The sequence below is a fragment of the Streptomyces sp. NPDC002889 genome (genome assembly GCF_042888425.1).
In the GTDB taxonomy this organism is placed as follows: domain Bacteria; phylum Actinomycetota; class Actinomycetes; order Streptomycetales; family Streptomycetaceae; genus Streptomyces.
Genome location: NZ_JBIAPT010000004.1, coordinates 251672 through 362157, shown reverse-complemented (window position 1 = coordinate 362157; position 110486 = coordinate 251672). Strand labels below are relative to the sequence as shown.

At 70.1% G+C, this 110486-nt stretch carries 113 protein-coding genes, 1 tRNA gene, 5 pseudogenes and 1 riboswitch (1 of these 120 cut by a window edge); of the genes and pseudogenes, 65 read left to right on the top strand and 54 right to left on the bottom strand.

Annotated features, from left to right (window positions below; translation table 11 throughout):
- Together ACFYWI_RS08615 and ACFYWI_RS08610 are read left to right on the top strand one after the other, a co-directional pair.
- Window positions 1–572, top strand: partial view of a hypothetical protein gene (locus tag ACFYWI_RS08615; protein ID WP_389227261.1) — the 3' portion only. The gene continues 256 nt to the left of window position 1, outside the view; 572 of the gene's 828 nt are visible here — the last part of the coding sequence; its start codon lies beyond the left edge, outside the window; the stop codon is at window positions 570–572.
- An 81-nt stretch (window positions 573–653) separates the two neighbouring features.
- Window positions 654–833 (top strand): hypothetical protein, encoded by a 180-nt coding sequence (locus tag ACFYWI_RS08610; RefSeq protein ID WP_389227258.1) that lies wholly within the window; start codon window positions 654–656, stop codon window positions 831–833.
- Between the two features lie 158 nt (window positions 834–991).
- On the opposite strand, the gene ACFYWI_RS08605 is transcribed toward ACFYWI_RS08610, so the two are convergent.
- A complete protein-coding gene (locus ACFYWI_RS08605; RefSeq protein WP_389227255.1) occupies window positions 992–1336 on the bottom strand; it encodes a metal-sensitive transcriptional regulator in 345 nt (114 codons plus the stop codon).
- Window positions 1337–1530: 194 nt separating this feature from the next.
- Here ACFYWI_RS08605 and ACFYWI_RS08600 point away from each other — a divergent pair, with 194 nt between their 5' ends.
- Window positions 1531–2151 carry a DUF47 domain-containing protein gene (locus tag ACFYWI_RS08600; RefSeq protein WP_389227252.1) on the top strand — a complete coding sequence of 207 codons (621 nt, stop codon included), beginning with the start codon at window positions 1531–1533 and terminating at the stop codon, window positions 2149–2151.
- Window positions 2152–2156: 5 nt separating this feature from the next.
- Window positions 2157–3155, top strand: a complete 999-nt coding sequence (locus ACFYWI_RS08595; protein WP_389227249.1) for an anion permease — start codon at window positions 2157–2159, stop codon at window positions 3153–3155.
- Window positions 3156–3514: 359 nt separating this feature from the next.
- Here the strand turns inward: ACFYWI_RS08595 and pstB are convergent, their stop codons facing one another.
- The 11 genes from pstB to mshD all read right to left on the bottom strand — a co-directional run bounded on the left by pstB (window position 3515) and on the right by mshD (window position 15574).
- On the bottom strand, window positions 3515–4291 hold the full coding sequence (gene pstB / locus ACFYWI_RS08590; protein WP_389227246.1) for a phosphate ABC transporter ATP-binding protein PstB: 777 nt from the start codon (window positions 4289–4291) through the stop codon (window positions 3515–3517).
- 53 nt (window positions 4292–4344) lie between these two features.
- Complete coding sequence (gene pstA, locus ACFYWI_RS08585) at window positions 4345–5418, bottom strand: phosphate ABC transporter permease PstA (protein ID WP_389227243.1); 1074 nt, start codon at window positions 5416–5418, stop codon at window positions 4345–4347.
- Window positions 5415–6413: a phosphate ABC transporter permease subunit PstC gene (pstC, locus tag ACFYWI_RS08580; RefSeq protein ID WP_389227240.1), complete on the bottom strand. Its 999-nt coding sequence runs from the start codon at window positions 6411–6413 to the stop codon at window positions 5415–5417. The genes pstA and pstC overlap by 4 nt, the downstream gene beginning before the upstream one ends.
- Before the next feature lie 198 nt (window positions 6414–6611).
- The gene (pstS, locus tag ACFYWI_RS08575) at window positions 6612–7742 is read right to left on the bottom strand and encodes a phosphate ABC transporter substrate-binding protein PstS (RefSeq protein WP_389227237.1); all 1131 of its coding nucleotides are present in this window, start codon (window positions 7740–7742) and stop codon (window positions 6612–6614) included.
- Window positions 7743–8003: 261 nt separating this feature from the next.
- Window positions 8004–8420 carry an NUDIX hydrolase gene (locus ACFYWI_RS08570; protein ID WP_389227234.1) on the bottom strand — a complete coding sequence of 139 codons (417 nt, stop codon included), beginning with the start codon at window positions 8418–8420 and terminating at the stop codon, window positions 8004–8006.
- Window positions 8417–9829 carry a CHAD domain-containing protein gene (locus tag ACFYWI_RS08565; protein WP_389227231.1) on the bottom strand — a complete coding sequence of 471 codons (1413 nt, stop codon included), beginning with the start codon at window positions 9827–9829 and terminating at the stop codon, window positions 8417–8419. Before ACFYWI_RS08565 ends, ACFYWI_RS08570 begins: the two co-directional genes overlap by 4 nt.
- A complete protein-coding gene (locus ACFYWI_RS08560) occupies window positions 9816–12044 on the bottom strand; it encodes an RNA degradosome polyphosphate kinase (protein WP_389227228.1) in 2229 nt (742 codons plus the stop codon). Before ACFYWI_RS08560 ends, ACFYWI_RS08565 begins: the two co-directional genes overlap by 14 nt.
- A gap of 219 nt (window positions 12045–12263) precedes the next feature.
- Window positions 12264–13280 carry a hypothetical protein gene (locus tag ACFYWI_RS08555; protein ID WP_389227225.1) on the bottom strand — a complete coding sequence of 339 codons (1017 nt, stop codon included), beginning with the start codon at window positions 13278–13280 and terminating at the stop codon, window positions 12264–12266.
- Window positions 13277–14158, bottom strand: a complete 882-nt coding sequence (locus ACFYWI_RS08550) for an ABC transporter ATP-binding protein (protein ID WP_389227222.1) — start codon at window positions 14156–14158, stop codon at window positions 13277–13279. Before ACFYWI_RS08550 ends, ACFYWI_RS08555 begins: the two co-directional genes overlap by 4 nt.
- Window positions 14155–14547 carry a GntR family transcriptional regulator gene (locus tag ACFYWI_RS08545; protein ID WP_389227219.1) on the bottom strand — a complete coding sequence of 131 codons (393 nt, stop codon included), beginning with the start codon at window positions 14545–14547 and terminating at the stop codon, window positions 14155–14157. Before ACFYWI_RS08545 ends, ACFYWI_RS08550 begins: the two co-directional genes overlap by 4 nt.
- Before the next feature lie 103 nt (window positions 14548–14650).
- Window positions 14651–15574: a mycothiol synthase gene (gene mshD, locus ACFYWI_RS08540; protein ID WP_389227216.1), complete on the bottom strand. Its 924-nt coding sequence runs from the start codon at window positions 15572–15574 to the stop codon at window positions 14651–14653.
- A 426-nt stretch (window positions 15575–16000) separates the two neighbouring features.
- Here mshD and ACFYWI_RS08535 point away from each other — a divergent pair, with 426 nt between their 5' ends.
- Window positions 16001–17818, top strand: coding sequence for a bifunctional metallophosphatase/5'-nucleotidase (locus ACFYWI_RS08535; protein WP_389227213.1), 1818 nt, complete (start codon window positions 16001–16003; stop codon window positions 17816–17818).
- A 220-nt stretch (window positions 17819–18038) separates the two neighbouring features.
- Complete coding sequence (locus tag ACFYWI_RS08530) at window positions 18039–18911, top strand: phosphatidylinositol-specific phospholipase C (protein WP_389227210.1); 873 nt, start codon at window positions 18039–18041, stop codon at window positions 18909–18911.
- A gap of 19 nt (window positions 18912–18930) precedes the next feature.
- Here ACFYWI_RS08530 and ACFYWI_RS08525 read toward each other — a convergent pair whose 3' ends face one another.
- From ACFYWI_RS08525 to ACFYWI_RS08500, 6 genes are all read right to left on the bottom strand, one after another.
- Entirely contained in the window at window positions 18931–19380 is a 450-nt protein-coding gene (locus ACFYWI_RS08525) for a hypothetical protein (RefSeq protein ID WP_389227207.1), read from the bottom strand.
- Window positions 19381–19455: 75 nt separating this feature from the next.
- Window positions 19456–20913 (bottom strand): sensor histidine kinase, encoded by a 1458-nt coding sequence (locus ACFYWI_RS08520; RefSeq protein WP_389227354.1) that lies wholly within the window; start codon window positions 20911–20913, stop codon window positions 19456–19458.
- Entirely contained in the window at window positions 20901–21632 is a 732-nt protein-coding gene (locus tag ACFYWI_RS08515; protein WP_389227204.1) for a response regulator transcription factor, read from the bottom strand. The genes ACFYWI_RS08520 and ACFYWI_RS08515 overlap by 13 nt, the downstream gene beginning before the upstream one ends.
- A 22-nt stretch (window positions 21633–21654) precedes the next feature.
- Window positions 21655–22743, bottom strand: coding sequence for a S1C family serine protease (locus ACFYWI_RS08510; RefSeq protein WP_389227201.1), 1089 nt, complete (start codon window positions 22741–22743; stop codon window positions 21655–21657).
- 144 nt (window positions 22744–22887) lie between these two features.
- Window positions 22888–23910 carry a LacI family DNA-binding transcriptional regulator gene (locus tag ACFYWI_RS08505; RefSeq protein ID WP_389227198.1) on the bottom strand — a complete coding sequence of 341 codons (1023 nt, stop codon included), beginning with the start codon at window positions 23908–23910 and terminating at the stop codon, window positions 22888–22890.
- A gap of 23 nt (window positions 23911–23933) precedes the next feature.
- Window positions 23934–24713 carry a response regulator transcription factor gene (locus ACFYWI_RS08500; RefSeq protein ID WP_389227195.1) on the bottom strand — a complete coding sequence of 260 codons (780 nt, stop codon included), beginning with the start codon at window positions 24711–24713 and terminating at the stop codon, window positions 23934–23936.
- A 245-nt stretch (window positions 24714–24958) separates the two neighbouring features.
- On the opposite strand from ACFYWI_RS08500, the gene ACFYWI_RS08495 reads away from it, so the two are divergent.
- The 8 genes from ACFYWI_RS08495 (at window position 24959) to ACFYWI_RS08460 (ending at window position 30109) form a co-directional block, all read left to right on the top strand.
- Window positions 24959–25813 (top strand): alpha/beta hydrolase, encoded by an 855-nt coding sequence (locus ACFYWI_RS08495; protein ID WP_389227351.1) that lies wholly within the window; start codon window positions 24959–24961, stop codon window positions 25811–25813.
- Between the two features lie 45 nt (window positions 25814–25858).
- Window positions 25859–26113, top strand: coding sequence for a MoaD/ThiS family protein (locus ACFYWI_RS08490; RefSeq protein WP_389227192.1), 255 nt, complete (start codon window positions 25859–25861; stop codon window positions 26111–26113).
- A gap of 10 nt (window positions 26114–26123) precedes the next feature.
- Complete coding sequence (locus ACFYWI_RS08485) at window positions 26124–27269, top strand: hypothetical protein (RefSeq protein ID WP_389227189.1); 1146 nt, start codon at window positions 26124–26126, stop codon at window positions 27267–27269.
- Window positions 27270–27465: 196 nt separating this feature from the next.
- Entirely contained in the window at window positions 27466–28155 is a 690-nt protein-coding gene (locus ACFYWI_RS08480) for a DUF2993 domain-containing protein (protein WP_389227186.1), read from the top strand.
- A gap of 195 nt (window positions 28156–28350) precedes the next feature.
- Complete coding sequence (locus ACFYWI_RS08475; protein WP_351257108.1) at window positions 28351–28431, top strand: putative leader peptide; 81 nt, start codon at window positions 28351–28353, stop codon at window positions 28429–28431.
- 137 nt (window positions 28432–28568) lie between these two features.
- On the top strand, window positions 28569–29408 hold the full coding sequence (locus tag ACFYWI_RS08470) for a sulfurtransferase (RefSeq protein WP_389227183.1): 840 nt from the start codon (window positions 28569–28571) through the stop codon (window positions 29406–29408).
- A gap of 34 nt (window positions 29409–29442) precedes the next feature.
- A complete protein-coding gene (locus tag ACFYWI_RS08465; RefSeq protein ID WP_328399094.1) occupies window positions 29443–29730 on the top strand; it encodes a DUF1416 domain-containing protein in 288 nt (95 codons plus the stop codon).
- Between the two features lie 58 nt (window positions 29731–29788).
- Complete coding sequence (locus ACFYWI_RS08460; protein WP_389227180.1) at window positions 29789–30109, top strand: DUF3099 domain-containing protein; 321 nt, start codon at window positions 29789–29791, stop codon at window positions 30107–30109.
- Here the strand turns inward: ACFYWI_RS08460 and ACFYWI_RS08455 are convergent.
- A complete protein-coding gene (locus tag ACFYWI_RS08455) occupies window positions 30103–30465 on the bottom strand; it encodes a DsrE family protein (RefSeq protein WP_389227177.1) in 363 nt (120 codons plus the stop codon). The genes ACFYWI_RS08460 and ACFYWI_RS08455 overlap by 7 nt on opposite strands.
- Before the next feature lie 651 nt (window positions 30466–31116).
- Here ACFYWI_RS08455 and ACFYWI_RS08450 point away from each other — a divergent pair.
- The 3 genes from ACFYWI_RS08450 (at window position 31117) to ACFYWI_RS08440 (ending at window position 33178) form a co-directional block, all read left to right on the top strand.
- Window positions 31117–31689, top strand: a complete 573-nt coding sequence (locus tag ACFYWI_RS08450) for an FABP family protein (RefSeq protein WP_389227174.1) — start codon at window positions 31117–31119, stop codon at window positions 31687–31689.
- Between the two features lie 61 nt (window positions 31690–31750).
- On the top strand, window positions 31751–32188 hold the full coding sequence (locus ACFYWI_RS08445; RefSeq protein ID WP_389227171.1) for a Fur family transcriptional regulator: 438 nt from the start codon (window positions 31751–31753) through the stop codon (window positions 32186–32188).
- A gap of 9 nt (window positions 32189–32197) precedes the next feature.
- On the top strand, window positions 32198–33178 hold the full coding sequence (locus ACFYWI_RS08440) for a YgfZ/GcvT domain-containing protein (RefSeq protein ID WP_389227168.1): 981 nt from the start codon (window positions 32198–32200) through the stop codon (window positions 33176–33178).
- Window positions 33179–33190: 12 nt separating this feature from the next.
- Here ACFYWI_RS08440 and dtd read toward each other — a convergent pair whose 3' ends face one another.
- Window positions 33191–33631, bottom strand: coding sequence for a D-aminoacyl-tRNA deacylase (gene dtd / locus ACFYWI_RS08435; RefSeq protein ID WP_389227165.1), 441 nt, complete (start codon window positions 33629–33631; stop codon window positions 33191–33193).
- A gap of 241 nt (window positions 33632–33872) precedes the next feature.
- On the opposite strand from dtd, the gene ACFYWI_RS08430 reads away from it, so the two are divergent.
- Entirely contained in the window at window positions 33873–34577 is a 705-nt protein-coding gene (locus ACFYWI_RS08430; RefSeq protein WP_389227347.1) for a hypothetical protein, read from the top strand.
- A 156-nt stretch (window positions 34578–34733) separates the two neighbouring features.
- On the top strand, window positions 34734–35978 hold the full coding sequence (locus ACFYWI_RS08425; protein ID WP_389227163.1) for a GNAT family N-acetyltransferase: 1245 nt from the start codon (window positions 34734–34736) through the stop codon (window positions 35976–35978).
- 72 nt (window positions 35979–36050) lie between these two features.
- Here ACFYWI_RS08425 and ACFYWI_RS08420 read toward each other — a convergent pair whose 3' ends face one another.
- Window positions 36051–36221, bottom strand: a complete 171-nt coding sequence (locus ACFYWI_RS08420; protein ID WP_389227160.1) for a hypothetical protein — start codon at window positions 36219–36221, stop codon at window positions 36051–36053.
- Window positions 36222–36450: 229 nt separating this feature from the next.
- Between ACFYWI_RS08420 and ACFYWI_RS08415 the strand changes: the two genes are divergently transcribed.
- The 7 genes from ACFYWI_RS08415 (at window position 36451) to ACFYWI_RS08385 (ending at window position 42177) form a co-directional block, all read left to right on the top strand.
- Window positions 36451–37341 (top strand): GntR family transcriptional regulator, encoded by an 891-nt coding sequence (locus ACFYWI_RS08415; RefSeq protein WP_389227157.1) that lies wholly within the window; start codon window positions 36451–36453, stop codon window positions 37339–37341.
- Window positions 37342–37500: 159 nt separating this feature from the next.
- On the top strand, window positions 37501–38226 hold the full coding sequence (locus ACFYWI_RS08410) for an HAD family hydrolase (protein WP_389227154.1): 726 nt from the start codon (window positions 37501–37503) through the stop codon (window positions 38224–38226).
- 190 nt (window positions 38227–38416) lie between these two features.
- Complete coding sequence (locus tag ACFYWI_RS08405) at window positions 38417–39289, top strand: GntR family transcriptional regulator (RefSeq protein ID WP_389227151.1); 873 nt, start codon at window positions 38417–38419, stop codon at window positions 39287–39289.
- Window positions 39290–39380: 91 nt separating this feature from the next.
- Window positions 39381–40472 carry a phosphotransferase gene (locus tag ACFYWI_RS08400; RefSeq protein WP_389227148.1) on the top strand — a complete coding sequence of 364 codons (1092 nt, stop codon included), beginning with the start codon at window positions 39381–39383 and terminating at the stop codon, window positions 40470–40472.
- A gap of 39 nt (window positions 40473–40511) precedes the next feature.
- Complete coding sequence (locus ACFYWI_RS08395) at window positions 40512–40709, top strand: hypothetical protein (protein ID WP_389227145.1); 198 nt, start codon at window positions 40512–40514, stop codon at window positions 40707–40709.
- Between the two features lie 5 nt (window positions 40710–40714).
- Window positions 40715–41536, top strand: a complete 822-nt coding sequence (locus ACFYWI_RS08390) for an alpha/beta fold hydrolase (RefSeq protein ID WP_389227142.1) — start codon at window positions 40715–40717, stop codon at window positions 41534–41536.
- A gap of 116 nt (window positions 41537–41652) precedes the next feature.
- A complete protein-coding gene (locus ACFYWI_RS08385) occupies window positions 41653–42177 on the top strand; it encodes a hypothetical protein (protein ID WP_389227138.1) in 525 nt (174 codons plus the stop codon).
- A gap of 63 nt (window positions 42178–42240) precedes the next feature.
- Here ACFYWI_RS08385 and ACFYWI_RS08380 read toward each other — a convergent pair whose 3' ends face one another.
- Window positions 42241–42696 carry a carboxymuconolactone decarboxylase family protein gene (locus ACFYWI_RS08380; protein ID WP_389227135.1) on the bottom strand — a complete coding sequence of 152 codons (456 nt, stop codon included), beginning with the start codon at window positions 42694–42696 and terminating at the stop codon, window positions 42241–42243.
- A 340-nt stretch (window positions 42697–43036) separates the two neighbouring features.
- Here ACFYWI_RS08380 and ACFYWI_RS08375 point away from each other — a divergent pair.
- Together ACFYWI_RS08375 and ACFYWI_RS08370 are read left to right on the top strand one after the other, a co-directional pair.
- Window positions 43037–44085: pseudogene (locus tag ACFYWI_RS08375) on the top strand (MDR family NADP-dependent oxidoreductase).
- Between the two features lie 49 nt (window positions 44086–44134).
- The gene (locus tag ACFYWI_RS08370; RefSeq protein ID WP_389227132.1) at window positions 44135–44518 is read left to right on the top strand and encodes a MerR family transcriptional regulator; all 384 of its coding nucleotides are present in this window, start codon (window positions 44135–44137) and stop codon (window positions 44516–44518) included.
- A gap of 226 nt (window positions 44519–44744) precedes the next feature.
- Here ACFYWI_RS08370 and ACFYWI_RS08365 read toward each other — a convergent pair whose 3' ends face one another.
- From ACFYWI_RS08365 to ACFYWI_RS08355, 3 genes are all read right to left on the bottom strand, one after another.
- Entirely contained in the window at window positions 44745–45371 is a 627-nt protein-coding gene (locus tag ACFYWI_RS08365) for a glyoxalase (RefSeq protein WP_389227129.1), read from the bottom strand.
- A gap of 5 nt (window positions 45372–45376) precedes the next feature.
- Entirely contained in the window at window positions 45377–45841 is a 465-nt protein-coding gene (locus ACFYWI_RS08360) for a helix-turn-helix transcriptional regulator (RefSeq protein WP_389227344.1), read from the bottom strand.
- Between the two features lie 182 nt (window positions 45842–46023).
- The gene (locus ACFYWI_RS08355; protein WP_389227126.1) at window positions 46024–46434 is read right to left on the bottom strand and encodes a VOC family protein; all 411 of its coding nucleotides are present in this window, start codon (window positions 46432–46434) and stop codon (window positions 46024–46026) included.
- 498 nt (window positions 46435–46932) lie between these two features.
- Between ACFYWI_RS08355 and ACFYWI_RS08350 the strand changes: the two genes are divergently transcribed.
- The 3 genes from ACFYWI_RS08350 to ACFYWI_RS08340 all read left to right on the top strand — a co-directional run bounded on the left by ACFYWI_RS08350 (window position 46933) and on the right by ACFYWI_RS08340 (window position 48496).
- Window positions 46933–47367, top strand: a complete 435-nt coding sequence (locus tag ACFYWI_RS08350) for a helix-turn-helix domain-containing protein (RefSeq protein WP_389227123.1) — start codon at window positions 46933–46935, stop codon at window positions 47365–47367.
- A gap of 25 nt (window positions 47368–47392) precedes the next feature.
- Window positions 47393–47995 carry a hypothetical protein gene (locus ACFYWI_RS08345; protein ID WP_389227120.1) on the top strand — a complete coding sequence of 201 codons (603 nt, stop codon included), beginning with the start codon at window positions 47393–47395 and terminating at the stop codon, window positions 47993–47995.
- A 162-nt stretch (window positions 47996–48157) separates the two neighbouring features.
- Window positions 48158–48496, top strand: a complete 339-nt coding sequence (locus ACFYWI_RS08340; protein WP_389227117.1) for a DUF2516 family protein — start codon at window positions 48158–48160, stop codon at window positions 48494–48496.
- Window positions 48497–48504: 8 nt separating this feature from the next.
- Here the strand turns inward: ACFYWI_RS08340 and ACFYWI_RS08335 are convergent, their stop codons facing one another.
- The 3 genes from ACFYWI_RS08335 to ACFYWI_RS08325 form a co-directional block, all read right to left on the bottom strand.
- Window positions 48505–49743 carry a PP2C family protein-serine/threonine phosphatase gene (locus tag ACFYWI_RS08335; protein ID WP_389227114.1) on the bottom strand — a complete coding sequence of 413 codons (1239 nt, stop codon included), beginning with the start codon at window positions 49741–49743 and terminating at the stop codon, window positions 48505–48507.
- Window positions 49744–50068: 325 nt separating this feature from the next.
- Window positions 50069–51148, bottom strand: coding sequence for an NlpC/P60 family protein (locus ACFYWI_RS08330; RefSeq protein WP_389227111.1), 1080 nt, complete (start codon window positions 51146–51148; stop codon window positions 50069–50071).
- 240 nt (window positions 51149–51388) lie between these two features.
- Window positions 51389–52192 (bottom strand): class I SAM-dependent methyltransferase, encoded by an 804-nt coding sequence (locus ACFYWI_RS08325; protein ID WP_389227108.1) that lies wholly within the window; start codon window positions 52190–52192, stop codon window positions 51389–51391.
- 177 nt (window positions 52193–52369) lie between these two features.
- On the opposite strand from ACFYWI_RS08325, the gene mshA reads away from it, so the two are divergent.
- The 3 genes from mshA to ACFYWI_RS08310 all read left to right on the top strand — a co-directional run bounded on the left by mshA (window position 52370) and on the right by ACFYWI_RS08310 (window position 56223).
- The gene (gene mshA / locus ACFYWI_RS08320; RefSeq protein WP_389227105.1) at window positions 52370–53740 is read left to right on the top strand and encodes a D-inositol-3-phosphate glycosyltransferase; all 1371 of its coding nucleotides are present in this window, start codon (window positions 52370–52372) and stop codon (window positions 53738–53740) included.
- A gap of 88 nt (window positions 53741–53828) precedes the next feature.
- Window positions 53829–54329, top strand: a complete 501-nt coding sequence (locus ACFYWI_RS08315) for a YbjN domain-containing protein (RefSeq protein ID WP_389227102.1) — start codon at window positions 53829–53831, stop codon at window positions 54327–54329.
- A gap of 271 nt (window positions 54330–54600) precedes the next feature.
- A complete protein-coding gene (locus tag ACFYWI_RS08310; protein WP_389227098.1) occupies window positions 54601–56223 on the top strand; it encodes an MFS transporter in 1623 nt (540 codons plus the stop codon).
- On the opposite strand, the gene ACFYWI_RS08305 is transcribed toward ACFYWI_RS08310, so the two are convergent.
- Entirely contained in the window at window positions 56220–57488 is a 1269-nt protein-coding gene (locus ACFYWI_RS08305; protein ID WP_389227095.1) for an MDR family MFS transporter, read from the bottom strand. The two genes, ACFYWI_RS08310 and ACFYWI_RS08305, sit on opposite strands and share 4 nt — an antisense overlap.
- A 178-nt stretch (window positions 57489–57666) precedes the next feature.
- On the opposite strand from ACFYWI_RS08305, the gene ACFYWI_RS08300 reads away from it, so the two are divergent.
- Entirely contained in the window at window positions 57667–58428 is a 762-nt protein-coding gene (locus ACFYWI_RS08300) for a phosphoglyceromutase (RefSeq protein WP_389227092.1), read from the top strand.
- Between the two features lie 80 nt (window positions 58429–58508).
- Here the strand turns inward: ACFYWI_RS08300 and ACFYWI_RS08295 are convergent, their stop codons facing one another.
- Window positions 58509–58784, bottom strand: coding sequence for a ribosomal protein L7/L12 (locus ACFYWI_RS08295; protein WP_389227089.1), 276 nt, complete (start codon window positions 58782–58784; stop codon window positions 58509–58511).
- Window positions 58785–58824: 40 nt separating this feature from the next.
- Window positions 58825–59310, bottom strand: a pseudogene (locus ACFYWI_RS08290) (tyrosine-type recombinase/integrase); the annotation flags it as partial.
- Here ACFYWI_RS08290 and ACFYWI_RS08285 point away from each other — a divergent pair.
- From ACFYWI_RS08285 to ACFYWI_RS08265, 5 genes and pseudogenes are all read left to right on the top strand, one after another.
- Window positions 59311–59680 (top strand): annotated as a pseudogene (locus tag ACFYWI_RS08285) (NUDIX domain-containing protein).
- 59 nt (window positions 59681–59739) lie between these two features.
- Window positions 59740–59910: an e9imm peptide gene (locus tag ACFYWI_RS08280; protein WP_389227086.1), complete on the top strand. Its 171-nt coding sequence runs from the start codon at window positions 59740–59742 to the stop codon at window positions 59908–59910.
- Window positions 59911–60535: 625 nt separating this feature from the next.
- Entirely contained in the window at window positions 60536–61150 is a 615-nt protein-coding gene (locus ACFYWI_RS08275) for a hypothetical protein (RefSeq protein WP_389227083.1), read from the top strand.
- Between the two features lie 557 nt (window positions 61151–61707).
- Window positions 61708–62055, top strand: a complete 348-nt coding sequence (locus tag ACFYWI_RS08270; RefSeq protein WP_389227080.1) for a hypothetical protein — start codon at window positions 61708–61710, stop codon at window positions 62053–62055.
- A 627-nt stretch (window positions 62056–62682) separates the two neighbouring features.
- Window positions 62683–63291, top strand: a complete 609-nt coding sequence (locus ACFYWI_RS08265; RefSeq protein WP_389227077.1) for a GDSL-type esterase/lipase family protein — start codon at window positions 62683–62685, stop codon at window positions 63289–63291.
- A 134-nt stretch (window positions 63292–63425) separates the two neighbouring features.
- Here ACFYWI_RS08265 and ACFYWI_RS08260 read toward each other — a convergent pair whose 3' ends face one another.
- From ACFYWI_RS08260 to phoU, 4 genes are all read right to left on the bottom strand, one after another.
- On the bottom strand, window positions 63426–63896 hold the full coding sequence (locus tag ACFYWI_RS08260; RefSeq protein WP_389227073.1) for an SgcJ/EcaC family oxidoreductase: 471 nt from the start codon (window positions 63894–63896) through the stop codon (window positions 63426–63428).
- Window positions 63897–63927: 31 nt separating this feature from the next.
- Window positions 63928–64218 carry a hypothetical protein gene (locus tag ACFYWI_RS08255; RefSeq protein WP_389227070.1) on the bottom strand — a complete coding sequence of 97 codons (291 nt, stop codon included), beginning with the start codon at window positions 64216–64218 and terminating at the stop codon, window positions 63928–63930.
- Window positions 64219–64412: 194 nt separating this feature from the next.
- Entirely contained in the window at window positions 64413–64571 is a 159-nt protein-coding gene (locus tag ACFYWI_RS08250) for a hypothetical protein (protein WP_389227067.1), read from the bottom strand.
- Between the two features lie 96 nt (window positions 64572–64667).
- Window positions 64668–65345 carry a phosphate signaling complex protein PhoU gene (phoU, locus tag ACFYWI_RS08245; protein WP_389227064.1) on the bottom strand — a complete coding sequence of 226 codons (678 nt, stop codon included), beginning with the start codon at window positions 65343–65345 and terminating at the stop codon, window positions 64668–64670.
- Window positions 65346–65543: 198 nt separating this feature from the next.
- Between phoU and ACFYWI_RS08240 the strand changes: the two genes are divergently transcribed.
- Together ACFYWI_RS08240 and ACFYWI_RS08235 are read left to right on the top strand one after the other, a co-directional pair.
- A complete protein-coding gene (locus tag ACFYWI_RS08240; protein WP_389227061.1) occupies window positions 65544–66815 on the top strand; it encodes a sensor histidine kinase in 1272 nt (423 codons plus the stop codon).
- Window positions 66812–67492 carry a response regulator transcription factor gene (locus ACFYWI_RS08235; RefSeq protein ID WP_018847140.1) on the top strand — a complete coding sequence of 227 codons (681 nt, stop codon included), beginning with the start codon at window positions 66812–66814 and terminating at the stop codon, window positions 67490–67492. Before ACFYWI_RS08240 ends, ACFYWI_RS08235 begins: the two co-directional genes overlap by 4 nt.
- A gap of 128 nt (window positions 67493–67620) precedes the next feature.
- Here ACFYWI_RS08235 and ACFYWI_RS08230 read toward each other — a convergent pair whose 3' ends face one another.
- Complete coding sequence (locus tag ACFYWI_RS08230; protein ID WP_389227057.1) at window positions 67621–68289, bottom strand: DUF461 domain-containing protein; 669 nt, start codon at window positions 68287–68289, stop codon at window positions 67621–67623.
- A 598-nt stretch (window positions 68290–68887) separates the two neighbouring features.
- Here ACFYWI_RS08230 and ACFYWI_RS08225 point away from each other — a divergent pair.
- From ACFYWI_RS08225 to ACFYWI_RS08200, 6 genes are all read left to right on the top strand, one after another.
- Window positions 68888–69370 (top strand): CarD family transcriptional regulator, encoded by a 483-nt coding sequence (locus tag ACFYWI_RS08225; RefSeq protein WP_003953493.1) that lies wholly within the window; start codon window positions 68888–68890, stop codon window positions 69368–69370.
- A 276-nt stretch (window positions 69371–69646) separates the two neighbouring features.
- A complete protein-coding gene (gene ispD / locus ACFYWI_RS08220) occupies window positions 69647–70417 on the top strand; it encodes a 2-C-methyl-D-erythritol 4-phosphate cytidylyltransferase (protein ID WP_389227054.1) in 771 nt (256 codons plus the stop codon).
- Window positions 70407–70901 carry a 2-C-methyl-D-erythritol 2,4-cyclodiphosphate synthase gene (gene ispF, locus ACFYWI_RS08215; protein ID WP_389227051.1) on the top strand — a complete coding sequence of 165 codons (495 nt, stop codon included), beginning with the start codon at window positions 70407–70409 and terminating at the stop codon, window positions 70899–70901. The genes ispD and ispF overlap by 11 nt, the downstream gene beginning before the upstream one ends.
- A gap of 161 nt (window positions 70902–71062) precedes the next feature.
- Complete coding sequence (cysS, locus tag ACFYWI_RS08210; protein ID WP_389227048.1) at window positions 71063–72463, top strand: cysteine--tRNA ligase; 1401 nt, start codon at window positions 71063–71065, stop codon at window positions 72461–72463.
- 84 nt (window positions 72464–72547) lie between these two features.
- Complete coding sequence (rlmB, locus tag ACFYWI_RS08205) at window positions 72548–73501, top strand: 23S rRNA (guanosine(2251)-2'-O)-methyltransferase RlmB (protein WP_389227045.1); 954 nt, start codon at window positions 72548–72550, stop codon at window positions 73499–73501.
- Between the two features lie 149 nt (window positions 73502–73650).
- Window positions 73651–75321, top strand: a complete 1671-nt coding sequence (locus ACFYWI_RS08200; RefSeq protein ID WP_389227042.1) for a DoxX family membrane protein — start codon at window positions 73651–73653, stop codon at window positions 75319–75321.
- A gap of 87 nt (window positions 75322–75408) precedes the next feature.
- Here the strand turns inward: ACFYWI_RS08200 and ACFYWI_RS08195 are convergent, their stop codons facing one another.
- The 4 genes from ACFYWI_RS08195 to ACFYWI_RS08180 form a co-directional block, all read right to left on the bottom strand.
- A complete protein-coding gene (locus ACFYWI_RS08195) occupies window positions 75409–76131 on the bottom strand; it encodes an NDP-sugar synthase (RefSeq protein WP_389227039.1) in 723 nt (240 codons plus the stop codon).
- A 136-nt stretch (window positions 76132–76267) separates the two neighbouring features.
- Window positions 76268–76690 (bottom strand): hypothetical protein, encoded by a 423-nt coding sequence (locus tag ACFYWI_RS08190; protein WP_389227036.1) that lies wholly within the window; start codon window positions 76688–76690, stop codon window positions 76268–76270.
- A 204-nt stretch (window positions 76691–76894) separates the two neighbouring features.
- The gene (locus tag ACFYWI_RS08185) at window positions 76895–78031 is read right to left on the bottom strand and encodes an ABC transporter ATP-binding protein (protein ID WP_389227033.1); all 1137 of its coding nucleotides are present in this window, start codon (window positions 78029–78031) and stop codon (window positions 76895–76897) included.
- A 416-nt stretch (window positions 78032–78447) separates the two neighbouring features.
- Window positions 78448–78735, bottom strand: coding sequence for a zinc ribbon domain-containing protein (locus tag ACFYWI_RS08180; RefSeq protein WP_389227342.1), 288 nt, complete (start codon window positions 78733–78735; stop codon window positions 78448–78450).
- A gap of 361 nt (window positions 78736–79096) precedes the next feature.
- Here ACFYWI_RS08180 and ACFYWI_RS08175 point away from each other — a divergent pair.
- Together ACFYWI_RS08175 and ACFYWI_RS08170 are read left to right on the top strand one after the other, a co-directional pair.
- Window positions 79097–79174 (top strand) — tRNA-Thr (locus ACFYWI_RS08175).
- Between the two features lie 85 nt (window positions 79175–79259).
- The gene (locus ACFYWI_RS08170; protein ID WP_389227030.1) at window positions 79260–79490 is read left to right on the top strand and encodes a hypothetical protein; all 231 of its coding nucleotides are present in this window, start codon (window positions 79260–79262) and stop codon (window positions 79488–79490) included.
- A 77-nt stretch (window positions 79491–79567) separates the two neighbouring features.
- Here the strand turns inward: ACFYWI_RS08170 and ACFYWI_RS08165 are convergent, their stop codons facing one another.
- Both ACFYWI_RS08165 and ACFYWI_RS08160 read right to left on the bottom strand, forming a co-directional pair.
- Entirely contained in the window at window positions 79568–80959 is a 1392-nt protein-coding gene (locus ACFYWI_RS08165) for an NAD(P)/FAD-dependent oxidoreductase (RefSeq protein ID WP_389227027.1), read from the bottom strand.
- Window positions 80960–81108: 149 nt separating this feature from the next.
- Window positions 81109–82104, bottom strand: a complete 996-nt coding sequence (locus ACFYWI_RS08160; RefSeq protein WP_389227024.1) for a zinc-binding dehydrogenase — start codon at window positions 82102–82104, stop codon at window positions 81109–81111.
- Between the two features lie 142 nt (window positions 82105–82246).
- Between ACFYWI_RS08160 and ACFYWI_RS08155 the strand changes: the two genes are divergently transcribed.
- The gene (locus ACFYWI_RS08155; RefSeq protein ID WP_389227021.1) at window positions 82247–82921 is read left to right on the top strand and encodes a pentapeptide repeat-containing protein; all 675 of its coding nucleotides are present in this window, start codon (window positions 82247–82249) and stop codon (window positions 82919–82921) included.
- Here ACFYWI_RS08155 and ACFYWI_RS08150 read toward each other — a convergent pair.
- Window positions 82918–83418 carry a hypothetical protein gene (locus ACFYWI_RS08150; protein WP_389227339.1) on the bottom strand — a complete coding sequence of 167 codons (501 nt, stop codon included), beginning with the start codon at window positions 83416–83418 and terminating at the stop codon, window positions 82918–82920. The genes ACFYWI_RS08155 and ACFYWI_RS08150 overlap by 4 nt on opposite strands.
- A gap of 209 nt (window positions 83419–83627) precedes the next feature.
- Here ACFYWI_RS08150 and ACFYWI_RS08145 point away from each other — a divergent pair, with 209 nt between their 5' ends.
- The gene (locus ACFYWI_RS08145; RefSeq protein WP_389227018.1) at window positions 83628–85031 is read left to right on the top strand and encodes a M1 family metallopeptidase; all 1404 of its coding nucleotides are present in this window, start codon (window positions 83628–83630) and stop codon (window positions 85029–85031) included.
- Between the two features lie 188 nt (window positions 85032–85219).
- Here the strand turns inward: ACFYWI_RS08145 and ACFYWI_RS08140 are convergent, their stop codons facing one another.
- Complete coding sequence (locus ACFYWI_RS08140; RefSeq protein ID WP_389227015.1) at window positions 85220–85795, bottom strand: TerD family protein; 576 nt, start codon at window positions 85793–85795, stop codon at window positions 85220–85222.
- 207 nt (window positions 85796–86002) lie between these two features.
- Between ACFYWI_RS08140 and arfB the strand changes: the two genes are divergently transcribed.
- A complete protein-coding gene (gene arfB / locus ACFYWI_RS08135; RefSeq protein WP_389227012.1) occupies window positions 86003–86431 on the top strand; it encodes an alternative ribosome rescue aminoacyl-tRNA hydrolase ArfB in 429 nt (142 codons plus the stop codon).
- Between the two features lie 179 nt (window positions 86432–86610).
- On the opposite strand, the gene ACFYWI_RS08130 is transcribed toward arfB, so the two are convergent.
- Window positions 86611–87165: a flavin reductase family protein gene (locus ACFYWI_RS08130; RefSeq protein WP_389227009.1), complete on the bottom strand. Its 555-nt coding sequence runs from the start codon at window positions 87163–87165 to the stop codon at window positions 86611–86613.
- A gap of 294 nt (window positions 87166–87459) precedes the next feature.
- On the opposite strand from ACFYWI_RS08130, the gene cdgB reads away from it, so the two are divergent.
- Window positions 87460–89103: a diguanylate cyclase CdgB gene (gene cdgB / locus ACFYWI_RS08125; protein WP_389227006.1), complete on the top strand. Its 1644-nt coding sequence runs from the start codon at window positions 87460–87462 to the stop codon at window positions 89101–89103.
- Window positions 89104–89190: 87 nt separating this feature from the next.
- Complete coding sequence (locus tag ACFYWI_RS08120) at window positions 89191–90150, top strand: carbohydrate-binding protein (RefSeq protein WP_389227003.1); 960 nt, start codon at window positions 89191–89193, stop codon at window positions 90148–90150.
- A gap of 24 nt (window positions 90151–90174) precedes the next feature.
- Here the strand turns inward: ACFYWI_RS08120 and ACFYWI_RS08115 are convergent, their stop codons facing one another.
- The 5 genes from ACFYWI_RS08115 to ACFYWI_RS08095 all read right to left on the bottom strand — a co-directional run bounded on the left by ACFYWI_RS08115 (window position 90175) and on the right by ACFYWI_RS08095 (window position 95640).
- A complete protein-coding gene (locus ACFYWI_RS08115) occupies window positions 90175–91026 on the bottom strand; it encodes a ketose-bisphosphate aldolase (RefSeq protein WP_389227000.1) in 852 nt (283 codons plus the stop codon).
- A gap of 204 nt (window positions 91027–91230) precedes the next feature.
- Window positions 91231–92157, bottom strand: coding sequence for a 1-phosphofructokinase family hexose kinase (locus ACFYWI_RS08110; protein WP_389226997.1), 927 nt, complete (start codon window positions 92155–92157; stop codon window positions 91231–91233).
- A gap of 244 nt (window positions 92158–92401) precedes the next feature.
- Window positions 92402–93574, bottom strand: coding sequence for an N-acetylglucosamine-6-phosphate deacetylase (nagA, locus tag ACFYWI_RS08105; protein ID WP_389226994.1), 1173 nt, complete (start codon window positions 93572–93574; stop codon window positions 92402–92404).
- A complete protein-coding gene (locus ACFYWI_RS08100) occupies window positions 93574–94467 on the bottom strand; it encodes an ROK family protein (protein ID WP_389227336.1) in 894 nt (297 codons plus the stop codon). The genes nagA and ACFYWI_RS08100 overlap by 1 nt, the downstream gene beginning before the upstream one ends.
- A gap of 276 nt (window positions 94468–94743) precedes the next feature.
- On the bottom strand, window positions 94744–95640 hold the full coding sequence (locus ACFYWI_RS08095) for an SIS domain-containing protein (RefSeq protein ID WP_389226991.1): 897 nt from the start codon (window positions 95638–95640) through the stop codon (window positions 94744–94746).
- 230 nt (window positions 95641–95870) lie between these two features.
- On the opposite strand from ACFYWI_RS08095, the gene ACFYWI_RS08090 reads away from it, so the two are divergent.
- From ACFYWI_RS08090 to otsB, 3 genes are all read left to right on the top strand, one after another.
- Window positions 95871–97148 carry an extracellular solute-binding protein gene (locus tag ACFYWI_RS08090; protein WP_389226988.1) on the top strand — a complete coding sequence of 426 codons (1278 nt, stop codon included), beginning with the start codon at window positions 95871–95873 and terminating at the stop codon, window positions 97146–97148.
- 329 nt (window positions 97149–97477) lie between these two features.
- Window positions 97478–97714 carry a DUF3263 domain-containing protein gene (locus ACFYWI_RS08085; RefSeq protein WP_389226985.1) on the top strand — a complete coding sequence of 79 codons (237 nt, stop codon included), beginning with the start codon at window positions 97478–97480 and terminating at the stop codon, window positions 97712–97714.
- Between the two features lie 9 nt (window positions 97715–97723).
- Window positions 97724–98569, top strand: coding sequence for a trehalose-phosphatase (gene otsB / locus ACFYWI_RS08080; RefSeq protein ID WP_389226982.1), 846 nt, complete (start codon window positions 97724–97726; stop codon window positions 98567–98569).
- 153 nt (window positions 98570–98722) lie between these two features.
- Here otsB and ACFYWI_RS08075 read toward each other — a convergent pair whose 3' ends face one another.
- From ACFYWI_RS08075 to ACFYWI_RS08065, 3 genes are all read right to left on the bottom strand, one after another.
- The gene (locus ACFYWI_RS08075; RefSeq protein ID WP_389226979.1) at window positions 98723–100129 is read right to left on the bottom strand and encodes a trehalose-6-phosphate synthase; all 1407 of its coding nucleotides are present in this window, start codon (window positions 100127–100129) and stop codon (window positions 98723–98725) included.
- 70 nt (window positions 100130–100199) lie between these two features.
- Window positions 100200–100559 carry a hypothetical protein gene (locus tag ACFYWI_RS08070; RefSeq protein ID WP_389226976.1) on the bottom strand — a complete coding sequence of 120 codons (360 nt, stop codon included), beginning with the start codon at window positions 100557–100559 and terminating at the stop codon, window positions 100200–100202.
- Window positions 100560–100597: 38 nt separating this feature from the next.
- The gene (locus ACFYWI_RS08065; protein WP_389226973.1) at window positions 100598–101542 is read right to left on the bottom strand and encodes a glucosyl-3-phosphoglycerate synthase; all 945 of its coding nucleotides are present in this window, start codon (window positions 101540–101542) and stop codon (window positions 100598–100600) included.
- A 141-nt stretch (window positions 101543–101683) separates the two neighbouring features.
- Window positions 101684–101811, top strand: a riboswitch (SAM riboswitch).
- Between the two features lie 17 nt (window positions 101812–101828).
- Here ACFYWI_RS08065 and thrC point away from each other — a divergent pair.
- The 7 genes and pseudogenes from thrC to ACFYWI_RS08030 form a co-directional block, all read left to right on the top strand.
- Window positions 101829–103115: a threonine synthase gene (gene thrC / locus ACFYWI_RS08060; RefSeq protein WP_389226970.1), complete on the top strand. Its 1287-nt coding sequence runs from the start codon at window positions 101829–101831 to the stop codon at window positions 103113–103115.
- 23 nt (window positions 103116–103138) lie between these two features.
- Window positions 103139–103414 (top strand): MoaD/ThiS family protein, encoded by a 276-nt coding sequence (locus ACFYWI_RS08055; RefSeq protein WP_389226967.1) that lies wholly within the window; start codon window positions 103139–103141, stop codon window positions 103412–103414.
- A gap of 418 nt (window positions 103415–103832) precedes the next feature.
- Window positions 103833–104036, top strand: a complete 204-nt coding sequence (locus tag ACFYWI_RS08050) for a cold-shock protein (protein WP_005315736.1) — start codon at window positions 103833–103835, stop codon at window positions 104034–104036.
- Between the two features lie 329 nt (window positions 104037–104365).
- On the top strand, window positions 104366–105988 hold the full coding sequence (gene groL / locus ACFYWI_RS08045) for a chaperonin GroEL (RefSeq protein ID WP_389226964.1): 1623 nt from the start codon (window positions 104366–104368) through the stop codon (window positions 105986–105988).
- Between the two features lie 207 nt (window positions 105989–106195).
- A pseudogene (locus ACFYWI_RS08040) lies at window positions 106196–107700 on the top strand (alpha/beta hydrolase).
- 113 nt (window positions 107701–107813) lie between these two features.
- Window positions 107814–108749, top strand: a complete 936-nt coding sequence (locus tag ACFYWI_RS08035; protein WP_389226961.1) for a hypothetical protein — start codon at window positions 107814–107816, stop codon at window positions 108747–108749.
- Between the two features lie 159 nt (window positions 108750–108908).
- A pseudogene (locus ACFYWI_RS08030) lies at window positions 108909–109253 on the top strand (phosphotransferase); the annotation flags it as partial.
- Between the two features lie 9 nt (window positions 109254–109262).
- Here the strand turns inward: ACFYWI_RS08030 and ACFYWI_RS08025 are convergent.
- Window positions 109263–110486, bottom strand: a 1224-nt coding sequence (locus ACFYWI_RS08025; protein WP_389226958.1) for a SpoIIE family protein phosphatase, incomplete at its 5' end; no start/stop codon positions are given.

Below are 110486 nucleotides of genomic sequence, written 5' to 3'. Positions count from 1 at the left end.
CCCGGCGCATGGGGCAACTGAAGCTGGTCCTGCCGCAGGATCCCGCCGGTGACGACGAGCACGAGCCGATCACCGAACTGCTGGCGCCCGGGGCGCTCTATATGAAGAACCGGGGCGCGGGTGTGCCCGCCGACAAGTGGGTCCGGGTGGACACGACCGCGCTCGAGGACGGCAATCTGGTCACGGGCGGCGCGACCGACCCGCTGGCGGCGGCGGAACTGCTGCGGGGCGCGCAGGACGTGACGTACATCGGCGAAATGAAGCTGGCCGGCCGGCAGGTGCGGCACTTCCGGGGGACCACGGACATCGGTCGGGCGGCACGGGTGGCCGAACCGCATGCGCGGGCGTCGCTGGCCGCGGCGGCGAAGGGGTTCACCAAGGATGTGGTCCCCTTCGACGCGTATCTCGACGAGGAGGGCAGGCTGCGCAAGGTCCGCCACCGGTTCAGCTTCGCCAATCAGGGTCGTACGGTGGCTGTGACATCGACCACGGTTCTCTTCGATTTCGGGGCGCGGGTGGACGTGCGACTGCCGGATGCGCGGGACATCTACTCCGGGAAGGTCAGGGCCTAAATGGTCCGGACGTGCCATGCGCGGCTCGTGTATCACTCCCTACGCTAGGAAGTCGAATCCGGCCGGAAGAGGTGATTGCACGTGGCTCCGCCCAGTACGACAGCCGTCCAGGAGGACCACGTCGCCCTCGCCGAGATCGAGCTGTGCGGCGAGCTGATGATCGCGGCTTCGGCCGCGGATGAGGACCGGCTCAGCCCGGACCGTATCGACGAGGTCCTGATGGTGACGCAGGAACGTTCGACCAAGGCCGACCGTCCATGATTGCGCACCTCTGACCGGCACCGTCGATATCCGGCCACCGCGCGTCGTCCCGAGGCCCGCACACGGCCCCGGTGCCCGGCAGGTCGGAGGAGCCTCGGGTGCGCAGGGCCAGGTGCGCGGGGTGCGCGGATCGGGTACGCGGCCTCACGTGCGAAGTGTCACGTGCGGAGCAGGCGTGCGATCGCCTTGGTCGCTTCTTCCACCTTCGCGTCGACCTCGTCACCGCCCTTCACCGCCGCATCCGCCACGCAGTGCCGCAGATGCTCCTCCAGCAGTTGGAGCGCGAAGGACTGCAGGGCCTTCGTGGACGCCGAGACCTGGGTGAGTATGTCGATGCAGTACACATCCTCATCGACCATCCGCTGCAGGCCGCGGACCTGGCCCTCGATCCGCCGCAGCCGCTTGAGGTGCTCGTCCTTCTGCTTGTGGTAGCCGTGTGTACCCCCGTCATGGCTGTTGTCGTGGCCGGAGACCGGGGGGCCGGCCGCCTCGGTGGTCGTCATCGCGTCCTCCCGTTGTCCTGCAAGGGGCCATATACCCCTCGTGGGTATATGGTAACGAATCGGGCGAGATCGTGGTGGGGCCGGTATTGATCGCTGTACCCGATGGGCGACACTGGGACCCTGCTGGTTAGCCGTGGCCGGATGATGCGCCTAGCATCGGCCTGACCGATTTCAAAGCACCCCGAGGAACCCACGTGCGATTTCGTCTGACCCCCAGGGAGACGAGCTTCTACGACATGTTTGCCGCATCCGCGGACAACATCGTCACGGGCTCGAAGCTCCTGATGGAACTGCTCGGGGCGGACTCCGCCGCCAGAGCCGAGATCGCCGAACGGATGCGGGCAGCCGAACACGCCGGGGACGACGCTACCCACGCGATCTTCCACCAGCTGAACTCCTCGTTCATCACGCCGTTCGACCGCGAGGACATCTACTCCCTCGCTTCGTCGCTCGACGACATCATGGACTTCATGGAGGAGGCCGTCGACCTGGTCGTCCTCTACAACGTCGAAGAGCTTCCCAAGGGTGTCGACCAGCAGATCGAGGTGCTGTCCCGGGCGGCCGAGCTGACCGCCGAGGCCATGCCGCATCTGCGCACCATGGACAACCTCACGGAGTACTGGATCGAGGTCAACCGGCTCGAGAACCAGGCCGACCAGATCCACCGCAAGCTCCTCGCCCACCTCTTCAACGGCAAGTACGACGCCATCGAGGTGCTCAAGCTGAAGCAGATCGTGGATGTGCTGGAAGAGGCCGCCGACGCCTTCGAGCATGTCGCGAACACCGTGGAGACCATCGCGGTCAAGGAGTCCTGAACCACGTGGACACCTTTGTCCTGATCGTGACGATCGCTGTCGCGCTCGGTTTCACCTACACCAACGGCTTCCACGACTCCGCGAACGCGATCGCCACCTCCGTCTCCACGCGGGCGCTGACCCCGCGTGTCGCCCTGGCGATGGCCGCGGTGATGAACCTCGCCGGAGCCTTCCTCGGCCAGGGCGTAGCCAAGACCGTCAGCGAGGGGCTCATCGAGACGCCCCATGGCTCCAGCGGCATGGGCATCCTGTTCGCGGCGCTGGTCGGCGCGATCGTGTGGAACCTGGTCACCTGGTACTTCGGCCTGCCCTCGTCCTCGTCCCATGCGCTGTTCGGCGGCATGGTGGGTGCGGCGCTCGCGGGCGGGACCGAGGTGATCTGGTCGGGAGTGCTCGACAAGATCGTCATCCCGATGTTCGTCTCGCCCGTCGTCGGTCTGCTGGTCGGCTATCTGGTGATGGTCGCGATCATGTGGATGTTCCGCAGGTCCAATCCGCACAAGGCCAAGCGCGGTTTCCGTATCGCGCAGACGGTCTCGGCGGCCGCCATGGCGCTCGGTCACGGTCTCCAGGACGCGCAGAAGACCATGGGCATCGTGGTGATGGCGCTGGTCATCGCCGATGTCCAGGAGTCGGGCGACGAGATTCCGGTCTGGGTGAAGATCGCCTGCGCGGTGATGCTGTCCCTCGGTACGTACGCCGGCGGCTGGCGCATCATGCGTACCCTCGGCCGTAAGATCATCGAGCTGGACCCTCCGCAGGGCTTCGCGGCGGAGACGACGGGGGCGTCGATCATGTTCGGCTCGGCGTTCCTGTTCCATGCGCCGATCTCGACGACGCATGTGATCACCTCGGCGATCATGGGTGTCGGCGCGACGAAGCGGGTCAACGCGGTGCGGTGGGGTGTCGCGAAGAACATCGTGCTGGGGTGGTTCATCACGATGCCGGCCGCGGGCATGGTCGCCGCGCTCAGTTACGGCGTCGTGTACTTGATCTTCGGCTGACGCCCGGGTGGCGGGTGGGGGCGCGGCCCCACATCTGCCGGCGCGGCCGGACCCACCCGGAACCCGAAGCCGGGGCACCGCCCCGGACCCGCTCCTCGATCGCCGAAGCATCTGCAGGATCCGATGGAGCCCGTGGACGTGAAAGGGCCCGCCCCTCTGGGAGAGAGGGGCGGGCCCGTCGTCCTGCGGTGGCACCGCCATGCAGCACCGCAGACGCTCTTGGGGGTCGTGCTCCACCTGTGCCGAGGAGGCGCTGGTGGTTGCCGGCCGGTGGTGGGTTCACCCGGGCTCGGCCCCTGCACGGACGGAGTCGTCGTGTGCCGGGACCCGGTCCCGGCCGACCCTCGACCGGATGCTCTTTATCCGAAGCGGCCCGAGATGTAGTCCTCGGTCGCCTGGACGGACGGGTTGGCGAAGATACGCTCCGTCTCGTCGATTTCGATCAGCTTGCCCGGCTGGCCGACCGCGGCCAGGTTGAAGAAGGCCGTGCGGTCGGAGACGCGCGCCGCCTGCTGCATGTTGTGCGTCACGATGACGATGGTGAAGCGTTCCTTGAGCTCGCCGATCAGGTCCTCGATCGCCAGCGTGGAGATCGGGTCCAGGGCCGAGCAGGGCTCGTCCATCAGCAGCACGTCGGGCTCGACCGCGATCGCGCGGGCGATGCACAGGCGCTGCTGCTGGCCACCGGAGAGGCCGGAGCCGGGCTTGTTGAGGCGGTCCTTGACCTCGTTCCAGAGGTTCGCGCCCTTGAGGGACCGCTCGACGACGTCCGCGAGCTCGTTCTTCTTGTACGAGCCGTTCAGGCGCAGGCCCGCCGCGACATTGTCGAAGATCGACATGGTCGGGAACGGGTTCGGGCGCTGGAAGACCATGCCGACCGTACGGCGTACGGCGACGGGGTCGACGCTCGAGGCGTACAGGTTCTCGTCGTCCAGCAGCACCTTGCCCTCGACGCGGCCACCGGGGGTGACCTCGTGCATACGGTTCAGGGTGCGCAGGAAGGTGGACTTGCCGCAGCCGGAGGGGCCGATGAAGGCCGTCACCGAGCGCGGCTCCACGGTCATCGAGATGTCCTCGATCGCCTTGTGGGTTCCGTAGTAGGCGGTCAGTCCGCTGACGTCGATTCGCTTGGCCATGTGAATCACTGCTCTTTCGTGGGCCCCGCCCGGCGGAGCCGAATATCGAGGCCTTAACGGCCGGTCTTCGGGGCCTTCCAGCGGGCGATGCCGCGGGCCACCAGGTTGAGGATCATGACGAAGGCGATCAGGACCAGGGCGGCGGCCCAGGCGCGGTCGTACGACGCCTCGCTGCCGACCCGGTACTGCTCCCAGATGTAGAAGGGGAGCGAGGACTGGGCGCCTTCGAAGGGGTTGGCGTTGATCAGCTGGCCGCCGAAGACCAGCAGCATGATCGGGGCGGTCTCACCGGCGATACGCGCGATCGCGAGCATCACACCTGTGGTGATGCCGCCGAGCGCGGTCGGGATGACCACCTTGAGGATCGTGCGGTACTTCGGCACACCGAGGGCCAGCGAGGCCTCGCGCAGCTCGTTCGGGACGAGCTTGAGCATCTCCTCGGTGGAGCGGACCACGACGGGGATCATCAGGATCGCCAGCGCCAGCGCGCCCATCAGGCCGGACGGCTGCAGGTCGAACATCAGCATGATCGACAGCAGGAAGAGACCGGCGACGATCGACGGGATACCCGTCATGACGTCGACGAAGAAGGTCACGGCCTTGGCCAGTGCGCCCTTGCCGTACTCGACCAGGTAGACGGCGGTCATCAGGCCGATCGGGACGGAGATCGCGGTGGCGATGCCGACCTGCTCCAGGGTTCCGACGATCGCGTGATAGACACCGCCGCCGGGCTCGAAGCCGGGGACGCCGGCCATGGAGTGGCTGAGGAAGTACCCGTCGAGCACCTTCACGCCGCGGCTGACGGTGACCCAGAGCAGCGAGAACAGCGGGACCACGGCGAGGATGAAGCACACCCAGACGATGCTGGTGGCGAGCCGGTCCTTGGCCTGGCGCTTGTTCTCGACGGCGCTGGTGATCACGTACGAGATGGTGACGAAGAGCAGGGCGGAGATCAGACCCCACTGGATCCGGCTCTCCCAGCCCGCCACGATGCCGATCCCGACACCGAGAGCGACGGACACGAGGGCGAACACGGCCTGCGCTCCGCGCGGGAGCGACCGGGCGCTGAGGCTGCCGCCGCGCTCGGGCGTCGGCGTGCGCCTTTCCTGTACGGCTGTGTGGCTCATGCGTTGGCCCCCGAGTACTCCTTGCGGCGCGCGATGATCAGGCGGGCCGCGCCGTTGACCAGCAGGGTGAGGACGAACAGCACCAGGCCGGAGGCGATCAGGGCGTCGCGTCCGAGCTCATTGGCCTCGTCGAACTTCGCGGCGATGTTCTGCGCGAAGGTTCCGCCGCCCGGGTTGAGCAGGTGGAGGGAGATCAGGAAGCTCGGCGACAGCACCGTGGCGACGGCCATCGTCTCGCCGAGCGCACGGCCCAGGCCCAGCATCGAGGCGGAGATCACGCCCGAACGGCCGAAGGGAAGGACCGACATACGGATGACTTCCCAGCGGGTGGCGCCGAGGGCCAGAGCGGCTTCCTCGTGCATCCGGGGAACCTGGAGGAAGACCTCGCGGCTGACGCTGGTCACGATCGGAAGGATCATGATCGCCAGCAGGATGCCCACGGTGAAGAGCGAGCGGGCGACGCCGACCTCGGTCTTCTCGAAGAGGTAGGTCCAGCCGAAGAACTCGTCGAGCCAGAGGTTGAGGCCCTCGAGGTAGGGGACCAGGAAGAGCGCGCCCCAGATGCCGTAGATGATCGACGGCACGGCGGCCAGCAGATCGACGACGTAGGCGATGGGGGCGGCAAGCCTGCGCGGCGCGTAGTGCGAGATGAACAGCGCGATACCGACGGCGATCGGTACGGCGATCGCCATCGCGATGACCGAGCTGACGATCGTGCCGAAGAGGAGGACCGCGATGCCGAAGACCGGCGGGTCGCCCGCCGGGTTCCAGTCGAAGGTCGTGAGGAAGTTGCCCTCGTCCTTCGAGATGGCGAGCGTGGCGCGGTAGGTGAGGAACGCGGCGATCGACGCCATGATCACCAGAAGCAGGATGCCCGAGCCGCGGGACAGGCCGAGGAAGACCTTGTCGCCCGCGCGGCCCGTGGTGGCCCGCTTCCTGGAGACCGGCGGAGCCGGCGCTGGAGGCAGAGAGTCTGTGGGTGTCGTGGAAGCCATGATCTTTCCGGTCTGGGGTGGGGGAGCTGTGCGGCTCCCCTGGCGGCGGTGCACCGGAGGGTCGGGGGGGGGGGGGGGGGGGGCCCCCCGGCCGCGCGCGGGGGGGTTGGGAGGCCCCGCGCGCGGGGGGGGCGCGGGGGGGGGGGGGCCCGGGGGGGGGGGGGGGGGGGCCCCCCCCCCCCCCCCCCCGACTCGTTGTTACTTCAGACCCGCGACGGTCTCGCGGACCTTGGCGTTGATCTCGGCCGGGATCGGGGCGTAGCCCGCTTCGGACAGGACCTTCTGGCCCTCGTCGGAGGCCGTGTAGGTGAGGAAGGACTTGACGGTGCCGAGGGTGTCGGCCTTGTTGCCGTTGTCGCAGACGACCTCGTAGGTCACCAGGACGATCGGGTAGGCGCCGTCAGCCTTCGTGGCGTAGTCGAGGCCGAGGGCCAGGTCCTTGCCGGTGCCCTTGATCTTGGCGGCGGCGATGGCCTTGGAGGCGTTCTCGGAGGTGGCCTCGACCGGGGCGGCCGCACCGGTGGCGATCTTCACGGTCGGGATGGACTGCGAGGTCGCGTAGGACAGCTCGAAGTAGCCGATGGAGCCCTCGGACTGCTTGACCTGGGCGGCGACACCGGCGGAGCCGGACGCGGCCTGGCCACCCGGGGCCGGCCACTTCTTCTCGGGCTCGTACGGCCAGTCCTTCGCGGCGGTGGCGGCGAGGTACTTGCCGAGGTTCTGCGTGGTGCCGGAGTCCTCGGAGCGGTGGAAGGGCTGGATCTCGGTGTCCGGGAGCTTGGCGCCCTCGTTCAGCTTGGCGATCGCCTCGTCGTTCCACTTCTTGATCTTGCCGTTGAAGATCTTGGCAAGGGTGGGAGCGTCCAGGTTCAGGCTCTCCACGCCCGGCAGGTTGTAGCCGATGGCGATCGGGCCGCCGACCATGGGCAGGTTGATGCCCTGACCGCCCTTGCAGATCTTCTTGGACTCCTCGACCTCTTCGGGCTTGAGGGCCGAGTCCGAGCCGGCGAAGCCGACGGTGCCCTGGTTGAAGGCGATGATGCCCTCACCGGAGGAGGAGGCCTTGTAGTTGATCTCCACACCGGTGCAGGCGGCCATGTAGTTCTTGACCCAGAGGTCCATGGCGTTCTTCTGCGCGCTGGAACCGGAGGCCAGCAGCTTGCCCTTGGCGTCGTCGCACTTGATGTTCGAGGCGGCGCTGGTCTTCTTGTCGCCGCTCTCGCCCGGGGCGTTGTTGTCCGAACCACACGCCGTGAGGACCAGGGCGCCGGAGACGGCGAGGGCGCCGAGCGCGGTGGCGCGAAGCCCGTTCTTGCGCTGAAGCTTCACTTTCGGGTGTTCCTTCCAGTTGCCGCCGGACACTGGCGGCGTGCGTCGGGGTGGGGGGACCAGCGCTGTACTGGTCACCGTGTAAGGCCGAAATTAAGCAGATGAGATGAAGCGGCCGACGGGAGAGAGTGAACGGCAGGTGAACCGTGCAGGGCGGCCTGGTGCTGGCTTCCGTGTTCGCCCGGCCGGGTGATCGCGCTGCGTGTAATGGGGCTGCGCGGACCAGGGGCCGACGCCCGCCGCACGGTGCGTCATCCCTGCTCACGCCACGTGCAGGGCCTCGAGAAGCGCATCGAGGAGAGTGCGGTCGCGCGGCTGGGTGAGACGGTTGCGGGCCGCGGCCGGGGGGAGCCAGACGATGTGGTCGACCTCGCCGCTCGCGGCGAAGGAGCCGCTGGTCGCCTCGGCCGCCCAGTACGCGACCTGCTTGGGGCGGCCGTTCGCCACGTAGCGGGCGGTGGGCAGGCGGCCGCCGGGGACACAGCGGTGACCGGTCTCCTCCAGCACTTCGCGCAGCGCCGCGGTGATCTCGTCCTCACCCCGCTTGAGCTTCCCCTTCGGGAACGACCAGTCGTCGTACTTGGGCCTGTGGACGAGACAGACCTCCACACCGCCGTCGCCGTACGGGGAGCGGCGCCAGAGCACGCATCCCGCGGCGAACACGGTGTCCTCCGTCATGGGGCGGACACCGCCGTGGCGCGCCGCCACTCCTGCTGGAAGGCGAAACGGGCGGCCTCGACCTCATGCCGCTGGTCGGCGTGGAGCACACCGAGGGCGTAGGCCGTCGCGGGAGCGATACGGGGGGTACGGGCGGCGGCCGCGGCGGCCGCCGCGGCCTCGGCGGCGTCCCGGTGCCGGTCCAGGACGCGCCCCGCGTGCCAGAGCATCTGGTCCGCGTCGGGGTGCAGCACTTCCTGGGCGTAGCGGTGCAGGCGCAGCAACTGGCGGACCTGGTGCCAGGGCGCGTCCTGCTCGTCCCCGGCGGTGGCGGTGGAGAGGCCGTTGACCAGTGCGTCCGCGTTGTACGGGTGGGCGGCGCGGCCCAGCGGCAGCGTGGCGACGGCCTCCAGCAACCGCCGCTCGGCGATCTCGGCGGACAGCGCCAGGGCCGGGGCGGCCGGGCCGTCGGCGGCGGGAGCGAGAGGGAGCTCGGAGGCCAGTAAAGCGACGGCGTCCGCGACGGCGTGGAACCGGGACGACCCGAGCGCCTGCAGCGCGGCGGAGTGTGCACGGGTCCGGGCGAGTGTCAGCTGCCGCTCGAGCAGCGCCCCGGCCCGCGCGGCCCCGACGGCGAGCGTCCCGGTGGCGCGCCGCGCCTCGGCGGACACGCTCGTGCCGGGCCCCGCCGAGCGGGACGCGGCGTGAGTGGTGCCGGGGCGGGCTTCGCCCGAGCGCGCGGGGACGGCCGCGCCGACGGACCTGCCGGGGTCGGCCGAGGATGCGGCACCGCCGGGGGCGGGGACACGGTCCGCGCCCGAGCCGGTCGTGCGCCCGGAGCCGTGGGTCCCGGCGGCCGCACCACCGGCTCCCGTCAGGTCGTCGGCCGGGGCGGCCGGACCACCTGGTCCTCCGCCGGTGGGGGTCGTAACGCCTTCGGCACCGTCCCCCGCCATGGAATCGGCGTCGCGCGGACCCGCCGGACGGCCGGGTCCCGCGAGGCCGCCCGCCGCGGCGCCGGTCCCGCGGGCGTCGCCCAGGGGCGGGTACGGGATCCTCGCGGAGGGGAGCGGTGCCGTGCCCGACAGGCGGGAGAGGGCCTCCAGGAGGCGGTCGAGCCGTGAGGTGTGCGCGTGTTCCTGGGCCAGCGTGGCCGACAGCCACGCCAGCTCCGCGCGCAGTCCGTCCGCCCATGCCGGGTCCAGCAGCGGACGGAAGGTGTGCAGCGTTCCGCTGATACGGCGCGACGACTGGCGCAGCGCGCGTGCCGCGTCCGCGGCGACCGCCGTGTCCGCGCCGCTCTCGCTGTGCAGCCGCAGACTGCGCAGGAAGTCGGCCGCCTGCGCATGGAGGTAGCGGGCCACCGCGTCGCCCGCCGTGACCGCGGCGGTCGTCGTGGTGTCCTGCCGGGAAAGTTCAGGGCTGTGCACGCCGGCGCCTCCGGGCGTCTATGAGCATCTCCTGTACGTGCCGCAGCGGCTGGCCGTCGGAGTCCGTGGCATGTCGTGTCCACGCGCCGTCCGGGCCGAGGTGCCAGGAGGACGTGCTGTCGGACATGCCGGTCTCCAGCATTCTGCTGAGGGCCGCGCGGTGGGCCGGGTCGGTGACCCGTACCAGTGCCTCGATCCGTCGATCGAGGTTTCGGTGCATCATGTCGGCGCTGCCGAACCACACTTCGGGTTCGCCGCCGTTGCCGAAGGCGAAGATCCGGGAGTGTTCCAGGAAGCGGCCGAGTACGGAGCGCACCCGGACGTTCTCCGAGAGGCCCGTCACGCCGGGGCGTATCGCGCAGATACCGCGTACCCAGATGTCGACCGGCACGCCCGTCATGGCCGCCCGGTAGCAGGCGTCGATGACCGCCTCGTCCACCATCGAGTTGACCTTGATGCGTACGTAGGCGGGGCGGCCGGCCCGGTGGTGCGCGGCTTCCTTGTTGATCCGCGACACCAGGCCGTCGCGCAGGGACTTGGGGGCGACCAGCAGCCGTCGGTAGGTCTCGCGGCGCGAGTAGCCGGACAGCCGGTTGAACAGGTCGGAGAGGTCCGCGCCGACCTGCGGGTCCGCGGTCAGCAGCCCCAGGTCCTCGTACAGCCGGGCCGTCTTGGGGTGGTAGTTGCCGGTGCCGACGTGCGAGTAGCGCCGCAGGACCTCGCCCTCCTGGCGGACCACCAGCGACAGCTTGCAGTGGGTCTTCAGCCCCACCAGCCCGTACACGACATGGCAGCCGGCCTCCTCCAGCTTGCGCGCCCACTTGATGTTGGCCTGCTCGTCGAAGCGGGCCTTGATCTCGACGAGGACGAGGACCTGCTTGCCGGACTCGGCGGCATCGATCAGCGCGTCGACGATCGGGGAGTCGCCCGAGGTCCGGTACAGCGTCTGCTTGATGGCGAGCACGTCGGGGTCGCCGGCGGCCTGTTCCAGGAAGGCCTGGACGGAGGTGGAGAACGAGTCGTACGGGTGGTGCAGCAGGACGTCTCGTTCGCGCAGTGCCATGAAGATGTCGGGCGCGGACGCGGACTCGACCTCGGAGAGGTCCCGGTGGGTGCCCGCGATGAACTTCGGGTACTTCAGCTCGGGCCGGTCCAGGGCGGCGATCCCGAACAGTCCGGTCAGGTCCAGCGGCCCGGGCAGGGGGTACACCTCGGCGTCGGAGACCTTCAGCTCGCGCACCAGCAGGTCGAGGACGTACGGGTCGATGGACTCCTCGACCTCCAGGCGCACCGGCGGGCCGAAACGGCGCCGCATGAGCTCCTTCTCCAGAGCCTTCAGGAGGTTCTCGGCGTCGTCCTCCTCCACCTCAAGGTCCTCGTTGCGGGTCACCCGGAACATGTGGTGGGCCAGCACCTCCATCCCGGGGAAGAGCTCCTCGAGATGCGCGGCGATGACGTCCTCGAGGGGGACGTAGCGGTTCGGGGAGGCCTCCAGGAAGCGGGTGAGCAGCGGCGGCACCTTGACCCGGGCGAAGTGGCGGTGGCCGCTGACGGGGTTGCGCACGACGACCGCGAGGTTCAGGGACAGGCCCGAGATGTACGGGAAGGGGTGCGCGGGGTCGACGGCCAGCGGGGTGAGCACCGGGAAGATCTGCTGGCGGAAGAGCGTGAAGAGGCGCGCCTGCTCCTTCTCGGTGAGTTCGGGCCAGCGGATGACATGGATGCCCTCCTCGGCGAGCGCGGGGGCCACGTCCTGCTGGTAGCACGCGGCGTGCCGGGCCATGAGCTCGCGGGAGCGGGTCCAGATCAGGTCGAGGACCTCGCGGGGCTGCAGACCCGAGGCGGAGCGGGTGGCGACGCCGGTGGCGATGCGGCGCTTGAGGCCGGCCACCCGGACCATGAAGAACTCGTCCAGGTTGGAGGCGAAGATCGCCAGGAAGTTCGCGCGCTCCAGCAGCGGGGTCGACGGGTCCTCGGCGAGTTCCAGGACGCGTTCGTTGAACGCGAGCCAGCTGCGCTCGCGGTCCAGGAACCGGCCCTGCGGCAGTTCGGGGCCGATCGATTCGTGATCGTCTTCGTAGGAGTCGAGATCCGAGTCGATGTCGGGCTCGAGATCGGACACCGTGGCGGCGACGGTGTGCGGTCGGTGCGCGGCTATGGAACCGACGGACGGCTGGGGGTGCTGGACCGGGACCTCGGCGGGCTGCTGGCTCATGAACCCATTCTTCCGCGCCCGAGGCCCGAGGGGCGCGTCGGAGGCGGCCGGGATGCGGGGATTTCTCCCGTTGGGGGAGGCGGGCACAGCGGGCTGCATTGGGTGAGGGTCGCAAGAGCGTCTGAATGCCTGGTAACAACGACATGACGTGAGGGAAAGCGGGGCAGGGCTCCCCGGAGTCGGAACCCGGGAGCCCTACGCACGCGTATACGAATCGTGTCAGGCGTGGCGGCGGCGCAGCACGGCGAACGCCGCGACGGTGAGCACTGCTGTCAGCGCCAGGACGATACCGGTCTCGACGAGCTGGAGCGGCCAGAAGTGCGAGGCGGGATGGAAGACGGCGTAGCTGCCGGTGATGCCCTCCCGTGACTGGCACTGTGCCAGTGCCTGCTCGTACTCGTCCCAGCAGGGGGTCGCCGCGATGCGCTGCCCGGATGTGCTCAGCACGCCGTTCGCCAGCTGCCAGGTGCCGTTGGTGAGGTCGGCCGCGGAGCCGGTGGTGGTGCGGTCCGTGGCCGGCCACAGCTGCTCGCGGTGGCGCCCGCCGAGGACGGTCAGGAAGCCGGTGGTGAGGAGCGCGAGGCCCGCTGCGGGCAGGGCGCGGCGGAGCAACAGGCCCGCGAGCGCGCCGATGGCAAGGCCGCAGAGCGCGTACGCGATGCTCACGGGCCCGAGTGCGCGGAACACGTCGTCGTAGTACCACTCGTCGGCCAGGGCACTCGGGCCCCCGTTGCGTGCCCACCGGTACAGCAGGGACAGCAAAGCGGTGCCTGCGGTGATCAGCAGGGCGGGGAGCAGGAGTTTCGCGGCGAGCCAGCGGGCCGGGGTGACGGACTGGGTCCAGGCCAGGGCGGCGGTGCCGCGCTCCAGCTCGCGGCCGATCAGCACGCCGCCCGCGTACACGGCGACGGCGAACGGCAGCCAGGCGATCAGCGTGGCCGCCAGGCTCATGTTGCCGGCGTACGCGGAGATGGCGGAGCCGGCGAAGTCCTCGCACGGCGGCAGGTCCGTGTCGGAGGATCCGCAGGGGCCGCTGGCCCGTGCGGCAGCCGGGCCGACGGTGCGCAGCCAGGCGAGAGCGACGGCTCCGGCGGCGACGGACCCGGCGGCGACCAGCAGCGCGCCGCGGTGGAGGCGCAGGACGGCCCAGGTCAGGCCGCGCAGGCCGCGGGAGGCGGGGGCGTTGTACGCGGTCGGGGACGACGCGGGGACCGTCGGGGTCACAGGGGTGCTCATGCCGACACCTCCGCGCTCGGCGTGAGCAGCGCCGGGGCGCCGGGGCTGCGGAGATGGGCCATGAGCAGTTCCTCCAGGGACGGGCGGTCCGTCTGCCAGACGTCGCCGACCGCGCCGGACCCCCGTACCAGCGCGGTCAGCTGACGTCCTGTCGTCCGGGACTCGACGACGGTGTGCGGGGCGAGGTCGGCGACCGGCCCGGTGAGCAGGGTGTGCGCGGCGATCAGATCCTCGGTCTCGCCGCCGAGACGGATCCGGCCGCCGTCGACGAGGAGGACGTAGTCGCAGGTGGCCTCCAGCTCGGTGAGGATGTGCGAGGAGATCACGACGGTGGTGCCGTGCTCGGCGGCCCCGGCCATCAGAGTGCCCATCAGGCGGTGGCGGGCGAGCGGATCGAGGTCGGCCATCGGCTCGTCCAGCAGCATCAGCTCGGGACGCTTGCCGAGGGCGAGGGCGAGTGCGACCCGGGTGCGCTGGCCGCCGGACAGCGAGCGGACGCGGGCGCCGGGGTCCAGCTCGCCGTCGGCGACGACGCGTTCGGCGATCGAGGCGTCCCAGCGGGCGGGGTTGAGCTCGCGGCCCAGGCGCAGTGTGTCGGCGACGGTGAGCTGCGGGTGGAGGGGCTTGGCCTGGGCGACGTAGGCGAACTTCTCGCGTACGGAGGCGGGGTCGGTGCCGAGGACGCGCAGGACGCCTTCGCCCGGACGCAGCAGTCCGGCCGCGAGCGCGAGGAGCGTGGACTTGCCGGCGCCGTTGGGGCCGACGAGGGCGCAGACGCGTCCGGTGGGTATCCGGAAGGAGACGTCGCGCAGGGCGTGCCCGCGCCGCCTTCCGTAACTCTGGCCGAGGCCCCTTGCCTCGATGGCTGCGGCTGTCATGCGCCGTCCCCCTTGTCCGGCTCTTCCACCACGGAGGTGAAGAGCGCTGTGATGTCGTCCTTCTCCAGACCGGCGCCGCGGGCCCGGGCCACCCAGTCGGTGAGCTCGGCGCGCAGGGCGGTGTGGTCCGCCGGGGTGCCGCCGCCGAGGGTGCCGGTGACGAACGTGCCGAGTCCGCGGCGTGCTTCGACGAGGCCTTCGCGTTCCAGTTCGCGGTAGGCCTTGAGCACGGTGTTCGGGTTGATCGCCGTGGCTTCGACGACCTCGCGGGCCGTGGGCAGCCGGTCGCCGGGTTCCAGGAGGCCGAGGCGCAGGGCCTGTTTGGTCTGCTGGACGATCTGGAGATAGGTGGCGACGCCACTGCGCCGGTCGATACGGAACTCGACCACGATGCTGCACCACCCTTTCACTAATTGAGTAGTGGAAGAGTGGTGCAAGAGAGGGGCCGGTGTCAATGCCCACCGGCCCCTGCGTCTGCTTTCTCCTGGGTTGTCAGGACTCCGTGCGGTACATCAGATCCACCTCGTGGGTGACGAACCCCATCGCCTCGTAGACCCGCATCGCCGCCAGGTTGTCCGCGTCGACGTAGAGCATCGCGGTCGGCACGCCCTGCGCCGTGAGATAGCGCAGGCCGGTGGCGGTCAGCGCCGTGCCGAGACCCCCGCCCTGCGCGTCGGGGCGGACACCGACGACGTACACCTCTCCGAGCTGCTCCTCGGCGTGCACCTTCGTCCAGTGGAAGCCGACGATCTCGCCGCCCCGCTCGGCGAGGAAGAAACCCTTCGGGTCGAACCATGGCTCGGCCTTGCGGTCGTCAAGATCCCGCTGGATCAGCGACCCCTGCTCGGGGTGGTGCGCAAAGGCGGCGGCGTTCACCGCGAGCCACGCCTCATCGTCCTCGCCGGGCACAAAGGTGCGTACGGTCACGCCGGGCGGATACACCGGCTCGGGAACGCTGCCGGCGCTCAACGGCTTCCGCAGTTGGCGCAGTTCACGGAAGAGGGTGAGCCCGAGCACCTGGGCCAGATGCCGGGCCGCGGACTTCCCGCCGTGCGCCCACACCCGCAGCCGCTTGCCCGACGCCCCCAGCAGCGCGGACCCCAGCGCCCGCCCGTGCCCGCGCCCGCGATGCCCGGGATGCACGACGAGTTCGGCGGCAGGGGCCTCGACCGGGTCGGTGTCCTCCAGCTGCGCGTACCCGATGAGCACGCCGTCGACCGTGAGAAGGAAATGCTGTACGCCCTCGCGCTTCCCGCCGCGCAGCTGCAGCTGCCCCTGCTCGGACACGGCCTGCATACCGTCGGACCGGGCAGCGTCGGCGAGCACACCGAGCACGGCCTGCGCCTGCTCGTGGCTGAGCTCGTCGAGGGCTTGGATCTGCCGGCCGGGCTCCGGAATCACTGCGTCGATCGTCATGGATCGAGGGTACGGCGGGGTGGTGGCCGGGGTCACTTGCCGACGGGGCGTGCGACCAGCACGTGGCGCATCCGCTCGGCCCGCCCGGCGCGGGCGCGCACGATGTGCCCCCGCTTCTGCGCGCCGCCGAGCCGGGATCATCCGTCCGTTCCTTCCGTCCTGACGATCACCCCGTGTTCACCTGGGGCGCCGGGTCCTCGCGTGTGTCCCGGGGCGATCGCCCTCGGCTCCTGTCGGCCTTCTCGGCGAAGCAGCCCGGCGACGTTCCCGCCCAACTATGTCCGCCACATGGGTGATACGGGCAGAATCTCCGGTTCACGAACGATGGCAACCAGGTCGTAACCCACATCCCCCTGTCGCGCTACGCGCGTTGACTCTAGGCTGCCGCTCGACCCTCACAACACGCTGGAACTGACAAGGGGACAGATGTCAGCGACACCACACCATCACCGCGCGGCCAAGCGGACCCGGCGCATACTCGCCACCGCTGCCGGTCTCGCCACCGTCGGCGCACTCCTTGCCGCGCTGCCGGCCGGGGCGACGAGCGGGGACCGCCACGGCGGACGGCACCACACGCCGCGCACCGTCGATGTGCAGCTGCTCTCCTTCAACGACCTGCACGGCAACCTGGAGCCGCCCGCCGGCTCGGCCGGGCGGGTCACGCACACCAACGAGGACGGCACCACCAGGACCATCGACGCCGGTGGCGTCGAGTACCTCGCCACGCATCTGCGTGAGGCCCGCAAGGGCAACAAGTTCTCCGTCACCGCCGCGGCCGGCGACATGATCGGTGCCTCGCCGCTGCTCTCCGGGCTCTTCCACGACGAGCCGACCATCGAGGCCCTGAACCGGCTGAAGCTCGATGTCTCCTCCGTCGGCAACCACGAGTTCGACGAGGGCGCCAAGGAGCTCGCCCGGATGCAGAACGGCGGCTGTCACGCCACCGAGGGCTGCTTCGAGGAGGGCAAGAAGTTCCGGGGCGCGAACTTCCCGTACCTCGCCGCGAACGTGGCGAAGGAGAAGACCGGCAAGCCGCTGCTCGACCCGTACTTCATCTGGGAGAGGAACGGGGTCAGGATCGGCTTCATCGGCGTCACCCTGGAGGGCACGCCGAACATCGTCTCCGCCGAGGGCGTCAAGGGCCTGAAGTTCGGCGACGAGGTCGAGACGATCAACAAGTACACCAAGGTGCTGGAGCGCAAGGGCGTCAAGTCGATCGTCGCGCTGCTGCACGAGGGCGGGGCACCGGCCTCGTCCTCGTACAACTACAACTGCGACAGCCCGGGCCCCGGCGACGGCATCTCCGGCCCGATCGTCGACATCGCCAAGAACGTCAGCCCGCAGGTCGACGCCCTGGTCACCGGCCACACCCACCAGGCGTACGCGTGCAGCATCCCGGATCCGTCGGGCAAGCCGCGCACCGTCACCTCGGCGGCCTCGTTCGGCAAGCTGTACACCGACACGACGCTCACCTACGACCGTCGCACCAGGGACATCGTCCGCACCTCCGTCGCCTCCGCGAACCATGTCGTCACCCGTGACGTGGCCAAGGCCGAGGACATGACCCGGCTGATCCAGCGCTGGAACGCGCTGGCCGCGCCGATCGCGAGCCGGCCCGTCGGCTACATCTCCGCCGACATCGAGAACCCCTTCGACGCCCCCGAGAAGCCGATCGGCGACCTGATCGCGGACGCGCAGCTGGAGGGCATGGCCCCGGCCGACAAGGGCGGCGCGCAGATCGCCTTCATGAACCCGGGCGGCATCCGCGCGGGCCTGGTCCACAAGGCGGGCGGCGGTGAGGGCGACGGTGTGGTGACCTACGGCGAGGCCTTCACCGTGCAGCCGTTCACCAACATGATGACGGCGGTCGACCTGACCGGCGCCCAGCTGATCACTCTGCTCCAGCAGCAGGTCAGTGGCGCCAACGCGGCAGCCCCGAAGATCCTGCAGGTCTCCAAGGGCTTCACCTACACCCTGGACATGACCAAGGCGGGAGCCGATCGCATTGTCGTGGACTCGGTGAAGCTGAACGGCGAGGCGATCGACCCGGCGAAGACCTACCGCGTCGCGATGAACGAGTTCCTGGCGGGCGGCGGCGACGGCTTCCCGGTCCTGAAGGAGCACAAGAACAAGCTGGTGGGCGGGTCCGACCTGGACATTCTCACCGCCTACTTCGCCGCGCACTCCAGTGCGGCCGCCCCGCTCGCGCCGCCGGCGACGGGCCGGATCACGGTCGTGAAGTAGCGGCACAACGGGTACGGGACGGGGCGGCGGGCCACAGGTCCGCCGCCCCGTCGGCGTTCGCCCGGCGGTCGGGCCACAGGTCCGCCGCCCCGTCGGCGTTCGCCCGGCGGTCGGGCGGCGCTCTCCACCGGCGCAACGGCGCGCGTTTCCCGCCGGGTGACGAGTTCGCTGTGTACGGACTCTGGCGACTCTTGACGCGGTCCCGTCATACTCCGGGCTCATGGACCGACGGAGATTTCTCGCGGGGGCCGCGGCGTTTTCCGCCGCCGCCCTCATCGGCGCCCCCCACGCCACCGCCGCGCCGCGCCGCACCCTGTCCGCCCAGGACTGGATGGCCGGCGCCGCCGACTCGACACCCCTGCAACGGCTGACCATCCCAGGTACCCATGACTCGGGTGCCCGCTTCGGCGGACTGTGGGTGGAATGCCAGAACATCACCATCGCCGACCAGTTGAACAGCGGCATCCGCTTCCTCGACGTACGGTGCCGGGTCACCGGCGGCTCGTTCGCCATCCACCACGCCGCCTTCTTCCAGAACCTGATGTTCGGCGACGTGCTCATCGCCTGCCGCGACTTCCTCGCCGCCCACCCCTCCGAAACCGTCCTGATGCGGGTCAAGCAGGAGTACTCGCAGGACAGCGACGCCACCTTCCGAGCCGTCTTCGACGACTATCTCGACAACAGGGGCTGGCGCCCGCTGTTCCGCATCGGCGACGGGGTGCCCACGCTCGGCCAGTCGCGCGGCAGGGTCGTGCTGCTCGGCGACAACGGCGGTCTGCCCGGCGTCCGGTACGGGGACGGCTCGCTGTTCGACATCCAGGACGACTGGAACGCCCCGCCCAACTCCAAGTACCCCAAGATCGAGGCGCACTTCCGCAAGGCGGTGCAGCAGCCCGGGAAGCTGTTCATCAACTACGTCAGTACGGCGGCGTACCTGCCGCCCCGCTGGAACTCCGACAGCCTCAACCCGCGGGTCCACTCCTTCATCAACGGAAGCGAGGCGAGCGGCTGGCGTGGTCTCGGGATCGTGGCGCTCGACTTCCCCAACACCCGCGCCGGCCTGGTCGACTCACTGATCCGCCACAACGGATAGGCCCTGCCCGGGCGGGCCGTCAGAGGTCGTCGCAGATGCCGCGGGCCTTGTCCAGGTCCTTGCGCACCTCCGCGGCCTCGAAGCCGTCGGCCTGGCGCAGGCGCGCCCGGTTGATGGCGTCCGCGAGCGGCTTGTACTCCGAGTCGCCCGCGGCCGCCGCCGTGGCGAGGTCGAGCGCGCCGGCGAGACGGTAGAGCGCCATCTCGCCCTCCTTGCCCCTGCTCGTGAGCTTCGACTCGTCGTAGCCGGCGAGGGCGTTGCACGCCCCCTGGGCGTCGGACGCCGGACCGGACCCCGCGCCACCGACGAGTGCCCAGGCTGCCCCTACCGCTCCGCCGCCAATCAGCAGCCCGATCGCCAGCGCCGCGACCAGTGGGCCGACCCGGCGACGGGAGGTGGGCGCGGGCGGTCCGGGCGGTGCGGGCGGGGGCGGAGGGGTCGGCGCGGAGTAAGGGTCCTGTGGCTGCATTCACCGAAGGTAGCGGGGCCGGCGCTCGGTTGTCAGGAGCGAGTCATGCCTCCTGCCGCAGAAGCCGAGGCGCGGTCAGGAGGAGGCCGGTGGCGGTGTCGCCGCGCCCGGCAGGCTGATCAGCGCATACGTCCCGCCTCCCGGTGCCGGTGCCAGCGCGATCCGCCCGCCCGCCTGCTGCACCGTACGGGCCACGATCGACAGCCCGAGTCCCGAGCCCGGCAGGGACCGTGCGGACGGTGAGCGCCAGAACCGCTCGAAGACATGCGGGAGTTCATGCGCCGGGATCCCCGGCCCGTGGTCGCGCACCGCCAGCTCGCCGCCCCGCAGGGTCACCTCGACCTCTGCGCCCGACGGGGAGAACTTCACCGCGTTGTCCAGCACATTGACCATCGCCCGCTCCAGCGCCGCCTGTTCGGCCCGTACGTACCAGGGCTCCAGATCCGAACGGAACACCAGCTCGGGACCGCGCAGCCTGGCCCGCTCCAGCGCCGCCTCGGCGACCTCGTGCAACGCGACGACCTTCAGCGGTCCCCGCGACGCGGCGTCCGGCCGGGACAGTTCCTGCAGATCTCCGATGAGCGAAGCCAGTTCGGTCATCTGCGCCGTGACCGAGGCCATCAGGGCCCGCCGGTCGGCGGGCGGGATCGCCCGGCCCGTCTCCTCGCTGCGGGCGAGCAGTTCGATGTTGGTGCGCAACGAGGTGAGCGGTGTGCGCAGCTCGTGACCCGCGTCGGCGATCAGCTGCTGCTGCAGATCCCGGGAGGACGCCAGCGCGGCGGTCATCGCGTTGAAGGATCGGGACAGCCGGGCGATCTCGTCGTCGCCCTCGACGGGAATCCGTACGCTCAGATCCTCGGTACGGGCCACGTGCTCGACCGCGTCGGTGAGCCGGTCCACGGGTCTCAGGCCGGTGCGCGCGACCCACAGCCCCGCGACCCCCGCGCCGAGTACGCCGATGCCGGAAACAAGGAGCAGCAGAAGAGCCAGATCGTTGAGGGTGCTCTCGGTCTCCCTCAGAGGGAACGCGAACATCACCGCAGTGTCCTCGACGACTCCGCCGCCCGGGCCCTGGGCGACAGCCGCTCTGGTGAGCACCCGGACCGCTTTCCCGTCGGTCGTCGTGCCGTTGCGGAAGGACTCGACGGCCGGGTCCCCGCTACGCGCAACGTACCTGTCGTCGTTGTCGACCAGGACGGTGCCGGCGGAGTACTCGGCGAAGACGCAGGGGTTGTCGTCGTCGGCCCGGGCGAGCTGCCAGTAGTAGACGGGCTTCGGGCCGTCGAACTGGCCTTGGCGGACAGGGGCCGCGGGACAGCCCCGCAGCGTCGCCGCAATGTCCATGGTCCGCAGCGGGGTGCCCTCGCTCACCGAGTGCAGCTTGGCGTCCACCTCGGCGTACAGCTTTCCGCGCACGATGAACCAGCACGCCGTGGACACCACCGCCACCGCCACAGCCACCGCCACCGCCACCAGCAGCGCAAGCCGCGCCCGCAGTGGCATGGCCTGGAATCTGCGGATCACTCCGGGGATCCCTCCCGCAGCGCATAGCCCACGCCCCGCACGGTGTGGACGAGACGCGGTTCGCCGGCCGCCTCCGTCTTGCGCCGCAGGTACATGACGTACACATCCAGGGAGTTGGAGCTCGGCTCGAAGTCGAAGCCCCAGACGGCCTTGAGGATCTGCTCCCGCGTGAGCACCTGTCGCGGATGCGCGAGGAACAGCTCCAGCAGCGTGAATTCGGTACGGGTCAGCTCGACCCGGCGGGTGCCGCGGGCGACCTCGCGGGTCGCCAGGTCCATCCGCAGATCGGCGAACGCCAGCACGTCCTCGTCGGCGGGCGCCGGAACGGCCGCCGCCGCGTACGCGCTGCGCCGCAGCAGCGCCCGGACACGGGCGAACAGCTCGTCCAGCTCGAACGGCTTGACCAGGTAGTCGTCGGCGCCCGCGTCCAGTCCCGTCACACGGTCGCCGACCGTGTCGCGGGCGGTCAGCATCAGGATCGGCACGCGCGAGCCCGCGGCGCGGAGCCGGCGGGCCGCTGTCAGCCCGTCCATCCGGGGCATCTGGATGTCGAGCACGATCAGATCGGGCGCGTACGACTCCGCCCGGGCGAGGGCATCCATGCCGTCGACCGCGAGCTCGGTGGCGTACCCCTCGAAGGCGAGCGAGCGCTGGAGCGCCTCGCGCACGGCGGGTTCGTCGTCGACGATCAGGATGCGCTCGAGGCCGCTCTCGGGAGGGGTCGTCATAGCTGCCAAGCCTTGCACGTCGTCAGGCGCCCGACCCGGAGCGCAGGGTGTCCAGGTCCGCCTTGACCGTGTTGACGGGGATCGCGAAGCCGAGGCCCACGCTGCCCGCGGAGGAGCCACCCGAGGCGGAACCGGACGAGTACATGGCCGAGTTGATGCCGATGATCTCGCCGTTCATGTTGATCAGCGCGCCGCCGGAGTTGCCGGGGTTGAGGGAAGCGTCGGTCTGGAGCGCCTTGTAGGTCGTCGTCGATTCGCCGGTGTCACCGTTGAACTCCTGCCCGCCGAACTCGAAGGGCCAGCCCTCCCGCGGCTGCTGCCGCCCCGGGTCCTGGTCCTTCGCCACCGTCACGTCCCGCTCGAGCGCGGAGATGATGCCGCTGGTGACCGTGCCGGTCAGGCCCTCCGGGGAGCCGATGGCGACGACCCCGTCACCCACCCTGACCTTGCCGGAGTCGCCGAGCGTCGCTGTCGGCAACCCTGCCGGCGCATCGTCGAGCTTGATGAGGGCGAGATCCTTGGCAGCGTCGGTGCCGACGATCTCTGCGTCGTACGTCTTGCCGCTGCTGAGCCGGACCGTGATGGCCGAGGCGCCGACGATGACGTGGTTGTTGGTGACGATCTCGCCGTCCTTGGTGATGATCACGCCGGAGCCGGTGGACTTTCCGCCGGTGGACGCCGCGCTGATCTCGACGATGCTCGGCGAGACGGCCTCGGCGACACCCGCGACCGTGCCCTTGTCGCTCCGCGCGACCGTGGTGCCGGGCACGGAGTTGCCGACGCCGACGGAGTGGTCCTGGTAGTACTCGCCGACCAGCACGGACGCGCCGCCGCCGATGAGCGCGGCGGCGACGGCGGCTGCGGTGATCAGCCCGACCGGCCGCTTCGCCCTGGCCCGGTGGGCGGGGGCGGGCTGCGGCGCGGCGCTGTGGACCGGCCCGTCGAAGGGAGGCGGGTAGCCGGCCACGCCGTCGCCGGGCCACACGGTGACCGGCGGCCGGGCGGGCCCACAGGGCGGAGGCGGCGAGAATCCGCCGCCTCCGTCACGCCGGTCCCGGGTCTGTGGTGGGTACCCGTCGTCTTCGCCGTCGCGGCGGTAGTGGTCCGTCATGGCAAGGAGTCTCGGACAGGTCCATGAGAACTGTCTGAGTGCGTCCTGAGAAGTCCTGCAGAACGGCGTATGCCCCATGTAAGGACGCCGACCGCTCCAGGAACGACGGACCGGGAGCGACGTCACCCCCAGCCGGGAGCGACGTCAGCCGCAGCCGCAGGATCGGCGGATCACCAGGCCCGACGGGAACTGCTTCACCCGCTCCCGCCGTGAGCCCGCCACCCGCAGGCCGTCGTCCAGCACCAGGTCGACCGCGGCCCGGGCCATGGCGGGCCGGTCCGAGGAGATCGTCGTCAGCGGGGGGTCGGTCAGCGCCGCCTCCTTGACGTCGTCGAACCCTGCCACCGCCAGCTCGCCCGGTACGTCGATCCGCAGCTCGCGCGCGGCCCGCAGCACGCCGAACGCCTGGTCGTCCGTGGAGCAGAAGATCGCCGGCGGCCGGTCGGGACCGGAGAGCAGCTTGAGGGCGACCTGGTAGGCGTCGTAGCGGTTGTACGGGGCCTGGAACAGCCGTCCCTCGGTCGAGCGGCCGGACTCCAGCATCGCCCGGCGCCAGCCCTCGACGTGGTCCGCCACAGGGTCGCCGACCGCGGGGGTGTTCTCGACACCGCCGAGACAGGCGACGTACGGGTGACCGTGCTCCAGCAGATGCCGGGTGGCCAGCTGGGCACCGCCGATGTCGTCCGTGACCACCGCGACGTCGTCGATCGCCTCGGGCCGCTCGTGCAGCAGCACCACCCGTGCGTCCCACGCCTCGATCTCGGCCGCGGCCCGCTCGCTGGGTCCCTGGCTGACCAGGATCAGTCCGGAGACCCGCATGCCGAGGAAGGCCCGCAGATAGTGGACCTCGCGCTCGTCGCGGTAGTCGGAATTCCCGACCAGCACCATTTTTCCGCGCTCGGCCGCGGCCTGTTCGACGGCATGGGCCATTTCGGCGAAGAACGGCTGCCGGGCGTCCGGCACGATCATGCCTATGAGGTCGGTACGCCGCGACGCCATCGCCTGGGCAACCCGATCGGGCCGGTAGCCCAGCTCCTTGATCGCTGCGAGTACCCGCTCGCGCGTGGCCGGGGCAACCGGCCTCGGTCCGTTGTTGATGACATAGCTCACGACGGCGGTCGAAGTACCCGCCAGTCGCGCCACATCGTCCCGCGTCACCTTGGCCACGCGCGAAGTCTACGCGTGGTGACCTACCTCTGGGCAGGGCGTACGGCTGGTTCCGCCACCTCGGGGGTGTCCTCCGTACGGGCGATGTCCGCCGCGGCCTTCGCCTTGGCCTCCTCGGCCGCGCGTTCGACCTTCTCGGGTGCGACGAACCGATAGCCCACGTTCCGCACGGTTCCGATGAGCGACTCGTGCTCCGGGCCGAGCTTGGCGCGCAGCCGCCGTACATGGACGTCGACCGTGCGCGTACCGCCGAAGTAGTCGTAGCCCCAGACCTCCTGCAGCAGCTGGGCTCGGGTGAAGACCCGGCCGGGGTGCTGTGCGAGGTACTTGAGCAGCTCGAACTCCTTGAAGGTCAGGTCCAGGATCCGGCCCTTGAGCTTGGCGCTGTAGGTGGCTTCGTCGACCGACAGATCGCCGTTGCGGATCTCCATGGGGGAGTCGTCCGAGGTGATCTGCTGGCGGCCCATGGCCAGCCGCAGCCGGGCCTCGACCTCGGCCGGGCCCGCCGTGTCCAGCAGTACGTCGTCGATGCCCCAGTCCGCGGTGACGGCCGCGAGCCCGCCCTCCGTCACCACCAGGATCAGCGGACAGCCGGGACCGGTGGAGCGGAGCAGCTGGCACAGCGACCGCACCTGCGGCAGATCGCGCCGGCCGTCGATGAGGATGACGTCGGCACCGGGGGTGTCGACGAGGGCCGGTCCCTCGGCGGGGGCCACCCGAACGTTGTGCAGGAGCAGGCCGAGAGCGGGGAGCACCTCCGTCGACGGCTGGAGGGCATTGGTCAGGAGCAGCAGTGAGCTCATCGCGCTCCACCTGCCTGGGTCGTCCGGGTCGTCCTGCGGTCGTCGTCGTGCACGGATCGCTCGCCCATAACGTCGGTTCCTCCTCGGTCCCTTCGAGGACGTTCTGCGGCACTGCTTCGTACGTCGGCCCTCGCGCCCTGAGAGCCGTTGCGCATCGTGCTCATCCGCCCGTAACAACAGTGGGAAAGCACGAAAGGACCCGGGGGCTGCATTGCCCGGATCCTCTGCCCAGCAGAATAGCCCACATCAGTTCCGAGGCAGAGGGCTCATTTCACACTGTGGACGCATTCTCGATCTCCCGCTGTGTCCTGGCCGACATCGGCGCACCTTTGGCCGGACCCCGCCGCGCAACCCTCCGTACACCGGACGGGGTACCCATCGAGGCCCTCTACGAGCCGTGCACGAACGGGCCCGGTGACACCGCCATCGTTGTCGCGCACGGTTTCACGGGGTCCGTCGACCGGCCCGCGGTGCGCCGCGCAGCAGGGGTTTTCTCCCGGCGTGCGGCCGTCGTCACCTTCTCTTTTCGTGGGCACGGCCGTTCGGGCGGTCACTCCACGGTCGGCGACCGCGAGGTGCTGGATCTGGCCACGGCGGTCGCCTGGGCGCGCTCGCTCGGGCACTCCCGCGTGGTCACCGTGGGGTTCTCGATGGGGGGCTCGGTGGTGCTCCGGCACGCGGCAATGCATAGGGGGCTCACTGAAGCGCGAACGGATGCACTCGCGGCCGTGAGCGCCCCCGCGCGCTGGTACTACCGCGGAACGGCCCCGATGCGCCGACTGCACTGGGTGGTCACACGCCCGCTCGGCCGGCTGGTGGGCCGCTACGGCCTCCGTACCCGCATCCACCACCGGGACTGGGATCCCGTCCCGCTCTCCCCGGTCGAAGCGGTCCCGCTGATCGCGCCGACCCCGCTGCTGATCGTCCACGGCGACAGCGACCCGTACTTCCCGCTCGACCATCCGCGGATGCTGGCCGAGGCCGCCGAGGCGGGTGGGGGACCGGCAGAGCTGTGGTTGGAAAAGGGCATGGGCCACGCCGAGAACGCGGCCGACGACGATCTGTTGCGCCGCCTGGGGGACTGGCTCGTGGGCGAGTAGACCATCATGGAGGGCGGCGCGCACATGAACGAAAGGAGTGCCGCTATGGCAGCGGGCACGATCCGCTACTGGGCCGCGGCCAAGGCGGCGGCCGGGGTGGCGGAGGAGCCGTACGCCGCGGGGACACTCGCCGAGGCGCTCGACGCGGTCCGCGAACGCCACCCCGGGGAGCTCACGCGTGTACTGCGGCGGTGCTCGTTCGTGGTCGACGGTGACCCCGTCGGGACACGTGGTCATGAGACCGTACGGCTTGCCGAGGGCGGCACGGTCGAGGTGCTCCCGCCGTTCGCAGGAGGGTGAACCGCACAGCATGAGCAGCGATCAGCAGTATCCGTACGGGCAGCAGCAGACGCCGTACCCGTACCAGGATCCGTATCCGGGCTCGTACCGGGACCAGGACCAGGACCGGTTCCAGGGCCAGGACCCGTACCAGCAGCCCGTGGCACAGCCGCCGTACCAGGACGCGGGAGCGACGCAGACCTGGCAGGGCGACACCTGGGACACGCAGTACCAGCCGGTCGTGCAGAACGCCCGGCCCGCCGCCGCGGCCGACACCGCGTATCTGCCGCAGACCGCCCACCCGCTGCCGCCGGAGGCCCCGGCGCCCGAGGCCCCGTCGACATACGAGCCGTCGGAGCCGACTGCCGCCGCGGCCGCCCGTGGGAGCTACAGCACCCCCACCACCGGCGGCAACGCGCGGATCACCGACGCCCAGCGCGCCCGCGCCGAGGGCCGCTCGCCGATCATCCCACCGGGCATGCAGCCGGCCGGGCTGACCGCCGCACTCGGCCTGCTCCTCGCCGCCGGCGCGACCATCGGCCCGTCCGCCCTGCTCGTCCCGCTCGTCCTGCTCCAGGCGGTCACCGCGGCCGGCTGGTTCCGGCTGAACGGCATGTGGCCCGCCCGGCAGGGCATCGCCCTCGCCTTCGCGGGCGGTCTCGCGGCCGACGTCGCCCTGCTCGCCGCCGGCAAGGAGCACGGCCCCGCCGCGATCATCGGCACACTCGGCGTCTGGGTGCTGCTCACGCTCGTGCTGCAGCTGCGCAGCCGAGCGGGTGCCGACGAGAGGATGTACGGGCTGATGGCGACCATCGCGTCGGCGGCGCTCGCGATCATGGCGACCGGACATCTGGCGGCCACCGGTGACGCCGTGACTGTCGGAGGGATCGCGGTCGCCGTGACCGTGCTCGCCCGGGCGCTGCCGCTGCCGGGCATCGCGTCCGTCGCCGTCTCCCTGCTTGCCGCGGCCGGTGCGGGCATCGCGGCCGGAGGTCTCACGGGACTGGGAACGGGCGGCGCGCTGCTCGGGCTCGCGGCAGGGGTCTGCGCGCTGGTCGGCCTGCGGGTGGCGGGCTACGACTACCCGTCCCGCTTCGTCCACATGACGGCGGGCGTGGCACTGCCGCTGACCGCGGCGGCCCCCGCCGTGTATCTGATCGGTCGCGCGCTGGTCTGAGGCACCCGGTCGGGTACCGGTCCGGCTCGGGTGCGACTCCGGCCCGGCTCCGCTGCCGGGCCACCGGCGCGTCCCGTCGGAACCATCGATGGCCGCTGTTCGTCGATCATTGAGCAGAACCAGAAGGCGTCGTCCGGACTGATTCAGGCTCTCGGGCCTCCGGGGGCCACAGACCAGGGTGGGGGACACCAATCACATGCGTGCACTGCGAATACTGCTGATCGTCGCCGTCGTGCTCGGCGGCATCTTCGTCGTCGTGGACAGAGTCGCGGTCAACATGGCCGAGTCGAAGGCGTCCGAGCGCATCAGGGTCCAGCAGGGCGCGGCCGGTTCGACGGATGTGTCCATCAAGGGCTTTCCGTTTCTGACGCAGGTCGCCGGCAAGGAGCTCGACGAGGTCGAGATCAAGCTCAGCGGCATCGAGGCAAGCGCCTCGGGCCGCCGGGTGCGCATCACCGAGATGTCCGCCGATCTCTTCCAGGTACGGCTCGGTGAGGGCTATTCCAGCGCGACCGCCGCGCGTGCCGAGGGTGTCGCCCGTATCTCGTACGCGGACCTCACCGCGGCCTCCGACGACGGTGTCACCGTCGCCTACGGCGGGAACGGCAAGCTGAAGGTCACCGGTTCGGTGGAATTCCTCGGGCGGAAGGTGACGCGCAGCGTTGTCTCCACCGTGAGCCTGGTGGACGGTGACACGATCCGGGTGCGGGCCGACGAGGTGCCGGGCGAGGGCATCCCCGGCCTCGAGGACCTGGTCCGCCGCAGGACGGACTTCGACCGGCAGATCGGCGGACTGCCCACGGGCCTCGAGCTCGAGAAGGTCGAGGCGAAGGCGGACGGCGTTGTCTTCACCGTCACCGGCAAGGATGTCGAGCTGACGGGCTGAAGCGGGCGAAAACGGGGCGCACGGCCGTATGGTGAGACGGCAGTGTCCGGTGGGCAGAAGGGAACGAGGCGCAATCCCCCGCGCAGGCGGAGGGGCGCGCCTCGTTCCCTTTTTCGTATCGCATAGTGGATGATCGCGTCTCAGCATCCGACACGCCGGTGACATTGCCGCCGACTCGTCCCTACGATCGGACCCATGAAGCGACAGGCGGACCTCACGAAGCGGCGGGCAGTGGATCTGTGCCGCGTCGCCGCCATGCTCTGTCGCACTGCCTGAGCGGGAGCTCGGCCTCCCGTATCCCCCGGCCCTTGGACCTCTGTCAGGGCCACCCCCGTGCCGGTTCGCCGCGCTGTCCGCGTACCCGCACCCCCTCGCGTATCAACCCGCCGCACACTGCCCCGGAGGAGAACAGCATGAGCCGCAGCGACGTCCTGGTAGACGCCGACTGGGTCGAGGCCCACATCGACGACCCGAAGGTCGCCATCGTCGAGGTCGACGAGGACACCTCTGCGTACGAGAAGAACCACATCACGAACGCGATCCGCATCGACTGGACCAAGGACCTCCAGGACCCGGTCCGCCGTGACTTCATCGACCAGGAGAGCTTCGAGAAGCTCCTGTCGGAGAAGGGCATCGCGAACGACACCACCGTCGTCCTCTACGGCGGCAACAACAACTGGTTCGCCTCGTACGCGTACTGGTACTTCAAGCTCTACGGCCACGAGAGCGTCAAGCTCCTCGACGGCGGCCGCAAGAAGTGGGAGCTCGACTCCCGCGACCTGGTCGCCGAGGTCCCGGCCCGTCCGGCCACCGAGTACAAGGCCAAGGCCCAGGACACGTCGATCCGCGCCTTCCGCGACGAGGTCGTCGCCGCGATCGACAACCAGAACCTGGTCGACGTGCGCTCCCCCGACGAGTTCAGCGGCAAGCTGCTCGCCCCTGCCCACCTGCCGCAGGAGCAGTCGCAGCGCCCCGGCCATGTGCCGAGCGCCCGCAACATCCCGTGGTCGAAGAACGCCAACGACGACGGCACGTTCAAGTCGGACGACGAGCTCAAGGCCCTCTACGAGGACGAGCAGGTCGACCTGGCGAAGGACACCATCGCCTACTGCCGTATCGGTGAGCGTTCCGCGCTGACCTGGTTCGTGCTGCACGAGCTGCTCGGTGTCGACAACGTCAAGAACTACGACGGTTCGTGGACCGAGTACGGCTCCCTCGTCGGTGTGCCGATCGAGCTCGGCGCCGCCAAGTAATCCCGGAACCCCCGACTCTAAGGACAGAGAAGATATGTGTGGAGCGCAGGTCGGCGGCCCCGACGCCTCGACGATCAAGCCCGGTGAGACCACCATCCAGGGCCAGGTGACCCGTGACGGCCAGCCCGTGACCGGTTACGTGCGTCTGCTGGACTCGACCGGCGAGTTCACCGCCGAGGTCCCGACCTCGGCGACCGGACAGTTCCGCTTCTACGCGGCCGAGGGCACGTGGACCGTGCGTGCGCTGGTGCCGGGCGGCACGGCGGACCGTACGGTCGTCGCGCAGACGGGTGGCCTCGCCGAGGTCGCAATCGCCGTCTGATTGCTCATGAACCGGCCGCAGGGCCGCACCTCAGGGGGTTGGACGCTTCCTGATCGGGGTGCGGTCCTGCGGTCATTTCGGGTGCTTCAGGGCCGCTTTCCGGTCGTACGCTGAAGGTATGTACGCACGGCGGCGGCACATCTACTTCGGGATGATGGCGGCCTGTCTGGTGCTCTTCGTGGGTGCCTGGGCCGTCGTCCGGCTGTGGTCCGTGCCCGTCGCCGTCGGGATGTGTGTCGTAGCCATGGTCATCCCGCCGGTCGCTGCGATGATCGCCAACCGGCGCGGGCCCGACGACCGGTGGTGGGACGACCCCTCGGGCGACCCGAAGTCCGACGAGTGGTGGGACGAACTCGACGGCAAGAAGCGGCCTCAGTAGACGAGGGCCTGCACGCCGTCCGTCATGATCTCGCTGACGAACACCTGGGCTCCGGCGATCCGTACGCCGTCCAGTACGTCCTTCTCCGTGATGTCGCGCCGGGCCGCGCACTGCGTGCACAGCGTGATCTGCCCGGCGGCCCGGATCGACTCGATCAGCTCCGGCAGCGGCGCGGCATGCGGCAACTCGAACTCGGCCGCGCGCCCCGGCAGCGCGAACCACGAGGACTCCCCGGTCAGCCAGAGGGAAACCTCCACGCCACTGGCGACGGCGACGGCCGCCACGGTAAAGGCCTGAGAACACCGCTCGGGGGCGTCGGCCCCGGCGGTCACCTTGATCACGAGCTTCTTCGCCATGCGCCGAACTGTAGTGCGCGGCGCCACGACCCCTGTGCCGGCCGGGGTGCCTGTTGGGTGCGCAGCTGAACGGAAGCTGCGCCTCGGCTCTCGTGGGGGGACACCCTCTGGGACGCCGAGGACGAGGAGCTCCCCGGCGGCTGGACCGGCGTGGAGCAGTACCTCTCCGAGTGCGAAGGACGAGCGCGGCGAGCTGCGCGAGGCACTGGCCGAGTACGCGGTCCGGCATGTCGCCGCCCGCGGCTGGACCATGGCGGACGGCGCGTCGACCCGGCAGGCCCATGTGCAGGCCGGTGACACGGTCGCGCTGATCGTCCAGGCCGCAAGGGCGCCGCTCCGGTCGTCCCGTTCCACCAGACCGTGATCCTGCAGAACCAGCTGCTCGACAGACCGGGCGGGGACGTCGCGGCGGCCTCGCCGAGGCCGACCTCACCGCGAGTGCCGGACCCCCGCCCACTAAGCTGGGGTCCGGCCCGTTCTGCCTTCACCGCTCATTCGAGGAGCACTCCGTGATCGTTTTCTTCGAAGCTCTGCTGGTTCTGGTCTGCGTCGGCGTGCTCGCCTTCACCGTCCTGGCCGTGAAGAAGCTGTACCAGGGCCAGCGCTGACACCCACTCGCTCCTCACCCACTACAGATCGACAGAGCTCCTCATGATCGAGATTCCTTCCGACCTGAACCCGGGCCTCGTCCCCCTCGCGTTCCTCCTCGGCACGTGGGAGGGCGTGGGCGTCTCCGACTTCCCCGGCGCCGAGAAGTGCAACTTCGGCCAGTCCGTCACCTTCAGCCATGACGGCCGGGACTTCGTCGAGTACGTCTCGCACTCCTGGGTCCTGGACGCCGAGGGCAACAAGGTCAAGCCGCTGGAGAGCGAGAGCGGCTACTGGCGCATCGACAAGGACCGCAAGGTCGAGGTGGTGATGGTCCGCGACCAGGGCATCGTGGAGATCTGGTACGGCGACCTCGCCGACCAGAAGCCGCAGATCGACCTGGTGACGGACGCCGTCGCGCGCACCGCCGCCTCCGCTCCCTACAGCGGTGGCAAGCGGCTGTACGGGTACGTGAAGGGCGACCTGATGTGGGTCGGCGAGAAGGCCACCCCCGAGGTCCCGCTGCGCCCGTACATGTCGGCGCACCTGAAGAAGGTCGTCACCCCCGAGCAGGTCGCCTCCTGGGCCAAGGACCTGGGTGACCTGCCCGACGACGGCATCGCCTTTTTCAGGTAGGCCGAGCGGGCGACCCGCGAGCGAGGGGCCCGCGCCGCAGGCCGCTGCCTACACTGGGGGTGTGGTGAGCACCGACTGGAAGAGCGATCTGCGGCAGCGCGGCTACCGGCTGACTCCGCAGCGCCAGCTTGTCCTCGAGGCCGTCGACACGCTTGAGCACGCCACTCCGGACGACATCCTCGGCGAGGTGCGCAAGACCGCGTCGGGGGTGAACATCTCCACCGTCTACCGGACGCTGGAGCTGCTCGAGGAGCTGGGTCTGGTCTCCCATGCCCACCTCGGGCACGGCGCCCCCACCTACCACCTCGCCGACCGGCACCACCACCTTCATCTGGTGTGCCGGGACTGCACGGAGGTCATCGAGGCGGACGTCGAGATCGCCGCGGACTTCACCGCGAAGCTGCGTGCCACCTTCGGGTTCGAGACGGACATGAAGCATTTCGCGATCTTCGGCCGTTGCCAGGACTGCACCGCGAAGGCCGCGAGCACCGAGTCGTAGGCTGGTGCCATGCCGTCACACGCACCCACCAGCCCTCTGATGTCCTTGCCCGGCGCCGTGCCCGCCGAGGGACGCGACGAAGGCGTCGCCGCGCACTACGGCGACCTGTTCCGTGAGCAGCGGGCCCTCGCCGACGGCAAGGGTCTTGTCGACCTTTCGCACCGCGGAGTCGTCAGCGTCACCGGTGAGGACCGGCTGAGCTGGCTGCACCTGCTGCTCACCCAGCACATGACCGATCTGCCGGCCGGGCAGGCCACCGAGGCCCTGATCCTGTCCGCGCACGGCCATATCGAGCATGCCCTGTATCTCGTCGATGACGGGGAGACGGTCTGGGCGCATGTGGAGCCGGGCACGCAGGAGGCGCTGATCGGCTATCTGGAGTCGATGAAGTTCTTCTACCGGGTGGAAGTGGCCGACCGTACCGAGGACTTCGCGGTCGTGCATCTGCCCGCCGGCTCGATCGCCGACGCTCCAAACGGGGTTGTCGTACGGGAGACCCCTTACGGCCGCGATCTGTTCCTGCCGCGCGCGGGCCTCGAGTCGTACGCCCTGGCCAACGGCCCCGCGGCCGGGATCCTCGCGTACGAGGCGCTGCGTATCGAGAACCACCGGCCGCGCCTGGGCTTCGAGACCGACCATCGCACCATCCCGCACGAGCTGGGCTGGATCGGCAGTGCGGTCCACCTCCAGAAGGGCTGCTACCGCGGCCAGGAGACCGTCGCGCGCGTCCACAACCTGGGGAAGCCGCCGCGCCGGCTGGTCTTCCTGCACCTGGACGGCAGCGAGGTGCATCTGCCGGGCCCCGGCACCCCCGTCAGGCTGGCCGCGGACGGTGAGGACGGCCGCCAGCTGGGCTTCATCACCACGTCCGGCCGCCACCACGAGCTCGGTCCGATCGCGCTGGCGCTGGTGAAGCGGAATGTGCCGGCGGACGCGGAGCTGCTTGCCGGGGACACGGCAGCCGCGCAGGAGACGGTCGTCGAGCCGTAATCGACGGCGTCGTCACATCTCGATCAGGACGGTGAACGGGCCGTCGTTGGTGAGCGAGACACGCATCCGCGCTCCGAACCGCCCCGTCTCCACCTGTGCGCCGAGCGCCCGCAGCTGTGCCACGACCTCGTCGACGAGCGGCTCGGCCACGGGCCCGGGCGCCGCGGCGTTCCAGGTGGGGCGCCGCCCCTTGCGGGCGTCCCCGTAGAGAGTGAACTGAGAAATCACCAGCAAGGGTGCATTCACGTCCGAGCAGGACTTCTCACCCTCCAGCATGCGGACCGACCAGAGCTTGCGGGCCAGTTGGGCCGCCTTCTCCTCGGTGTCCTCGTGGGTGACTCCCACCAGCACACACAGTCCTTCGCCGACGATCTCGCCGACGGTCTCCGGTTGCCCGGACTCGTCGGTCACCACGACGCTCGCGCCGTCCACTCTCTGCACCACTGCACGCATACGGATCAACCTAACCGTGGCTGAACCGGTGCCGTCCACCTGCGTCGGAACCTGCCTCAATGGCACGATGCAACGAAGGCGGTGCTTCCCCTCGGCCCACCGGGCCCGGGGAGACCTCATGCACCGGTCGAGGGGACGGTCTACGCATATGAGCACATCCGGCATCGGGCGCCCGCCCGGTGGTCCCGTATCCGCGCCGCCGGTGTCCGCGGCCGGCGCGACAAGCGCCGCGCGGCCGCCCCTGCAGCGCACCGGGGCGGAGCCGCCCGAGCCTCTGCGGTGTGCGGAGGCGGAGGCGGAGCAGCCACCGCAGCGGCGCGGGACTGAGCTGGGCGAGTCCGCTCACGGGGCAGGGGCGGAGCATCCGCAGGAGGCCGCGAGGGAGCCGCAGGGGAATCAGCAGCCCACCGCGGCGCAGCAGCCGTCCGGCCATCCGAAGCCCACCGCGGTGGAGCTGCCCGAGCATCGGCAGCCCGAATTGGCCGCCTTGGGGCTGCCCGAGCTGCGCGCGCTGCGCCGCGACTCGCAGCGCGACGAGGCCGACCTCAGCTATGTACGGCGGCTGGTCCAGGGCCGTATCGACATCCTTCGGGCGGAGCTGGCGCGGCGCGCCGACCCGGAGTCGCCGGTGGTCGACCGGCTGTCGGAGATCCTCGTCGACGTGCCGTCCCGGCGGGGCTCGTCCGCCCGCCATCTCACGCTCTCCACGCCGCGCGGCGACGAGTACCGGCGGCTCGCGGCCGACATGCTCGACGAGGTCGGGCTCTCCGACCTCGACGCCCGTACGGACGACGAGCTGCATTCCGCGATGGGACGTCTGCTGGGCTACGAACAGAAGGTCTCGCGCCGCCGGCATCAGCTCCAGCGCACCACGGACGACTGCAGCGCGGAGATCACGCGCAGATACCGCGAAGGCGAAGCGCAAGTGGACGACCTGCTCACCTGAGGCGGCCCTTCCGGGCAGCGGGCATCGCGCAGCACGCTCCGGGAGCCCACGATGAGTGAGCCCGCCACGCTCACCTGCGGGGGCAACGGCCTCCGCCGTCCGGCCCCGGGGAAAACCAGGTGCGGGCCATTCTGCCTGCGACCTAGCGTGGGTGGCATGAGTGTCGAAACCCGCCTGGTCACCGAATCCGAGTTCCCCGACTGGCTGCGGGCGCTGGCCACCGGGTTTTTGAGGCCGCCGCTGATCTCGGAAGAGGAGGTCGCCGACCGCAGACCGCACATGGATCTCGCCCGGGTCCGGGGTGCGTTCGACGCCGGGCGGTGTGTGGCGACGTACCGCTCGTTCGTCCAGCAGCTCACCGCGGTCGGCGGGGCCACGCTTCCCGCGAGCGCCGTCTCGAACGTCACCGTCTCCCCGACGCACCGCCGCCGCGGCCTGCTCAGCCGGATGATGTCCGTGGACCTGGCCGAGGCCAAGGAGCGCGGCGACGTGGTCTCCACGCTGATCGCCGCCGAGTACCCGATCTACGGGCGGTACGGCTTCGGTCCGGCCGCCTCCATCACCGAGTGGGCGATCGACGTCCCCCGCACCGGCCTGGACCCGCGGTGGTCGGGCCCCGGCGACGGAGGCCGTGTCGATCTCGTCGACGGCAATGACGTACGCAAACTCGGCCCCGAACTGCACCGGCGGCTGGCGGCCGGGCAGCACGGGGTGGTCAGCCGCGACGAGCGGTGGTGGCAGATCAACACCGGCCAGGCGAGCCTGGCGGGCCACTCGTGGAAGGAGCCGTTCTATGCGGTGTACCGCTCGGCGTCCGGCGAGACGGACGGACTGGTCGCGTACGTGGCGGACGACACCTGGGGCGACGCGAAGCAGCCGCTGAACACGGCCTCGGTGCTCGGGCTGATCGCCGTGACGCCCGAGGCCGAGCGGGCGCTGTGGCACTTCGTCTGCTCGGTGGACTGGGTCACCACGGTCAAGTCCGGCTACCGCGCCCCCGACGATCTGCTTCCCGACCTGCTCCCGGACCCGCGGGCGGCGCGGGTGCTGACGCAGGCGGACTTCCTGTGGGTGCGGATCCTGGATGTCGTGCGAGCCCTCGAGGCACGTACGTACACAGCGTCCGCGACGCTGGTCCTGGACGTCCACGACTCCGCGGGCCTGGCGTCCGGCCGCTTCCGCCTGGAGACCTCCCCGGACGGCGCGACCTGCGTCGCGTCTGCCGGATCGCCGGATCTCACCCTGGACGTCAGGGAGTTGGGGGCTCTGTATCTGGGCGATGCCTCTGCGGTGCGGCTGGCGGCCCTGGGTCGTATCGAGGAGAACGCCCCGGGCGCGGCGACGGCGGCGGACGCCGTGTTCCGCACGCCGAGGCGCCCGTGGTGCCCGGACGTCTTCTGATGCCTGGGCGCATGGTGCTGCGGAGCGGGGTGCTGGGGGCGGGTGCCGCGGAGCGGTGACGCGGTGCTCGGGTCAGCCGCCGGCGGGCACGATGGCGGGTGCCACCAGCAGCACGCCGCCGATGCCGGCGCAGGTGGCGTTCTCGGCCTTGAGGCCGGCGATCAGCAGGGTGAGTCCCAGCGCGGCAGTCACGCCGAGCCGCCACTGCACGTACTGCTCGATGACAAGAGTGATCAGGGGCACGGCGATCCCTCCTCGTGGTGGGGAGTGGAGCGACACAGGGAATTGCGGACGGATCCGCGCGCGGCACCCGTGCGACGGTGGACGGGTGAGCAGGAGCGAGCGAAGGGACTTCGCGTCAGGTTGGCCGAGTTGGTTGCCAACTTCACTTGAGTTGTCCCCACTTGGCCGTGATAGATAAACAGCTTGCAGGTAACTCCCGCTTGCTGGCCCAAAGTTGTAGCGTTCTGTTGTGACCCACGAGCACCACGCAGTCGACGCAGTCAACGGCATCGGAAAGCCCTCGCCGGCCGAGGTGGCCGGCGTCCTCACCGAGCGCATTCGCACCGGTCTCCTGAGGCACGGTGAGCGGATGCCGACGCAGGAGCATCTGTCCGACGAGTTCGGCGTGGAGCGGCGCACGATCCGGCAGGCGCTGGATCTGCTGCGTGACGCCGGCCTGCTCACCGCGGGGATCAAAGGCGCCCCGCCCCGCGTCGTCCTGCCGTCCGAACCGGACTCGGCCGTGGAGGAACCCCAGCAGACAGCTGCTGTCCTGGGGCCACGGGTCGTGGAGGCGTTCGAGGCCCGGCATGTGCGCATCGACGCGATCTGCCTGACCGCGGAGTCGCTGAATCTGGCTCTCGCGGAGCCGCTGCGGCTCGCGCACACCGGGCGGATCACCCCGCAGACCGTTCGGGTCCGAGTGCTGGTGCCCGCGCGCGATCTGAATGTTGCCTTCCCGCGTCCCGCGGAGGAGTCCGTCGACGAGGGGGCGGTGCACGAGCACTGGCTGTCGCGGCGCAACGCCCACGGAAAGTCGCTGGGGCTCAGCCTGCAGGCCCTGAGCACCCGCGGCATCGACGTCGACGTGACGTTGAGGGCGCTGCCGTTCACTCCGCTGACGAAGCTCTATCTCCTGAACGGCTCCGAGGCGCTGTTCGCGTACTACAACGTAACAAAGCGGACGGAGCGGATCGGCGGCACGACAGCTCTGATCTATGACGCGCTCGGCAGCGACTCGATGCTCTTTCCCTTCGAGGCGCGCGGAGGGGTGCGTGACGAGGCCTTCGTGGCACAGTCGCAGGCGTGGTTCGACGGCCTCTGGGGCACGCTTGCCACGGACATAACTCTCGACAGCTGACCGGCCGCCGTCGCCACAGTGCGAGAACCGGGAACGCGGCGCCCTCGACCGCGCGAACGCGGACGTCGCCTCGACCGGGCCGCTGCGGTCCGCCGCTGAAGGCAAGATGGGGTACGAAGGCATCGGCAGGCTGTTCTCTGCCTGAACGGACGGAGCGACGTGACGTATCCGAACGTGACCTCTCTGCGCGACCTCATTGCCCCCGCCAAATGCGTGCTCTTCGATTTCGACGGCCCGGTGTGCCGGCTGTTCCACGGTCATCCCGCAGCGGATGTGGCTGCCGCACTCAGGGCCCGGGGGCGGCAGCGTGTCGACCTTTTCGACCGTGCCGTGCGGATGGACGACACCTCTGCCGGCGATCCTCATGCCCTTCTGACAGCAGCGGACCTGGCCTTCCCGGGCAGCGAACTCGTGCCGGAGCTTGAACGGTTGCTCACGGCCGAGGAGCTTCGCGCGACGCGGACGGCACTGCCGACCGAAGGTGCGGACCGGCTGATAGCCCGGCTCAGCGCAGCGGGTGTCCATCTGGCGATCACGACGAACAACTCCGCCGCAGCTGCGCTGCGATACCTCCAGCGTGCGGGACTCGCCCAGTACTTCGGCGACCACATCCACGGTCGTCTGCCTGATCCGCGACTGCTCAAGCCGAATCCGCACTGCCTGAGCCGGGCTCTGGAGGTGAGCGGCTTCACCGCGGGGGAGTCGCTGATGATCGGGGATTCCCCCGCGGACTACGAGGCAGCCAGCAAGCTGGGGGTCCGGTTTCTCGGCTACGCGCGCAACGAGGCGAAGCGCCGGCATCTCTGGGAAGCCGGCGCCCGGCTGTACGTACCCTCGTTCGCGCCGCTGCTCGAAGCGGTCGAGAGGGGACTCCGGATGGAATGAGGGCGAGCGGCTTCGCATGGTTTGTCCTCTGGTGAGGTGTTTTCTTGAGTCGAAGCTACGCTTGCCCCTTGCGGTCTTGGCAGCGCCAAGTGCGACCGACCTGACCCTCGAGTGACTGCCCACAAGCTGTGGTTGACCGCTTGAACCAGTCAACTGAGTCACGGCTGAATGCCTGTTGTAGTTTTCTTGAATGGCCTTGACCGATCGTGGCGACGAGCAGGACGGCGGTTCCCCTCAGTACCGGTACATGCGCGTGGCCGAGGATCTCCGGGAGAGGATCGGCAACGAGTTCGGCGCAGGTGACCTGATTCCCACACAAAAGGCACTGATGGCTCGCTACGGCGTCTCGCGTGCCACCGCCCAGCGTGCTGTGGAGACCCTGCGTTCCTGGGGTCTGATCGACGGGGGTGGCCGAGGCAGGGGTCCACGTGTCATCGCCGTCGACGCGGCCCCGCAGGATCTGGCCCAGCGGGTCGCTGCCGCTTTCACCGCCGAGCATGTGTCTCTCGACGTCTGGTCGCTCACCACGGAGAAGTTGAGCAAGGTCGTCGCCCAGCAAGTGGCGGACATCGAGAGCGGGAAGGCCCGGGCCCCGGAGTCGATCGAGGCGCGGGTGCTGCTGCCGAGTCTCGATGTGGACTATCCACTGCCGCGGCTGATCGGTGACGTCACGGATCCGCGCCCGCTGAGAAGGCTTCGGGGGCTCGTCCGGACGTACGCCCGGCAGCTGGAGCATTCGCTGCTGTCGGCGGCGGAGTACCGGCGCGTGCCCAGTGTGCGGGTGGAGCTGCGCTCCATGCCGACCCTGCCCCTGCAGAAGTGCTACATCCTCAATGGTGCCGAGGCGTTGACCAGCTTCTACCGCGTGCGCAGGAACCAGGTGCGCGAGCGTGCGGGCAGCCTCCCGATGGAGATCCTCGACCTGGGGAGCGGTTCCGCATCCTTCCTCTGGACACCGGCCGCCGGTGGGAGCGAGCGCGATACGGCCTACTTCGAGGAGCTGCGACTGTTGTTCGAGTCGTGCTGGTCGAATGTCGCCGAGCCTATGGACTTGGGCGAGTGACATGGCGTGAAGCTTCGACCTCCGCACCGGCAGGGGCGGTAACTTCCTCACTCAGTTCCTGAAATCCGGCGGACCACCGAGGGCACGAGAAATGACAGTCGATGCGGCATCCGAGACACGCCGGTGGGCAGCCGGACTGAGCCAGGATGCCCAGCTGGTGGAGGGGCCGCTCGAGGGCTACCACCATGAGGCATACGCTTTTCCGCTCCCCACCGAGAATCCGCTCGCCGACCGCTTCCAGCGGGGCAAGGTGCGCTCACCGCGTCCAGGGCTGCTCTGGTTCGACCGGCGGTTCTTCGCCTCGGAGGACCGGCTGCTGATCGCGTTGCACGGCCGGATCTCACGTATTCCGGAATGCTGTGAAATCGCGCCCGACGTCTGTTTGCAGGGGTTCATCGAGGGCAGGACACTCGGCAGTCGGCCGTTCGCCAACAGACCGCTCGACGACCGCCATCTCCAGCAACTTGGCCGCTTGTTCGCCGAGTTGGCGGCCATCGGACCCGACGAGCTCGAGGCAGGGTTGGGGGGTTCGAGGGCGGATTGCCCCGTGGACGGCGACTCGGCCGCCTTCCTGAGCGGGCTGATCCACTTCACCGAGTACCAAGTCCACCGCAGACATTCCGATGAATTCGGCGCCCTGTTCCGTGAACTAGGTGTCCCTGACGACCCGTTGGTCACGCTGAGACAAGCAGCAGAGCACCTCACGCCGCGCCCGTTCACCCTCCTACACGCGGACCTGCACCGGAACAACCTGATCGTCGATTCTGCCGGTGACCTCTGGACCATCGACTGGGAGCTGGCCATGATCGGTGACCCCCTCTACGAGTTGGCCACACACGTACATCTGATGCGCTACTCGAGAAAGGAGGCGGCCCGTACCACCGAGGTGTGGCAGGAGGCCGTGGAGCGTTCCCGAGCCGGCAGCTCCAAGGGGCTGGAGCAGGACCTCCCCGTGCTGCTCGCGTACAAGAGGGTGCAGTCCGTCATCACCGACGTCATCCGTACCGCCGTTGCTCTGACCAGCCGCGAGAAGCCCAGCTGGCAGTCCCTGCCCGCAGCCGCGTGGCAGGTCCACTACGCCCTCAAGGCCGCAGCGGAGCCGCTGGGCCTGAGTAAAGTGCCGACGCCCTGGCAGGTCATGGCGGTGTACCGGCACTGGCTGCGGGCGCGATCGGCTCCGTGACATGGGTCGACGGGAGGCGAAGCCACCGGTGGCTGCGCCATGGGCGGAGAAGCGGCCGCCGTCGGCCGTCAGCGGGAAGGCCGCGAGGCCGGCCTCGCCGCCGACGCCGTCGAGCACCACGTCCGCACCGCCCGCGCCCAGCGCGGCACGCCACGTGAACCCTCGGAGATCAAGCGCGCTCGAGGTCAGGGGTCCGACCGGACCCAGCGGGACCGGCGCGGCCGCGGACTACGCTGACCGGCATGAACTCCCTGACGGTGAACGGCATTTCCCTCGGATACGACGACCGCGGCGGGCAGGGCGGAGGCTCACCGGTGGTTCTCGTCCACGGGCATCCGTTCAACCGCAGCATGTGGGACCCGCAGGCCGACGAACTCGTGCGGGCCGGGTACCGGGTCATTGCCGCCGATCTGCGGGGCTACGGCAGCAGCGAGGTCGTTCCCGGTACGGCTCCGCTGTCCGACTTCGCCCGGGACACGGCCGCGCTGCTGGACCGGCTCGGTGTGGAGAAGGCCGTGGTCGGCGGGCTGTCCATGGGCGGGCAGATCGCGATGGAGTTCCACCGTCTGTTCCCGCGGCGGGTGGCCGCCCTGGTCCTCGCGGACACCTCACCGGTCGCCGAGACGGACGAGGGCAAGGCGGTCCGCAACGCCATGGCCGACCGGCTGCTCGCCGAAGGGCCGGCCGGATACGCCGACGAGGTGATCGGCAAGATGGTCGCTCCGTACAACGTCACCGCCCTCCCCGAGGTCGCCCGGCACGTCCTGGCCATGATGCGTGCCACTCCCCTGCAGGGCGCGGCGGCCGCCCTGCGGGGGAGGGCCGAGCGGCCGGACTACCGCGAGATGCTGGCCCGGGTGGCGGTGCCCACGCTGATCGTGGTCGGCGCGGACGACACGTACACCCCCGTCGCCGAGGCGGAATCGATGGCGAAGCTGATCCCGCAGGCCACGCTCGCGGTCATCGAGGGCGCGGCCCATATGCCCAACCTGGAACGGCCGGAGGACTTCAACGCCGTTTTGCTGCGCTTTCTGGCGGCGCATCGGGTCATGGCCGGACGGTAGCCCCCAGCTCTCCCCCGTGTGGGGGAGAGCCCCGCGTCACGTTCCGACCCGAGCGGCACCAAGGCCCGTGCCACAGACCGATGTCGGTGCGGCAGCCGGTCGACACGATGGAACGCATGACCACGACCCGACCGACACCTGCCACCGCACCCCGCTGGGCCGTACGGGCCGCCCACATCGCCGCGCTGCTCACTCTGCCCAGCGGGCTGTGGCGGCTCCTCCTCGCAGCCGGACAGCCGGCCGGCTACACGGCCGAGGGGTACGCGGCCCTTGGCATCACCGGCTGGGGTGGGGCCTATGTGATCGGTCTCAGCGTGGTGTCCGAGCTGCTGGCCCTGCTCACGCTCGGTCTGGTCCGGCCCTGGGGCGAGGTGTTCCCACGCCGGATACCCGTACTCGGCGGCCGTCCCGTCCCCGTGACGGCGGCCGTCGTCCCGGCCGGCCTCGGGGCCGTGGCGCTGACCGTGCTGTGGACCCCGTTCGTCGCCTGGTGGTCGGTCCCGGACACCCGGATGACGCCGCTCGGCCACACGGTCGTCGGGTTCGTCTATCTGCCGCTGGTCGCCTGGGGGCCACTGCTCGCGGCCGTCGCCGTGTCGTACTACCGCCGACGCCGCTCGGCCGGCCGCGAGGGGGCCTGACGCCATGGCGTCGCCCGGCCACCGGGTCACCGGCCACCAGATCCCCGATGACGAGCTCCTCGGCTACCAGGTCGCGCCCGCGACCTGCCTGGTCGTCGCGTTGAGGCGGTTGAACAGATTGGTCACGCCGATCATCAGCACCAGCGACGCGAGCTGCTTCTCGTCGTAGTGCTTCGCCGCCTCGTCCCAGACCGCGTCCGGGACAGCGTCCTCCCGGTCGGCCAGTCGCGTCGCAGCCTCGGTCAGCGCGAGGGCGGCGCGCTCGGCATCGGTGAAGCAGGGCGCCTCGCGCCAGGCCGCCACCGCGAAGAGCCGCTCGTCGCTCTCACCGGCCTTGCGCGCGCTCTGCGCACCGCCGACGACGCAGTAGCTGCAGCCGTTTATCTGGCTGGCCCGCAGGTGCACCAGCTCGAGCGTCGGCTGCGGGACGCCGCCGTTGCGGGCCGCCTTGAGCAGAGCGAGGACGGCCGGCAGGGCCTCGGGGAGGACGGTGGCGGGGTTGCTCATCCGTGCCTGCATGTCTGTTCTCCTCATCGCGTCCGTCGAGTTGTGCTCCGTCACTGCACTGACGGATCCCGACGGACGGATGTGACCGGTTGGCGCACATGAATTTCCGAGTGCGTCGGTCGAGCAACGCGTCGAGGAATGCCTCCCGGTGGGCCACTGCCCCCTCTGGACCCGGTCCCACGGCTCCCACCCGCCGTGCTCGGCGAGCGCCCGCGCAAAGACGGTGTCCCTCAGATGCTCCGTACCGCCGTCACCGCCGGTGACTTGACCTTGACGTGCAGGTCAGGGGTTAGCGTCGCCACGCCCCGACGGCGAAAGGTGCCGCCGTCCTGAATCTGCCGGGAGTTCGATGATGCCTTCAGACCTGCCGTCCGGTACGCGAACCAGCCGCGAAGTCCGGCTGGTCGCCGTGCCCGACGGCCTGCCTGCCGCGGAGCACTTCGAGGTGGTCGGCACGCCGTTGCCCGATCCGCGACCCGGCCATGTGCTCGTGCGCAACCAGCACTTCCTCGTCTTTCCCGGCTGCGCACTCTTGTCGGGGGCGCGGTCGACGGCGTGCTGCTGCCGCCGCTGCGAAGCGGTGACACGCTGTTCGGACCGGCCGTCGGGCAGGTCGTCGCCGCGCCGGGGGACAGCCGGCTGCGCCCGGGGGACACCGTGGTGCACCTGCTCGGCTGGCGCGAGTACGCCCTGGTGCCCGCCTCGCAGTGCACCGTACTGGACGGCGCGCTGCCCGACCCGGTCGCGTACCTCGCACAGGGGTCGGCCGCGTACGGCGCGCTGACCAGGCTTGCCCAGGTCCGTGAGGGGGACGTCGTTCTTGTCACCGGGGCCGCGGGGGCCGTGGGGTCCCTGGCGGGGCAGATCGCCCGGCTGCTGGGGGCGGCCAAGGTGATCGGCACTACGGGTTCGCCGCAGAAGGCCGAGCGGTTGGTCTCCGAACTGGGCTACGACGAAGTCGTCCTGCGCGGCCGGCGGCCTGTTGCCGCGCAGCTCGCCGAGGCGGCACCCGGAGGCATCGACGTACTCCTGGACACCGTCGGCGGGGAGCAGCTGGCAGCAGCCGTCGGCGCCGCACGCCAGGGCGCGCGGTTCGCACTGGTCGGGGCGCTGTCGGGACAGCTGGCCCCGGAACGCGACGGCGGCAGCGCACCCGTGGAGATCGACTCCTACCGCCTGGTCGTCAAGGGGGTCTCCCTGCGCGGATACAGCGGCGCCGACCACCCCGACGTCGAGGAGGTGTGGGTCGAGCGGTTCGGTGGATGGCTGCGATCCGGTGAGATCCTCTTCCCGTACACGTCGGTCACCGGTATCGAGCGGGCGCCTCACGCATTGCCGGAACTGGTCAGAGGACGTCATTTCGGAGCTGTCATAGTGGAGTTGGGCCCACCTCGGCCCTGAAGGCCCAGCACTGTGGAAGATTCCGGTAGCCCGGAACGGGGGGTGGGCGTTGCGTATCGGTGACGCGGCAGCGGCGGCCGGCACCACTGCGCGTGCCGTGCGGTTCTACGAGGAGCGTGGGCTGCTGCCCCCGCCGGCCCGCAGCGCCTCCGGCCAGCGGGAGTACGGGCCCGACGACGTCGCCCTGCTCCGCGTCATCCGTGAACTGCTGGCCGTGGGACTCACGGTGGAGGACCTTCGCAGCCGCGCCCCCCGCCTGCCGCTCCTCGTCGCGGACCCGCCGCCGCCCTGCGACAGCGCCGGGCGGCCGGGCGCGTTCGCCGAGGTCGTCGAGCGAAGGCTGGCCGCCCTCGACGCGGAGCTCGACGCGGAGATCGAACGGCTTACACGGCTGCGTACGAGCCTGGCGCGCCGGGCGTACGAGGGCGGATGACGCCACCTGCGGCGTCCCGTGCCCGCTCGCCTGACGGGGCCCCGGCCCGCCTTCTCGCTCGGCGCCCCCGGCGGGCTCACCGTGTCCCCGACGGCGAACGTGTCCTGTTCGTGCGGACCGGTCGGGGCGATCGAGTTGGCCGGCAGGGCTGTCGACAGCGCGTCCGCCCCGAGCCCGGCGGCTGTCTCGTGATCGGCGATCAGGCAGGGAAGTCAACAGTGACACATCAGGGCGTGGGTGCCAGCGATGCGGCCTCCCACGCAAACCCGTCCGGGTCGGTGAAAGGCCCGGCATCGCCGCCGATCACGATCCGGTGCGATCCGGTGCCGTCCGGAGAGACGCCGACGTCCTTGGCAAGGGCACGGCGCCTGTACAGCGCCAGCTTGACGGGACTCGACCCGGCAGCGAACTCGGCGTACATGCGGCCGAAGCTCTTCGCCACGGCCAGGCCTTGGTCGACGTAGAACCGCTTGCTCGCGGCCACGTCCGCGACTCCCAGCAGGAGCACGATTTCGTCGATCTGCCGGGTGGCAGGGCCTGCGTCCTTCTTCGCCGAGGTCGCGACCTTCCAGATCGTCCCGTCCGGGGCCTGTACGACACCGCCGTAGCCCCAGAGCGACTTCGCGGCAGGCTTCAGCTGCGTGGCGCCGGAGTCGAGGGCGGCGTCGATGAGGCTGTTGACGGTGGCCGGCTGGGACACCGTGAGCGCCAGCGTGAACCCACGGAAGCCGGCTGTGGGTGCCTCCGAGGCCCGCAGGCGTATCTGCGCCTCCAAACCGAAGGCGGCGGTGTAGAAGCGGTTGGCGGCCGTGGGGTCGGCCACGTCGAGGGTGACGGATTCGATGGATGCCATGGCCATCACGCTAGTTGCGGCTCGGCGACCGGCGCTTCTTGATTCCTGATCGGTCTTGTCACCTGTTTTGCCACACACGGCGGCATCCCCGCCGCGGCACCCTTTGCGCGGCGCCGGTAGGCGCTGGGCGGCAAACCGACCAGCTCGGTGAAGCGGGTGCTGAAGGTGCCCAGCGATGAGCAGCCGACCGTGAAGCAGACCTCGGTGACGCTGAGGTCGCCACGACGCAGCAGCGCCGTCGCGCGCTCGATGCGACGCGTCATCAGGTACGCGTACGGCGACTCGCCGTAGGCCAGCCGGAACTGGCGGCTGAGGTGCCCGGCGGACATGTTCACGCCGCGGGCGAGCGCCTCGACGTTCAGCGGCTGCGCGTATTCCCGGTCGATCCGGTCGCGGACGCGGCGCAGTCGAGCGAGGTCGCTCAGGCGCGGCGCCGCGGTGCGTGCGCGCCCCCACGAGGGGTGACACATGAGAGGACTCCCTTTCATCGATGTCCGCGAGCACCTGCGTTGCATGCCGAGGCAGGCGGCGAGGTGCTCGATGGCGATGGCCGGCTTGCCGGAGTCGACGAGCCGGTCGAGGAACTGCTCGACGGCGGCGGGATGGAGGGGCGCGACGCCGGCCATCATGGCCGAATCGATGACCGGACGGTTCAGCGAAGCTCCTGGATGCGGACCAGGTTGCCCGCGGGATCGCGGAAGGCGCAGTCGCGGATGCCGTACGGCTGCTCGGTCGGCTCCTGGACGACCTCCGCGTCGCCGGCCTGCACCTTCTCGAAAGTGCCGTCGAGGTCCCGGGTGGCCAGCAGGATCCAGCCGTAGGTGCCCTTGGCCATCATCTCGGCGATGGTGCGGCGCTCCGCCTCGGTGACCCCAGGATCGGCGGCCGGCGGCGCCAGGAGGATGGACGTGCCGGGCTGGCCGACGGGGCCGACCGTGATCCAGCGCATCTTGCCCTGTCCGACGTCGCTGCGGACCTCGAATCCGAGGGTGTCGCGGTAGAAGACCAGGGACGCGTCCGGGTCGTCATGCGGGAGGGAACTCGTGTGAATGGTGATGTCCATGACGATCATGCTAGGTGCGGCTCCGTGACCCGCGCTTCTCGATTCCTGATCGATCTGGCCACCTGTTTCCACGGTGGCATCCCCGCCGTCGCGCGCACCGCCTGGCGCCGGGTCGCCCAGGATCTCCTCACCCGTCTCCCAGATGATCACAAGCCGGGTCAGGAGTGGAGACGGTCGCGATGGGCTCGTTCTGGGAGGAGCTGTCGGGTCGGGAGGCCACGGCCCGCGAGCGGGTGGAGCGCACCCGCCGGCAGAACGCGGAGCCGAACACGGAGCTGAACCGGCGACCGGTGGCCGAGGAGGAGACGCTGTGCACCCGCCATGCAGCCAGCTCCGCGAGGCGCCGACCATTCGCGAGCAGTCACAGGGGAGCGGGGCTGCCCCGGGCTCCTCCGGATCGGGCTGTTGCGCTGGGGCCGTCCTCCACCTGCTGTTGCGTGCGACACTTTTGCAAGCAGTTGCTTGCAAAAGTTAGCACCGGCGGGGCATCATCGCAGCATGGCATCGCTCAACGTCGGCAATCTCGGTGAGTACCTCCGCGAGCAGCGGCGCAGCGCGCAGCTCTCGTTGCGGCAGCTCGCCGACGCCGCCGGGGTGTCCAATCCGTATCTGAGTCAGATCGAGCGCGGGCTGCGCAAGCCGAGCGCGGAGGTGCTCCAGCAGGTCGCCAAGGCTCTGCGCATCTCCGCCGAGACCCTGTACGTCCGCGCCGGGATTCTCGATGAGCAGGTGCGGGACGAGCTGGAGACGCGTGCCGTCATCCTGGCCGACCCCTCCATCAACGAGCGGCAGAAGCAGGTTCTGCTGCAGATCTACGAGTCCTTCCGCAAGGAGAACGGACTCGACACGGACACGTCCGAGGACACCGCCGCTGACGGCCCCCGCACGGCCGACCCGAGCGGTGCCGAGCAGAACCGACCACCTTCACACTGATCTGCGTTCCGGGAGGACCACAGTCATGGCCATCACCGATGACCTGCGCAAGACCCTCACCGACCCGACCCCCCTCTACTTCGCGGCCGGCACCGCCGATCTCGCCGTACAGCAGGCGAAGAAGGTGCCCGCGCTGATCGAGCAGCTCAAGGCCGAGGCCCCGAGCCGTATCGACGCCGTGCGCAACACCGACCCCAAGGCCGTGCAGGAGAAGGTCACGGCCCAGGCCAAGGAGGCACAGGCCACCGTGCAGGCCAAGGTCACCGAGGTGCTGGGGAACCTCGACACCGATCTGAAGAAGCTCGGTGAGAGCGCACAGGACCTCGCGCTGCGCAGCGTGGGTGTGGCCGCCGAGTACGCCGTCAAGGCCCGTGAGACGTACGAGAAGGTCGCCGAGCACGGCGAGCAGACCGTGAGGGCCTGGCGCGGCGAGGCCGCCGAGGAGCTCACCGAGATCGCCGTCGCCGTGGAGCCGGAGCCGAAGGCCGAGGCCAAGAGCGAGACGAAGTCCGAGGCCGAGGTTCCGGCGCAGGCCGCGGCCGAGGGCAACAAGCCCGCGACCGCCCGCAAGCCCGCGTCCGCCCGCAAGCCGGCCGCCAAGAAGGCCAACCCGCCGGCCGCGAAGTGACCTGCGGGTGACCGAGGAGGATGTGCCGGGCGCGCCGCCGTACGGACGTACGCCGCGTCCGGCACACCACTCCTGCCGTCGCACCGCTCATCGCCTCGGAGGGACTCCCGGGGGTACCTTGGCCGCGAGGCGACACAATCCACTCATGAGGCGGTAGTCAGCATGTTGCGCGCGGGATTCGAGTTCGGGCTCTGGACGATCCTCAATCTGGTCTTCATCGGCACCTCCGTGACCGCGCTGATCATGGCAGCCATGGCCCGTGAGGACGCCTACCGTGCCGCCGACAAGAAGACCAAGTCCTTCTGGCTGGTCATCCTCGGTGTCACGGTCGCGGTGAACCTCTTCCTGTCCGTGCTGTTCCTGTCGATCGCCGGGCTGATCGCGACCATCGTCTTCTTCGTGGACGTACGGCCTGCCCTGCGGCAGGTCTCCGGCGGCGGCCGCCGCCGCGGCGGCTCCAGCAGCGACGGTCCCTACGGGCCCTACAACGGCGGCCGGTAGGGCAACAGCTATCCGCGCAGTCCGTTCCGGCTCAGCAGCAGCACTGCCACATCGTCGGTGAGATCTCCGCCGTTCAGATCGCGGACCTCGCCGACGGCCGCCTCCAGCAGTGCCTCGCCGTCGAGCCCCGCCGCCAGCTGGCGGTTGATCATCTGGACCATGCCGTCCTGGCCGAGGCGCTGCTTGGTGTCCGGCCCCTGGCGGCCCTCGATCAGCCCGTCCGTGTACATCATCAGGCTCCACGACCCGCCCAGCTCCACCTGGCGGCGCGGCCAGCGGGCGCGCGGCAGCAGGCCGAGCGCCGGTCCGCCGTCCTCGTACGGGAGCAGCTGCGCGGCTCGCCCCTGCCGGGCGATCAGCGGGGCCGGGTGGCCCGCCAGGCACAGTCCGGCCCGTCGGCCGTCCGGAGCTATGTCGACCGTGCACAGCGTCGCGAAGATCTCCTCGCTCTCCCGCTCGTGCTCCAGCACCTGCTGGAGGGTGGAGAGCAGTTCGTCGCCGCACAGGCCCGCGAACGTCAGAGCTCGCCAGGCGATCCGCAGTTCCACCCCGAGCGCCGCCTCGTCCGGGCCGTGCCCGCAGACGTCACCGATCATGGCGTGGACCGTGCCGTCCGCGGTGCGGACGGTGTCGTAGAAGTCGCCGCCCAGCAGCGCGCGCGAGCGCCCGGGGCGGTAGCGCGCGGCGAATCGCAGGTCCGAGCCCTCGAGAAGGGGGTTGGGCAGCAGGCCGCGCTCCAGCCGGGCGTTCTCCTGGGCGCGCAGCCGGGACTCGGCCAGCTTCACCTGGGCGGTGTCGGCGCGCTTGCGCTCGACCGCGTACCGCACGGCGCGGGAGAGCAGGCGGCCGTCGAGTTCCTCGCGCACCAGGTGGTCCTGGGCCCCGACCCGGACCGCCTCGGCGGCCAGCTCGGCGTTGCCGGACGCGGTCAGTGCCAGCACGGCGTGCCGGGGGGCGAGGCGCAGGACGTGCTTGAGGAGGTCCAACTCGTCGTCCTGGGTGCGGCCGGGCAGCGCGAGGTCGACGAGCACGCAGTGCACGTCGTCCGTGAGCAGCCGCTCCGCCTCGGTCAGATTGCGGGCGGTGCGGATACGGAGCCGGGTGCCGGCCGTGTCGAGCAGCCCGGGGACGTTGAAGGTGCCCGCGGGGTCGTCCTCGATGACCAGCAGGGTGAGGTCGCCACCGGTACCGCCATGGGCGGTCTCCGCGACGGGGACGTTCCTCTGTCGCGGTACGGGTACGGGCATGGGCTGTTTTCCTTCCCTCCCCCCGAGGGCGCGGCAGGACGACGATCGACGTCCCGCCAGACGGGGACCATAGCGGTATGCAGTGGCCGAACGGAATGGCGATCAGGGAAGAGCGGATGGCATATGCCGCGCATGGGGAGGTAGTTGCCCTCCGCGCCATGACGAACATCACCACGGAGTCCGGTTCGTCCCCCGATGGCCCCCGTGGCACACGTCACTTGAGGCGCGGGACGAAACGGGGCGTACGGCCTCCGTGTCACGCGGCGTCACGCTCGACCTCGGGGCACCCGCATCCCCGTACACCCGCAACCCCGCGTGGCGCGCGTCACTTGTCGGGGCGCACGACTCCGAGGATCCCCATCGAGCCCGCACCCGCGATCGTCACATTCCGGCCGGGACGCGGCGCGTGCACAATCGCGCCGTCCCCGATGTACATCCCCACGTGGCTGGCGTCCGAGTGGTAGATGATCAGGTCGCCGGGCCGCATGTCCTTGATGGCGATACGGGGCAGCAATCGCCACTGCTCCTGCGAGGTGCGCGGAATGCCGCGCCCCGCCGCAGCCCACGCCTGTGAGGTGAGTCCCGAGCAGTCGAACGTCCCCGGGCCCTCCGCGCCCCATTCGTAGGGTTTGCCGATCTGCTTGGTCGCGAAGGTCACCGCCTTCTTGCCCTGCTTGCTCGCGCGGCTGTCGATCTCCTTCAGGACGCCGGAGCTCAGCCAGGCCGTCTGCGCGTCGTACTGGGCCTGGCGTTCCAGTTCGATCAGCCGCGCGAGCTCCTCCTTCTCCAGCTTGTCCTCGAGCTTCTTGGCCGCGGCGATCTTCTCCTTGATCTCTTTCTTTGCCTTCTCCTGCTTGACGCGGTTGGCCTCGAGCTTCTCCCACTGGGCGCTCGCGTCCTTGGAGTACGTCGCCAAGTCGGCCTGCATCCTGGTCAGTTCGTTCAGCAGGTCCTGAGTGGCCTTGTGGCCCTGCCGGATCCGGCCCACCCCGTCGATGAACAGCTGCGGGTCGTCGACGAGCATCAGCCGCGCCTCGGGCGGCATTCCGCCCCCGCGGTACTGGGCGCGCGCGGCCGCACCGGCCCGGTTCTTCAGGTCGTCGATCCTCGCCTGACCCTTGGTCATCTCCTTGGCCAGCTTCACGATCTCGGCCGACTGTGCGGCCGCCTGCTCCTCGGCGAGGTTGTACGCGTCGGTCGCGGACGCCGCCTTGCGGTACAGGGCCTCTATTTCCTGGCGCACGTCTTCGAGGGACCGCTCGGGCGCGGACGCTCCCGGTTCGGTGACCGAGGCGGGGGCCGACGGTGGTGGCTCGGGGGCCGCGAAGGCCGGGCTGCCGGAGGCCAGGACGGTCAGCGCGCACACCAAGGTGATGGCTGCAGTGGCAACGTGGCGTCGGTTCACGACTCCCCCTCCGGACGATGAACGCCGAACACGTCAATGTGATTTACCGTCAGTAACTTGTGGTGGACGTCGTGATGGTGTCATGACGTCCACAAAAGTGACAGGGTCAAACGCGGGCCCGGCCTGCGGTTCACTCCCCTTGACCATCCCCACCCGTGGGCCGCCCGCCGATCACCCTCATCGGACAGTGACGAACAACGTGGCCGGCGCGTTCCCGTACTCGCGCCGGTTCTCGGCTGTTCACCCGGAAGTGGGAGCAAGCGCCGCCCACTTCACCGTGAGTTCGCCCTGCCGCCACCGCCGGCGGTCGTCAACCAGCGGCCAGTCGCCCGCCAGATCCCCCGCGGCCCGGATCCAGCGCTGGCGTGCGCCGAGCGAGGCGAACGGGGCCGCGGCCGCCCACGCCCGGTCGAAGTCCCGCAGGAACGCGTGCACCGGCTCGCCCGGCACATTGCGGTGGATCAGTGCCTTGGGGAGCCGTTCCGCGAGATCGGAAGGACGCTCCAGGGAGCCGAGCCGGGTGGCGAAGGTCACGGTCCGCGGCCCCTCGGGGCCCAGCGCCACCCATACGTGCCGCCGTCCGATCTCGTCGCAGGTGCCCTCGACCAGCAGCCCGCCCGGGGCCAGTCGGCCGCACAGCCGCGCCCACACCGCGGCCACCTCGTCCTCGTCGTACTGGCGCAGCACATTGGCCGCCCTGATGAGCGCCGGGCGCTCGGCGAGCGGGACCTCGAAGCCGCCGTGCCGGAAGGCCAGCCCCTCGCGTTCGTACGGCTTCGCTGCCTCGACCCTGGCCGGGTCGATCTCGATGCCGACGACCTCGCAGCGCGGATCGGCGGTGCGCAGCCGCTGCAGCAGTTCCAGGGCGGTCCATGGGGCCGCTCCGTAGCCGAGGTCGACGGCGACGGGCGCGGCCGCGGTGCGGCGCAGTGCGAGGGCGTGGGTGGCGGCGATCCAGCGGTCCATGCGGCGCAGCCGGTTGGGGTTGGTCGTCCCACGGGTGGCGGTGCCCACGGGGCGGTGGGCGCCGGCGGGACGGGTCATGGGAGTGAGGGTAAGGCGTCCGGGCCCGCGGGGTGCGCAGATGGTAATGATTTGGCAAAGGGCAGTGAAAGGCGGTGGAGCCTGGAAATGGAAGTGGAGGCTCCGCTGTTGTGGGGCGTGCAGGGCCGTTCACGGCCCCGCCTTTTGCCGTGTCCGCGAGCGAGGAGGAACGTCGACGTGAGCCAGTACGTCTCCCGCCTCGGCGGCAGCCTGGCGGCGCCGCGCATCCGGTTCCCCGGCAGCCACCGCAAGCCGCGCAGGATCGCCATGCTCAGCGTCCACACCTCCCCGCTGCACCAGCCGGGCACGGGCGACGCCGGCGGTATGAACGTCTACATCGTCGAGCTCGCGAAGCGGCTCGCCGCCATCAACATCGAGGTCGAGATCTTCACCCGGGCGACCTCCGGCGGGCTGCCCCCCTCCGTGGAGCTCGCTCCCGGCGTCCTCGTGCGGCATGTGGACGCAGGTCCTTACGAGGGCCTCGCCAAGGAGGACCTCCCGCCGCAGCTGTGTGCGTTCACGCACGGTGTGATGCAGGCATGGGCGGGCCACCGCCCCGGCCATTACGACCTCGTCCACTCCCACTACTGGCTCTCCGGCCATGTCGGCTGGCTCGCGGCCGAGCGGTGGGGCGTCCCGCTGGTGCACGCCATGCACACCATGGCCAAGGTCAAGAACGCGGCGCTGGCCGAGGGGGACACTCCCGAACCGGCCTCCCGCGTCATCGGCGAGACGCAGATAGTCGGCGCCGCGGACCGCCTGATCGCCAACACGGCGGAGGAGGCCGACGAACTCGTCCGCTTCTACGACGCAGATCCCGCGAAGGTCGCGGTCGTCCACCCGGGCGTCAATCTGGACCTCTTCCGGCCCGACCCCTTCCGTGCCGGAGTGGCCGCCTCGGCCGAGGGCCGCGCCGCGGCCCGCGCGCGCCTCGGTCTGCCCCAGGACGCGTTCATTCCGCTGTTCGCGGGCCGGATCCAGCCGCTGAAGGCACCCGACGTCCTGCTGCGCTCCGTCGCGCTGCTGCTGGAGCGCGACCCGTCCCTGCGCTCGCGCATCTTCGTGCCCGTCGTCGGCGGCCCCAGCGGCAGCGGCCTCGCCAGGCCCGAGGGACTGCAGAAGCTGGCGGCCCGGCTCGGTATCGCCGATGTCGTCCACTTCCAGCGGCCGGTCGGCCAGCAGCGGCTCGCGGACTGGTTCCGGGCCGCGTCCACGCTGGTCATGCCGTCGTACAGCGAGTCGTTCGGCCTGGTGGCGATCGAGGCCCAGGCGACCGGCACCCCGGTGGTGGCCGCGGCGGTCGGCGGGCTTCCGGTGGCGGTACGCGACGAGTTGACCGGCTTCCTGGTCCCCGGCCACGACCCCGTGGACTACGCCGACACGCTCCAGCGCTTCGTGCGTGACCCGTCCCTGCCGACGACGATGGGCGCGGCCGCGGCCCGGCACGCCGAGTCCTTCGGCTGGGACACAGCCGCGTCCGCGACCGCCGACGTCTACACGGCGGCGATGTACGAGCACCGTCACCGCACCCGCGCACACCACATCTGATTACCCGCCCGGCGCGATCCGGCCGCCCGAGCAGCCGCGTTGTCCGACCATCCGGGCAGCGCGCCAACCGGTGACGTACGCTCCCCCCATGGCTGACGTACCGCAGATGGCGCAGGTCATCGAGCAGACCTTCAAGGACGCGGACCTCGAATGGGAGAGTCCGGCTGCCGGTTCGTACGTCGTCAAACTGCCCGGCACCCGCAAGCTGTCGACGACCTGCTCCCTCCTCGTCGGCAAGCACTCCCTGTCGATCAACGCCTTCGTCATCCGTCACCCCGACGAGAACGAAGCGGCCGTGCATCGCTGGCTGCTGGAGCGCAATCTCAAGCTGTACGGGCTGAGTTACGCGGTCGACCGGCTCGGCGACATCTATCTGGTCGGCAAGCTGCCGCTGTCCGTGGTCACCCCTGAGGAGCTCGACCGGCTGCTCGGCACCGTCCTCGAAGCGGCGGACGGCGCCTTCAACACGCTTCTGGAACTGGGCTTCGCGAGCGCGATCCGCCGGGAGTACGCATGGCGGGTGTCCCGGGGTGAGTCGACCCGCAATCTGGACGCGTTCACGAATCTGACCCAGCGCCCCACCAACTGACCCCCCTCTTTCCCGCGACAATCCTCATCAAGGGCTCACCCTCGCGCAGCGCACGGTCCCGTCCCTGCCGGGACGCAGCCGCCCAACTTCGCCGCGGCCCTTCCCCCGCGGCTCGAGGCATACGGATCACCGGGCGCCGTCCACTCGGCCGATCCCCACCGGGCCCGGCGGGCGCTCGGACACCGACGGCCCAGGCACCTGCGGGCGGCGCCGACCCCGCGGTAATACTCCGGGCATGCGGGACGGGCCGTGCGGAGAGACGATCGGTTGTATGAGCGACAACGGGGGCGCTCCGGGCCCGGGCTCCGCCGCGGGCCCCAGGAGCGCTCCGAACCAGTCGGTGGCTCTGGCGGCAATGCTCTTCGCCGTATCCATGACGTTCATCGACCAGACGATCGTCTCGATCGCCGCACCCAGCATCATCGACGAACTCGGCCTCTCGTCCTCCGGCATGCAGTGGGTGGTCAACGCCTATCTGCTCACCCTGGCCGCGTTCTTCGCCCTCGGCGGCCGGCTGTCCGACATCTTCGGGCACCGGCGGATCATGCTGGTGGGCACCGTGGTCTTCGTCCTCTCCTCGGTGCTGTGCGGCTGCGTGCCCACAGGCGAGGTCGCGCAGACCTGGCTCATCGTCTTCCGCGCGACCCAAGGCGTCGGCGCCGCGCTGATGTTCCCCGCCGCGCTCGCCGTCGTCATCGCCGTCTTCCCGGTGGACAGACGTGGACGTGCCCTCGCGCTGTTCTTCGGCCTGTCGGGCGCGCTGACCGCCCTCGGCCCCCTGCTCGGCGGCTGGCTCACCGCGTGGACCTGGCGCGCCATCTTCTGGGTCAACGTGCCCGTCGCCGTCGTCGCCGTCGTGCTCACCGCGCTGGCCCGTATCCCGAACATCCGCCGCCCCGAACGCCTCGACCTCCCCGGCGCGGTGCTGGTGGCCCTGGGCATGGGACTGAGCGTGCTGGGACTGCAGCAGGCTTCCGCATGGGGCTGGAGCAGCTTCGCCACCTGGGCCTGTGTCATCGGCGGACTGCTGATCCTGGTGCTGTTCGCCGCGTACGAACTGCGCCTGCGCCAGCCGCTCATCAAACTCCAGGTGTTCCGCGATCGCGCCTTCACCGCCGACAGCCTCGTGCTGTTCTTCGCGATGCTTGCCTTCGTCCCGGTGTTCTTCTTCGCCTCGGTGTACGCCCAGGTCTCGCTCAGCGCCTCGCCCGACCAGGCCGCTCTGTTCCTGCTGTACTTCTTCATCGGCTTCGGCATCGCCTCCCAGTGGGGCGGCCGCATCCTGGACAAGCGCGGCGCGCGCCCGGCGATGAAACTCGGCACGGCGCTCGGCGCCGTCGGCTTCGCGCTGTGGGCCGGCAAACTGACGGACCTTTCGATGCACGACCAGTGGCCGTACGCGGCCCTGGCCGGCGCGGGCATCGGCTTCCTGCTGGCCCCCGCCTCGACGGATGCGGTCAACCGGGCGATCGGCGCCTCGTACGGAGAGGTCACCGGCATCACGCAGACCGTACGCAACTACGCGGCCAGCGTCGGTATGGCGGTGTTCGGCACGATCCTCACGCACATCACCACCGACCGGGTGGTGGAAACCCTGCAGTCCAAGGGCGTCCCGGACGCCGCGGCCCAGGACGCCGCCCGGTCCGTCGCCGAGGCCGTCACCGGCCACCCGGACGGCCAGGAGCCCAGCGGCAGCGGCCCCGTCGCGTCGGCGATGCGGGACTCCATGGACGCGATCCGGCTCGACTTCGCCCAGGCCAACCAGTGGGTCTTCTACGGGATGGCCATCGCGCTCGGCATTGCGTTCCTGTGCTCCCTGCTGCACCCGGGGACGCGGGTGACGCAGGCGGACCAGCAGGTGACAGCAGACCCGCGAGCAGCACCCGCCGACTAGGCCTCCGCCTTCTCGGGGGCCGCAGCGGGCGCCGCGTCGGTCACTGCCAGGGTCCCCGCCCCGGCCTCGGGCAGACCCCGCATCAGCAGCCAGTACCCCGCCGCTGCCACCGTGCCGATGGCCGCGCACGAGCCCCACAGCCACTCGGCGCCGAACCGGTCGATGACGTAGCCGGCCATCAACGGGGCGACCAGTGCCGCGACCGACCACGACAGGGTGTAGACCCCCTGGTAGCGGCCGCGCCCGTGCACCGGGGACAGCTGGACCACCAGGCCCATCTGGGTGGGCGAGTTGATGATCTCGGCCAGCGTCCAGACGCACACGGTCAGCGCGTACACCCCGATCGACCCGGCGAACGCGGTGAGCCCGAAGCCGTACCCCGCCAGCAAGGCGGAGAGCACCAGCAGCCGCTGCGGGTCGCGGTGCTCGATGAACCGGGTCACCGGGATCTGCAGAGCGACGATCAGCACACCGTTGACCGCGATGACGAGCCCGTAGTCCGAGGGGGAGAAGCCACCCAGGCCCATTGCCACGGGCAGGCCGACCGAGCCCTGCATGAAGATCAGCGAGATCAGGAAGGACAGGCCGACGACGCCCATGTAGCGCCCGTCGCGCAGAACGGTCCCGATCCGGGTCTCCGGCTCGCCCTTCCCGGCCATGTCCCCGCGCTGCGGCCGCGACTCCGGCAGCTTGACAAAAACCAGCACCGCGCAGAGCAGCGTGAGAGTGGCCTCGCCCAGAAAGCCGGCGAGATAGCTGTACTCGGCGATGAGGCCGGCGCCCGTCGAGGAGATCGCGAAGCCCAGGTTGATCGCCCAGTAGTTCAGGGCGAAGGCACGCACCCGGTCCTCGCGCCGGACGATGTCCGCCATCATCGCCTGCACGGCCGGCCGGGACGCGTTGCTGGTCATACCGACGAGACAGGCGACGGCCGCGATCGCCACCGGATGGTGCATGAAACCCAGCAGTGCCACGGACAGGGCCGTCGACGTCTGCGCGATCAGCAGGGTGGGCCGTCGCCCGAGCCGGTCGGTCATCACGCCCGCGCCGAGCGAGGACACCACGCCGCCGAGACCGTGCAGGGCGGCCACGAGCCCGGCGTACGAGGCGGAGTAGCCGCGGTCCAGGGTCAGATACAGCGCCATGAAGGTGGCGACGAAGCCGCCGAGCCGGTTGACGAGGGTGCTCGCCCACAGCCACCAGAACGCCCGGGGCAGGCCCGAGACGCTTTCTCTCGCGGCACGTCGCACTCCGGCGATGGACATACGGGATCCCCCCACGGAGTGTCCGACGTTGTAAGTGGCCAGGCAAGCATCCGCACATTACCTAGGTCGCGTTCGCGGCCGCCAGTCAATTGACGGCGACCGGCCGTCGAGCCGGACCCCGCGTCCGCTCCTCGGGCACGCGCGCATGGCGCGCGGGGTGTCGATTAGGCTCAGCCGTATGGCCGACGCACCGTACAAGCTGATCCTCCTCCGCCACGGCGAGAGCGAATGGAACGCGAAGAATCTGTTCACCGGCTGGGTGGACGTCAACCTGACGGAGAAGGGCGAGAAGGAGGCAGTCCGCGGCGGTGAGCTGCTCAAGGACGCCGGCCTGCTCCCCGACATCCTGCACACCTCCCTCCAGAAGCGCGCCATCCGTACCGCGCAGCTGGCCCTGGAGTCGGCGGACCGCCTCTGGATCCCGGTCCACCGCTCCTGGCGGCTGAACGAGCGCCACTACGGGGCGCTGCAGGGCAAGGACAAGGCGCAGACGCTGGCCGAGTTCGGCGAGGAGCAGTTCATGCTCTGGCGCCGCTCGTACGACACCCCGCCGCCGCCCCTCCCCGACGACAGCGAGTTCTCGCAGGCGAACGACCCGCGCTACGCGACGATCCCCAGCGAGCTGCGCCCGCGCACCGAGTGCCTCAAGGACGTCGTCGACCGCATGCTGCCGTACTGGTACGACGGCATCGTCCCGGACCTCCTGACCGGCCGCACGGTCCTGGTCGCCGCCCACGGCAACAGCCTGCGCGCCCTGGTCAAGCACCTGGACGGCATCTCGGACGCGGACATCGCGGGCCTGAACATCCCCACGGGCATTCCGCTGGTCTACGAGCTCGACGCCGACTTCAACCCGGTCAAGCCGGGCGGCACCTACCTCGACCCGGACGCGGCCGCGGCGGCGATCGAGGCGGTCAAGAACCAGGGCAAGAAGAAGTAACTGGACGCGATCAAGCCCCCTACCTGCGGCTTTCCCGCAAGTAGGGGGCTTGTCGCTGTGCAGGGGCCGTGTCTGGGCCGTCAGGGCTTGAGAAAGTCCGGTTCCGGCTGCTGCCTCACCTCTGCCTGCGCTCCCGCATCGCAGAGAGCTGCGACCGCCGCCTCGGCGTCTTCTTGGGGCACGCCGTCCAGGATCATGGCGGGGACTTGGCTCGCCAGAACTTTGCTGCGCCATAGGCTCAGCCCCGTCAGTCGGCGTACGACCTGCGTGACATCCAGTACGCGGGCGCCAGGGTCTGTGAGCACCACGTCATGAGGTAGGTCGTCGCACACCAACGTGAAGTACTCGTCTGCCATCTCCGTTCCCCTCCCGCCTTGCTCAGGAGCGTAATCGTCCTTAGCCATCAGAGGCTTCCGATACCGCACTCTCGAAGGCCGCGGCCACGGCCTTGCGGGTGCGTTCCTGGCTGGAGGGCATCAGGTGCGGGTACACCCGGAGTGTCAGACCGGGGTCGGAGTGGCCCAGGTACTCCGCGAGTGCCTTGATGTTCTCTCCGGCGTCCAGGAGGACAGAGGCGTAGAAGTGCCTCAGGGCGTGCATGCCGTTCTCGCGAGACTCGGCGAAAGGCCGGCCACGTTCAGGGGCCGGGATGACTCCGGCCGCAGCGAGAGCAGGCTTCCAGGCCTCCTCGTTCAGAGAGGTGCGCCAGACGTGGCCGCCGCGCGGGGCTATGAAAACGAGCCGTGTCGTGACCATCGGGCCGTTCGCGACCTTCCACGGCACGGTGATCCCAACCGGCGGGAAGCGTTTCATGTGGGCGCGGAGTGCGTCGGCCACCGGGCCCGGCAGTGGCACGTCCCGGAGCTTGCCGCCCTTGGGCGGCTGCTGGCGATCCGTCGAGCGGACAACGGGACTTGGGAGTTGCCGGGCGGAGTCCTCGAACTCACCGAGGCACCGGAAGAGGGCGTAGCCCGCGAGGTCTTGGAAGAGCCGGCATCCGCGTCGAGGTCGACGAGCTGACCGGTGTCTACAAGAACACGACCCGCGGCATCGTCGCCCTGGTCTTCCGCTGCAAGCCTTCAGGCGGCACCGAACGAACCTCGGCCGAGTCGACGGCAGTTGACTGGCTCACGCCCGCCGAAGTCGCCGAGCGAATGTCCGACGTTTACGCGGTCCGGCTGCTCGATGCCCTCGACGACAGCGGCCCCATGTCCGCAGCCACGACGGCCACCGATTGACGACGGCTCGGTGATCGTGATGCAGCCCAGGTGGATGAGCCGCGACGAGGCAATACCCCTTATCGAGCTTCTGTTGAACGGGGGTACAGCAGACGAGGCGGAGGATGACGAGATCCTGGATGCCCTGGAGCGCGGACTGGGGTGCCCTCACATCAGCGACTACATCTTCTGGGATTTCGACCCGGAGTTGAGCGCCGAGAAGATCGTCGATCGAGCCCTGGCGTACAAGCCGATCGCCCTCTGAGCCCCGGCGCGGTAAGAGTTTCTCTACTTGATCAAGGCGCTTCTGCCGCGCACGCGCGGCCCGTCGGCCGGGCCGCCGCTCCTGTCTTCGCCCCACGGCAACCTGACCGCCGGCCGCACGCCGAAACGGCGAAGGGTTGACGGTGGGAGGAGGTCCGCTGTGGCTGGGGCGGTCGCCTCCGCGGCTTTACGCAGCCACCATGGGGCGAGCCTCGAAGATCGGGGCCCACATCGGGCTATTGCGGGCAGGTCCAGAGACTGCCCGAGTCGCGGCAAGCTTACGGGCCCCGATCTCTCGCCCCATGGCAGCTCCCGCCCAAAGCCGCTCCGCCGACCTTCTCGTCACAATCGATCTGCCTGTTCTTTCGCCCCGTCCAAGCTGCATTGACGGTCCTGGCTCCGAATCCATGCCAGATCGAGTGGTCACGAGGGGCTCTGAGCCCGTAGCGCATGGGGAGTTGACAGCCTGTGCTATCCGGAGCGCGGCCTGGCTGTTCCCATCTTTAACCATGCGCAATTCAATGGCAGTCATTCGGTCAGCTCAATAGAAGTGGTAGGGATCGGTCGGCCGTAAAGAATGGAACGGTACCTCGGAAGACTCCGACACAATCGACTAGGGAGCGTTCATGCATGCTCAAGACAGAGCCGTATCGCCTCTGCGCCGTTCGCGGTGGGCGACGCGGCTGGGAATGGTCGCGGGCACCTCAGTGACCGCAATGACGCTGGTTGGGACGCTGGGTGCCGTACCAGCGGCAGCTCAGGGTCTGAGCGCCGAACCTGCCGCGACCTTTGTGGCCACCAAGTTGGAAGCCCTCCACACGACCGACCCTGAGCCCGGCGAGGACAAGGACAAGGACAACGACAAGCCGGGCCCCGGTAACGGTTGCTTCGAAATCGACACCGTCCGCCAGGAAGCAGCCGGCGGCGGAGCGTTCTACGCGGCGACAAGTGGTGGAGTCGCCTATGTCGGTGACGAGCTCAGCCCCCTCGGAACCATCGACTGGGATGACCTTTCCGATGAGGGAGGAGACGTACCTGACGGGGCCTGCGGGGTATCCATTGACATCGGCCCCATCGGTCCGGGCAGTGACATTGTCATCGACGTGATCACAACATCCGGGACCGTGCACACCATCACCTGCGATCGCATTGGTTCGGTGATCATTAGCTGCGACACGTGGGTGCAGCGCGACACACCGACACCCGGAGCCACGCCGCAGTCTGACCTTGGCCACCTGTGAGCTACAAGGCAGGTGTCGGCGATGGCCGCGTGCCAGATCCGTACCAGATCAAGCGGTCAATCACGGTCACTCTGAGCCCGTGGCGGCTCAGACGCATGTCGGCACAGTCGCACGGTGGCCTGCAGATCGACCAGCGAGGACACATCCGCCTGCCTGCCAGGCTTACAAAGCAGTCGTCGGTTGTTGCGGCTGCCTGACTCCGGTGCAGGCGATGAGTGACTGCGCATCTTCCGAACGGAAAAGCATGTAGACCCAACAGGCGGCCGGTGAGGTGATCTGCCCGAGGCGAGTTGGGCGACCGTACGAGCTCAGCAGCTCTATGGCGTGCTCAAGCCCGCCTGACGTCAACGGCGGTGGACACTAACGGGTTTGCACATCCACCGGCGGCAGGGCTGGCCATGAGGCAGCGCTCGGAGACGGGGGTCCGGTCGAACTCCTGAAGCGAGTGTCGACCGCTTGCCTGTGCTAGGACGAAACGCCGGCCAGTCGCCGGCAGCATCCACTACGACGATGCCCGTTGCTTCCCAATACCGGGTGCAAGACCGATCATGAGGTTCATGGTGTCAAGCATCGTCGTTCAGTACACCGATCTCCTGCGGACCAGCGACTACGACCTATGGAGCCGGTTGCGGGAGCTTCTGAAAGGCCAGGGGCTGGATCCAGACCGGACGGTTGTCGTCGACCTCTTGCAGGAGGGCCCCGATCACGAGGATGGCCAAGTCATCTTCGATGACGGCAAGGTCTACAGGTTCAGCCTCTTCTACGACCAAGCAGCCGAGCACGGCGCGCGCAGCGCCTACCTGCACGGCTGGACCGAGATCACTGACTCCTGGCGGACCGGATCGCTGGCTACTCGAACAGCAGACGCCTTCGCTTGGATGGCCCGGCGTCCCAAGCGGAGTTGACCATCAAGGCAAGGGCGGTGAACGGTTGCCCTCGCTGAGTGTCCAACTGCGTGACAACGCCGACGCACACCCGCGAACAAGCGCGGACGCCTGCGGACGATCCGCCCAGGTGAGAGGCACACCACCCCAAGGCAGAGCCCTCACCCGAGTTGCTTCGGGACGAAGAGGTCGCTGTCCGCCGGGTGCCGGTCCGACGTGGCCGTGCACCGGGATGACGGAGGCCCGAGAGCAGTACGTGAAGTGGCAGTCAGCCCCCTGGGCCGTCTCTGGGCCGTCCGAGGCCCCTCAACGGGGGCCAACGATGACCAATGACGGCCAGTCAGGAGCCTTCGGCTAGCGCTCGGACCAGCGAAAACGCAGCTCGCCAAGATTCCTGGCAAGACCCAGGGCAAGAAGAAGTAGGCAAAGCGATCATGCCCCTGGTCTGCACCGGTAGGTGCAGACCAGGGGCATGATCGCTTTGCCTGGGGCCCACGCTGGGCCCTCAGCGCAGAGGTTCGTCCGGCCGCGGAGCCTTGCCGAACGACCACTTACCGAGGTGGCTGTGAGTGACCATCGTCGGCCTGAGTTGCCGAGGTCCGTTGTCCCGGAGCTCTACGGCATCGGGACGGCCCATAAGGTGGTCGGATGAGCAGGGACATACGCATTTCCTTCATCGGTGACTCCTTCGTCCAAGGGATCGGTGACCCGGAGCACCGTGGCTGGGTCGGCCGAGTGCTTCAGGCAACCCCCAGGAACGTCACGGCTTTCAATCTCGGTATCAGGCGCAACTCGTCCGAGGACGTCCTGCGTCGCTGCTGGCAGGAGGTTGAGCCCCGTACCCTGCCCGGCGCCGACAACCGGCTGGTCATCTCCTTCGGCAGCAACGACACCATCGAGGAGGACGGCAAGGTCCGCATCGACCCGGCCCGCTGCCTGGACAACCTGGCCTCGATCCTCGACGAGAGCGAGCAGCGGGCGATGACTGCACTGGTAGTTGGCCCCCCGCCGGTCATCGACGCAGGTGAAGGCCATCTGCGACGGACCTCGAAGCTCGCCGATGAGATGGCCGCCCTCTGCCGTCAACGGCAGGTCCCGTTCATCGCCACGACCCAGGGCCTCGCCAGCGATCCCACCTGGACCAGGGAGGTAATGGCCGGCGACGGCGCCCATCCTGGCAGCGGCGGCTATACGAAGCTGACCGACATCGTCCTCACCAGCCTGTGGCACGAATGGATCGCTCACCCGGGCCATTGACCCATACACGGCACCACCCATCGTGACCTTCTGTCACATCCGCGGCCGGACAGCTCCCACTGTCTGCAGGACCCGATCAAGCCTCTCCCCGTTGTTCTCCGCACAGGGAGAGGGCTTGATGCCGTTCGGGGCCGTCAGTGGGGCGGTGTGTCGCCCTTCAGCAGTTCGCCGAGTTCGGCGGTGTCCTGTTCCACCAGGTGCGGTCGCCCGTGGTACTGGGCCGGCGTGTTCTGGAACAGGGCGATCCGCCAGGTCTTGCCCTGCCGCTCGGCCACGACCGTCTGGTGCGCGTTGGTCGACGGGTTCAGCTCGGTCGAACCGGGCGGCAGCATGCCGGCGAGGGCGCGCACCAGGGCCGCGTCCGGACCCAGTACCCGGACCTCTCGCACCCTCGCGACATAGGCCGCGGTCGGGTGATCGGCGAAGATCGGCGCGAGATGGCCGCGGATCCGCTCGGCGCCGCTCTCCACGCTGCCGTCGAACCCGATCACCGTGCCGTCGTCGGCGAAGAGTGCCGCGTAGTCGTCCGCGCTCCGGCGATTCCACGCGTCGAGCAGCCGGAAGTGGAGGTCGCGGACAGCGGCGTCGGTGCTCTGAGTGGTCACGGGGTGCTCCGGCTCGTGGGCAGGGAGGTTTTCAGGGATCTGCCGGCACAGAGGAGATGCCGCCGTCCTTGTGGCGGCTGGCAACCTGTGCCCGCACCACGCCGTATCTCTCACCGGGGGCCGCATCCCTGGGCACCGCGATGGTCACGGTGTCGCGGGCGACGGAGCGCGCGGGGATGTCCAGGCTGCGTCGACTGAGCTTGATCCAGGTCGTGAGCTCGTTTCCGGTGCCGCCGGGTGCGCCGACGAAGGCGCCGCGCACGATGTCGGCGGCCCCGGAGTAGAGCGTGACATGCAGTTCGGACGCCGAGGTGTTCGCCACCTCGATGCGTCGGTTGACGGTGGCACCGGGCCCCAGGTTGTCGATTGCGCGAGGTCAGGCTATTGAGACCGTGATCGAAAAGCGGGCCGACTCAACCGGCCGGCGCCCGAACTTCACCCGGTCGGCGAAGACTTGCGGCCGCACGCGCGAAGGGCCCGCCCGTCCCCGGGCGGACCCTTCGCATGGACCGCGCTTCAGCCGCAGCAGCCGCCGCACTGGCACGGCGCGCCCGACTGGCAGCCGCAGCCGCAGCCCGAGCCGCAGCCGCAGGCGCCGAGGACGGGCAGGAACATCACGTCGGCGGACGTCGCCTCCTGCCGGGGGTCGGTCATGGGGGATGGGGCTTCGGCCATGGGTGCCTCCTCATGGGCGTACGAAACTGCCGCCTTCGCCCATTGGATGCCCACCCGCACCGGCGCATCAACGGCGCACGCGCGCAAGCGCCCCCGTTATGCGCCCTCGACCGAGGTCGGCGGCTGCAGTTCGTCCGCGTGCTCGCCGGTGACCAGGTAGACGACCCGCTTGGCGACGGACACCGCGTGGTCGGCGAAGCGCTCGTAGTAGCGGCCCAGCAGCGTGACGTCGACCGCCGTCTCGATGCCGTGCTTCCAGCGGTCGTCCATCAGGTGCTGGAACAGCGTGCGGTGGAGCAGGTCCATCTCGTCGTCGTCCTGCTCCAGCTGCAGCGCGAGGTCGACGTCCTTGGTGATGATGACCTCCGCCGCCTTCGCCATCAGGCGCTGCGCCAGCTGCCCCATCTGCAGGATGGTGGCGTGCAGGTCGTTCGGCACCGCACGGTCCGGGAAACGCAGCCGGGCGAGCTTGGCCACATGCTGGGCCAGGTCGCCCGAACGCTCCAGGTCGGCGCTCATCCGCAGCGAGGTCACCACGATCCGCAGATCCGTTGCGACCGGCTGCTGGCGCGCCAGCAGCGCGATGGCCCGCGCCTCCAGGTCGTGCTGAAGATCGTCGACCTTCTGATCGGCGGCAATCACATTCTCGGCCAGCTTCAGATCGGCGTCGAGCATGGCCGTGGTGGCGCGCCCGATCGCCGACCCGACCAGCCGGGCCATCTCGACCAGGCCCTCGCCGATCGAGTCCAGTTCCTCGTGGTACGCGTCCCGCATGGGTGTCCCTCTCTTGATGCGACCGGGGTCCGAGTGGGGCTCGGTACCCCTACGCTCCCACGGTCCGGCCGAAAGAAGACGGCCCGCTCCCGCGCAAATGAACCAGCACTTTCCCCTTGGTGAACTCTGAGCGACGACTGTTCGAGGTGCCACCCGTTTGGCTGGGAGGGAGTCCGCGGCCCCGCATAACCTGGGGGCATGGACGTGAACGCGGCGGTGGCCGCAGCAGCAGCGATCGCCGGGCTGTGCACCGGCGTCATCGCGGTGCTGGCGTTCCGCTGGAGCGAGCGCGAACAAAAACGCCCCACCCGTACCTCGCTCCACACCGACGCTGTGCTCCCGCCCGGCGTCGACACGGTCCTGTCCGTGCTCCGCTCCTCCGCGGTCGTCCTCGACGAGTCCGACTCCGTCGTCAAGGCCAGCTCCGCGGCGTACGCGCTCGGTCTGGTCCGCGGCGGCAAGCTCGCCGTCGAACCCATGCTGCACATGGCACGCGACACCCGGCGCGACGGCGAGATACGGCAGGTCGAACTGGATCTGCCCCGGCGCGGCACCGGCCGCGGCGAAGCCCTTGCCGTCTCGGCCCGCGTCGCGCCCCTCGGCTCCCGCCTCGTCCTGCTCCTGGTCGAGGACCTCACCGAGGCCCGCCGGATAGAGGCGGTACGACGCGACTTCGTCGCCAACGTCAGCCATGAGCTCAAGACCCCGGTCGGCGCACTCTCCCTGCTGTCCGAGGCGGTCATGGACGCCTCCGACGACCCCGAGGCGGTCACCCGCTTCGCCGGCCGCATGCAGATCGAGGCGACCCGTCTCACCAACCTCGTACAGGAACTCATCGACCTCTCCCGGGTGCAGAACGACGACCCGCTCGAGGACTCCGAGCCCGTACGCGTGGACGAACTGGTCGCCGAGGCCATCGACCGCTCCCGGCACGCCGCGTCCACCAAACAGATCACCATGGTCGCCGGCGGGACCTCCCAGCCGGACGACTCCGAGCTGCGTATCTGGGGCAGCCGCGGCCAGCTCGCCGCCGCTCTCGGTAACCTCGTCGAGAACGCCGTCAACTACTCCCCGGCCCACACCCGCGTCGGCATCTCCGCCCGCCGCGTCACGGCTCCCGGCGGGGACCTCATCGAGATCGCCGTGACCGACCAGGGCATCGGCATCTCCGAGAAGGACCGTGAGCGGATCTTCGAACGGTTCTACCGTGTCGACCCCGCCCGGTCCCGCGCCACCGGAGGCACCGGCCTCGGACTGGCCATCGTCAAGCACGTGGCCGCCTCGCACGGCGGGGAGGTCACGGTGTGGAGCTCCGAGGGACAGGGCTCCACCTTCACCCTGCGGGTGCCCGAAGCGGGCGCCGCACGGGACCGCTCACACAACGGACCGGATCGCGCCGACGAGGACGACGACCGGCCTTACGACACCGATCCGAACAGCGAAATTCCTGCCCCGGAGGTCCTTCCGTGACCCGAGTGCTCGTCGTCGAGGATGAGGAATCCTTCAGCGACGCCCTGTCCTACATGCTCCGCAAGGAAGGTTTCGAGGTCGCCGTGGCGACCACGGGCCCCGAGGGGCTCGACGAGTTCGAGCGCAATGGCGCCGACCTCGTCCTGCTCGACCTGATGCTGCCCGGGCTGCCGGGCACCGAGGTGTGCCGCCAGCTGCGCGGCCGCTCGAACGTCCCGGTCATCATGGTGACAGCCAAGGACAGCGAGATCGACAAGGTCGTCGGGCTGGAAATAGGAGCCGACGACTATGTCACCAAGCCCTTCTCCTCGCGGGAGCTGGTCGCCCGCATCCGCGCGGTGCTGCGCCGCCGCGGCGAGCCGGAGGAGGTCACCCCGGCGGCCCTGGAGGCCGGCCCGGTCCGGATGGACGTGGACCGTCATGTCGTCACCGTCTCCGGTGGCAAGGTCGACCTGCCGCTCAAGGAGTTCGACCTGCTGGAGATGCTGCTGCGCAACGCGGGCCGCGTGCTGACCCGGATGCAGCTGATCGACCGGGTCTGGGGCGCGGACTACGTCGGCGACACCAAGACTCTCGACGTCCACGTCAAGCGCCTGCGCGCCAAGATCGAGCCGGACCCGGGGGCGCCGCGCTACCTGGTGACGGTCCGGGGGCTGGGCTACAAGTTCGAGCCGTAGGCCGCGACCGTACGCCGCCGGGCAGCCCGCGCCGTACGCCCGTCCGCGCCGCAACGCGCTGTGTGCGGCACGACCGACGGAAGGGGCGGCCACCGGAGACCGGTGGCCGCCCCTTCCGTCTGCCTGGGTCAGTGGCCCTCGGAGTGCGAGGCCGTCGCCGCGCCGGCCGGCGCCTCGGCCTCACTGCCCGCGGCCTCGGAGGGGGAGCCGGACGGGCTGCCCGACGGCGTCGTGTGCGGGAGGGCGGCCGGGGAGCCGGACGGCTTCTCAACGGGAGGCTTGGGCACATTGCTGGGGCCGAAGCCCGTGAAGTAGAACCTCGCCGGGAGGACCAGCACCTGCATCTTCACGTCACCGGTCTCGCTGAAGCGGAAGACGACGTCCTCGAAGCCGCCCACCTTCACCGACTGGTTGCCGTTCTCGACGATGGCGGACGCGTTGCCCTTGCCGCCGAACACGACGCGGCCCAGTGCCGGGACGGTGATCGGGCCCGAGCCCGTCGCCGGCGACAGCTTCGCCTTGGCGCCGGAGCTCAGCGTGATGGATTCGAGGGTCTGCGGCTTGACGCCGTTGTTGAAGACCGTCACGGCCACGGCGGCGGGGCCCTCGGCGTCGCGCTCGGGCTGGGTGATGACCGTCCCGTTCTGAAGCTTCAGACTGTCGATCGCCGTCTCGGGGTTGTCCGGCTTCACCTCGAGGGTCTGCGCGTGGGTGCCCGCACCACAGGCGGAGAGCGAGGCGATCGAGAAGACGACGGCAGCGCCGACGAGGGCACCACGACGAAGGCTGCTGCTCACGGCGGCGGCATCTCCTTGGACGTACGGACGGGCTGATGGCGGCTGTCACCGGCCAATGGCGTGTCAGCTCGCGCACAGGTTACCGAGCCCGCCATCACGCCCCGCACCCGACCCGCCCTTTGCCTGTGACGGCCCCGCGCACCCCATCCGGGTGGCCGCGTTCCCATGTTCCGGCGTGTGCTGCGACCCGCGTCGCGATCTTGCCGTTACGCACTCCGTTCGCATAACCGGGATGATCAATTTCCTCGGCCGCCACGCTTTCCTTACGAATACCTCCCGATGATCAATTCCGGATTCGACGGGTGTGCGTCCGTACGGGTGACCGACCGCCGAACGGAGTACGGGAAGTTCACCATCGAGAACCCGGCAAATCGGGACGTTCGGCCTCTTCCGGGGGGGTTGCGTGACGTGTGACGCGCGCGTTTCCGCCCGCCCGCGCAGCGGCTCCGACCTGCGAATACCCCCCTCCGGAAGGCGGCCGCAGCACGTTCCTGTTGCTGTTGTCAAGCCCCGAGATATGCCCTGACCTGCGAAAACGCCATTCAGAAGAAGCCGTATCCGTGTTACCCTGGATAGCCACGGAAGGGGTACCTGTCACATGACGTTCAAGGTTGGCGACACCGTGGTCTATCCCCATCACGGGGCCGCGCTGATCGAGGCCATCGAAACTCGCCAGATCAAAGGCGTGGACAAGACCTACTTGGTGCTCAAGGTCGCCCAGGGCGACCTGACGGTGCGTGTGCCGGCGGACAATGCGGAGTTCGTGGGCGTGCGCGATGTGGTCGGCCAGGACGGGCTCGACCGGGTCTTCGAGGTGCTGCGTGCACCGTATGCGGAAGAGCCGACGAACTGGTCCCGTCGCTACAAGGCAAATCTCGAGAAGCTCGCCTCCGGCGATGTCATCAAGGTCGCCGAAGTGGTGCGCGACCTGTGGCGTCGTGAGCGCGAGCGCGGGCTTTCCGCCGGTGAAAAGCGGATGCTCGCCAAGGCGCGCCAGATTCTGGTGAGCGAGCTCGCGCTCGCTGAGAACACCAACGAGGACAAGGCCGAGGCTCTCCTCGACGAGGTCCTCGCGTCCTGACGCACGATTAATGCCGCGGTGCCCGCTGACCTGCTGTGAAAAACCAGCTTGTCGCCGGGCGCTGCGGCACGCTCATTTCCTGTTTGCAGTCATCTCCTGCTCACAGCACGCCCGTGCATGCAGCCACAGTTGACGCTCCGTAGACGCTGTGGTGTGCCGGGCCCGGGCGGCTGGCGCAGACCGTATTCACGGAAGGGTCCGGTCAAGGCGTCGCGCCCGGCACGCTGTGGCCATACCCATGTCGGCCGAGGAAACAAACCTGCCGGGGAGCAACCGATGTCAGACGAATCGCGCCAGTACCGCACCGCCGCCGTGATCCCGGCAGCCGGCCGCGGCGTACGGCTCGGCCCCGGCGCGCCCAAGGCGCTGCGTGCGCTGAACGGCACGCCCATGCTCATCCACGCCGTACGCGCCATGGCAGCCTCCCGCGCCGTCTCCCTCGTCGTCGTGGTCGCACCGCCCGAGGGCGCGCCCGAGGTGAAGCGCCTTCTCGACGCCTACGAGCTCCCAGGGCGCACCCCCGGCAGCAGCTTGGGGAGCACCGACTACCTCGTCGTACCCGGCGGTGACACCCGCCAGGAATCCGTACGCCTCGGCCTCGACGCGCTCCCCGAGGACATCGGCGTCGTCCTCGTCCACGATGCTGCCCGCCCGCTGGTACCCGTCGAGACCGTGGACGCCGTCATCGAGGCCGTACGCGACGGTGCCCCCGCCGTCGTCCCCGCGCTGCCGCTCGCGGACACCGTCAAGGAGGTCGAGCCGGCCGCCAAGGGCGAACCCGAGCCGGTCGTCGCCACTCCCGAGCGCGCCAGGCTGCGCGCCGTGCAGACACCGCAGGGCTTCGAACGCGACACCCTCCTGCGCGCCCACGAGACCGTCGCCCTCGCCGGCGAAGGCGCCACCGACGACGCGGGCATGGTCGAGCGGCTCGGCGCACCCGTGGTGGTCGTACCGGGCCATGAAGAGGCATTCAAGGTGACCCGCCCCCTGGACCTGGTCCTGGCCGAGGCGGTCCTCGCACGCAGGAGGGCCAACGATGGCTTCTGACGTACACATCCCGCTCGTCGGCATCGGCACCGATGTGCACGGCTTCGAGCAGGGCCGCGAACTGTGGTGCGCGGGCCTCAGGTGGGAGGACAGCGACGGCTACGGGCTCGCCGGGCACTCCGACGGCGACGTCGCCGCCCACGCCGCCTGCGACGCGCTCTTCTCCGCCGCCGGCGTCGGAGACCTCGGCGCCCACTTCGGCACCTCCCGGCCCGAGTGGTCCGGCGCCTCCGGTGTGACGCTGCTCGCGGAGGCGGCCCGGATCGTACGGGCGGAGGGCTTCGAGATCGGCAATGTCTCCGTTCAGGTGATCGGCGTCCGCCCCAAGATCGGCAAGCGCCGCGACGAGGCCCAGAAGGTGCTCTCCGCGGCGATCGGGGCACCGGTGTCCGTGTCGGGCACCACAACGGACGGCCTGGGCCTGACCGGAAGGGCCGAGGGACTGGCCGCCATCGCCACCGCGCTGGTCGTCAGAAACCGCTGACGACGGGCGGGGACGCAGGAGGCGGCGCGGTGCGGGACGGCGGGCGGGTCCCCGCCCGGTACCGGCCGCGATGCGCCGTCGGTGCGTACAACGTCACAAACATGTGATGCCAACCCGGAAGGGGGCGCGGGGCACTGCTATGGGCCCACTACCCTTGATGCGTGACTATTCGCCTGTACGACACCAGCGCCCGGCAGATCCGTGACTTCACCCCGCTCGTTCCGGGTTGCGTCTCGATCTACCTGTGCGGCGCCACGGTGCAGGCCGCCCCGCACATCGGGCACATCAGGTCCGGCCTGAACTTCGACATCATGCGCCGCTGGTTCGAGTACCGCGGCTACGACGTGACGTTCGTGCGCAATGTGACCGACATCGACGACAAGATCATCACCAAGTCGGCCGAGCAGGGCCGACCCTGGTGGTCCATCGGTTACGACAACGAGCGCGCCTTCAACGACGGCTACAACGCGCTCGGCTGCCTCCCTCCCACCTACGAGCCGCGCGCCACCGGGCACGTCACCGAGATGGTCGAGATGATGCGCGGCCTCATCGAGCGCGGCCACGCCTACGAGGCCGACGGCAGCGTCTACTTCGACGTGCGGTCCTTCCCCGAGTACCTGGCGCTGTCCAACCAGGACATCGACGATCTGCGCCAGCCGACCGAGGAAGGCATCACAGGCAAGCGCGACCCGCGCGACTTCGCGATGTGGAAGGCGTCGAAGCCGGGCGAGCCCGACTGGGAGACCCCGTGGGGCCGCGGGCGGCCCGGCTGGCACCTGGAGTGCTCGGCCATGGCCCACAAGTACCTGGGCTCCGCCTTCGACATCCACGGCGGCGGAATCGACCTGATCTTCCCGCACCACGAGAACGAGATCGCCCAGGCCAAGGCCTACGGCGACGACTTCGCGTCGTACTGGGTGCACAACGCCTGGGTCACGATGAGCGGCGAGAAGATGTCCAAGTCGCTCGGCAACTCGGTCCTCGTCTCCGAGATGGTCAAGAACTGGCGCCCCATCGTCCTGCGCTACTACCTCGGCACCCCGCACTACCGCTCGATGATCGAGTACAGCGAAGAGGCACTGCGCGAGGCCGAGTCCGCGTTCGCCCGCATCGAGGGGTTCATCCAGCGGGTCACCGAAAAGGCAGGGAAGGCGGTCGCTCCAGCCGCCGAGGTGCCGCTCGCGTTCGCCGAGGCCATGGACGACGACCTGGGTGTCCCGCAGGCGCTCGCGATCGTCCACACCACGGTCCGGCAGGGGAACTCGGCCCTCGCGGCCGACGACAAGGAAGCCGCCGTCGCCCGGCTCGCGGAGGTACGCGCCATGCTCGGCGTCCTCGGCCTCGACCCGCTGGACCCGCACTGGGCCGGAGAGGTCGACCGGGGCGAGGACCTCCACGGTGTCGTCGACACACTCGTGCGGCTGGTGCTGCAACAGCGCGAATCCGCCCGCGCGCGCAAGGACTGGGCCACGGCGGACGCGATCCGCGACCAGCTCAACCAGTCGGGGCTCGTCATCGAGGACGGCCCGGACGGTCCACGCTGGACACTCGGACCGCGCTGACCAGCGACAATGTGCCGCCCGGCCTTCCGGGCGGCACACTTTCTTACGTACGTACGCATTCGAAGCTTCAGGAAACAGGTAGTCATGGCCGGGAACAGCCAGCGCAGGAACCGCCGCACGTCCAACAAGAAGGGCGCGCAGGTCGGCAGCGGTGGCCAGCGACGCCGCGGCCTGGAGGGCAAGGGCCCGACGCCGCCCGCCTCCGCCCGTAAGGGGCACAAGAAGAACCGGGTCGCCAACGCCCAGGCGAAGAAGGCCGCCTCACGCCGTCCGGTCGCCCGCCGGGGCGGCAAGGGCGCCTCCGAGATGGTCGTCGGCCGCAACCCCGTCTTCGAGGCCCTGCGCGACGGCGTCCCCGCCTCCACGCTCTACATCCAGCAGTTCATCGACAACGACGAGCGCGTGCGCGAGGCGCTCCAGCTCGCCACAGGCCGCGGCAACATCAACATCATGGAGGCGCCGCGCCCCGAGCTCGACCGCATGACCAACGGGCTCAACCACCAGGGCCTCGTCCTCCAGGTCCCGCCGTACGAGTACGCACACCCCGAGGACCTGGCCGCCGCCGCCTTCGACGACGGCGAGGACCCGCTGATCGTCGCCCTCGACGGCGTCACCGACCCGCGCAACCTCGGCGCCGTCGTCCGTTCCGTCTCCGCCTTCGGCGGCCACGGTGTCGTCGTACCCGAGCGCCGCGCCGCCGGTATGACCGCGGGCGCCTGGAAGACCTCGGCCGGCACCGCCGCCCGCACCCCGGTCGCCCGCGCCACCAACCTGACCCGCGCCCTGGAGTCCTACCAGAAGGCCGGGCTGACCGTCGTCGGCCTCGCCGCCGACGGCGACGCCGAGGTCGGTGACCTCGAAGCGCTCGGCGGCCCGGTCGTCATCGTCGTCGGCAGCGAGGGCAAGGGCCTGTCCCGCCTCGTCGGCGAGACCTGCGACCACCTCGTCCGCATCCCGATGCCGGGCGGCGCCGAGTCCCTCAACGCCGGTGTGGCCGCCGGCGTGGTGCTCTACGAGGCAGCCAAGCGCCGCGTCTGAACAACCCCGCGTCAAAGGGCCCGACATGACCGGATGAGCCGGGTCCTCGTCGGGCCGGAGGCGTAAAACGGCCGAATCGGATCGCTTGACGGGTCTCGGACACCCAGGGCCCGTCACAGCCGTGCCCTAAAGACACGTCACTCGGTTAGATGAGTGTGGACACCAGAACGCCCCGGTCCGGGTTCGATGATCAGCCTGCGCTGAGCATGGTCAAGGTGGACTGCGATCCCGCGCAGGTCATCGTCAACCACGCCAGCTTCCGGGTGCAGCTCGCCCGGAAGCAGCGCCCCGCACGTGTCCTGGCGGACACCGCACGCATGGCCTCCTTCGCCGGAGCCGGCACGGGCGTACGGCGCCGGGCACCCGTCGTATGGAGCGGCAGGTCCGCCCCCGGGGACTCCGGCGCCACGGGGCTGCTCCAGGCCGTACGCAACTCCACCCTGGAGCACGACACCTACAGCGCGGGCGCCACACAGGTCATCCCGAGGATCGACCTCGACGACGGGAGCGCACGGACCGTCGAACGGCCCATGGTCGGCCACCCCGGTGGACCCGGACGGCACGGCCGCCGCGACAGGCCGCTGCTGCCGCCCATGCGCCAGCCGGGCGGGACGTACGACTCCTACCCCTCCGGCTACGGCTCCCAGGACCCCCTCGACTCCCTCCACCCCCATCACACGGGCGGCCAGGAAGCCTATGAGGAAGAGGAGTTCGAGGTCCGCCGCGAGGTGCGCAGCGCGCCACGGCACAGCGCCGACACCGTACGGCACGCCTACTACCCCGGCCGCCGCATGAACCTCGGCGTCGTCCTCCTGCCGCTGCGCGTGTTCCTCGGCTTCATCTCCATCTACGCCGGCATGGGCAAACTCTGCGACCCCGTCTACTTCGACGGCGGCGAACGCGGCTCCATGGTCAAGTGGCTCCACTCGCTCCACCCCTGGGCACTCGCCGAACCACTGCGCGACTTCGCCCTCTCCCACCCCGTCGGCGCCGGCCTCACCGTCGCCTTCCTCCAGGTCGTCGTCGGCGTCCTCACCGTGCTCGGTCTGTGGCAGCGGGTTGCGGGCGTCATCGGCGCACTGCTGTCCGCCGCGCTCATCCTGACCGTCAGCTGGCGCACCGTCCCCGTCTACGACGCACCCGACATCGTCTTCCTCGCCGCATGGTCCCCGCTGATCATCGCGGGCGCACCCGTCTACTCCGTGGACGGACGCCTCGCCGGCGAAGCCTGGCGCACCCTTGGACCCCGCTCCGAACTGTGGGAGCTGCGCCGCCGGGTCCTGCGCCGCGGCAGCCTCGTCGCCGGCGTCGTCGTCGGCCTCACCCTGCTCACCGGCTCCATGCTCGGCGGCGCCGTACGCTCCTCCGACATGGTCACCGTCCCGGGACCAGACCAGAACCCCACCAACCACCTGCCCGGATCGCCGCTCCCGCACGAGTCCGGCAAGGAACGGCGCAGCTCCTCGGGCGCCCGCAACGACGGCAAGCAGGCACCGTCCACCAGCAGCTCCGGCACGCCCCGGGCGAAGAAGCCCACGCCCGCCGATGACACCGTCAGCGAGACCGGGCCGACGGGCGGAACGCCGAGCCAGACCCAGGGCACCGGCCAGCAGGCTCCCAGCGGCACCCGGCCCGCCCAGCCGCCGTCCGGCAGTTCCGGACCTTCCTCGACCGACGGCAGCGGTGCGGGCGGCAGCAGCAGTGGCGGCGGTTCCGGCGGTTCCGGCGGCTCGGGTGGATCGGGCGGTTCCGGCGGGAACAGGGGCGGCAGCGGCGGCTCCTCCGGCGGCGGCCAGGTGATCGGCGGCCTGCTGGGCTGAGCCGAACGGCACTCCACGGCGAAGGGCGGCCACCTCACACCCCGGGTGACCGCCCTTCTCGCGTCCTCGCCTCCATCGACGCGTCCGTCAACGCGCCTGAGAGGCAAGCTCCTTGGCGGCCTCGGTGAGGTCCTTCGCCGTGTCGATCGCCCGCCAGTACGCGCCCTGCGGCAGCGGGAAGCCCGCCAGCCGCCGCTCACGTGCCAGACCCGGGAACGTGGTGCGCTCATGGTCGCCCACGTCCGGCAGCAGCTCGACGAACGCCGACGAGAACACGTACACACCCGCGTTGATCAGATACGGCGAGGGCGGGGACTCGATGAAGTCCGTGATGTGCCCGAAGGCGTCCGTCTCCACAGCGCCCCAAGGGATACGGGGACGGGCGAGCGCAAGAGTCGCTATGGCATCGCGCTCGGAGTGGAACGCGGCCATCTCACGCAGCGAGAAGCGGGTCCAGATATCGCCGTTGGTGGCGTACCAGGGCTGATCCGGGTGGGGAAGCCGGGCGGCGGCGTACTTCAGGCCGCCACCACGGCCCAGCGGCTCCGTCTCCACGACCGTGGTGACGCGCAGCGGGAGTTCGGCGCTCTCCAGCCACTCCTGGAGAACCTCGGCGAGATGACCGCACGAGACGACGGCGTCCGTCACGCCCTCCGCGGCCAGCCAGGCGAGCTGGTGCCCGATGATCGGGGTCCCCGTACCCGGGATCTCGACCATCGGCTTGGGACGGTCGTCGGTGTACGGGCGCAGCCGGGAGCCCTGGCCGCCGGCCAGGACCACGGCCTGCGTCGGATACGTAGGCGTTTGCATGCCGTGAACCCTATGCGGCGGCCTCAACGTGACGCAGACCGGACCCGCGTCGGCGGGCCCGGTCCGGCAGACGGCTCGGAAATCAGCTCGGGGAGCAGCTCGAGGAGCGGCTCGGGCATCGGCTGCCCGGCGTCTCTCAGCTGCCCTGTGCCTGCCGCGCGACGCCGGAGGCGAAGGATGTGTCGCAGACCGGCCGCGAGAAGGACTGGGCGCGTGTGGGGCCGTAACGGTCCACGGCTGCCCGGCCGAGGGCGCGGGCGATCGACATGCAGTGCGCGGCGAGCGACGGACGCGCCTCGACCTCGCGCTGGAGCCGGGTGAGCGCAGTGCTCGGGTTCTTCGTCTGCAGCTCGGTGAGCAGCCGGTCGAGCAGAAGGTCCTGCGGGGCACGGGACTTGGCGCGTACGGACACGTCCTCGGACGAGGCGCTGAGCATCTGCGACTGGGTGGCCGGCCCTGCCCACGGGACGCTGGTGACCGCGAGGGTTCCGGAGAGCACCAGGACGACGGGCAGAACGAGGGCGAGAGTGCGGCCGATTCGGCGTGCTGTGTGGGTCACGCGAGCGAGCGTAGCGGGCAGTGATGATTTGGCGACATTTAGTCACTCACGCGAGGGACGGTTCGATGCTTCCTTTCGAATCGCGTGTTGACGAGTGGGGATGAAATGCCAGAACTGTGCAGATCTGTCGGCGTATTTGTCGGCCTGAAGGAAAAGCCGGACCCCGCACCGAAGTGCAAGGCCCGGCTCTCACTCACTCATCACTCAGTCGCTGAGGCGCTCGCCCGTCGAGGTCGAGAAGACGTGGAGCTCACCCGCACGCGGCACGACGTGCAGCTCGCTGCCCTTGTCCGGCACGGAACGGCCACCGACACGGACCACGAGGTCCTTGTGCGCACCGCCGACCTGGGCGGAGCCGTACACGTACCCGTCGGCGCCGAGCTCCTCGACGACATTCACCGAGACGGCGAGACCGGCCGGAGCGTCCTCCGCGTCCTTCGACAGCGACGCGGCAGCCGCGCCGCCGTGCTCGACGACATCGAAGTGCTCGGGACGGACGCCGACCGTGACGGTCGTGTCGCCCTTGTCCGCGGCGGCGGCCAAGGCCTCACGGGAAACGGGGACGACGCTGTTGCCGAACCGCACACCACCGTCGGTGATCGGAACCTCGACCAGGTTCATGGCCGGTGAGCCGATGAAGCCGGCGACGAAGAGGTTCACGGGACGGTCGTACATGTTCCGCGGCGAGTCGACCTGCTGCAGCAGACCGTCCTTGAGCACCGCCACACGGTCACCCATGGTCATGGCCTCGACCTGGTCGTGCGTGACGTACACCGTCGTGATGCCGAGACGGCGCTGGAGCGACGCGATCTGCGTACGGGTCGAGACGCGGAGCTTGGCGTCGAGGTTCGACAGCGGCTCGTCCATGAGGAACACCTGCGGCTCACGCACAATGGCGCGCCCCATCGCGACACGCTGCCGCTGACCACCGGACAGGGCCTTGGGCTTGCGGTCCAGATAGTCGGTGAGGTCGAGGATCTTCGCGGCCTCTTCGACCTTCTTGCGGATCTCGCCCTTGTTGACGCCGGCGATCTTGAGTGCGAAGCCCATGTTGTCGGCGACGGACATGTGGGGGTACAGCGCGTAGTTCTGGAACACCATCGCGATGTCCCGGTCCTTGGGCGGCAGGTGAGTGACATCACGGTCGCCGATCCGGATGGATCCGCCGTTGACGTCCTCGAGCCCGGCGAGCATGCGCAGAGAGGTGGACTTGCCGCAGCCGGAGGGCCCGACGAGTACGAGGAACTCGCCGTCCTCGGTCTCGATCTCGAGCTGGTCGACGGCGGGCTTGTCGGAGCCCGGGTAGATCCGGGTTGCCTTGTCGAACGTGACAGTGGCCATGCTGATGCGTCTCCTTCACCGGCAGGAACGTGCCGGACGATCCGTTGTAAAGGATGGATGGGTCTAGTCCACCGGAGCGGACCTCCCGTGACGCTACCTGGCGATTTCACATCTGTCAGCAGTCCATGGGTGACCAAATCCTCGCCCCGGACACGTGGACGGCCGAGTGCCGGCTTTCGCCTGGGGACGGGTACCGGCAGAGCAACGCACTTTTGACCTCAGCGCGCTTGCCGCGCGCCCCGCTGCCCTCGCGGGCAGCACCTCCTGCTTCGACGCCCATCGCCGGCCCGGCGCGACCCTCAGGGGCCACACCGGACGGTCTTAATGCGGGCTCCACAGGCATAACGGCCGACGGCCCGTCGGTCCGCACTCCTCCTGCGCCGCCAGAAGCACCTCATTCAGCTCTGATGCCTTGATCACCGGCGGTGGTGTCTTCCCAGGGGGAGGGCCATCGCTACCAGCCAGTACAGCAGCATCCCCTCGTCCCGGACATTCACCGCCGCATTCACATCACGGTCGTGCACCACGCCGCACTCCCGGCAAGCCCATCCCCGGACCGATACATCGAGCCGTGGACCCTTTACGTGACACGCGGAGCAGCGGCGTGTCGACGGAAAGAAGCGCCGATGCTGCTTCCAGGCAGCCGCCCGTAGGGCGAGACCTTCGTTGTAGACCCACCGACAGGCGCCGAACGTCTGCTCCAGCTGCTCGGCATGGTCGGGTGCCGGAAGAAGCGGAAGCGGTAGACGCGCTGCTGGGTACCTGATTCCTTGGCCCGGCTCTTCATGGGCGTCGCCATGCGCTGGTGATGCTTGCGCCGGTCGGCGATACCCAGGACCTCGCGCTTGACGCGCATGGCCTCGTTACCGACGACGAGCGTCGGCTGGTCCGGTGCCTCCGTCATGTCCAGCCTCCCCACGCTGTCTGGTGGTTGGAACAGAACTTCAGTCCGCTCAACGAACGCATGGGCGGGTGGTTACGGCGGGCGTGAACTTCATGGATGGCTGATCGCAGCTCTGTGTAGAGTGGGATCGCCTTCTCGCGCGGATAACGCTGCGTGATGCTGCCCCCTTAGCTCAGTTGGTTAAGAGCGCTTGACTTGTAATCTTGAGGTCGTCGGTTCGAATCCGACAGGGGGCTCCACCGAAACCGTGTCCCGGACCGTCCAGGTCCGGGACACTGGCGTTTTTGCGGGTGTTTTGGATGTGCCTGGGGAGGGGTGCGTCGGATGAGCCGTCGTTCCAGTGGACTGATCGGGAGCTGGGCGGAAGCGCAGCGGCAGGACCAGCGCCGGCGGGAGGCGCAGCGGTGGGCCGGGGTGAGGGAGCAGCAGGCGGCGTATCGGCGGCAACGCGAGGCCGATGTGCTGCGGCGGACGCAGGAGCTGGATGCCCGGGTGGCTGTGCTGGAGGGGCTGCTGGTGGGTGCCGGGCGTCGGCATTTCGAGTGGGGGCCTTGAGGCGTGACGAGGCGGTCGAGCCGCCCAGCAGTCCCCGCTGTGTGGCCGGGCGGCTGGTTGCCGCCCGGCCGGGCTGTTCAGTGGCGGCCCGAGATCTTGTCCGCCAGGGTGGCGATGCGGTTCGTCGTGGTCGCGTGGGTCGTGGATTCGCGGCGGTCCGCCGTGCGGTAGGCCGCGTACAGCGTCTGGACTCCGAGCCAGCGCAGGGGTTCGGGTTCCCATGTGCGGACCTTGTGGTTGACCCAGGGGAGGGCCGTGAGGTCGGTGGGGCCCGACTGGCCCGAGTCCTGCTGGATCAGGTCGCGCAGAGTGCGGGCGGCGAGGTTGGCGGTGGCGACGCCGGAGCCCACGTAACCGCCGGCCCAGCCGAGGCCGGTGCTGCGGTCGAGGGTGACGGTGGCGCACCAGTCGCGGGGGACGCCGAGGACGCCGGACCAGGCGTGGTCGATGCGGGCGCCGGCCGTGGTGGGGAAGAAGCGGACGAGTAGGTCGCGCAGGGCGTCGATGGTGGCGGGCTGGGTGCGGCCGTCGTTGTCCGTTCTGGAGCCGTAGCGGTAGGGGACGCCGCGGCCGCCCAGTGCGATGCGGTTGTCGGCGGTGCGCTGGGCGTACATGTAGGCGTGGGCCATGTCGCCGAGGGTTTCGCGGCCGTCCCAGCCGATGGTGTCCCACACGGACCGGGGGAGGGTCTCCGTGACGATCATGGAGGAGTTCATGGGGAGCCACGTGCGGTGCTGGCCCTTGAGGGAGGCGGTGAAGCCCTCGGTGCAGCGCAGGATGTAGGGGGCGCGGACGGTCCCGTACGGGGTGATGGCGTGCTTCGGCCTGATCTCGGTGACGGGCGTCGATTCGTGGATCGTCACGCCGAGCGCTTCGACTGCTGCCGCCAGGCCTTTGACGAGTTTGACGGGGTGGAGGCGGGCGCCGTGGGGGGTCCAGGTGGAGGCGATGGCGCCGGTGACGCGGATGCGGTCGGCGGTTTCGCGGGCGCCGCGCAGGACGCGGTCCTTTTCACCGAAGGCGATCTCGACGGCGTGGAAGGCTTTGAGGCGGGCGAGTTGGGCGGGGGTGTGGGCGATTTCGAGGACGCCGCCGTGGTGGATGTCGGCCTCGATGCCTTCTTCGCCCGCGACCTTGATGACCTCGTCGACGGTGTTGTTCATGGCTTGCTGGAGGCGGACGGCTGCGTCGTGGCCGTGGAGTCTGGCGTAGCGGTCGCGTCCCGCGATGCCGTTGTAGAGCCAGCCGCCGTTGCGGCCGGAGGCGCCGTAGCCGCAGAACTTGCTTTCCAGAACGGTGATGTTGAGGAAGGGCACGGCCTTTTTGAGGTAGTACGCGGTCCACAGGCCGGTGTAGCCGCCGCCGACGATGCAGATGTCGGCCGCGGTGTCGCCGGGGAGGGGTTCGCGGGGGACGGGGGTGCCGTCCTGCGCGTACCAGAACGATATGCCGCCGTTGACGGTGTTCATGTCTGCTGCTGCTTCCCTGCCGGTCGTGGGGGGTGCGTGTGGCGGGAATCTACTGCTGCGGCAGTGTCTGCGCGACGCGGGGATGCACCGGTTGACCGACGGGGCGTTGGCGGGGCTGGGTCGTAGCGGCTTTTCGGTGTCCGGGTCGGCTACGGGACGAGGACGACCTTGCCGATGGTGCCGCGGTTTTCCAGGGCGTGGTGGGCGGATGCGGCCTGGTCGAGCGGGAAGCGGTGGACGGCGGGACGCAGCCGGCCGGCGGCGGCTTCGGCGAGGGCGCGGGTTTCGAGGGCGCGCAGGCCACCTGCCCTGTCGAGCATGACGGGGCCGAGGACGCTCTCGGAGGTGATGCCGCGTTCGGTGAGTTCCTCGTCGGTGAAGGTGAGCGGGGTGCCGTCGAGAAGGTCCTGGCTGGACCAGCCGAAGACGATGTGCCTGCCGCCCTTGCCGAGGAGGTCGACGGCCTTGCGGCCGGTGGGGCCGCCGACGGAGTCGTAGACGACGGTGGCGTTGCGGTCGCCGAGGTGGGCGCGGGCCTGGCCGGGCCAGTCGGGGAGGGTGTAGTCCAGGGCGAGGTCGGCGCCGTTGGCCTGGACGCGCGCGACTTTTTCGGGGCCGCCGGCGAGGCCGATGACGGTGGCGCCGGCGTTTTTGGCGTACTGGACGATCAGGGTGCCTATTCCGCCGGCCGCGGCGGGGACGAGGGCGATGTCGTCGGGGCCGAGTTCGGTGAACTGGAGGATGCCGAGGGTGGTGCGGCCGGTGCCGATCATGGCGACGGCCGCGGCTTCGTCGAGGTGGTCGGGGACGGTGTGGAGTCTGGCGGAGTCGGTGACGGCGAGTTCTGCGTAGCCTCCGGGGTTCATGCCGAGGTGGGCGACGACGCGCTTGCCGAGCCAGCCGGGGTCGGTGTTCTCGCCGAGGGATTCGACGGTGCCGGCGACTTCGCGGCCGGGGACGGTGGGCAGTTCGACGGGTGCGGGGTAGGGGCCCTGCACGCCTTCGCGCAGCGCGGCGTCGAGGAGGTGGACGCCGGCTGCGGCGACGGCGATCCGCACCTGGCCGGGCCCGGGTACGGGGTCGTCGGTCGTCTCGTAGGTGAGGTTTTCGGCGGGGCCGAAGGCGTGGAGACGGATGGCGTGCATGGTGGCTCCTGTAGGTCTGCGGGTGCGCGGTGGCTACGAGGAACACTGTTCAACCTCAAGCTTGCTCGAGGTCAAGCGAGGGACTGGCGAACTGCCCGACGGTGAGGCCGGCGTTGTCAGTGCCGGAGGTCACCATGGGGTCATGGCGAAGGCACGCAGGAGGACGACGGCCGCGCGGGTGGCGGAGGTGCGGCTGCCGCCGCTGGAGACGTACGAGGGAGGTGGTCTCGAGCCGGACGGGGACTACGACGGTCTGGAGTTCTCGGGGCTCGATCTCGGCGGGCAGTCGGGGCGGGGCGCGCGGTTCATCGACTGTGCGCTGCGGGAGTGTGCGCTGGATGCCACGGAGCTGGTCCGGGCTCGTTTCGTCGACAGTGTGCTGAGCGGTGTGCGGGGGGTGGGTGCGGATCTCGGGGGTGCGTCACTGCGGGATGTGGAGGTGGTGGACGCGAGGCTCGGCGGGGCGCAGCTGCACGGGGCGGTGCTGGAAAGGGTGCTGGTGAGGGGAGGGAAGATCGACTATCTGAATCTGCGGGAGGCGAGGCTGACGGATGTCGTCTTCCAGGGATGTGTGCTGTCCGAGGCGGATTTCGGGAGTGCGCAGCTGGAGCGGGTGGAGTTCCGGGACTGCGTGCTGCGGCGGGTGGACTTCACGGCGGTGCGGATGAAGGACGTGGACCTGCGGGCGGTTGCGGAGCTGGACATCGCGCGGGGGGTGGAGCGGCTGGCGGGGGCGGTGATCAGTACGGCGCAGCTGCTGGATCTGGCACCGGCGTTCGCCGCGCAGATCGGGGTGCGGGTGGAGGATGCCGGCTAGGCGGTGCGGGGGAAGCGGGCCTGGAGGTCCCAGATCACGGGGTTGTCGGCGAGGCCTTCGTGCATGTCCGTGAGGTCGGCGATCAGGTCGTGCAGGAAGTCGCGGGCCTCGCGGCGGAGCTCGCCGTGGTTGAAGGTCAGCGGCGGCTCGTCGCCGGGCATCCAGTCGGCCTCCACGTCCACCCAGCCGAAGCGCCGCTCGAAGAGCATGCGGTCGCTGGATTCCGTGAAGTCGAGCTCGGCGTACTGGGGCACCGAGGCGCGGCTGCCGAGAGGGTCGCGGTCGAGCTGCTCGACGATGTCGCACAGTGCCCAGGCGAAGTCCAGGACCGGCACCCATCCCCAGGCTGTGGACACCTCGCGGTCCTCCTTGGTGTCCGCGAGGTAGACGTCACCGCAGAAGAGGTCATGGCGCAGGGCTTGGACGTCCGCGCGTCGGTAGTCGGTCTGCGGGGGGTCGGGGAAGCGGCGCGAGAGGGAGTAGCCGATGTCGAGCACGGTCGATGGTCCCATGCCGCGGGGGCGCCGGTGGCTGCGAGGGGCGAGGGCGGGGGCACAGGTGGGGTCCGACGGCTCGATGCCGCCGTCGCCGCCGAAGGGGGCGCGCAGCCCGCGCGCAGCCCGGGCGTCGCCTCGCTCGCCGTGGGGCCGACCGCGGGATCGGGCTCGGGGCCGTGGGGGAATCGTCACCCGCCTAGGATCATGGAGTGGACCCGCGCGCTTTTTCCCGTACCGCAGCCCCGGCTGCCGCTCTCGCCCTGCTGGTTCTCGTGGGCGGCACGGGCTGCACCGGTGGCGATACGGGTGTGCGGGGCACGCCGGGTGCCGTGGGCCTGCGCGACCCGTACTTCCCCAAGCTCGGCAACGGCGGCTACGACGTCCGGCACTACGACCTCACCCTCGACTACGACCCGGCCGGCGACCGCCTGAAGGGCACCGCGGAGATCACCGCACGTGCCACCCAGGACCTGAGCGCCTTCCATCTCGATCTGCGCGGGATGACGGTCGAGGGGGCAACGGTCGACGGGGTGAAGGCCGCGGCCAACCGGGCCGGTGGGGAACTGACGGTGCGTCCGCGCGACGACATCGACAAGGGCGCCGAGTTCCGTACCGTCATCCGCTACTCCGGCACCCCGGAGACGATCATCGGCCCCGACAAGTCCGAGGAGGGCTGGCTGCCCACCGAGGACGGTGGGCTCGCGGTCGGTGAGCCCACCGGTTCCTCCGCCTGGTTCCCCGGCAACCACCACCCCTCCGACAAGGCGACGTACGACATCGAGGTGACCGTCCCCAAGGGGCTCAAGGCCGTCTCCAACGGTGAGTTGACGGGCGAGCGCACGAGCGGCGGGCGCACCACCTTCGCCTGGCACGAGGCGCAGCCGATGGCGAGCTATCTGGCCACGCTCGCCGTCGGCGACTTCCGGGTGACGTCCTCGCGCACCCCCGCCGGGCTTCCCGTGCTCACCGCCGTCGACCCGGCGGTGGCCAAGGACAGCGCGGCGCTGCTGGGCAGGATCCCCGAGGTCATGGAATGGGGGGCGAAGAACTTCGGCCCGTACCCGTTCTCGTCGACCGGCGCGATCGTCGTGCCGACGGACGAGGTCGGCTACGCCCTGGAGACGCAGTCCCGTCCCGTCTTCCCGGTGGACCAGTTCGACGAGGAGACCCTCGTCCACGAGATCGCGCACCAGTGGTTCGGCAACTCGGTGTCGCCCGCGTCCTGGCAGGACGTCTGGCTCAACGAGAGCTTCGCCACCTACGCCGAGTGGCTGTGGATGGAGGACGTGCACGGCACCCCGGTGCGCAAGCCCTTCGACGCGGCATTCGCCGACGACGCGAACTGGGCCTTCCCGCCGGCCGATCCGCCGGGGGAGGAAGACCTCTTCGGCGGCCCTGTGTACCAGCGCGGTGCCATGGTCCTGCACAAGGTGCGCCAGGCGGTCGGCGACGAGACGTTCTTCTCGGTCGTGCGGGGCTGGGCGGCGAAGTACGGCCACTCCAACGCGACCACCGACGACTTCGTCACGTATGTGGAGGTGGAGACGGGTCAGGATCTGACCGAGCTGTGGGACGTGTGGTTGTACGGGGACAAGAAGCCGGCCCGGCCCTGAGCCGACCGCCCGGCTGCCCGCGGCGCCCCATCGGATGCCCCCTGGGGGAGCCGGCCGGTGCCCGCAGCCGGTGCGTTGGCGGGGGGCCGGGTGAACACGCCTCACGGTCGGGGGCTCGACGGCTCATAGGGACACAGAGGGCCCCGGCGCCCGCCGGGGCCCTCTGTCCTACCGCTGGGGTCCGTACGTCAGAGGTTGACGCCGAAGTCGCGGGCGATGCCCTCGAGGCCGGAGGCGTAACCCTGGCCGACGGCCCGGAACTTCCACTCCGCGCCATTGCGGTACAGCTCGCCGAAGACCATGGCGGTCTCCACGGCGGCGTCCTCGCTCAGGTCGTAACGGGCGATCTCGGCACCGCCGGCCTGGTTGATGATGCGGATGTACGCGTTGCGCACCTGGCCGAAGTTCTGCGAGCGGGTGACCGCGTCGTAGATCGAGACCGGGAAGACGATCTTGTCGACGTCGGCGGGCAGGCCGGCCAGGTTGACGTTGATCTGCTCGTCGTCGCCGCCGCCCTCGCCGGTGCGGTTGTCACCGGTGTGGACGATGGTCTGGTCCGGGGTGGACTTGTTGTTGAAGAAGACGAAGTGGGCGTCGGAAGCGACCTTGCCCTGCCCGTTCACGCCGATGGCGGAGGCGTCGAGGTCGAAGTCGGTGCCGGTGGTGGTACGGACGTCCCAGCCGAGGCCGACCGTGACGGCGGTCAGGCCCGGTGCCTCCTTGGTGAGCGAGACGTTGCCGCCCTTGGACAGGCTTACTGCCATTGGGAAGTCCCCTTCGTGGTCGAGTGTGTCGGTCTTCGAGTCGTTCCGAAGGTACCGTCACCCGTCATAACGCAGGCAGGGGACTGCGAGGTTCCATGCCGGAGCGGGGAAAACGGAGCGGGGAGGACGGGGCACGGAAAACGGGCAGGGAACACTGGCGGCGAAAAGCGGGTGACGTGTCCACCGAACACAGGCGACCATGGACCCATGTCCGGGCCCTACATCATCCGTGGCTCGGTCTCCCTGCCGGAGGCCGAGCTCATGTGGCGTTTCTCGCGGTCCTCGGGGCCCGGCGGCCAGCATGTCAACACGAGCGACTCGCAGGTGGAACTGCGCTTCGACCTCGCGAAGACGCAGGCTCTGCCGCAGGTCTGGAAGGACCGCGCGCTGGAGCGGCTCGAGAGCCGCCTGGTCGGCGGCGTGATCTCCGTCCGCGCGTCGGAACACCGCTCCCAGTGGCGCAACCGTGAGACGGCGGCGGTGCGGCTGACGTCCCTGCTGGCGGAGGCAACCGCGCCGCCACCGCGGGCGCGCCGGTCCACGAAGATCCCCCGCGGCATCAACGAACGCCGCCTGCGCGAGAAGAAGCAGCGAGCGGACGTCAAGCGGGGGCGGACCGGGCGGGACTGGGACTGACGTTCCCTCCGCGGCCTCGCCCCTGCGGCCCCTCTTCCCGCGCTCGAGGCCACGCCCCGGACCATCGTGCCGCGCCCGCGGCGCTGCGAGCGTGTCGGGCCTCCGTCGCGGGCCCCGCGGCCGGCTCGGCGCGCGCAGGACCGGGCGGGCTCGCCGCCCCCCGGCAGGTCCGGCGGCTCTCAGCCCAAGTGGCGGTAGCGGCCCTTGAAATACGTCAGCGGGCCGATCTCCCCGCTCCCCAGGCCGACCTTCAGCACGCGGCCGATCACCAGCGTGTGGTCGCCGGCCACGACCCGCTGTTCCGAGCGGCATTCCAGCGTCGCCGGTGCGCCGACGATCAATGGCGCCCCGCACACCTCGCCCCGCTCGTTCGGGATGTCCTCGAACAGCAGGCGGTCGCTGACGCGGCCCTTCATCGAGAAGCGGCCGGCGATGTGGCGCTGGCTGTCGGCGAGCATCGAGACGCCCCACAGTGGCTGTTCCGCGAGCAGGTCGTCCATACGGGAGCCGTTGCGCAGACTCACCGTCACCAGCGGGGGCTCCAGCGACACCGACATGAACGCGGTGGCCGTCATGCCCACGTCCTCGCCGCGCGGTCCGTCGTCGGGGTCGTGCGCGGTCACCAGGACCACTCCCGCGGCCAGACGGGCCATGGCGGCGCGGAACTCCTCGTTGCTCACCCCCTCAGCATGGGGGATGGCAACGGGGGCGGAAGCGGGGGTCGTCTGCAACACACCCGGAACGCTAGTCTCGGCCGTCCTCGCCCGCATCGGGCCAGGGGACCAGGCCGGGCACGGTCCGGTCCTAGGACTTGTGCCGGGAATCCGCGTTCAAGAAAGCGACGGCCTCCTCGCGTCCGCGGCACCTGACTCTTCATCATCTGATGTGACTTGACTCACAGAGGGCAGTATTTGTTGACCCTGTGTACCGAGTGGGCAGCTCACTGTGATTCAGTGGCCGGGACAACCGAACCAATACGCCGATGAGAACCCTGGAGTTTGCTGTCGAGGTCTCGGGGAGAGCGAGCGATGGAGACCGAGTCGGAGCCCTACGTCCGTCTTGCGACCCTGCGGCAGCTGCACCAGGTGGTCGCGGACCTCAACACGGCCCGTAGCCTGGCCGACACCCTGCAGACCGTCGCCGACGGCATCGTCGTGGGCCTCGGCTACGAGCTTGCCTGTGTCAACCTCGTGCGCCCCGATGGTGATCTCGTCGTCGCCGCGTTCGCCGGCAGCGCCGCCGCCGAAGCCCTGATCACCGGCCGCGTCGGCTCCCGCCCCTCATGGGAGCGCCGGCTGTCCATGGGCGAGGCGTGGGGCGAGCTCCGCTTCATACCGCACACCGAGGGCTGGGTCCTCATAGAGGACGACGTCCCGCAGTGGCACACGGAGGGCCCCGAGCCCCGCTTCGAGGACGAGTGGCACCCGTCGGACCGTCTCTACGCCCCCATGTACGCATCGGGCGGCGGCCGCGAGCTGCTGGGCGTGATCTCCGTCGACCGGCCGCGCAACGGCCGCCGGCCCGGCGCCTGGGGCCAGGAGGCGCTGCAGATGTACGCCTCCCAGGCGGCGATCGCGATCAGCAACGCCCGGCTCCGCGCCAACATGCAGCGCGCCCTGGTCCGCCTGGAGCGCGAGCAGCAGGCCCTGCGCGCCAGCGAGGAATCCTTCCGTCAGGCGTTCGAGTACGCGCCCAGCGGCATGGCGATCGCCGAGATGGGCGGCGATCAGCACGGCCGGCTGCTGCGTACCAATGACGCCCTGTGCCGCCTCCTGGGCCGGCCGGCCTCCGCGATGCGCCGCTACTCGTTCGCCGACCTGGTCCACCCGGAGGACGTCGGCACGCTGCTGCGCACCTCCGCCGAGGGCGGCCGCGCCGAGATCAGGCTGGGCCGCCGGGACGGCACGTACATCTGGGTGTCGCTGCGCAACTCCGTGGTCGCCGACACGGCCGACGGCCCCCGTTTTCTGCTGACGCACGTCGAGGACATAGAGGACCGCAAGCGGCACGAACTGCAGCTCGCGCACCGGGCCAGCCATGACGCCCTCACCGGGCTGCCCAACAGCGCCGAGCTGCGCGCCCGGCTGAGCTCCCGGCTGTGTGAGCGGCCGCATGCGGCGTACGCCAGTGACATCCAGACCCTGGACGCCGCCTACGACGGGGACGGCGAGGGCGGCTTCCGCGGCGACGGGTTCGACTTCGACGCGGTCGGCGGCCGCGGGTACGACCACCATGTGCACACCGTCGCCCCGGCGGGTGATGTCGACGACGGGACCAAGGGGCTCGCGGTGCTCTTCTGCGACCTGGACGGATTCAAGTCGATCAACGACCGGTTCGGGCATCAGACGGGCGACGCGGTGCTGGTCGAGGTCGCGCGCAGACTCACCACAGGAGTACGGGACGGGGACACCGTGGCCCGGCTCGGCGGCGACGAGTTCGTGGTCCTCGCCGATGGCCTGGGCGCCGCGGACGCCGCGGACCTGGCCGTTCGTCTGCGGAACGCGATCATTCTGCCCATCCGGGTGGGCGGCAGGGGCGTGCGGGTCGGGGCGAGTTTCGGGATCGGCTGGGCGAGTTGCGGGATGTCCGTCGAAGAGGTCCTGCAGTCGGCCGACCAGCGGATGTACATCGAGAAGCGGTCGCGCGCCAAGGTCCACCGCCGAGCCGGATGAGGCCCACGCCACCCGATGGACCGGCCCGTACCGGGTAGGCTCGCCCGCGTCAGCGTTGTGCTGACGAGATGCTGAGGAGTGACTGGGATGACGGCCGCGAACAACGGCGCGAGCACGCCCGAGGACGACGACCCGTTCGGCTACCTGTACGAGGACGGGCAGGCCGCGGGCGCCACCCCGCCCGGCCAGGGACGCGGTTACGGCTACCCCGGTCCCGCCGCGCAGCCCGGGGTCCCCAGGACCTCGTACAACCAGGTCCGGACGGTCGGCGAGCGCCGCCAGTACGGCCAGGTCCCGCAGCAGCAGGCCTACGGGCAGCCGGCCCCGCACTACGCGGCACCGGAGACGTATCCCGGCAGCGGCACCGCCACCCGCCAGATCCCGGCCCAGCAGGGCCAGGGCGGCGGTCATGGCGGCGGCCGCAGTGGCGGACCCAACACCAAGGGGCTGCTGATCGGCGCGATCGCCGTGGTCGCGGTCGTCGTGATCGGCATCGGCGCGGCGCTGATGTCCGGTGGCGACGAGAAGGACAAGGCGGGCGACCAGCCGGGCGGGGGCGGCAGCCCGGCTCCGGCCGAGTCCGTCGGTCAGAGCCCGGAGCCCACCCCGGAGGACCCGGCGCCGGCCGAGCTCCCGAAGCAGGACGCGGCCACCCTGCGCCTCGGGCCGCCGGCCACGCTGGGCAAGGACATCCCGGGCGCGAAGGGCGCCGACGGCGCGTATGTGATGTTCAACGGTGTCGGAGGCTCGGCCGGCTGGTCGGTCGACGTGCCCGAGGCCGGCGAGTACACGATGTTCATCACGTACAGCGTGCCCGGCAAGGATGCCAAGACATCGCTGACGATCAACAGTGGCCAGCCCCGTTCGATCAACATGTCGAACTTCGCGAAGGCCGCCGAGGGCGACTGGGCCAAGGGCTGGACCCACACCTACGCCTACGTGAACCTGGAGAAGGGCAAGAACGACCTCAAGATCTCCTGCGAGCAGGGCGATCAGTGCGAGGCGTACCTCGACCAGGTCTCGCTGAAGGCGGGCCAGGCCGGCTGAGTCCCCTCGGATGCCCGGCGCCCCTCAGGAGCCGAGCACCCGCAGAAAACCCGCCACCGTCCCGGTCATCGCCTCGCGAGCCGGGGCGAGGTATTTCCGGGGGTCGACGCCGCGTGGTTCGGCTTCCAGGCACATGCGGACAGTGCCGGTGAAGGCCGTGTTGAGGGCCGTGCCGATGTTGATCTTGACCATGCCGGAGGCGACGGCCGCGCGGATCTGCTCGTCGGGAACGCCGGAAGAGCCGTGGAGCACCAGCGGGACGGGCACGGTGGCGCGCAGGCGGGCGATCAGGTCGTGGTCCAGTGTGGCGGTGCGCTCGGTCATCGCGTGCGAGGAGCCGACGGCGACGGCCAGCGCGTCCACGCCGGTGTCGGCGACGTAGGCGGCCGCCTCGGCCGGGTCGGTCCGTACGCCGGGGGCATGCGCGTCCAAGGGGGCCTCGCCCTCCTTGCCGCCGACCTTTCCGAGCTCGGCCTCGACCCAGATGCCGCGCTCATGGCCCCAGCGCACGGCCGCTGCCGTGGCCGCGACGTTCTCGGCATACGGAAGCTTGGACGCGTCGAACATCACGGAGCCGAAGCCCGCCTCCTGGGCTGCGTGCAGCAGGCCGGTGGAGACCACATGGTCGAGGTGGAGGGCGAGCGGCGCGGAGGAGGCGCGGGCGACGGCTGCGGCGGCCGCGGCGATCGCGTCGAGGCGGCCGCCGCGGAATTTCACCGCGTTCTCCGAGATCTGCAGGATCGCGGGCATCCCTGCCTGTTCGGCCCCGGCGGCGATCGCCTCCGCGTGCTCCAGGGTGATCACGTTGAAGGCGGCGAGGCCGCGTCCGGCGGACGCGGCGGCACGGACGAGTTCACCGGTGCTGACGAGTGCCATGACGATCCCGATTCCCGGGCCGCGCGGGCCCGTTTGTGCGCGAGCGGAGGCGAATACGTGCCGCGGCCACGACGGCGTCGGCGCGGCGGTGTGCCTGAGGTGCGGGCGGCGGTGGCCCGACGGTGGGCCGTTCGCGCGCGGCGGGCACGGGGCGGGCGCTCGGCCGCCGGGCCGCAGAGGCCGGGCCACCGCGCCCGCCGCGGCTCACGCCGCGGCCGCGCGTTCGGTCACCGCGATCTGCGGGAGCAGGTTCTCGTATGCCGTCGCGTCGAACTCGCCCGCCGCAGGGGCCAGCACGGTCGCCGCCGACAGGGCCACCGCGCGGGACAGCCGCTCGGGCCACGGGAGTTGCTCGACCAGGCCCGACAGCAGGCCGGCCACGGCCGAATCGCCCGCACCGGTCGGGTTGCCCTTGACGGTGGCCGGCGGGATGGCCTGCCAGACGGTGTCCGGCGTGGCCGCGAGCAGCCCGTCCGGGCCGAGGGAGGCAACGACGGTGTGGGCGCCTCGGCGGCGGGCGTCGTGGGCCGCGCGCCGGGGCTCGCGGGAGCCGGTGAGCTGGGCCAGTTCGTCGGCGTTCGGCTTGACCAGGTCGGGGCGGGCGGCGATGCCGCGGCGCAGCGGTTCGCCACTGGTGTCCAGCAGCACCGGGACGCCCGCCGTGCGGGCGCGGCGCACGAGTTCGGCGTACGCGCCGACGTGGATGCCGGGCGGCAGGCTGCCGCACAGGGCGACGGCGCCGGCCCGGCCCAGCAGCGCGGTGTACATGTCGAGGAACGCGGTCCACTCGTCGGCGGTGACTGCGGGGCCGGGTTCGTTCAGCTGCGTGGTGTTGCCGGTGGAGGTGTCCACGACGGCGAGAGTGCGCCGCGTGTTCCCGGCGATCGGCACCAGCGCGTCCTGTACCGGCAGAGGGGCCAGCAGATCCCGCAGTACGGCCCCGACCGGGCCGCCCGCGAAGCCGGTGACGACCGCCTCGTGGCCGAGCGCGGTCAGTACCCGGGCGACGTTCAGCCCCTTGCCGCCGGGCCGTTCGCGTACCTCGCCGACCCGGTGGCTGGCATGCGGGGTGAGGGCTGCGACCTGGTAGGTGATGTCGAGGGCGGCGTTGAGCGTCACCGTAAGGATCACCCGCCGACACCCCCAGGAAACGCGTTCGCCGTGCTCGTACGGGCCCTGATCATGCCAAACGGAAGGCGGTTGGCCCAGACCCCGGTGCCGGCCACGCAGCAAGTGGGGCCATCCACGTGGAAACCGGAGCACGACAGCAACCACCGACGGCCCCTGCCGTGGTGAACCACGGCGCCGTCGGGCCGTGGTCCTCCACGAGGGCGTTCGGGGCCAACCCCGTGGAAACCACAACGTCACAGCAACGTCAACGGCTCCTGCCCCGGTGAACCACCACCTCGTTGCGCACCCACTTTCCCTTGCGCATCACGCCCTTCAGTCTGAACCCGGCGTCCAGGACCACCAGGTCCGCGTCCTTGCCCGGCTCCAGCGAGCCGACCGTGTCGTACAGGCCGAGCAGCCTCGCCGGGTTGGCGGAGATGGCGCGGACGACGTCCTCGACCGGGATGCGGTCGACGGTGACGGCCCGCTTGAAGGCGGTGTCCAGAGTGAGCGTCGATCCGGCGATCGAGCCGCCCTCCACGAGCCGGGCCACCCCGTCCGTGACGTCGACCGCGAGCGGTCCGAGCTCGTAGCGGCCGTCGCCGAAGCCCGCGGCGTCCATGGCGTCGGTGATGAACGCGACCCGGTCCGCGCCCGCGCGGTGGAAGGCGAGTTCGAGAGCGGCGGGGTGCAGATGGGTGCCGTCGTTGATGAGCTCGACGGTGATCCGCTCGTCCTCGAGCAGCGCCGCGACCGGTCCCGGCGCGCGGTGCCCGAGGGCGGGCATGGCGTTGAAGAGGTGGGTGGCGACGGTCGCGCCCGCGTCGATCGCCTCGAGGGTCTGCTCGTACGTCGCGTCCGTGTGCCCGATCGCGGCGATCACACCGTGCTCGGAGAGCAGCCGCACGGAGTCGATGCCGCCGGGCAGTTCGGTGGCGAGGGTGACCATCTTGGCGGTGCCGCGCGCCGCGTCGATGAGCTTTCGGACCTCGGCGGGGTCGGGGTCGCGCAGCAGGTCCTCGCTGTGTGCGCCCTTGCGGCACGGCGAGATGAACGGCCCCTCGAAGTGGATGCCCGCCAGGTCGCCCTGCTCGACGAGTTCGGACAGGAATCCGGCCCTGTGGGCGAGGAAGTCCATCTCGCCGGTGACGGTGGAGGCGACGAGGGTGGTGGTGCCGTGCTCGCGGTGGGTGTGTACTCCTCGCAGCACGTCCTCGGTGGTGCCGGAGGTGAAGGAGGCACCGCCGCCGCCGTGGTTGTGGAGGTCGACGAAGCCGGGGACGACCCAGTGCCCTGACAGATCGAGGGCGGGTGCGTCGGCCGGTGCGGAGCCGACGATCTTCGTGCCCTCGATGACGACCCGTCCGTTGTCGACGGTCCCGGTCGGCAGCACGACCCGGGCTCCGGCGAGAACTGTGGCTGTGGCGCGAGCGGCCATCAGGCGGATACCTCCGTGGCGAGTAGATCCCAGGCGAGCAGCCCTGCGCCCAGGCATCCGGCGGTGTCCCCGAGGGCCGCCGGGACGATGGCGGGCAGCTTCTGGAACGTCACACGCTCCTCGACCGCGGCCCGAAGGGGTGTGAACAAGGTTTCCCCTGCCTCGGCGAGCCCGCCACCGATGATCAGAGTGCGCGGGTCCAGCAGGGTGAGCGCGGTGACCAGCCCGTCGGCGAGCGCGGCCACGGCCTCCTGCCAGACCTCCAGGGCCGCCGGATCGCCTGATTCGACGGCCTTCGCGCAGTCGGCGGCGTCCGCCTCCGCGTCGCCGGATGCGGTGGCCCAGGCGCGGGTGACCGCGGAGGCGGAGGCGAGGGTCTCCAGGCACCCGTACTGCCCGCAGCCGCAGGCAGGTCCGCCGGGCCGTACGACGATGTGGCCGATCTCGCCCGCGCAGCCGTGCGCACCGGCCTCGATGACGCCCGCGATGCCGATGGCTCCGGCGATTCCGGTGCCGAGCGGCACGAACAGGAACCGGTCGGTGCCCCTGCCGGCTCCTATGCGGCCCTCGGCGAGCCCGCCGGTGCGTACGTCGTGGCCCAGGGCGACGGGTGCGCCGCCGAGCCGCTCGGCGAGCAGGGCGCGCAGGGGTACATCGCGCCAGCCGAGGTTCGCGGCGTAGACGGCGATGCCGTTCTCGGCGTCGACGATGCCGGGGACCGCGACTCCGGCGGCCCGGGCGGTCGTGCCGAGGTGCTCGGTGCCGTAGGCGCGCAGGTCGGCGGCGAAGCCGAGGATGGACTCGACGACGGCGTCCGGTCCACGGTCGCGCCCGGTCGCGCGCCGTGCCTCGTACAGCAGCGTCCCGTCCGCCCCGACGAGGGCAGCTTTCATCCCGGTGCCGCCCACATCGAGGGCGATGACGTGTCTCACGAGGACAGTCTCGCGTGCGGACCAGAATAGGTCTAGTCCACTGTGCGAGATTGTTGACGCTGCATACAAACGGCCTAACGGCGGTGGCGGCCCGGCCCCGGGCCGTACACGGGGGCGGACGGCTCCCGAGGACAGGCGTCGGGCTGGTTCGAGGCCCGACGCCTGTCGGCGGCATGGGGGTCTCCGCTTCCCGCTCCCGCCACCGGGGGCCTGCCCCGAGCCGCCTGTCGTCGTCCGTCAGCCGGAAAGGATCACGCTGCGCGTCAGGTTGCGCGGGCGGTCGGGGTCGTGGCCCTGCGACTCCGCCAGCGTCACCGCGAGGCGCTGGGCGCGGACCAGGTCCGCCAGGGGGTCCGCATCCTGGCGGGCGACCAGCGTGCCGCCGACCTTGGCGACGTCCCCTGCCAGGCCCTCCGGGAGCGCGCCGAAGACCCACGCGACCCGGTTCGGGCCGGTGATGGAGATCGGGCCGTGGCGGTACTCCATCGCCGGGTACGACTCGGTCCACGCGCCCGCCGCCTCGCGCATCTTCAGGCCGGCCTCCAGTGCGAGCCCGTAGGTCCAGCCGCGGCCCAGGAACGTCCACTGTTCGGCGGCCACCACCGCCTCCGGCAGCGGCTCCGTGATCGCCAGCTCGGCGTCGACCGCGGCCTGGGCCACCGACTTCAGGCCCGGCAGGTCCCCGAGGCCCGCCCGCAGGAACGCCAGCGCCGTCGTGGCGAACCGGGTCTGCACCACCGACTCCTCGTCCGCCCAGTCCAGTACCGCCACCATGTCCGCCGCGTCCATCACCGGCGTCCTCGGGTCGGCCGTCAGCGCGAGGGTGGGCACCTTGCCCTTGAGCCGGGCCAGCAGCTCGAGGACCTCGGTCGTCGTGCCGGACCGGGTGATGGCGACCACCCGGTCGTACGAACGGCCCGCCGGGAACTCCGAGGCGGGGAACGCGTCCGTCTCCCCGAGCCCGGCCGCCTCCCGCAGCGCGGCATAGGCGATGGCCATGAACCACGAGGTGCCGCAGCCGGTGACGGCGACGCGCTCACCCGGCTGCGGCAGACCCTCGAAGGCCGTGGCAGTCTCGGCCGCTCGGCGCCAGCAGGCGGGCTGGGTGGCTATCTCTGCTGCGGTACGGGACATGCGGCATGGCTCCTCGCGACGTACGACTCGGGACCGGCACCGACCACTTCGTGCCGGGATGTGCATAGCAGCCCGTTCGAGGGGCCTGCAACGCGACGGCGTTGCGAAAGTGATACCCGCATTGGTGTAGACCTCATGCCCACCATGGGAGAATCATCGCTCATCTCGCAGGACGTCGCGAGGGACGACCGGGACGTACGACCAACCGACAGCAGAGGGTGGGGAGAGCTGTGCAGCGGCGCTTCTTGGGTCTCGCCGCGGCAGCCGCGGCACTCGCAATGACGATCTCGCTCTCGGGCTGTGGCAGCTCCGGCGGCTCGGGAGGTGAGGTCACCCTCAAGCTCGTGGCCGCCGACTACGACGTCGCCGGAGGCGAGAGCAGCAAGAAGTACTGGGCCGATCTGACGGCCGCCTTCACGGCCCAGAACCCCGGGATCAAGGTCGAGGTCCAGGTCGAGTCCTGGAACGACGTCGACCGCAAGGTCGCCGAGATGGTCAAGGCGGGCAACGCTCCCGACATCGCCCAGATCGGTGCCTACGCCGACTACGCGGCGGCCGACAAGCTCTACTCCGCCGACCAGCTGCTCTCCGTACCCGTGCAGGCCAACTTCCTCACCCCGCTCGTCGACGCGGGCGAGCAGAAGCGCGTCCAGTACGGGCTTCCGTTCGTCGCCTCGACCCGGCTGCTCTTCTACAACAAGAAGCTGTTCGCCCAGGCAGGGATCACCGAGAGCCCCAGGACCTGGGACGATCTCAGGACCGATGCGCAGAAGCTGAAGGCGAACACCGACGTCCCGTACCCCTTCGCGCTGCCGCTCGGGCCGGAGGAGGCCCAGGCCGAGACCATGATGTGGCTGCTCAGCGGCGGCAGCGACGGGTACACCGACGCGGTCGGCAGCTACGCGATCGACGCGCAGGCGAACGTCGACACATTCGACTGGCTGAAGAGCAACCTCGTCGACGCGAAACTCACCGGGCCCGTCCCGCCCGCCGAACTCAACCGCAAGGACGCCTTCGCCGCGTTCACGCGCGGCGAGGTCGGCATGCTCAACGGCCACCCGTCGCTGATGCAGGCCGCCGAGAAGGAGGGCATCGACGTCGGCAAGGTCGCGCTGCCCGGCCGCAGCGGCAAGGCCAAGGCGGCGATGGGCGTGGCCGACTGGATCATGGGCTTCAAGGAGAGCGGCCACCGGGCCGAGATCGGCAAGTTCCTCGACTTCGTCTTCAGCGACAAGAACGTCCTCGACTTCGCCGGCCAGAACGACCTGCTGCCCGTGACGGTCTCCGCCTCCGAGGCGATGGAGGACGATCCGCAGCACAAGGACCTCAAGGCGTTCCTGCGGGAGCTGCCGGCGTCGATGCTGCCGCCCGTGGGGAAGACGTCATGGGCGTCGGCCAGCGAGAACATCAAGAAGAACATCGGCAGGGCGGTCGAGCCGGGCGGCAGCCCGGAGGCGGTGCTGGGCCGGATACAGCGCGATGCGAAGGCGGCGGAGGCCGCGGAGTAGGCCTGCGGAGGCCGTGATCCGGCGTGCGGGCCGCTACGGCCGCGTCGCACGAGGTCGACCGAGTGGGCGGCCTCGCGGCTGCTCGGATGGGGCGGTGGTGCGGCTGCCGGGCGCGGCCTGCACGCGGTGGCCCGTGCCGTGCCCTGCCGCGCCTCCGGCCTCGTGGCCCGAACTGTCTGCGGCGCCCCGGGGACTTCCTCGCCCGGACGCGATACGGCGGTCCGCCCGACGTCCCCCGCCGCCGACCTCTCCGGTCGGCGCGTGGCCGGGTGCCGTAGGGATGCGGCGGGACACCCCGGGCGTCGGCGGGCGCCGATAGGTTGGATCGTATGACCGACGACCAGGTGCTTTCCGAGCGTGAACGGGCCGTCCTGGGCATGGAGCAGCGCTCCTGGTCCGGAGCGGGCGCGAAGGAGCGGGCGATAAGGGAGCAGCTCGGCATCTCCCCGGTGCGCTACTACCAGCTCCTCAACGCGCTCCTCGACGACGAGCGTGCGCTCGCGCACGATCCCGTCACTGTCAACCGACTGCGCCGTGTCAGGGACGCCAGGAGAAGTCGCCGATAGGGTCGGACCATGGGCTCCCCGTACGCGCACCCTCTGCCGACGCCGTCCACCCCTGCCGGTCGTGACGGCCTCGCGGCACTCCTCGCCCGGCCCACCAGGGCCGTGATCGCCCTCGACTTCGACGGCACGCTCGCCGAGATCGTGCCCGACCCCGAACAGGCCCGGGCCCACCCGGGCGCCGTCCCCGCACTCGCCGCGCTCGCGCCACGGGTGGCCTCCGTGGCCGTGGTCACCGGCCGCCCCGCCGGAGTCGCCGTGCGCTACGGCGGCTTTGCCGGGGTGGCGGGCCTGGACCATCTCGTCGTCCTCGGCCACTACGGCGCCGAGCGCTGGGACGCGGTCACCGGCACCGTCCACGCCCCCGCCCCGAACCCCGGCGTCGCCGCGGCCCGCGCCGAGCTTCCCGGCCTCCTCGACGAGGTCGGGGCCTGGAAGGGCACCTGGGTCGAGGAGAAGGGCCAGGCCGTCGCCGTCCACACGCGCCGCGCCACCGACCCGCAGGCCGCCTTCGAGGCCCTGCGTGAACCGCTCGCGGCCCTCGCCGACCGCCACGGCCTGATCATGGAACCGGGCCGGATGGTCCTGGAACTGCGCCCGCCCGGCATGGACAAGGGAATGGCGCTGGCCGAGTACGTACGGGAGGTGAACGCCGAGGTTGTCCTCTACGCGGGCGACGACCTGGGTGACCTCCCCGCGTTCGGAGTGGTGGAGAAACTCCGCTCGGACGGCGTCCCAGGACTGCTGGTCTGCAGCGGCAGCAACGAGGTGACCGAACTGGCCGACCGCGCGGATCTGCTGCTGCCGGGCCCGCCGGCGGTGGTGGAGTTCCTGGCGGCGCTGGCGCAGCGGCTGTAGGGCGGGCACCGGGAGCCGCGGGCTGCGACAGGGTCGTGGTCGGCGGCCCGCGCCGAGCACGGGGATCGCAGCGCCCGTCCCGCGCCGGGGCCGGGCCGGGCGGGCTTCTGCGTTGTCGTGCTCCGGGGAACTCCCCGTCGCAGGTCGGGTGGGCTAGGCGGTGGTGCCGCGCAGTGCGTTCAGCTGGTCCAGGAACCACTGCTTCGGCGGCAGCGCCGTCGCCGCCGCCGCGAGCCGCTTGGTGCGTTCGGCCCGTTCCGTGTCCGGCATGGTCAGGGCCTCGTGCAGCGCGGTCGCCGTGCCCGTCACGTCGTACGGGTTGACGGTGATCGCGTCGTCGCCGAGCTCGTCGTACGCGCCCGCCTCACGCGAGAGCACCAGCGCGCAGCCGTTGTCGGAGACGATCGGGACCTCTTTGGCGACCAGGTTCATGCCGTCCCTGATCGGGTTGACCAGGGCGACGTCCGCCAGGCGGTAGGCGGCCAGGGAGCGGGCGAAGTCGTCCTTGACGTGCACGACGACCGGAGTCCAGCCGGCCGTCCCGAACCGGGCGTTGATCTCGTCGGCGAGCCGGGAGACCTCGGCGGTGTAGTCCCGGTAGACCGCGAGGTCCTGGCGCGAGGGGTAGGCGAGCGCGATGTGCACGACCCGTTCCCGCCACTCGGAGTGCTCCTCCAGCAGCTCCCGGTAGGCCAGAAGCCCGCGCACGATGTTCTTGGACAGCTCCGTGCGGTCGACTCGGACGATCGTCTTCCGGTCGCCGTCGCCGCCGATCTGCTCGTGCAGCTGCGCCATACGGTCTCCCACATCGGGCCGGTGTGCGCGCTCCCGCAGGAAGTCCGCGTCCGCGCCGAGGCCGTGCACCCCGAGCCGGGTGGCGCCCGTTCCTCCCACCACCTGTTCGCAGCAGCCCCGGAAGGCGGCCGCCCACCGCGCGGTCAGGAACCCCAGCCGGTCGGCGCCCAGCATTCCCCGCAGCAGCTGCCGCGCGATGTCGTCGGGCAGCATCCGGAAGTATTCGGCCGGCGCCCACGGCGTGTGCGAGAAGTGCCCGATCCGCAGGTCGGGACGCAGCTCGCGGAGCATCCCGGGCACCAGCGCCAGGTGGTAGTCCTGCACCAGCACCGACGCCCCGTCCGCGGCCTGTGCCGCCAGTGCCTCGGCGAACGCCCGGTTGTACGTCTCGTACGCCGCCCACTGCCGCCGGAACTCCTTGTCGAAGACCGGCTCCAGCGGGGTCTGGTACAGCATGTGGTTGACGAACCACAGCACCGAGTTGGCGATGCCGTTGTACGCGTCGGCGTGCACGGCGGCGTCGATGTCGAGCATCCGCACACCGGGTTCGCCCACCCCGCGCCGTACGGCCTCGCGGTCGCCCTCGCTCAGGGCCGCGCACACCCATAGGGACTGCGCCTCGGAGCCGATGGCCGACAGGCCGGAGACCAGGCCCCCGCCACCGCGGCGGGCGTCGAGTCCGCCGCTGTCGTTCACCGTGTACGAGACGGGGCCGCGGTTGGAGGCGACCAGGATCTGGGCAACGTGCTCACGCTCGGAGACCATGTGCCGAACTTAGCCCGTCCCGCGAACCCTCAAACGTGCGTACGGTCTCCTCGGCCTGTCTCAGCCGGTTTCAGTGCCTGCGGCGGCCGCGCGACGCGGCGACGGCGACCACGCCCGCCGCCGACAGGCTCAGCGCCACCCCGCCCATCAGCCACAGCTGCTCGGTCGTGGCCCCGGTGCGGGCCATCTCGCCGGGGTGGACCTGTACCTGCCGGAGGGAGGGGTCCGGCCCCACGGTGTCCGCGGTCCTTGCCCCGGCCGCGACGGCTGCCCCGGCCGCGGGGCCGAGCACCGTCGCGGCCGTGACCGTCAGGGCCGCGACGAGCTGACTGCCGGCCCTGCGGATCCTGCCGCGCGTGCCATGCCTGCCGTAGGTGCCGAGCCCGCCGTACGGGCCGAGCCTGCCATTCCTGTCATATTGAGCGCCCATAAGTGCGAAATTTAGACAAGATGCCCGACTGTTCCGGGTTACGCCGCGCGACGCGCCGCATACTCACCGATCTCGCGCATCGGCGGCCGTTCCTCCGTGTCCACCCAGTACGTACGCGGCTCGAACCCCGCCTCGCCCCGCTCGAACTGCGTCAGCGCCGGCCGCACCAAGTGTCCGCGTGACAGTCGCAGTTGGGCCGTGCGGTAGATCGCCGCCGCCATTCTGCCCAGCGCCTGTCCGTCCTGGTGACGGTGCTTGCGCGAGCCGACGTCCACCTGTGCGAGCGCATCCAGGCCCACCGTGTGCAGCGCGTCCACCAGCAGCCCCAGCTCCACCCCGTAACCGACCGGGAACGGCAGTCGCTCCAGCAGCGAGCGCCGCGCCGCGTACTCGCCGCCCAGCGGCTGGACGAACCCGGCCAGCTGCGGCCAGTGCAGGTTCAGCAGCGGCCGCGCGACCAGCTCCGTCACCCGCCCGCCCTGACCGGGCTCCGCGCCGAGCGGCCGGTCGTACATCGCCTTGACGAACTGCACCTCGGGGTCGGTCAGCAGCGGCCCCACGGTCCCGGAGACGAAGTCGGCCGAGAAGTCCCGCAGATCCGCGTCGACGAAGCAGACGATGTCTCCGCTGGTCACCATCAGTGACCGCCACAGAACCTCGCCCTTGCCCGGCACGGCCGGTATCCGCGGCAGGATCGCGTCCCGGTGGACCACCCGCGCGCCGGCCGCCGCGGCCACCTCGGCCGTACGGTCGCTCGAGCCCGAGTCGATGACCACCAGTTCGTCGACGAGCGGCACCGTCTCCATCAGCTCGCGCCGGATCACCGTGACGATGTCACCGACCGTCGCCTCCTCGTCCAGCGCTGGGAGCACCACACTCACCGACGTTCCGCGCCCGGCCTTGGCCGCCACCAGTTGGTTCAGCGTGCGATCGGCCGCCGCCCAGGAACGCCTGCTCAGCCAGCGCTCCACCTCATCGAGCACGTGCGCGTCTCCTTGACTTCCGGTCGGGTGATCCATCTCGCTGTTCGGACGACTATCTCAACCCTCCATGCCTTCGGTTACAGTCTTGAACAACGCAGATGACCGTCGCATGCCGGGGTCGTCTCGCCGACAATCGAATACCGCTCATCCAGAGGGGCAGAGGGAACGGCCCGTTGAAGCCCCGGCAACCCTCCCGCCGACCGCGAGGTCACGGTGGGGAAGGTGCCAATTCCGTCTCGTGGCGAGATGCGTCACGAGGAAGATGAGGAGAAAGGGCCTCGCCACCATGGCTGCGCAGACTGTCGCAAGCACCACCACCCCCGTGAACCTCGGACCCGCCGCCGCACTCTCGTGCCGCGAATGCGGAGAGCGTTTCGAGCTCGGCCCCATCTTCGCCTGCGCCTCCTGTTTCGGGCCGCTCGAAGTCGCCTACGACCTGCCGAGCGGCGACCCCGAGGCCCTGCGCAAGCAGATCGAGGCGGGCCCGGACAACATCTGGCGCTACGCGCCGCTGCTGCCCGTCCCCGTCGACGTGGCCGACAAGCCGAACATCAACCCCGGCTTCACCAAGCTCGTCAAGGCCGACAACCTCGCCCGTGAACTGGGCGTCACCGGCGGCCTGTACGTCAAGGACGACTCCGGCAACCCGACGCACTCCTTCAAGGACCGCGTCGTCGCGATCGCCGTCGAGGCCGCCCGTGCCTTCGGCTTCACCACCCTGTCCTGCTCCTCCACCGGCAACCTCGCCGGCGCCGTCGGCGCGGCCGCCGCCCGGGCCGGCTTCCGCTCCTGCGTGTTCATCCCGCACGACCTGGAGCAGGGCAAGGTCGTCATGGCCGCGGTGTACGGCGGCGAACTGGTCGGCATCGAGGGCAACTACGACGACGTCAACCGCTTCTGCTCCGAGCTCATCGGCGACCCGCTCGGCGAGGGCTGGGGCTTCGTCAACGTCAACCTGCGCCCGTACTACGGCGAGGGCTCCAAGACGCTCGCGTACGAGATCTGCGAGCAGCTCGGCTGGCGGCTGCCCGACCAGATCGTGATCCCGATCGCCTCCGGGTCGCAGCTCACCAAGATCGACAAGGGTCTGCAGGAGCTCATCAAGCTCGGTCTCGTCGAGGACAGGCCCTACAAGATCTTCGGCGCCCAGGCCGAGGGCTGCTCGCCCGTGTCCACCGCGTTCAAGGCCGGCCACGACGTCGTACGCCCGCAGAAGCCGAACACCATCGCGAAGTCGCTGGCCATCGGCAATCCGGCGGACGGCCCGTACGTCCTGGACATCGCCCGCCGCACCGGGGGCGCGGTCGAGGACGTCGACGACGAGCAGATCGTCGACGCGATCAAGCTGCTGGCGCGCACGGAGGGCATCTTCGCCGAGACCGCGGGTGGCGTGACCGTGGGTGTCACCCGGAAGCTGATCGAGCAGGGTGTGCTCGACCCGGCGCTCACCACCGTCGTGCTCAACACAGGCGACGGCCTCAAGACGCTGGACGCTGTCGCTCCGACCACCGGCCCGACCGCGACGATCCGCCCGAGCCTGGACGCGTTCCGCGACGCCGGCCTGGCCGGCTGAACTACCGAGAGAGGCAGCACACCATGAGCGTCAATGTCCGCATCCCCACCATCCTTCGCACGTACACGGGTGGCCAGGCCGAGGTCCCGGCCGAGGGCGCGACCCTCTCGGAGGTCATCGCGGATCTGGAGAAGAACCATGCGGGCATCGCGGCCCGGGTCCTGGACGACCAGGGCAAGCTGCGCCGCTTCGTCAACGTCTACGTGAACGACGACGACGTGCGCTTCGAGCAGGGCCTGGAGACGGCGACGCCGGACGGTGCGGGAGTTTCCATCATCCCCGCGGTCGCCGGCGGCTGACCTACCTCGAATTACCCAGAGTAACCAGAATTGCCCCCTCCGCGGAAGAAACGGAGGGGGCAATTCTGCATGGTTGAGCGCGGTAGAGTTGGGGAAGCCCCCGCCGCCGCCTGTGCCGCTCGCATATGAGAATGCGCCGCGAGGCGACAAGAAACAGCCAAAGTGCGCGATCGAAATGCGCCATTGACGCCATTTGTCGGGCCCGACTTGCCCCGGAATTCACAGAATTCACATAAATCATCCGTTCGCGGCTGCTCAGATTTCTCGTCCGACTGACCTGTTGCAGAGGGCAGTTGGGCAGATACATTCAGCCGCGGTCGACGCGTTCCGGCGCACGCCCCTCCTGTCGGGGCGGTAGGTCTGACCCGGGTCCGCGAGGTGCGGTCCTGCGCAAGGGCCAGTAATAGGGGAGTTAGGCATGGCTCAGGGCACCGTCAAGTGGTTCAACGCGGAGAAGGGCTACGGCTTCATCGCGGTCGACGGTGGTGCGGATGTTTTCGTCCACTACAGCGCGATCCAGATGGATGGGTACCGCACCCTTGAAGAGGGTCAGCGAGTCGAGTTCGAGATCTCGCAGGGCCAGAAGGGTCCGCAGGCGGACATGGTCAAGCTCGCCGTCTGATCCAGGCGCGATCGGCCACCGACGCACTCACTCCGAGGGGCCCGCATCCCACCCAGGGATGCGGGCCCCTCGTGCGTCTCCGCGCATGTCGGTGATCCGTTCCTGATCCGTTCGCCAACCGGTTCGCATCCGTGAGAGGCGCTTGCACTCTCCATGGTCGAGTGCTAATCATTGGCGTTAGCACTCTGACAGTGAGAGTGACAACGAGGACCGGGTCGGTGAGGTCCGCAGGCCGGGTGGGGCAAGGAACCACACGGCATGCAGGCCGTCCGTCGCGGGCGCCAGCGCGGTCCGGAGCAATCCACCCCAGTCCGGGAGGACCACTTCACATGGCCAAGATCATCGCGTTCGACGAGGAGGCACGGCGCGGTCTCGAGCGCGGGATGAACCAGCTCGCCGACGCCGTCAAGGTCACCCTTGGCCCCAAGGGCCGGAACGTCGTCCTCGAGAAGAAGTGGGGCGCCCCCACGATCACCAACGATGGTGTTTCCATCGCCAAGGAGATCGAGCTCGAGGACCCGTACGAGAAGATCGGCGCCGAGCTGGTCAAGGAAGTCGCCAAGAAGACGGACGACGTCGCCGGCGACGGTACGACCACCGCGACCGTTCTCGCCCAGGCGCTCGTCCGTGAGGGCCTGCGCAACGTGGCCGCCGGTGCCAACCCGATGGCCCTGAAGCGCGGTATCGAGAAGGCCGTCGAGGCCGTCTCCGGTGCCCTGCTCGAGCAGGCCAAGGACGTGGAGACCAAGGAGCAGATCGCTTCCACCGCCTCCATCTCCGCCGCCGACACCCAGATCGGCGAGCTCATCGCCGAGGCGATGGACAAGGTCGGCAAGGAAGGCGTCATCACCGTCGAGGAGTCCCAGACCTTCGGTCTGGAGCTGGAGCTCACCGAGGGTATGCGCTTCGACAAGGGCTACATCTCGGCGTACTTCGCCACCGACATGGAGCGTATGGAGGCCGTCCTCGACGACCCGTACATCCTGATCGTCAACTCGAAGATCAGCTCGGTCAAGGACCTGCTGCCGCTCCTCGAGAAGGTCATGCAGTCCGGCAAGCCGCTGCTGATCATCGCCGAGGACGTCGAGGGCGAGGCCCTGTCGACCCTGGTCGTCAACAAGATCCGTGGCACCTTCAAGTCCGTCGCCGTCAAGGCTCCGGGCTTCGGTGACCGTCGTAAGGCCATGCTGAACGACATCGCCATCCTCACCGGCGGCACGGTCATCTCCGAGGAGGTCGGTCTCAAGCTCGAGAACGCGAGCCTGGACCTCCTGGGCCGCGCCCGCAAGATCGTCGTCACCAAGGACGAGACGACGATCGTCGACGGTGCCGGTGAGAGCGACCAGGTTCAGGGCCGCGTCAACCAGATCCGCGCCGAGATCGAGAACTCGGACTCGGACTACGACCGCGAGAAGCTCCAGGAGCGCCTCGCGAAGCTGGCCGGCGGCGTGGCCGTCATCAAGGCCGGCGCCGCGACCGAGGTCGAGCTCAAGGAGCGCAAGCACCGCATCGAGGACGCGGTGCGCAACGCCAAGGCCGCTGTCGAGGAGGGCATCGTCGCCGGTGGTGGCGTGGCTCTCATCCAGGCTTCCTCGGTCTTCGAGAAGCTCGACCTCGACGGTGACGAGGCGACCGGCGCCAACGCCGTGAAGCTCGCGCTCGAGGCCCCGCTGAAGCAGATCGCCGTCAACGGTGGTCTCGAAGGCGGCGTCGTTGTGGAGAAGGTGCGCAACCTGCCCGTCGGCCACGGTCTGAACGCCGCGACCGGCGAGTACGTCGACATGATCGCCGAGGGCATCATCGACCCCGCGAAGGTGACCCGCTCTGCCCTGCAGAACGCGGCCTCCATCGCGGCGCTGTTCCTCACCACCGAGGCCGTCATCGCCGACAAGCCGGAGAAGGCCGCCGCGCCTGCCGGTGGCGGCATGCCGGGCGGTGACATGGACTTCTGATCGGCCTGTTGGTTGATCAACCGTCCTGACCGAGGGCGGCACCCCACTCCCAGGGGGTGCCGCCTTCGGGCGTTTCCCGGGCCCGGAAGTGCCCCGGTACCGGGAGCCTGTGGGGCCCGTAAGGGTGGGGCAATCCCCCCTGCGAAGAGGGCAGTTGGCTCCGGTGGGGTGGGCGCGGGATTCCGCGAGGGTCTTCCCATGCGAATCATGCGAACCCTTCGCCGTCAGCCCGTCATCACCCTCGCTCTCACCCTCCCGGCTCTCGCGACCGCGCTGGTCGCCCTCCCCGCACCCGCCACGGCAACCGAGCCGACGGCCACGGCAATTCAGTGGGGACCCTGCCCCGGCGCGGGGATCGATCCGCGCCAGGAGTGCGGCACGGTCTCCGTACCCCTCGAGTACGCCGACCCCGGCGGCCCGCAGATCTCCCTCGCCGTCTCCCGCCTCCGCAGCGAGACCCCCGGGGCGCGGCGCGGCACCCTGCTGCTGATCCCCGGTGGGCCGGGCAGCCCCGGTGTCGACCAGCCCTCCCGCCGCGGGAAGCGGCTCCCGCAGTCGGTGCGCGAGGCGTACGACGTCGTCAGCTTCGACCCGCGCGGTGTCGGCCGCTCCGCACCCGTCGACTGTGGACTGCCGCACGACGATCTCGCCATGGAACGTCTGCGCCCATGGCCCGCGCCCGACGGATCGATCGACCGGAACATCGCCACCGCCCGCCGACTCTCCGACACCTGCGCCGCGAACGGCGGAGAGGTACTGCGCACCCTCAGCACCCGCAACGAGGCCCGCGACATCGATCGCATCCGCCAGGCGCCAGGGGAGCGGAAACTGTCGGCGTGGGGCGTCTCGTACGGCACCTACGTCGGCGCCGTCTACGCGCAGATGTTCCCGCACCGCACCGACCGCTGGGTTCTCGACAGTAACGACGACCCGGACCCGAGGCGGTGGCACGCAGGTGGCTGGCGAACTACGCGATCGGCGTCGAGGACGCCCTCCCCGGCTTCGCCGACTGGGCCGCCGATCCGGACAACCCCGACCGCCTGGCCGCCACCGCCGCCGAGGTCCGGCCGCTGTTCCTCGCACTCGCCGCGCGTCTGGACCGGGAACCGATCCCGTGGCCGGACGCCAACCCCGAGCAGCTCAACGGCAATGTGCTGCGCCAGACGCTGCTGGACAGCCTCTACTCCAAGGACCGCTTCCCGTCCCTGGCCCGCCTGATCACTGCGGCCCGGACCGGCGCGCCGCTGCCGCCCGCGAGCACGGTCCCGGACGCCGTCATGCAGAACACGGTCGCCTCCTCGGCCGCGACGATCTGCAACGACGTGGACGCCTGGCACGAGCGGGAACAGACGGAGTACGAGAAGGACGTGGCCAAGAGCCGTGAGCGCCACCCGCTGACGGCCGGTATGCCGGTGAACGTGATGCCGTGCGTCTTCTGGCACGGCGGGCCCCAGGAACCCCCGGTCCGCATCACCCCGGACGGTGGCCCGTCCAACGTGCTGATGATCCAGAACGAGCGGGACGTCGCCACGCCGCTGGCCGGCGCGAGGAAGATGCGGGCGGCGTTCGGCGACCGGGCCAGGATGGTGACGGTCGACGCGATGGGCCACGGCTCCTACCGCGCAGGCGGCAACGAGTGCGGGGACGCATGGGTGACCGGCTTCCTGCTCACGGGACAGCGCCCGGCACACGACCGGTACTGCGCCTCCTGACCGTCGACAGGGCCTTCAGCGAGGGCTGCGGACCCATTCTCATGTGGCGTCGTGCTCAAGGCAGTTGAATGTCCCCTGGAAGATCGGAAGCAGACTCCGGGAAGGAAGTCGGCGTGACGTTCGGGGGACAGGGTCCGTACCGCCCGCCATGGCCGCCCAACGGGGCACCGCCGCCGCCCTACGGCCCGCCCGTGCCACTGTGGCGGCGGCTGCGTGAGGACGAGTGGCCGCCGCTGAGGGAGGTGCTGGGACACGGGCGCCGGATCCACGGCTGCGTGTGGGCGATGCTCCTGTTGTGCGTATGGCCCGCCCTGTTCCTCCTGGTGGCCTACCCGCTGGCCCGCTCGGCCCGGAGGAAGGCCCGGGCGGTGTTTCCCGTGCACAGCCATCGCCGTATCCAGGACCCGGAAGTGATGCGCGTACAAAAGGTCCGGGCCTGGACAGCGCTGGGCGCATCCTGCGTGATCATGGTGGCGTACGGCACGTCCGCGGACTGGCAGCAGGCCCAGGACCAGGTCCTCTTCCGGCTGGCGATCACCCCATGGCTGCTGCTCCTCACAGCGCCCGCGGTGATCGCGATCCTGTTCCGCCTCGCGCCGCCGTCCGCGCGACCGGTCATGCGTGCGCGACTGCGCCCGGCGGTTCGTTCGGTGCTCTGGTACTTCGGCGCCTTCACGGCCGTGCCGATCCTGTTCGCCGGCGTCATGCTCCTCAGCAGGTACCTTCGGGACGGCGTGCTCGACACCTTGATCTCGTTCGCGCTGCTCCTGCCGATCCTGTGGGTCACGTTCTTCGTGGGGTTCGCCTCCGCCACGGTCGTCCGCACCGCGTTCAACACCGCCGATGTGCACGCGGTGCTCCCGGCCCTGCTCACCGGCGTGCTGGTGTGGGAGCTGGCGGCCATCAATCTGTCCATGGCCGGACCGCCTCCGGGCCCACCCCTGATCCAGATCTGCGCCATCCTCGGAGGCCCGGCATCGGTGACGGCAGTGGCGTGGTGGGAGATCGTCCGCCTGCGTACGCGGTACGGCGTGACCTTGCGGAGCTGAACTCCCGGCGGGACCGGGCTCGGCGACGGCCGATAATCCGTAGCCGCGCGATCGTGCCGGTGCCTACCGTCCGGATCATGCTGCCCTTGGTGGAAACCGATGAACAGTGGGACGGGATCGTCCCTACGAGACGGTGATGCGCCCCGGAGCGCAGGCCCTCCCACGGGAGCCGCAGCCGCTCTGTTGCACACCGAGTTCATGCGCCGGCACCTGATCGTCGACCCCAACGGCCGGCGTCTGACGGGCCTGTTCGACTTCGAGCCCGCGATGATCGGCCACCGGGCGTACGACTTCGTGGCCGTGGGCCTGTTCGTCACGCGCGGCGACCCGAAACTGCTGGGCCGGCTGCTCGCGGCGTACGGCCACATCTTCGACCCTTCCGAGCTGCTCGCGTACACGCTGCTGCGTGTGTACAGCAACCTGCCCCGGTACCTGCGGGAGCTGCCCGCGCCGCCCTTCCGGACGCTGGAGTCGCTCGCGCAGACGTGGTTCCGGGCAGCCTGACCGAACAGGTCACCCCATCGTCAACGGCAGCGTGAACCATGTGGTCTTCCCGTCGTCGGTGGGGCGTGTCCCCCAGTCGCCCGCAAGGGTGTCGACAAGGATGAGTCCTCGTCCGGACTCGTCGTCGTCGGCGGCCAGCCGCGGCTGGGGCGGATGGTGGCTGTGGTCGCTCACCTCGACGGTGACTTCACTGCTGTCACGCCGCACATGCAGACGGACCGGGCCCTGGCCGTGCCGAATGGCATTCGTGACCACCTCGGACACCAGCAACTGTGCGTCATCGGCGAGCCCGTCGCAGTTCCATGCGGAAAGGGCCTTCGTGAGGAACACCCGCGCATCCGACACCGACGCCGACAGTGCGGGCAGATCCATGGCCGCGGTGGCCAGCGGCGCCGCAGGCAACTGGGCCAGCAGCAGGGTCACATCGTCGTGATGGTCCTCGGTGGAGGGCAGCACGGACGCGAGGACCCGGTCCGCGGCCTCCTCCAGACCGCGCGCGGCGGCCAGGGCGCGGTCGAGCTCGGTCATGAGGGCGTCGAGCTGCTCCTCGATGTCGCCTTCCGGCGTCTCTATCAGCCCGTCGGTGAAGAGAATGAGGCTGGATCCGGGCGCTACGGCCAGCGTGGTCTGCTGATGGAGGAAGTCCCCGACACCGAGCGGCACGCTCACCGGTGCGTCGAGGGGTCGCACGCCTTCGCCCGGCGGGGCGAGCAGGGCGGGCAGATGGCCGGCTGAGCACACGGTCACCTCGCCCGCGTCCGGTGCCACGATCAGATAGCAGCAGGTGACCAGCTGATCGGGCCCGTCGAGTTCGGCGACGATCGCGTCGAGGGACTGCATCAACTGCCTCGGCTGCATACCTGTCTTGGCGAGGGCGTGGGCAGCGGAACGGAGCTGCCCCATGATGGCCGCGGCTTCCAGCCCGCGTCCCATGACATCGCCGATGAGGATGCCGACCCGGCCCGCACCCAGTGGTACGAGGTCGAACCAGTCGCCGCCGACCCCCGCGCCCTGGGTGGCGGGCAGATAGCGGCTGGCCGTGTTCATCCCCGGAACGGGGGGCGGGGTCCCCATGAGGCTGCGCTGAAGAGTGAGGGCGACATGCCGCTGCTGTTCGTAGAGGGCGGTGAGCTGGGCCTCGGCGGCTTTTCGTTCGCTGACGTCGCGTACGGCGGCGGAGACGAGGAGTCCGTCGGAGGTTTCGAGGGGGCTGAGGCTGATTTCGACGGGGAA

What these genes read in the sequence shown, in the direction of transcription:
- ACFYWI_RS08075 (WP_389226979.1), bottom strand. Translation starts at nt 100,129, where the DNA reads ATGGTCTCCGAGCGTGAGCACGTTGCCCAGATCCTGGTCGCCTCCAAC.
- ACFYWI_RS08405 (WP_389227151.1), top strand. Translation starts at nt 38,417, where the DNA reads ATGGCCTTGACCGATCGTGGCGACGAGCAGGACGGCGGTTCCCCTCAG.
- ACFYWI_RS08515 (WP_389227204.1), bottom strand. Translation starts at nt 21,632, where the DNA reads ATGACGACCCCTCCCGAGAGCGGCCTCGAGCGCATCCTGATCGTCGAC.
- ACFYWI_RS08115 (WP_389227000.1), bottom strand. Translation starts at nt 91,026, where the DNA reads ATGGCACTCGTCAGCACCGGTGAACTCGTCCGTGCCGCCGCGTCCGCC.
- ACFYWI_RS08490 (WP_389227192.1), top strand. Translation starts at nt 25,859, where the DNA reads ATGGCAGCGGGCACGATCCGCTACTGGGCCGCGGCCAAGGCGGCGGCC.
- ACFYWI_RS08440 (WP_389227168.1), top strand. Translation starts at nt 32,198, where the DNA reads ATGCCGTCACACGCACCCACCAGCCCTCTGATGTCCTTGCCCGGCGCC.
- ACFYWI_RS08100 (WP_389227336.1), bottom strand. Translation starts at nt 94,467, where the DNA reads ATGAAAGCTGCCCTCGTCGGGGCGGACGGGACGCTGCTGTACGAGGCA.
- pstB (WP_389227246.1), bottom strand. Translation starts at nt 4,291, where the DNA reads ATGGCCAAGCGAATCGACGTCAGCGGACTGACCGCCTACTACGGAACC.
- ACFYWI_RS08355 (WP_389227126.1), bottom strand. Translation starts at nt 46,434, where the DNA reads ATGGACATCACCATTCACACGAGTTCCCTCCCGCATGACGACCCGGAC.
- ACFYWI_RS08300 (WP_389227092.1), top strand. Translation starts at nt 57,667, where the DNA reads ATGGCCGACGCACCGTACAAGCTGATCCTCCTCCGCCACGGCGAGAGC.
- ACFYWI_RS08325 (WP_389227108.1), bottom strand. Translation starts at nt 52,192, where the DNA reads ATGACCCGTCCCGCCGGCGCCCACCGCCCCGTGGGCACCGCCACCCGT.
- ACFYWI_RS08380 (WP_389227135.1), bottom strand. Translation starts at nt 42,696, where the DNA reads ATGCAGGCACGGATGAGCAACCCCGCCACCGTCCTCCCCGAGGCCCTG.
- ACFYWI_RS08240 (WP_389227061.1), top strand. Translation starts at nt 65,544, where the DNA reads ATGGACGTGAACGCGGCGGTGGCCGCAGCAGCAGCGATCGCCGGGCTG.
- ACFYWI_RS08560 (WP_389227228.1), bottom strand. Translation starts at nt 12,044, where the DNA reads ATGAGCCAGCAGCCCGCCGAGGTCCCGGTCCAGCACCCCCAGCCGTCC.
- ACFYWI_RS08250 (WP_389227067.1), bottom strand. Translation starts at nt 64,571, where the DNA reads ATGGCCGAAGCCCCATCCCCCATGACCGACCCCCGGCAGGAGGCGACG.
- ACFYWI_RS08120 (WP_389227003.1), top strand. Translation starts at nt 89,191, where the DNA reads ATGACGGCCGCGAACAACGGCGCGAGCACGCCCGAGGACGACGACCCG.
- ACFYWI_RS08605 (WP_389227255.1), bottom strand. Translation starts at nt 1,336, where the DNA reads ATGACGACCACCGAGGCGGCCGGCCCCCCGGTCTCCGGCCACGACAAC.
- ACFYWI_RS08055 (WP_389226967.1), top strand. Translation starts at nt 103,139, where the DNA reads ATGAGCGTCAATGTCCGCATCCCCACCATCCTTCGCACGTACACGGGT.
- ACFYWI_RS08305 (WP_389227095.1), bottom strand. Translation starts at nt 57,488, where the DNA reads ATGTCCATCGCCGGAGTGCGACGTGCCGCGAGAGAAAGCGTCTCGGGC.
- ACFYWI_RS08085 (WP_389226985.1), top strand. Translation starts at nt 97,478, where the DNA reads ATGACCGACGACCAGGTGCTTTCCGAGCGTGAACGGGCCGTCCTGGGC.
- ACFYWI_RS08570 (WP_389227234.1), bottom strand. Translation starts at nt 8,420, where the DNA reads ATGACGGAGGACACCGTGTTCGCCGCGGGATGCGTGCTCTGGCGCCGC.
- ACFYWI_RS08155 (WP_389227021.1), top strand. Translation starts at nt 82,247, where the DNA reads ATGGCGAAGGCACGCAGGAGGACGACGGCCGCGCGGGTGGCGGAGGTG.
- ACFYWI_RS08470 (WP_389227183.1), top strand. Translation starts at nt 28,569, where the DNA reads ATGAGCCGCAGCGACGTCCTGGTAGACGCCGACTGGGTCGAGGCCCAC.
- ispD (WP_389227054.1), top strand. Translation starts at nt 69,647, where the DNA reads ATGTCAGACGAATCGCGCCAGTACCGCACCGCCGCCGTGATCCCGGCA.
- ACFYWI_RS08475 (WP_351257108.1), top strand. Translation starts at nt 28,351, where the DNA reads ATGAAGCGACAGGCGGACCTCACGAAGCGGCGGGCAGTGGATCTGTGC.
- ACFYWI_RS08195 (WP_389227039.1), bottom strand. Translation starts at nt 76,131, where the DNA reads ATGCAAACGCCTACGTATCCGACGCAGGCCGTGGTCCTGGCCGGCGGC.
- ACFYWI_RS08530 (WP_389227210.1), top strand. Translation starts at nt 18,039, where the DNA reads ATGGACCGACGGAGATTTCTCGCGGGGGCCGCGGCGTTTTCCGCCGCC.
- ACFYWI_RS08360 (WP_389227344.1), bottom strand. Translation starts at nt 45,841, where the DNA reads ATGTGTCACCCCTCGTGGGGGCGCGCACGCACCGCGGCGCCGCGCCTG.
- ACFYWI_RS08425 (WP_389227163.1), top strand. Translation starts at nt 34,734, where the DNA reads ATGAGTGTCGAAACCCGCCTGGTCACCGAATCCGAGTTCCCCGACTGG.
- cdgB (WP_389227006.1), top strand. Translation starts at nt 87,460, where the DNA reads ATGGAGACCGAGTCGGAGCCCTACGTCCGTCTTGCGACCCTGCGGCAG.
- ACFYWI_RS08270 (WP_389227080.1), top strand. Translation starts at nt 61,708, where the DNA reads ATGGTGTCAAGCATCGTCGTTCAGTACACCGATCTCCTGCGGACCAGC.
- mshD (WP_389227216.1), bottom strand. Translation starts at nt 15,574, where the DNA reads ATGACGATCGACGCAGTGATTCCGGAGCCCGGCCGGCAGATCCAAGCC.
- nagA (WP_389226994.1), bottom strand. Translation starts at nt 93,574, where the DNA reads ATGGCCGCTCGCGCCACAGCCACAGTTCTCGCCGGAGCCCGGGTCGTG.
- dtd (WP_389227165.1), bottom strand. Translation starts at nt 33,631, where the DNA reads ATGCGTGCAGTGGTGCAGAGAGTGGACGGCGCGAGCGTCGTGGTGACC.
- ACFYWI_RS08340 (WP_389227117.1), top strand. Translation starts at nt 48,158, where the DNA reads ATGTTGCGCGCGGGATTCGAGTTCGGGCTCTGGACGATCCTCAATCTG.
- groL (WP_389226964.1), top strand. Translation starts at nt 104,366, where the DNA reads ATGGCCAAGATCATCGCGTTCGACGAGGAGGCACGGCGCGGTCTCGAG.
- ACFYWI_RS08395 (WP_389227145.1), top strand. Translation starts at nt 40,512, where the DNA reads ATGGGCGGAGAAGCGGCCGCCGTCGGCCGTCAGCGGGAAGGCCGCGAG.
- ACFYWI_RS08315 (WP_389227102.1), top strand. Translation starts at nt 53,829, where the DNA reads ATGGCTGACGTACCGCAGATGGCGCAGGTCATCGAGCAGACCTTCAAG.
- ACFYWI_RS08185 (WP_389227033.1), bottom strand. Translation starts at nt 78,031, where the DNA reads ATGGCCACTGTCACGTTCGACAAGGCAACCCGGATCTACCCGGGCTCC.
- pstC (WP_389227240.1), bottom strand. Translation starts at nt 6,413, where the DNA reads ATGGCTTCCACGACACCCACAGACTCTCTGCCTCCAGCGCCGGCTCCG.
- ACFYWI_RS08200 (WP_389227042.1), top strand. Translation starts at nt 73,651, where the DNA reads ATGAGTGTGGACACCAGAACGCCCCGGTCCGGGTTCGATGATCAGCCT.
- phoU (WP_389227064.1), bottom strand. Translation starts at nt 65,345, where the DNA reads ATGCGGGACGCGTACCACGAGGAACTGGACTCGATCGGCGAGGGCCTG.
- ACFYWI_RS08070 (WP_389226976.1), bottom strand. Translation starts at nt 100,559, where the DNA reads ATGGGCGCTCAATATGACAGGAATGGCAGGCTCGGCCCGTACGGCGGG.
- ACFYWI_RS08310 (WP_389227098.1), top strand. Translation starts at nt 54,601, where the DNA reads ATGAGCGACAACGGGGGCGCTCCGGGCCCGGGCTCCGCCGCGGGCCCC.
- ACFYWI_RS08095 (WP_389226991.1), bottom strand. Translation starts at nt 95,640, where the DNA reads ATGTCCCGTACCGCAGCAGAGATAGCCACCCAGCCCGCCTGCTGGCGC.
- ACFYWI_RS08465 (WP_328399094.1), top strand. Translation starts at nt 29,443, where the DNA reads ATGTGTGGAGCGCAGGTCGGCGGCCCCGACGCCTCGACGATCAAGCCC.
- ACFYWI_RS08365 (WP_389227129.1), bottom strand. Translation starts at nt 45,371, where the DNA reads ATGGCATCCATCGAATCCGTCACCCTCGACGTGGCCGACCCCACGGCC.
- ACFYWI_RS08535 (WP_389227213.1), top strand. Translation starts at nt 16,001, where the DNA reads ATGTCAGCGACACCACACCATCACCGCGCGGCCAAGCGGACCCGGCGC.
- ACFYWI_RS08050 (WP_005315736.1), top strand. Translation starts at nt 103,833, where the DNA reads ATGGCTCAGGGCACCGTCAAGTGGTTCAACGCGGAGAAGGGCTACGGC.
- ACFYWI_RS08550 (WP_389227222.1), bottom strand. Translation starts at nt 14,158, where the DNA reads ATGACAGCCGCAGCCATCGAGGCAAGGGGCCTCGGCCAGAGTTACGGA.
- ACFYWI_RS08265 (WP_389227077.1), top strand. Translation starts at nt 62,683, where the DNA reads ATGAGCAGGGACATACGCATTTCCTTCATCGGTGACTCCTTCGTCCAA.
- ACFYWI_RS08140 (WP_389227015.1), bottom strand. Translation starts at nt 85,795, where the DNA reads ATGGCAGTAAGCCTGTCCAAGGGCGGCAACGTCTCGCTCACCAAGGAG.
- ACFYWI_RS08275 (WP_389227083.1), top strand. Translation starts at nt 60,536, where the DNA reads ATGCATGCTCAAGACAGAGCCGTATCGCCTCTGCGCCGTTCGCGGTGG.
- ACFYWI_RS08500 (WP_389227195.1), bottom strand. Translation starts at nt 24,713, where the DNA reads ATGAGCTCACTGCTGCTCCTGACCAATGCCCTCCAGCCGTCGACGGAG.
- ACFYWI_RS08385 (WP_389227138.1), top strand. Translation starts at nt 41,653, where the DNA reads ATGACCACGACCCGACCGACACCTGCCACCGCACCCCGCTGGGCCGTA.
- ACFYWI_RS08160 (WP_389227024.1), bottom strand. Translation starts at nt 82,104, where the DNA reads ATGCACGCCATCCGTCTCCACGCCTTCGGCCCCGCCGAAAACCTCACC.
- ACFYWI_RS08485 (WP_389227189.1), top strand. Translation starts at nt 26,124, where the DNA reads ATGAGCAGCGATCAGCAGTATCCGTACGGGCAGCAGCAGACGCCGTAC.
- thrC (WP_389226970.1), top strand. Translation starts at nt 101,829, where the DNA reads ATGGCTGCGCAGACTGTCGCAAGCACCACCACCCCCGTGAACCTCGGA.
- ACFYWI_RS08225 (WP_003953493.1), top strand. Translation starts at nt 68,888, where the DNA reads ATGACGTTCAAGGTTGGCGACACCGTGGTCTATCCCCATCACGGGGCC.
- ACFYWI_RS08335 (WP_389227114.1), bottom strand. Translation starts at nt 49,743, where the DNA reads ATGCCCGTACCCGTACCGCGACAGAGGAACGTCCCCGTCGCGGAGACC.
- ACFYWI_RS08555 (WP_389227225.1), bottom strand. Translation starts at nt 13,280, where the DNA reads ATGAGCACCCCTGTGACCCCGACGGTCCCCGCGTCGTCCCCGACCGCG.
- ACFYWI_RS08455 (WP_389227177.1), bottom strand. Translation starts at nt 30,465, where the DNA reads ATGGCGAAGAAGCTCGTGATCAAGGTGACCGCCGGGGCCGACGCCCCC.
- otsB (WP_389226982.1), top strand. Translation starts at nt 97,724, where the DNA reads ATGGGCTCCCCGTACGCGCACCCTCTGCCGACGCCGTCCACCCCTGCC.
- ispF (WP_389227051.1), top strand. Translation starts at nt 70,407, where the DNA reads ATGGCTTCTGACGTACACATCCCGCTCGTCGGCATCGGCACCGATGTG.
- ACFYWI_RS08165 (WP_389227027.1), bottom strand. Translation starts at nt 80,959, where the DNA reads ATGAACACCGTCAACGGCGGCATATCGTTCTGGTACGCGCAGGACGGC.
- ACFYWI_RS08170 (WP_389227030.1), top strand. Translation starts at nt 79,260, where the DNA reads ATGAGCCGTCGTTCCAGTGGACTGATCGGGAGCTGGGCGGAAGCGCAG.
- pstA (WP_389227243.1), bottom strand. Translation starts at nt 5,418, where the DNA reads ATGAGCCACACAGCCGTACAGGAAAGGCGCACGCCGACGCCCGAGCGC.
- ACFYWI_RS08350 (WP_389227123.1), top strand. Translation starts at nt 46,933, where the DNA reads ATGGCATCGCTCAACGTCGGCAATCTCGGTGAGTACCTCCGCGAGCAG.
- ACFYWI_RS08525 (WP_389227207.1), bottom strand. Translation starts at nt 19,380, where the DNA reads ATGCAGCCACAGGACCCTTACTCCGCGCCGACCCCTCCGCCCCCGCCC.
- ACFYWI_RS08450 (WP_389227174.1), top strand. Translation starts at nt 31,117, where the DNA reads ATGATCGAGATTCCTTCCGACCTGAACCCGGGCCTCGTCCCCCTCGCG.
- ACFYWI_RS08295 (WP_389227089.1), bottom strand. Translation starts at nt 58,784, where the DNA reads ATGGCAGACGAGTACTTCACGTTGGTGTGCGACGACCTACCTCATGAC.
- ACFYWI_RS08390 (WP_389227142.1), top strand. Translation starts at nt 40,715, where the DNA reads ATGAACTCCCTGACGGTGAACGGCATTTCCCTCGGATACGACGACCGC.
- ACFYWI_RS08400 (WP_389227148.1), top strand. Translation starts at nt 39,381, where the DNA reads ATGACAGTCGATGCGGCATCCGAGACACGCCGGTGGGCAGCCGGACTG.
- rlmB (WP_389227045.1), top strand. Translation starts at nt 72,548, where the DNA reads ATGGCCGGGAACAGCCAGCGCAGGAACCGCCGCACGTCCAACAAGAAG.
- ACFYWI_RS08345 (WP_389227120.1), top strand. Translation starts at nt 47,393, where the DNA reads ATGGCCATCACCGATGACCTGCGCAAGACCCTCACCGACCCGACCCCC.
- ACFYWI_RS08480 (WP_389227186.1), top strand. Translation starts at nt 27,466, where the DNA reads ATGCGTGCACTGCGAATACTGCTGATCGTCGCCGTCGTGCTCGGCGGC.
- arfB (WP_389227012.1), top strand. Translation starts at nt 86,003, where the DNA reads ATGTCCGGGCCCTACATCATCCGTGGCTCGGTCTCCCTGCCGGAGGCC.
- ACFYWI_RS08510 (WP_389227201.1), bottom strand. Translation starts at nt 22,743, where the DNA reads ATGACGGACCACTACCGCCGCGACGGCGAAGACGACGGGTACCCACCA.